This window comes from Gordonia sp. G4, from assembly GCF_057770005.1.
The window spans coordinates 4,538,919-4,650,719 of the sequence record NZ_CM173442.1 but is presented as its reverse complement, the minus strand read 5'-3'; the positions used below and the strand labels follow the sequence as shown (position 1 = coordinate 4,650,719).

The window sequence follows — 111,801 nt, the reverse complement described above, 5'->3', positions numbered from 1 at the left end:
AGGTCTGCTGCTTCATCTCGGCCTTGCGGACCATCGGCCCGGCCTCCATGGAGGTGTGGATCTCGTCGCCGGTGCGGTCGAGGAAGCCGGTGTTGATGAACACGACGCGCTCCTGGGCGGCCTTGATGCACGCCTTGAGGTTCACCGTCGTGCGGCGCTCCTCGTCCATGATGCCGACCTTGAGGGTGTTCTCCGGCAGGCCGAGGACCTTCTCCACGCGGCCGAACAGCTCGACGGTGAAGGCGACCTCATCGGGACCGTGCATCTTCGGCTTCACGATGTAGACCGAACCGCTCCGCGAGTTCTGCAGTCCCTGGTCGCTCATTCCGTGGATGCCGATCAGCGAGGTGATCAGGCCGTCGAGGATGCCTTCGGGGACCTCGTTGCCGTCGGCGTCGAGGATGGCGTCGTTGGTCATCAGATGTCCGACGTTGCGGACGAAGAGCAGCGACCGACCGTGCAGATCGAACGTGGTGCCGTCCGGGGCGGTGTACTCGCGGTCGCCGTTGAGCACACGGGTGAAGGTCTTGCCGCCCTTGGAGACCTCTTCGGCGAGATCGCCCTTGTTGAGGCCCAGCCAGTTGCGGTAACCGATCACCTTGTCCTCGGCGTCGACCGCGGCGACCGAGTCCTCGAAGTCCATGATCGTGGTGATGGCGGACTCGACGACGACATCCTTGATGCCGGCCGGGTCGGTGGAGCCGATGGGCGAGGACGGATCGATCTCGATGTCGAGGTGTAGTCCGTTGTTGCGCAGCAGGATCGAGGTCGGCGAGCCGGCATCGCCCCGGTATCCGACGAACGCGGTCGGATCGGCGAGGGTCGAGGTCTTGTCGCCGTCGAGCGTCACCTGCAGTGCGCCGTCGACGACCGCGAACGCACGTACGTCGGTGTAGCTGCACTGTTCGAGCGGCACGGCTTTGTCGAGGAAGTCCTTGGCGTAGGCGATGACCTTGTCGCCGCGGACCTTGTTGTAGGACGAACCCTTCTCGGCTCCGTCGGACTCGGGGATCGCGTCGGTGCCGTAGAGCGCGTCGTAGAGCGAGCCCCACCGTGCGTTCGAGGCGTTGAGCGCGAAGCGCGCGTTGAGGATCGGGACCACGAGCTGCGGACCTGCGGTGTCGGCGATCTCGCGGTCGACGTTGGACGTGGTGATCTGGAAGTCGGCCGGGACCTCGGCGAGGTAACCGATTTCGGTGAGGTACGAGGTGTACTCGTCGAAGTCGGCGGTGCCGGGGGTGAGATCGGCGTCTTTGTGGTCACGGTGCCAGGCGTCGAGCTTGGTCTGCAGTTCGTCGCGGACGGCGAGCAGCTCGCGGTTGCGCGGGGCGAGATCGGCGATCACCGATGCCGCGCCGGCCCAGAAGGCATCCGCATCTACACCGGAACCGGGCAACGCCTCGTTGTTGATGAAGTCGTGCAGGACGGTGGCGACCTGCAACCCGTTGACGGTGATCCGGTCAGACATGGCAGCCTTTCTCGAGCGAATGACGACGCATACATGCTACTCGTCGGTAACGGCGCGCGGCAGGCGCCTCCCGTCACGAGTGGTGTGCGCGCTCCGCGAGCTCCGTACACAGGTCGAAGAGCCGAGACCGCAGGGTCCCTCCGCGTTCGGCGATCGCCGATTGCTCGCGGACGTACTCGGCGCGGCCCGCGGGTGTCTCGATTCGGACCGGTGAATACCCGAGATCGCTGAGATCGTAGGGACTCGCGCGCATGTCGAGGTCACGTGCCCGCAGGGCGAGCGCGAAGCAGTCGAGCGTCAGGTCCGACGGCACGAGCGGCGCGAGAGTGAAGCAGTACCGGTAGAGGTCCATGGTCGCGTGCAGGCACCCCGGTTGCTCGTGCTCGATCTGGGACGCCCGGGTCAGCATGGTGTCGTTGTGCGGCCGCGCCGGATCGGTGAAGAACCGGAAGGCGTCGAAATGCGTGCACCGCAACGGCATGGACTCGACGACCGCGTCCGTCCCGGCCGTTCCCAGACGTAACGGCATGTCGTGCCGGGTGTGGTCGGTGCGATAGACCATCGCCCACTCGTGCAGGCCGAAACACCCCAGCCGGGCGGGCCGCCGGGCGGTGGCGCCGAGCATGTCGACGGCCGCTGCGAGCGCGTCGGCCCGGCTCCGGAGATAGAACTCGCCGACGTGCACGCCGGCCTCGTTCTGCTCGTAACCGCGCAGACCGAGGAACTCCTCACCCTCCTCGAGAGTCACGCCGAAGCCGGGATGCCAGCGCAGTACGTGCGCCGGGCGTGACGAGTAGTAGGTGAACAAGAAGTCGATCACCGGATGCCGCGCACCGCGCCGCCGAGCGTCGAGGTAGGGGCCGATCAGGTCGTCGACCGCCCGACGATGCGCGTCGCGGCGGGATCGCCACGCTCCGCCGGTGAGGAGCGTGGCGTCGCGAACCGTGCCCGGGGAGGTCAGTCGCGTGCTCGCCATCGCACTCACACCCGATGGGTCTCGTCGCGAACGTTGCCGACGAATTCCTCCACCAGATCGGCGAGGGGAACGATGCCGATGGTGCGGCCGCTGTCGTCGACCACGGCGCCCAGGTGCGAACTGGAACGACGCAGCACGCCGGTGGCCTCGTCGAGTGGCGTGGTCGAATCGATCACCGGCAGCGGCCGGATCTTGTCGACGCCGATGATGGTGTCCGATCCGATGTGCTCGTCCAGGATCTCGTCGAGCACGTCCTTGAGGTGCAGGTAACCGGTGAAGGTGCCGTCGGGCCCGCGGACGGGGAACCGGGAGAATCCGGTCTCGGTGACCGCCTTCTCCACGGCGCCCAGCGTGGGCCCGATGCCGCCGGTACCGGACACCTGCACGCCGACACTACGCATCTGTTCCAGCGGGATCATCACCTCGGATACCGTGCGGCCGACGGATTGCAGGGCGCGGGTGAGGCGTTCGTGCTCCTCGGCATCGAGGAGGCCCTCCTGCTTGGACTCGCCGACCATCTCGGCCAGCTCGCCCAGCGACACCGTCGACTCCAGTTCGTCCTTCGGCTCCACGCGGAGCAGTCGCAGCGAGATGTTCGCCGTCCAGTTGTAGAAGGCGATCAGCGGCCGGACCAGGCGGATGAACAGCAGGTGCGCCGGCACGAGCAGCATCGCCGACGTCTCCGGCCCGGCGAGCGCGATGTTCTTCGGCACCATCTCACCCAGCAGGATGTGCAACACCACGACGAGCGACAGCGCGATGGCGAACGAGATGGGGTGCAGCAGGGCGTCGGGAACGTGCGCGAGATGCAGCGGCGCCTCGATGAGATGCGCGACCGCGGGCTCGCCGACGCGGCCGAGCAGGATGGAGCAGATCGTGATGCCGAGTTGTGCACCCGCCAACATGAGCGACAGCCGCTGGCCGGCGTAGATCACGGTGCGCGCACGGGTCTTACCGCTCTCGGCGAGTGCTTCGAGGCGGTCGCGTCGTGCCGAGATCAGGGAGAACTCGGCACCCACGAAGAACGCGTTGCCGGCGAGGAGGACGACGGTCAGTCCGACCGCCCACAGATCACCCATGTGGGTCCTCCTCCTGAGTTGTCGGCGTGTGGATGTCCTGGCCGGCGGCCCCTTGTACGTCGTCCTGGTCCGCGGGCGCGGGCCGGATGGCGACGACATCGACCCGGCGCCCGTCCATCTGTGTCACGGTCGCACGCCAGGCGACGTCCGGGCCGCGATCAGGCGATTGGCTGGTGTCGTCGTCGGTCTCGCCGCCGGGTGAGCGGCGCGGCAGGTCCACCACGTCGTCGACGGCGGGAATGCGACCCAGGCAGTACATGACGAGCCCGCCCAGCGTGTCGTACGGACCATCGGGCGCATGGTAGCCGGTGGCGTCGTAGAGCTCGTCGATCCGCAACAGCCCGGCGCACAGGAAACCGTTGCCGTCGACGGCCACGTCGGCGCGTTCGTCGTCGTGCTCGTCGGTGACATCGCCGAGGATCTCCTCGATGAGGTCCTCGGTGGTGACGATCCCTGCGGTGCCCCCGTATTCGTCGATCACCACGCACAGTTCCATGCCGTCGGCGCGGATCCGCTCCATCAGCGCGTCGCCGTCCAGGCTGGCCGGCACGCGTGGGACCGGCCGGGCGATCGAGGTGACCGACGTGGTGGCCTGCCGTTCCGGCGGAACGGTGAACGCCTGCTTGATGTGCACGACCCCGACGAGGTCGTCGAGGTCGCCGTCGATCACGACGGGGAAACGCGAGTGACCGGTCCGCGACGATGCCATGACCAGGTCGCGGACGGTGTCGGCGCGGTCGAGACAATCGATCGTGACGCGGGGGGTCATCAGGTCTTCCGCGGTGAGCTCGCCGAAGCGCAGTGACCGGTCGACGAGGGTTGCGGTCTGCTCGTCCAGAGCGCCGCGACGTGCCGAGTTCCGCACGAGCGACACGAGTTCCTGAGGCGACCGCGCCGAGGCCAGCTCGTCGGTCGGTTCGATGCCCAGCCGGCGCACGATCCAGTTCGCCGCGCCGTTGAGTCCGTCGATCGCCCAGCGGAACACCGCGGAGAACACGGTCATCGGGCCCGCGGTGGCTCGTGCCACCGCAAGCGGCTTCGAGATCGCCAGGTTCTTCGGGATCAGCTCGCCGAGCACCATCGACAGTGACGTCGCGATGACCAGCGCGAGGATCAGCGACGTCGCCGAGGCGACCGCCTCGCCGACCCCCAGTGCGTCCAGCGGCGGCCGGAGGATCCGGGCGAGGACCGGTTCGGCGATGTAGCCGGTGATCAGCGTCGTGATGGTGATACCGAGCTGGGCGCCGGAGAGCTGGAACGAGAGGGTGGAGTGCGCGCGCTGCACCATCCGCGCACGCCGGTCCCCGCGATCGGCGACGTCGGCGGTGATGGTCGAACGCTCCAGCGCGGTCAGCGAGAACTCGGCCGCCACGAACAGGGCGGTTCCCAGGGTCAGCGCGATGAACCCGACGAGACTCGCGATCAGGAGCAGGATCTCCACGTCACCACCCGCCCGGCAGGGGCCGTCCTTCGGCGAAACCGGCGGGCGACTGGATCCCCAGCACCACCTTGTCGTGCAGCTCGCGCAGATTTCGGGCGCCGGTGTAGGTCGCCGTGCTGCGCACACCGGCGCAGATGTGATCGATCAGGTCCTCGACGCCGGGACGCTCCGGGTCGAGGCGGATCCGCGAACTCGAGATGCCCTCCTCGAACAGGCTCTTGCGTGCGCGGTCGTAGGTGCTGTCGCCGCTGGACCGCGCCGCGACGGCCCGCTTCGAGGCCATCCCGAAGCTGACCTTGTAGGGGCCCTGCGCGTCCTCGAGAAGGTCACCCGGCGATTCGTGCGTACCGGCGAACCAGGAGCCGACCATGACGTTCGACGCCCCGGCGGCCAAGGCCAGAGCCACATCGCGCGGGTGTCGAACGCCGCCGTCGGCCCACACGGCCGCACCGTGCCCCGCGGCGACCGAGGCGCATTCGGCGACGGCCGAGAACTGCGGGCGCCCGACGCCGGTCATCATCCGCGTCGTGCACATCGCCCCCGGGCCGACTCCGACCTTGATGATCGATGCCCCCGCGCTGATGAGATCGAGGGTGCCCTCGGCGGACACGACGTTTCCGGCGGCGATCGGGACGCCGAGGTCGGCGTCGGCGACCGCGGAGAGCGCGGTGAGCATCTTCTCCTGGTGACCGTGCGCGGTGTCGATGACCAGCAGGTCGGCACCCGCCGCGACCAGCGCGCGAGCCTTGCCCACGACATCGCCGTTGATGCCGACGGCCGCTGCGATGCGCAGTGAGCCGGCGGAGTCGACGTTCGGCGAGTAGATCGCGTGCCGCAGGGCCCCCACGCGGTTGAGGACCCCGGCGAGCCGGCCGTCGGGTTCGACGAGCACGGCCAGGCCGAGGTGCAGATCACCGAGTGCGTCGAAGACCTCGCGGGGCGGGGTGTCGACGGGCAGCGTCACGATGTCGGGGTCGGCGACCTCGCGCACCCGTGCGAACCGGTCGACGTCGCGGCAGCGTTTCTCGGTGACGACACCCACCGGTCGGCCGTCCTCGACCACGACGGCCACCCCGTGCGCACGCTTCGGGATCAACGCGACCGCGTCGGTCACCGACGCCCCCGGGTCGAGGATGACCGGGGTGTCGGCGACCAGATGCCGCGACTTCACGTACTGGATGGACGCGGACACCGCCTCGATGGGCAGGTCCTGGGGGAGCACCACGAGCCCACCGCGGCGGGCCACCGTCTCGGCCATCCGCTTGCCCGCGACCGCCGTCATGTTCGCCACGACCAGCGGAATCGTGGTCCCGCTGCCGTCTGAGGTCGACAAGTCGACGTCGAAGCGCGAACTGACGTCCGACCTGCCCGGGACGATGAACAGATCGTCGTACGTCAGATCGTGTGTCGGCCGGTGGCCTTCGATGAATCGCACTGAGTTCGCAGGCTCCTATTCGGTCACTTCCGAGCGGTCCCCGCTCCACAGGGTGTGGAACGTGCCTTCTTTGTCGATGCGCTGGTAGGTGTGCGCGCCGAAGTAGTCGCGCAGGCCCTGGGTCAGTGCGGCGGGCAGGCGTTCGGCGCGCAGACCGTCGTAGTACGACAGCGACGACGCGAAGGCCGGCACCGGGATACCGAGGAGGGTCGCGGTCGAAACCACCCGGCGCCAGCTGTCGATGCCGACCTCGACGGCCTCGCGGAAGTACGGCGCGAGCAGCAGGCTCGGGAGTGCCGGATCGTCGTGGTAGGCCTCGCGGATGCGGTTGAGGAACTGCGCCCGGATGATGCAGCCGCCGCGCCAGATGGTGGCCAGTGCCCCGCGGTCGACGTCCCAGCCGTATTCGGCGCTGCCGGCGGCGATCTGATCGAAGCCCTGGGCGTAGGCGACGACCTTCGAGGCGTACAGGGCGGTCTTGATGTCGTTGACGAAGGTCTCGCGGTCGGCGGGGGCCGAGCCGAGATTGCCCGCCGACAGACCGCGAGCGGCGACGCGCTGGTCGGTGGCGCTCGACAGGGCACGGGCGAACACGGCCTCGGCGATGCCGGTCGTCGGGATGCCCAGATCGAGCGCGGACTTCACGGTCCAGCGGCCGGTGCCCTTCTGGCCCGCGGCGTCGACGATGACATCCACGAGCGGCTTGCCGGTCTCGTCGTCGACCTGGCTGAGGACCTCCGCGGTGATCTCGATCAGGTAGCTCTCGAGTTCGGTGGTGTTCCAGTCACGGAAGACGTCGGCGATCTCCGAGACAGGCATGTCCAGGGCTTTGCGCATGAGGTCGTAGGCCTCGCCGATCAGCTGCATGTCGGCGTACTCGATGCCGTTGTGCACCATCTTGACGAAGTGGCCGCTGCCGTCGGGGCCGATGTGGGTACAGCACGGCTCGCCGTCGACCTGGGCGGCGATCGACTCGAGGAGCGGCCCGAGGGACTCGTAGGACTCGACGGGACCGCCCGGCATGATCGACGGGCCGTTGAGCGCACCCTCTTCGCCACCGGAGATCCCGGCGCCGACGAAGTTGAGTCCGCGGGCCGACATCGCGGCCTCGCGCCGGATGGTGTCGGTGTAGAGGGCGTTGCCGCCGTCGATGATGATGTCGCCGGGCTCCATCGCGTCGGCGAGCTCTTCGATCACCGCGTCGGTGGCGTCGCCCGCCTTCACCATGATCAGCACCCGGCGCGGACGCTCGAGGGCGGCCACGAACTCGGCGACTGTCTCGGTGCGGATGAAATCACCGTCACCGCCGTGGTTCTCGAGCAGCGCGTCGGTCTTGGCGATGCTGCGGTTGTGCAGCGCGACGGTGTACCCGTGCCGGGCGAAGTTGCGTGCGATGTTCGAACCCATGACGGCCAGGCCGGTGACACCGATCTGGGCCTTCGCGGAGGGAGACGATGAGTCGACGTTGTTCATGCCGACAGCCTATTGCCTCGGTGTCCGAACCGGCGATCTGCCTCCACGTGTGACCGCGGTCCGATTGCTGTCGGGAGTCGGCTGTCGGGGAGTCGGGTCGTCAGAATGCCGACATGAGGCGGTTGAGCTCGGTCAGCCACGGGATCGCGACCGCAAGGGTCGGGAGGACCAGGATCGCGGCCGCCGCGACATAGGCGCCGGCGGCGAGGGCCCGGGCGGGACGGTCATCGCGGAGACGATGGACACGCGTCAGGGTGGTCGGCCCGCCGACCGCCATCGCACCGCGCGGCGCCACCGCGTCGGCACAGGCGACCAGGGCACGACCGAGGGTGGTCGGGGCGGTCGCCCGGACGGCCTGGTCGTCGGCCAGTGCCTCGACGAGCAACTCGGCCGCGCCGAGCGCGGAACTGCTCCGCACGAATCGGGGGAACGCCTCGTGCAAGGCGATGAAGGCCTCGAGCACGAGGTCGTGCCGAGCGCGCAGGTGGGCGCGCTCGTGGGCGATGACCGCGACCAGTTCGTCACGGGTGAGGCGGTGCACCACGCCCTCGCTGACCACGACGCGCTGTCGGAGTCCGGGCAGGCAGTAGGCGAGTGGTTGCTCCACGTCGATCATCCGGACGTCGCGGGCATAGAGGGGGTCGTCGGCGTCGTCGATCCGGTCGCAGCGGTCGAGGATGTCGATGAGCTGGCGGTGCGCCTTCCGGCGGGCGCGGGTGCGTACACCGACGCGGATCACCGTGTAGAACAGGCGCGCGCCGACGAGGAGGGTCAGGACGAAGACGCCGACGCAGAGGAGCCACAGCGGCAGGCCGAGCCGTTCGATCTCGCGGACCGGGTGAGTGGTCGGGGTGCCATCCGGTCCGATCACGAGGATGTTCGCCGCGATCGCCAGGCCACAGCTGAACGCCGACAGCACGGCGGCGAGGGCAATGGCCTGCCACAGCGTCATCGCCGCGCGTGGGGCTCGGATCGGCCAGCGTGCCCGGGACAGTGCCTCGGGGACGGGTCCGGCGAGCACCAGGCTGACGATGCCGAAGAGCAAGGCGGTCATCTGGTGATTCCTAAATGTGGGCTGCGAGTGGTGGTGCCGCGAATCTAACCGGTGTCGCTTGTTCCTCGTGCGGCTTCGAGCTCATCGAGTGCGGAACGGAGGGCAGCCGCCTCGTCGGCGCCGACGCGTCCGACGAACGACACCAGTGCCGCGTGTCGGGAGCCAGGGGCGTCGGCCTCGCTGAGGGCGTCGACCATGAGGCTGGCGACCAGGTCCTCCCGTGGATGGGTGGGGACGTACTTGTGTGCCCGGTCGTCCCGGATCTGGGTCACCAGATTCTTCTTCGCCAGTCGCTGCAGGACCGTCATGACGGTCGTGTAGGCGAGGGAGCGGTCCCGCGACAGCGCGGCATGAACCTGCCGCACGGTCTGCGGGGTCGAACTCTCCCACAACGTGTCCATCACAGCGCGCTCGAGGTCGCCCAGGCCATTCATCTTTCGCATTTTACTGCTGTGCCTCCGTTTGTGGGTCCGCTGGATACCCAGTTGTTGCGTGCCGGTGTGCCGAGCGACGCCCTTGCGGAGCGGCACGCCGTTGACGTGGCCTTTTCCCCGGCGCTTGACACGTTGGTAAGGCTAGCCTACATTAAGTGTCACGTCGGACCGCGCGAGAGTCCTGAGGGCTGCAGAGACCCCCGGTCCACGGCACGGAAGGCCCCGCATCTCCCAGAGGTGCGGGGCCTTCCGGTATCTACGGGGGACAACGTCGGAGGGTGTGTCCCGTGTTCCCGGCGGCCTCCTGGGCGCGAGCCGACCGCTGTCGCGACGCACGGAGCCGCATGCGACTGTTGACGGCATGACTGCGAACAGTGCGGACGGTGTTCTCCGGGATTCATTCGGCAAGGGCCTCGACGGCGTCCTGGGCCTCGAAGTCGTCGAGGCGGGTCCTGACCGGATCGTGGCCACGATGGAGATCACCGAGAGTCACCATCAACCGTTCGGGATCGTGCACGGCGGGGTCTACTGCGCGGTCGGCGAGAGCGTCGCGAGCATGAGTGGCTTCCTGTGGCTGCAGGACTCCGGGATCGGTGGGACCGCCGTCGGGGTGAACAACAACACCGACTTCCTCCGGTCGGTCCGCGCGGGCACCGTCACCGCGACGTCGACTCCGATCCACCGGGGCCGACGTCAGCAGTTGTGGGCCGTCGACATGGTCGACCAGGACGGCGCGCTGCTGGCCAAGTCTCAGGTGCGACTGCAGAACATCGAGGTCAAGTAGGCCGCTGAGGCCCGCGTCACCCCCGGGCGGCTCGGCGCGCCGACCCCGCCCCGGCATGGCAGGATGACTCGTACTGCCCGGCCGGACCCATTCGAGACGACCGTCCGGCCGAACACTTTCGAGGAGCGCTCCCGGTGCGATTGTCGCCGCATGAACAAGAACGGCTGTTGATCTCTTACGCGGCCGAACTGGCCCGCCGGCGACAGGCACGAGGTCTGAAGCTCAATCACCCGGAATCGGTGGCTCTGATCACCGACCACGTCCTCGAAGGCGCGCGCGACGGCCGTTCGGTGGCCGAGTTGATGACCTCGGGACGCGAGGTGCTCCGGCGCGACGACGTGATGGACGGTGTGCCGGAGATGCTGCACGACGTCCAGGTGGAGGCGACCTTTCCCGACGGCACCAAGCTGGTGACCGTGCACGACCCGATCGCCTGAGAGTCGTCGATCGAGACCAGTGGCGGGTCGGTCCTTGCCGGACCCCGTCCCGTTCACCGAACCGCAGCATTCCAGAGAGGACCGAGATGCCGGGTACTCATTCCACCGGCCCGCGATCGACGATCGTGCCGGGCGAGGTCATCGCCGTCGAGGGGACCATCGAACTCAACGCGGGCGTCGACGCCGTGGAGCTCCGTGTCGTCAACTCCGGTGACCGCCCCGTGCAGGTCGGCAGTCACGTGCACTTCCCGCAGTCGAACGACGCACTCGTCTTCGACCGTGTCCGCGCACATGGCCGCCGGCTCGACATCCCGGCCGGCACGGCCGTGCGGTTCGAGCCGGGTATCGAGACGACCGTCGGTCTCGTCCCGCTCGGCGGCACCCGGGAGGTGTACGGGATCACCCTCGATCCCCCCGGTGCCTGCGGTCCGGTCGACGCCGTCCGCAGCGACGAGAGTGAGTGACGCATGGCCATCCTGGGACGCGACCGCTACGCGCAACTGTTCGGCCCGACCACGGGCGATCTGATCCGGCTCGCCGACACCGACCTGCTCATCGAGGTCACCGACGACCTCTCGGGTGGGCCCGGGCGCGCCGGGGACGAGGCGGTCTTCGGCGGCGGCAAAGTGATCCGCGAGTCGATGGGACAGAGCCGGGCGACTCGCGCCGACGGTGCCCCCGACACGATCATCACCGGTGTCGTCGTGCTCGACCACTGGGGAATCATCAAGGCCGACCTCGGGATCCGGGACGGCCGCATCGTCGCGATGGGTAAGGCGGGCAACCCCGACACCATGGACGGGGTGCATCCGGACCTGGTCATCGGACCATCGACGGAGATCATCGCCGGCAACGGCAAGATCGTCACCGCCGGCGCCATCGACTGCCACGTGCACTTCATCTGTCCCCAGATCATGGACGAGGCGCTGGGCAACGGGATCACGACCGTGGTCGGTGGCGGGACGGGGCCGGCCGAGGGCAGCAAGGCGACCACCGTGACGCCCGGCGCCTGGCACCTGGCATCGATTCTCGCCGCGACCGATCACTGGCCGATGAACATCGCGCTCCTCGGCAAGGGCAACACCGTCAGCGCCGAGTCGATGCACGAGCAGATCCGGGCGGGCGCATCGGGTTTCAAGCTTCACGAGGACTGGGGCAGTACGCCCGCGGCCATCGACGCCTGCTTGCGGGTGGCCGACGAGACCGGCGTCCAGGTCGCCTTGCACTCCGACACCCTGAACGAGGCGGGATTCGTGGAGACCACGCTCGGGGCGATCGCGGGCCGGGGCATCCACGCCTACCACACCGAGGGAGCGGGCGGTGGTCACGCGCCGGACATCATCACGGTCGCGGCCTATCCGAATGTGCTTCCGTCCTCGACGAATCCGACTCGCCCGCACACGGTGAACACGCTCGACGAGCATCTCGACATGCTGATGGTGTGCCATCATCTCAACCCGACCGTGCCGGAAGATCTCGCCTTCGCCGAGAGCCGGATCCGTCCGTCCACGATCGCCGCCGAGGACCTCCTGCACGACCTGGGTGCCATCTCGATGATCGGGTCGGATTCGCAGGCGATGGGCCGCATCGGCGAAGTCGTGCTGCGAACCTGGCAGACCGCGCATGTCATGAAACGCAAACGCGGGTCACTTCCCGGTGACGGCCGGGCCGACAACAATCGTGCACGGCGTTACGTCGCGAAGTACACGATCTGCCCGGCGCGCGCGCACGGCTTCGACGACGAGATCGGTTCGGTCGAGGTCGGCAAGCTCGCCGACCTGGTGCTGTGGGATCCCGCGTTCTTCGGGATCCGGCCGGATCTGGTCATCAAGGGCGGCGCCATCGCCTGGGCGGCGATGGGCGACGCCAACGCGTCGATCCCCACGCCGCAGCCCGTTTTCCCGCGGCCGATGTTCGGCGCCGCACCGAAACTCGCGGCCGCGACGTCGGTGAGCTTCGTGGCCCCGGGGGCCGACGCAGACCTCGCGGGCCGGATCGGGGTCGACCGCAGGCTGGTCCCGGTCAAGAACACCCGGGGTGTCGGCAAGGCCGACATGATCAACAACGACGCATGCCCGACGATCGAGGTCGATCCCGACACGTTCACCGTGACGGTCGACGGTGAGGTGTGGGAGTCCGAACCAGTCGCCGAACTCCCCATGGCGCAACGGTATTTCCTGTTCTGATGCGTTCCGACGACACGACCACGGTCACCTCCGCGCCGCTGGCGATGATGCTCGCGCTGGCGGATTCCCGGCTGCCGGTGGGCGGGCACGTGCACTCCGGCGGTGTCGAACAGGCGATCGCCGACGGATTCATCCGCACCGCAGGCGATCTCGCGGCCTTTCTGTACCGCCGGGTGACCACGAGCGGTCTGGTCGCGGCCTCGGTGGCGGCCGCGGTGGCCGACGGCGTACTCGAGGTGCCCCGCGCGCAACGTGAGACCGACGCCCGCACACCGTCATCCGCCGCTCGGAAGGCCTCGCTGGCGCAAGGGCGCGGCATGGTGCGGCTGGCACGCCGGATGTGGCCGGACACCGATTGGTCGGCCCACCGGCCGTCGACGCACCTTCCGGTCATCAGCGGGTCCATCGGCGCGGTGTCCTCCCTGTCGGGATTCCACACCGCGCTGATCCTCGTCTACACCACGATGAGCGGGTCGGCGACCGCCGGTCAGCGGTTGCTCGCACTCGACCCCGCCGACGTGTCGATCATGATCGCCGAGCTCGGCGCCGAATGCGAACGAGTCGCCGCCGAGGCCGCGGTCGGTCTGGCGGACCTGTCCGACCCGGTCCTCGACATATTCGCCGAACGTCATGAGCGGCAACCGATGCCGCTCTTCATGTCCTGATCCCGCGACCTCGCGCAGCCGCACGTCGCGAACCGAGAGGAGTCCTCATGCCCCCGCATCTCATCGACGGGCAGCCGCACACCCACGACCACGACCGGCCGCGCCGCAAGCGCGAACCCGGTGAGGCCCTGCGCATCGGCATCGGCGGCCCGGTCGGGTCCGGCAAGACCGCGCTGGTGGCCGCGTTGTGCCGACAGCTCCGGGACGAGCTGTCGGTGGCCGTGCTGACCAACGACATCTACACGACCGAGGATGCCGACTTCCTGCGCCGCAACGCCGTTCTGCCCGACGAGCGGATCACCGCCGTCCAGACCGGCGGATGCCCCCATACCGCCATCCGCGACGACATCACCGCCAACCTCGACGCCATCGACGATCTCGTCGAGGCCAACCCGCCGCTGGACCTGATCCTCGTGGAGTCCGGCGGCGACAACCTCACCGCCACCTTCTCGACCGGGCTCATCGACGTCCAGATCTTCGTCATCGACGTCGCCGGCGGCGACAAGGTCCCCCGCAAGGGCGGCCCCGGCGTCACGTTCTCGGACCTGTTGGTGATCAACAAGATCGATCTGGCCGAACGCGTCAACGCCGACCTCGAGGTCATGCGCCGCGACGCGGCGAAGGTCCGTGACGGCCGCCAGACCGCGATGATCTCGCTGACGGAGGATCCCGCGGCGACCGACGTGCTGGCGTGGGTCCGGACTCAGCTGGCGGCCCCGGTCGTCGCCGGGTGACCATGCGCACCGAGGTCGACATCGTCGCCACGGTCGACCGCGGCGTGCGTCACCGGGCGGTCGGGGGACTGGGCGTGCGGGTCACCGCTCCCGGCCACGTGCAGCTCATCGGTACGGCCGCGACGCCGCTGGGCGGTGACGAGATCGTCGTCCGCATCGAGGTCGAACCCGGTGCGCATTTGCGGGTGGGCAGCGTCGCGGCGACCATCGCACTACCGGCCCGCGACCGTGTGGACTCGTCGGCCCGGTGGGAGATCCTGGTCGGCGACGGCGGCCGTCTGCGCGTCGATCCGCAGCCGACCGTGGTCGCCGGCGGCTCGGTCCACCACTCCGACATCGCGGTCGGTCTCGCGTCCGGCGCCACCCTCGATCTGCACGAACACGTGCAGATCGGCCGGGCGGCCACGATGACGGACACGACGCTGGCCGACCGTGATCGGGCGGGCACCTGGACAGGGGGACTGCGCGTGGACACCGACGGCGAGGTGGTGCTGGCGCATCGGCTGCGGCTGGGTCACGGCACACCGGCCGCAGCTGCCGGCCACCGCGCGGCGAGCAGCGTCTTCCGCTACCCGGACAATCGGCCGGGGGTGGTGCACGCGACCGAGTTCGCCGCGCGCCTCCAGCTGGCCGGTGGTGCCAGCCTGACCAGTGCGCTAGGGGCGTCGGTCAGCGCTGCGCGCCGGCTGGCCGACGACCTCGAGCTCGACGCACTGGCCGTGGCGCCGTAGCCCTCCGCGGTCAGCAGGCCGCGGAGGGTCAGCTGGCCTCGGCCTCGGATTCGTTGCCGTCGGCGTCTTTACCCTCGGTGGGTACCGACCCGGTGGTCCCGGGGCCGGTCGAACCCGAGTCCACGGTCCCGGCGTCGGTCTTCGCGGGTTCTGACTCCGAGGTCGTGCCGGCCTTCTCCAGGGCGGACAGCTGGCCGATCGCGGTTCGCGCATACACCTGCTGCTCGGTCACCGCGAGCTGCGATCGACCGCGCGTGGTGAACGCGAAGAACCAGTTGATCAGCGTGTTCAACCGGTTGCGGAACCCGACCAGATACACGAGGTGCAGCGCGAGCCAGCCGAGCCAGGCGAAGTAGCCCTCGGTCTCGAACGTCTTCTTGATGCCCGGGATCGGGACCTGCATCACCGCGGAGTACCGCGAGATGGTCGCCATCGAACCCTTGTCGTAGTAGCTGAACGGCTTGCGCTGGTCCGGGGTCTGGCCCTTCAGCTCGGCCTTGATGGCGTCGGCCGCGTAGCGACCGCCCTGGATCGCGCCCTGTGCGACGCCCGGCACGCCGTCGACCGCCATCATGTCGCCGACCACGAACACCTCGGGATGGCCGGGGATCGTGAGATCCGGCAGGACCTTCACCCGTCCGGCGCGGTCGAGTTCGACGCCGGACTGTTCGGCGAGCTGCTGTCCGAGCGGACTGGCCTGCACGCCGGCCGACCAGACCTTGCACTGTGATTCGATGCGGCGGGTGGTGCCGTCCTTCTCCTTGACGACCAGACCGTCGTAGTCGACGTCGACGACCATCGCGTTGAGCTGGATCTCGACACCCATCCGCTCGAGCCGCTCCGCGGCCTTGCCGCCGAGCTTCGGACCGAACGGCGGCAGGACGGCCGGTGCGGCGTCGAGCAGGATCACCCGGGCCTCGGTCGGGTCGATGTTGCGGAACGCGCCCTTGAGCGTCTTGTCGCTCATCTCGGCGATCTGCCCGGCCAGCTCGACCCCGGTGGGGCCGGCGCCGACGACCACGAAGGTCAGCAGCTTGGCGCGCTCGGCGGGGTCGTGGGACAACTCGGCCTGCTCGAAGGCGCCGAGGATGCGGCCGCGCAGCTCGAGGGCGTGGTCGATGGTCTTCATGCCGGGTGCGAACTCGGCGAAGTGGTCGTTGCCGAAGTAGGACTGGTCGGCGCCGGCGGCCACGATCAGGTCGTCGTACGGGGTGACCGTGATCCGTTCGAGCAACCGGGAGGTGACGGTCTTGGCATCCAGGTCGATGTCGTACACGTCGCCCATGAGCACGGCGGTGTTCTTCTGCTTGCGCAGGACGACGCGGGTGGCCGGCGCGATCTCGCCCTCGGCGACGATGCCGGTCGCCACCTGGTAGAGCATCGGCTGGAACAGGTGATGCGTGGTCTTGGCGATCAGCGTCACGTCGACATCGGCCTTGGCCAGTCGCTGGGCGGCGAACAATCCGCCGAAGCCGGACCCGATGATGACGACTTTCCGGCGGGTCGTGGCTGCTCCAGTGGGGGCCTGGACGGCGGGGCTGCTCATCTCCAGACATCTCCTTCTACGTCGTTGGGCGACGGTCGTGCGGGACTTCGGCGGACCGGGTGGGGGCGCTACCCGAGGTGACGGTGCAGCGCCGGGGCCGGAGTACGACCGTGCATGTTCTCAACGGTAGTCAATGATGATCCGATGGGCGCGGCCAGAGGGGTGTTGTGCTCACGCGGTGAGACCGCCGGCCGACGACCAGCGCTGCGATCGCTGCTGCCAGTCGGCGCGAAGGATCTCGTACTCGACCTCGGAGCGGTCCCGGTCCGGGTGGATGGTCAGCAGGTCGGCCGAGTCGGCGGCATCGTCGCAGAGGTGGATCGCGCAGAGCGTCATGCCCAGTTTCTCCATCACCCGCCGCGACGACGCGTTGCGGGCGACGGTGCTGGCGAAGACCCGTTCGGTCCCGAGGTGGTCGAACGCGAAGGCGACGAGGGCGAACGCCGCCTCGGTCGCCAGCCCGCGACCCCACACCGTGCGGCGGAGGCGGTAGCTCAGTTCGAGTTCGGCCCGGCAGCTGTGCCGTGGGGTGCGCAGCGAGATCCAGCCGAGGAAAGCGGTCGTGGCGGGGTCGCAGAGAATCCAGGTGCCGGTGCCGTACTTGCGACGCTCGGTCTCGGCACGGGGGAGCATCCAGTCCTCGATCACGGCGCGCGGGGTGGCCGCACCGCCGCTCACATAGCGCATGACCTCGGGATCACTGTCGAGGTGCACGAGCTCGTCGACATCGACGGCGGACACCGGGCGCAGCCGAGCCCGTACCGTGTCGATGTTCACCCGAGCCCCTCACCGCGCGCCGGGGGTGCGCGCACCGATTCGCCTGTGGTTCTGACCCCCGGCGAGTGAGTCTACGGTCTGGCCGTCGGTGACTCCGGCAGTTCGCCGCACGCGTGTCCCGCACTAAGATCTGCGCCGTGGCCCTCGACCCAGACGCCCTCGATCCCGACGCCCTCGATCCCGACGGGCACGCAGCCGGTTCTGCCGGGCCCGACTATCACCTCGACGTCCCGGTTGCGCTGCGGTGGGGTGACATGGACATCAACAACCACATCAACAACGTGCAGATCTCCCGGATCTTCGAGGAGAGCCGCGTGCGTTCGTTCATCGAATGGATGCCCGACCGCCCGCGGCGGTTCTCGTTCCTCGTCGTCCGCCACGACATCGAGTTCTCCGCTCCCGTCCACTACTCGCCCGACCCCGTGCACGTCCGCACGTGCATCGGACGCGTCGGCCGGTCGTCGTTCGTCATGGCCCTGCGCCTGTTCGACCAGTCCGGGACGTTGTGCGCCACCGCCGAGACCACGATGGTCGTCGTCGACCCGGACACCGGCCGACCGACCCCGATTCCCGACGACGCCCGGGGACTTCTGTCGGCACGGCTCGGGGAACCGGTGCGGTTCCACACACCCCGGCCGGACGTCGCGGGTTGACCGGCCCGCGCCCGACGGGCACACCCTTCCGATGCTGATCCTCCACCGCGCCGAACGCACCGACACGCTGGCCGACGCCCTGGCCGACGTCCTGACGCATCCGCTGGACGATCCGATGCGTCCGGAGATCGTGTCGGTCCCCGCCGCCGGGGTCGAGCGGTGGCTCGCCCAGCATCTGGCACGGCGGTTGGGGACCGGTGCCGGCGGCGACGGTATCGCCGCCAACATCGACTTCACCGGGCCGTCCCGTCTGGCGGACGCGATCGGCGCCGCGGTGCTCGGCGGAACCCGTCTGAACACCGCCGCCTCGCTCACGGCGCCGGACGACCCGTGGCGCGCGACCGAGCTGACGTGGCCGGTGCTGCGCGTCCTCGACGACCGGATCGACGATCCCGCTCTGGACGTCATCGCGCGGCACATCGGAGCCGGCGATGCCTCCTCGCCCCGGATCGGACGCCGCTACGCCACTGCGCGGCATCTGGCCGAACTGTTCGACCGGTACGGGCGGTCGCGGCCGTCCCTGATCGCCGACTGGGCCGCCGGTGACGACCTCGACGGCGCCGGTCGACCACTGCGGGATGACCTCGCCTGGCAGCCGGCGTTCTGGCGTGCGGTCCGCGAGGAGATCGGCCGACCGCATCCCGCGGAGGATCTCGCCGCCGTCTGCGATCGCCTCCGCGCCGACCCCGCGGCCGGCGGGTTGCCGGAACGACTGTCGGTGTTCGGGCCGACGCGGATCACCGAGTCGTTCCGTCAGATCGCCGCCGCCGCGGCCGTCCACCATGATGTCCACCTGTTCGTTCCGCATCCGAGTCCGCGCCTGTGGGACGAACTCGGAGCCCTCGTCGACCGCGATGCCCACGAGGGGGTTCCGCCGAGGCGCGGGGAACGCGAGCTCCCCGAACTGCGAAACCCGTTGCTGGCCGGCCTCTCCCGGGATCTACAGGAACTGCAGTTGCGGCTTGCCCCGATCGTGGATCGGGACGTCCACCATCCGCCGCGGCAGCCGGTGGTCGCGGATTCGGCGCTACACGCGGTCCAGTCGGGGATCCGCGATGACCTCGACCCTGCGCCCGACGTCACCGACTCCTCAGGTGATTCCGGCCCCGTCGGCATCGCGCACGGTGGCCTCGCATCGTCGTCGGCAGTCGCGGACCGGTCGGTCGAGGTGCACGCCTGTCACGGACCCGAGCGCCAGATCGAGGTGCTGCGGGATCGGTTGTTGCATCTGTTCGCCGACGATCCCGAGCTGCAGCCGCGCGACGTCCTCATCATGTGTCCCGATGTCGAGACCTTCGCGCCCCTGATCCGTGGTGCGTTCGGTCAGGCGGGACTGCCGCATCCGGCCTTCGACCTCCGAGTTCGGCTGGCCGACCGCGGAATCCGTCACGTCAACCCGATCCTCGACGTGATCGTCGGGGTCGTCGAGCTGGCCGCGGGACGCGTGACCGCCGGTGATGTCGTCGACCTCCTCGGGGCCCCGCCGGTACGAACACGATTCGCGATGACCGACGACGACCTCGACCTCATCCGGGAATGGTTGGCGCACAGCAATGTCCGCTGGGGTCTGGGCGTCGCCGAACGGGCCCGGTACGGTCTCGAACGCTTCCGTCAGGGCACCTTCGATGCCGGCCTGGATCGCATCTCCCTCGGCGTCGTCGCCGAGGAGTCCGACGATGAATGGCTCGGCACCGCACTCCCGCTGGCCGGCGTCGAGAGCACCGGGATCGACCTCGTCGGCCGGTTCGACGAGTTCCTCTCCCGCCTCGGACGCGTGCTGGCCGAACTGCGGGAAGCCGCGCCCGCGCACCGCTGGGCGGAGACGCTCATCGATGCCGTCTCCTCTCTCACGGCGACCGAGCCCGTCGACGATTGGCAACGCGCGCAGGCCATCCGGATGCTGAGTGAGGCCTTCGGCGACACCCGGCCGGTCGAGCCGGAGGAGGTACTGCGCCTGGCAGACGTGCGGGACCTGTTGGCGGCTCTGGTCGCGGGCCGGCCGACGCGCTCGAACTTCCGCACCGGAGAACTCACCGTCTGCACGATGGTGCCCATGCGCTCGGTGCCGCATCGGGTGATCGTGCTCCTCGGTGTGGACGCGGAGGTCTTCCCGCGTGTGCAGCGCATCGACGGAGACGACGTCCTCGGCGTCGATCCGCTGGTGGGGGAGCGTAACCCGCGGGACGAGGACCGGCAGTGTTTCCTCGACGCGATCTGCGCGGCGCAGGACGCACTCCTGGTTTTCTACAGCGGTGCCGATCCGGTGTCGGGCCGGCGGATCCCGCCCGCCGTGGTCGTCAGCGAACTCACGGACACCCTCACCGGCCTGACCGGCACCAGCGTTCTCCGTCGGCACTCTCTGCACGGGTTCGATGCGCGGAACTTCACTCCCGGTGGGGTGCCGGGCATTCCGGGACCGTTCAGCCACGATGCGTCGATGCTCGCCGGCGCCGAGGCGTTGCGCGAGCCGTCGCAGCGTCCGGTGGTTGCCGCGCACGAGGTACTGCCCGCGCCGGAACGCACTTTCGACACCGAGGACATCGACCTCGCGACGCTCATCGATTTCCACGTGGATCCGATCGTCGCGTTCGTCCGGCAACGACTCGGTGCCCGCATTCCCGACGACGACCGGCCGCACGACGACCAGCTCGACGTCGAACTGGAACCGCTGGACAAGTGGGGAATCGGCGATCGGTTCCTGTCCCGGATGCTGACCGGGGTGTCGATCGCGGACTGCGAAGCGGCCGAACTCCGGCGCGGCACCCTGCCGCCGTTCGCGTTCGGTACCCGCGAGCTCCGCGCGATCTCGCGGGCGGTGACCCGCTTGCACGGCGTCGTCGAGCCGTTGCGGTCGGGGACTCCCAGAACCCTCGACGTCCTGGTCCGCCTGCCCGACGGACGCCGGGTGCATGGCACGGTCGGCGACGTGTTCGGCGACACCGGACCGGCCGCGGTGGTACGGGCGACCTATTCCAAACTCAAGGCCAAACAGCAACTCAGTGGCTGGATCACGCTCCTCGCGGTCGCCGCCGCGGCGACTCAGGGCAACCCCGAAGCCCGACCGGTCGAGTCGGCGGTCCTGGTCGGGCGTGCCGCACGGGGCGGTGGGACCAGCACCGTCAGGCTCCGGCGTCCCGAGGATCCGGTCTCGCTGCTCCACGACCTCGTCCGACTGCGCGACGAGGGTCTGCGTCGCCCGCTGCCGCTGCCGTTGGAACCGGCGTGCACTTTCGTCGAGAACGACGGTCCCGGCCGGCGGAGCACCTTCTCGCTGGCCAATGCCCGCAGGACCTTCGACGACAAGTTCGGTCCCGCCAACGACCCCTACGTGAAGCTAGCCTTCGGAGGAGACGTACTGGCCGATGTCGAGTTCGACGACCTCCTCGACGACCCGGCAGCCGAGCAACGAACCATCGGCGGTGTCGAGTTGGCCATGACCGAGGGAGAGCCGCTGTTCGCCGGCCTGGCTCGAACCGTGTGGGTGCCGCTCAATCAGCACCGGGAGGGCACATGAGACGCCCGGCCACCTTCGACATCACCGCCGACCTGCCGGACCACACCACGGTTCTGGAGGCGAGCGCGGGCACCGGGAAGACCTACGCGATCGTCGGTCTCGCCGCCCGGCACATCGCCGAGGGGGTTCCCATCTCGGAGATGCTGCTCGTGACGTTCAGTCGGGCCGCGACCGCCGAACTGCGCGAACGCATGCGAGACCGCGTGCGGGAGTTGCTCGACGGGCTCGGCCGGACCGGACCGGTGCCCGACCACGACGCGTTGCTGCAGATGCTGGCGCAGGGATCTCCGGCCGAGGTGGCCGCGCGCCGCCACAATCTGGCCCGCGCCCTGAGCGACTTCGACGCGTCGACGATCGCGACCACCCACACGTTCTGCAACCGCATGCTGGAGGCGCTCGGCTTTCTCGGTGAGCGTGAACTGGTCTACTCGATCGTCGAAGAGGTCGACGAGCTCACCGAAGAGGTGGCTCTGGACCTGTACCTGCGAGGATTCTGGGCCAGTGACACACCGGAGTTCGACTTCGCCGAGGCCCGCGCCATCGCCCGCGACGCGGTGCGTCAGGCGTCGGTCGCGCTGGCGCCGGACGAGTCCGAGTCGACCGATGGGCCGGGGGCTGACGCCGTCGCCGCCCGCCGGGTGAGTTTCGCGTCCGCGGTCCGCCGCATCGTCGAGACCCGGAAACGCGATGCGCGCGTGCGGACCTACGACGACCTGCAGGCCATCCTGCACCGGATCGTGACCGACCCGGTGGTCGGCGAGCGCGCGTGCCGCCGAATCCGCGACACCTTCACCGTCGTCCTGGTCGACGAGTTCCAGGACACCGATCCGCTGCAATGGGAGATCGTGCGCCGCTGCTTCCACGGACACCGCCGCCTCATCCTCGTCGGCGATCCCAAACAGTCGATCTACGGATTCCGCGGTGCCGAGGTCCTCAGCTACCTCGCCGCGGTGTCCTCCGCCGACACCCTCCAGGCGCTCGACGTGAACCGCCGATCCGACGGCGCCCTGGTCGACGCCCTCGGTCATCTGTATGGCCAAGCCGCGCTGGGACATCCGGGCATCGTCGTGCATCCCGTCTCCGCTGCGCACGCGGGGAGCCGTCTGGACGACCGGCCACCGTTGCGGATCCGTGCGTTCCTGCGCAACGACTTCTCCACCCGCAATTCCTACAACCTGCCCTCGGTGAAGGACGTCCGCGCCCGGATCGCGGTCGACGTCGCCGACGACATCGCGCACACCTTGGCCCAGAGGGCTCGGCTCGAGGTCGACGGAGTCTCTCGCCTGGTCGACCCTGGCGACATCGCGATCCTCGTGCGGCTCAACAGCACCATCGAGCCGTTGCAGCGCGAACTGGCCGCGCGCGGCATCAACTCGGTCATCGGCTCGGGGGTCAACGTGTTCTCGACGACCGCGGCCCAGCACTGGTTGTGGGTGATGCGCGCCATCGAACAGCCCTCCCGCGCCGACCGGGTGCGGCTGGCCGCACTCACGACACTCCTCGGTTGGTCGACCGAGCAGGTGGCGACCGCGGGTGAACCGGCGATCGCCGAGCTCGGCGCCGAGATGTCCTCGCTTGCAAGAGTGTTTGTCCAAGGCGGGTTCGCCGCGATGGCGCAGCGGCTCCTCGACGCGCATGGGGTCGCGGCTCGGGTGCTGGCCACCGAGAACGGGGAACGCATCCTCACCGATCTGCTGCAGGTGTCCGCGCTGTGCAACAAGCACGTCGTGGAGACCTCGGCGGGACTCAGCGCCCTCGTGGAGTGGCTGGCCGAGCGGATCGCGGACACGTCCGCGCGGCAACGGTACGAGGATCAGAGCCGCCGGCTCGACCGTGACACCCAGGCAGTCCAGATCATGACCGTGCACGCCAGCAAGGGGCTGCAGTTCCCGATCGTCTACGTTCCCTACGGCTGGGACGGGACGTGGATCGGCGACCGCGGCAACATCACCTACCACGACGAATCGGGTACGCGGCGTCTCGATGTCGGCGGTGGGCAGGCCCCCGGACGCGCGGCCCGGCGCAAACGCTATGCGGAAGAGACCGCCGGTGAGGATCTCCGATTGCTCTACGTGGCCCTGACGCGGGCGCAGTCGCAGGTCGTCGCGTGGTGGGCGCCGTCGATGAACACCACGAGCGGGCCGCTGCACCGCCTGATCTTCGGCCGCGGCACCGCGACGCGGATCCCTTCCGAGACCGGCGAATCGGTGTGGTCCGTCGCCTCTGATGTGCCCATTCCGGACGAAGACCCCACCTGCGTGAGCGAGCTTCGCGCCCTGGCCGAACGCGACGCGGCGATCTCTGTCGAGCCCGCCGGCCGGATCGAGGCAGCCGCGGTGGCGGCCCCGCCGCGGTCCGAGGGGGAGGCCGCAACCCTCGGGGTGGCACGGTTTCGGCGTGGCATCGATCAGGAATGGCGTCGGACGTCGTACTCGGCCATCGTCGCCGACGTCGCGCACAGCGCACCCGGTGCGCCCGCCGGCCCGGTCGTCACCACCGGCAGCGAACCGACCGAGGACATTCTGACCGACGAGCCGGTCGCCGATCCGACCGAGGTCGACGAGACGAATCCGGACGCCGACCGGGCCGGAACGCCGTCGCTGATGAACGGGCTGCCCTACGGTGCGGCGTTCGGAACCCTGGTGCACGAGGTCCTCGAGTATGTCGACACCTCGGCGCCCGACATCAACGCCCATGTGCGCGAGCTCTGTTCACGCGCCCTGGGGGTCCTGCCGGCCGACATCGACGCCGATGTGCTGGTCACCGCACTGGTGGGCGTTCTCACCACCCCACTCGGATTCGGCGACCTCTGGGGTGTCGAACCGGGCGATCGGCTCGCCGAGCTCGACTTCGAGCTCCCGCTGGGACCGGCCGACCGCACATCCGGCGGCGGTGGGGCGACCCCCGGGCGGTTCGCCGAGCTCCTGGACCGGTATCTGCCCGGCGGGGATCCGCTGCGGGACTACGCCGATCACCTGCGCGAACTCCCCGCCCGAGAACTCCGCGGGTTCCTCACGGGCAGCATCGACTCGGTGCTGCGCACCCCGGACGGGCGTTACGTCGTCGTCGACTACAAGACCAACCGGATCCGTCCGGGCGACCTCCTCGTCGAGGATTTCGACACCGAGGCGATGGCGGGCGAGATGACCGCGGCCCACTACCCACTGCAGGCGATGCTGTATTCCGTTGCGCTGCACAGATATCTGCGATGGCGCGTACAGGATTACGATCCGGTCCGGCATCTCGGTCCGGTGCAGTACCACTTCGTACGCGGAATGGCCGGTCCGGATACTCCGCCCGGTTGCGGCGTGTTCGAGTGGGACCTGCCCGCAGAGCTGATCATCGCGCTGTCCGACGCGCTGGCGGGAGCATCCTGATGTCCACTTCCGATGTGCAGGTGACTGAGTGGGCCACCGGTGTGCTCGCCGAGTGGAACGAGGCCGGTGTGCTGGCCGCGGCAGACGTGCACATCACCGATCGGCTCGTGGCGATGTGCGCCGAACCGGTCTCCGAGACCGCGCGCCTCGGCGCCGCGCTCGCGGTACGCGCGGTGCGGCTGGGTTCGACGTGCCTGGCACTGGACCGGTTGGGTGACCTGGCCGGCGAGACCAGCCCGGATCTCACGGTCCCGTCGTCGGATGCGATGCTCCACGCGTTGCTGGAGAGTCCGCTCGTGGCCGGCAGCGAGGCGGGTCCGTTGCGTCCGTTGGTCGTACGGCAGTCCGTCGACGGGCCGCTGGTCTATCTCCAGAAGTACTTCCGGCAGGAGCAGACGATCCGGGACACGCTGGCCCGCCGCGCACAGACGTCACCGGCCGTCGACGCCGACGCCCTGCGCGCCGCGATCGCCGCCGTGTACACCTCGCCGGAGGACGGCCGGCTGCAGAAGCTCGCCGCCGCGGTCGCCGCGACCCGGTGGACGACCGTCCTGGCGGGCGGTCCGGGCACCGGCAAGACCTACACCGTCGCACGCATTCTCGCCGTACTCGACGCGCTGCAGGGCCCCGGCCTCCGGATCGGACTGTGTGCGCCCACCGGCCGGGCAGCCGCCCAGTTGCAGGCCTCGGTGGAGGCGGAGTCGACGGTGCCGGTCACGGCGCACGCCATCACCCTGCACTCGCTGCTCGGCTGGCGCCCGGGAGCCAACCCGAGGTATGGCCGCGGGCGTACATTGCCGCACGATGTGATCGTCGTCGACGAGACATCCATGCTGTCGATGACCGCGATGAGCCGGCTGCTCGACGCGGTCCGGCCCGACGCGCGCGTGATCTTCGTCGGTGACCCGCATCAGCTCGCGTCGGTCGAGGCGGGTGCGGTGCTGGCCGACCTCGTCGAACGGACCGATGTCATCGGGGTGCAGGCGGACTCGGACGCTGCGGTGAGGGCGTCGCAGGCCGCGCTGGAAGCGGTGGGTCCGGCCGGCGAAGACCTGGACCCGGCCGACACGGATCGCCTCGCCGACGGCGTCATTACCCTGCGGCGGCAGTTCCGGTTCGGCGGTGGCATCTCTCGGGTCGCCGCCGCCGTGAATTCCGGCGACGCCGACGAGGTGGTGAGACTCGTGACCGCGGATGACGTTCCGAACGTCGAGCTCGTGTCAGCCGATGACCTCGACGACGTGCGTGCTGATGTCGTCGAGTGGGGTAGGGCCCTTCGAACGGCTGCCCGCGACGCCGATGCCGAAGCCGCCCTCGATGCCCTCGACACCCACCGTGTGTTGTGCGCGCACCGTGAAGGGTCGTCGGGCGTCCGCGGATGGTCGGCCAGGATCACCGAGTGGCTCGGTACCGCAGGCGCGGAGCACACCGGATGGTATCCGGGACAGCCGATCCTGGTCACCGCCAATGATCGTCAGACGTCGACGTTCAACGGTGACACCGGTGTCGTGATCGCCGACCCCGACGGCCGAAAGCAGGGAGCCGACGCCGTCCGGGTCGCCTTCCGGCGGGGCGGATCTGTCCGACTGCTGCACCCGACGCAACTCGCCGACGTGGAGTCGGTCCACGCGATGACGATCCACCGTAGCCAGGGGAGTCAGTTCCGGCAGGTCACGGTGATCCTTCCTCCCCCGGGGTCGGAGTTGCTCACCCGGGAGCTGCTCTACACCGCCATCACCCGAGCCCGCGAGCGCGTGCGGATCGTCGGGACGCCAGAGGTCCTCGCCGCGGCGGTCGATCGACGCGTGCAGCGGGCCAGCGGTCTGCGATCAGCGGTGACACCGTTCGGGGATACGGAGTGATTCCGGCAAACCCACCCCTTTTCCGTAAACCCACCCGGTCCGAGCGCGGTGAGAATCTGGAAAAGGGGTGGGTTTGCGGGCGCGGGGTAACTCGTCGACCGTCCTAGAACAGGTCGCACCCACCGGGGACGAGGTCTCGCCGCTGGTAACACTCGACGCCGAGCAGCTTCTCCTGGACGTCGTCGGGCAACGTCATGAAGCCCGAGATGGCCCGGCTGCGAGGGATCTCCGAACGGTGGGCGGTGACCGCGGCCCGCTTCCGGGCCGCGAGATCCGACACGTCGACGACCACGTCGATCTCGGACTCCGGCGTCCCGGGCAACTGCGCCCGCGGGATGTCCGCGAAGAGGCTCTCCGCGAGGATGTCCATCATCCATTCCGGGATCGTGGCGAAGTACAACGAACGGACCCGCCAGGCCGGCCCGGCGCGGTGATAGAGCTTCGTCGACGCCGCGGCATCCGCGGCCGCGCACGCGAGCCGATGGGCATGGACGTGGTCCGGGTGACCGTAGACGCCCAGCGAGTCGTAGGTGATCACGATGTCCGGTTGCAGGGCGCGGATGTGGTGGGTCAGTGCGCGGACCTGTTCGTCGAACGACGCGTCGCACAACCGCTCCGCATCGGGGGCCGACTCCGGTCGCCGGTCGTCGGCATAGCCGAGCATGATCGGCGGGCGGGGCATCCCGAGGATGTTCACCGCGTCGGCGAGTTCGCGGTGCCTGATCGTGCCGTCGGTCCAGGTGCACATGACGAGGTCCGCCTCGCCGCCGGCGTCGGTGTGACGCGCGATCAGGCCGCCGGTCCACAGGGATTCGTCATCAGGGTGCGCGTGCACCAACAGCAGTCGTGGTGTGCCCATCCACCTGGCTTCCTGATCGTTCCCGGCCGGCACGGATGCCGCCCGGGTTAGTCGGTCCCCGACCCAGGGTAGCCACACCACCGCTCGGTAAAGTCGGTGTCCGTCCCCACGTGTCGCACCGGTGCGACAGATCCCCGCCGCCCGGTGCACGAGAACAGAACATGGAGGTCTGCGATGAGCGCTCAGCCCGAAGTCCACGAGTTCCAGGCCGAGACCCGGCAGCTGCTGGATCTCATGGTGCACTCGATCTACTCGAACAAGGACAGCTTCCTGCGCGAGTTGATCTCGAATGCATCCGACGCGCTGGACAAGCTGCGGCTCGAGTCCCTGCTCGACAAGGACCTCGACGTCGACACCTCCGATCTCCACATCACCCTGGACCCGGACGCGGAGGCACGGACGCTGGTCGTCGCCGACAACGGGATCGGCATGACCCGTGACGAGGTCGTCGGATTGATCGGCACGCTGGCCCGTTCGGGCACGGCCGAACTACGCCGATCGCTCACGGAGGCACGTGCGAACGGGGTGTCCGACGCGGCTGCCGAGGAACTGATCGGCCAGTTCGGTATCGGCTTCTACTCGACGTTCATGGTCGCCGACAAGGTCACCCTGGTGACCCGCAAGGCGGGGGAGACCACCGGTACCCGCTGGGAGTCGACCGGTGACGGCACGTACACGATCGACGATGTCCCCGACGCGCCGCAGGGCACCTCGGTCAAGTTGGCGCTCAAGCCCGTCGACACCGAGGACCACCTCTACGACTATTCGGATCAGACCAAGCTCCGTCAGCTCGTGAAGCGGTACTCGGACTTCATCGCGTGGCCGATCCGGATGAACGTCGAGAAGACGGTCCCGGTGGAGACCCCCGACGCCGACACCGAGGACGCGGGCGAGGCGAAGACACCGGAGACGACGACGATCGTCGAGCCGGAGACGATCAACTCGATGAAGGCGCTCTGGGCCAAGTCGCGCTCGGAAGTGACCGACGAGGAGTACCAGGAGTTCTACCGGCACGTCTCCCATGCCTGGGATTCGCCGCTGGAGACCATCACGCTGCAGGCCGAGGGCACCTTCGAGTACCAGGCCCTGCTGTTCATCCCGACGCAGCCGCCGTTCGACCTGTTCATGCGGGACAGCAAGGTCGGCATCCATCTCTACGTCAAGCGCGTCTTCATCATGGACGACTGCGCCGAACTGATGCCGGAGTATCTGCGCTTCGTGAAGGGTGTCGTCGACGCGGCCGACCTCTCGCTGAACGTGTCCCGGGAGATCCTGCAGCAGGATCGTCAGATCCGTGCCATCCGTCGCCGTCTGACGAAGAAGGTCATCTCGACGGTCACCGAGATGCGCGCCGGTCGTCCCGAGGACTACCGCACCTTCTGGGATGCCTTCGGCCGGGTGTTCAAGGAAGGGCTCGTCAACGACCCGGACAACCGCGATGCGCTCCTGAAGGCGTCGTCGTTCGCCACCACCCACTCCGAGGATGAGCTGACCACACTCGCCGACTACATCGGCCGGATGAAGAGCGGTCAGGACACGATCTACTACATGACGGGCGAATCGCGTCAGCAGATCGTGAACTCGCCGCACATGGAAGCGTTCCGCGCCAAGGGGATCGAGGTCCTCGTCCTGTCCGATCCCGTCGACGAGATGTGGGTTTCGGCGGGCGCGGAGTTCGACGGCAAGACGTTCCAGTCGATCGCCAAGGGTGCTGTCGACCTCGAGGGTGACGACGAGGACACCGACGACTCCGCCAAGGAAGAGCAGAACAAGACCTACGCGGATCTGTTGGAGTGGCTCACGAGCACCCTCTCCGACGATGTCAGCGAGACGCGGCTCTCCTCGCGCCTGACCGAATCGCCGGCATGTCTCGTCGGTGACACGTTCTCGATGTCACCGCAGCTGGAGAAGCTGTACCGGGCGTCGGGGCAGGAGTTCCCCAAGTCCAAGCGGGCCCTCGAACTCAACCCCGATCACCCACTCGTCGCCGCTCTGAACAAGGCCTACGGAGCGGGTGATCACGAGCAGCTCGTGCCCACCGCGAAGCTGCTGTACGGCATGGCCGTCATCGCCGAGGGCGGCGAGCTCGACGACCCGGCCGAGTTCGCGAAGATCCTCGCCGGCCGCCTCACCGAGGCGTTCACCGGGAACGGGTCGGCGGCCGGTTCGGAGTCCTGATCGCTCCAGCCGGACCACGGACAGGCCGCCGGTGAGCCGCCGGAGACGGATCATCGTCTTCGGCGGCGTGGCGGTTGTCCTGACGATGGTGCTGGTAGCCGCGCTCGTCGTCGGTCTGGCCCGCGAAGACGAGCGGGCGGCCACCCCGGCCGACGCCGTCCGCACCTATCTCGATGCACTTGCCGACGCCGACGCCGACGCCGCTCTGGGCGTGATCGACCCGCGTCCCGATGCGCGGTTCCTGACCGACAACGTCCTGCGCGCACAACGCGCTGCCGCACCTCTCGGCGACATCGAGGTGCAGCCTGCGGCCGACGGCGAACCGGAGGCGAAGGTCCGGGCGCGGTACCGAATGGGGACGCGGGTGGTCGACACCGAGATCCGGACCACGCGGGTCGCCGACGGGTGGGCGGTCGTCGACGGCGCGGTCGCGGTTCGGATCGTCTCGCTGGCTGTCGTGCAGCCGACGCTCTTCGGTGCGGAGGTCGAGGAGGGCGACACGGTCCATCTGTTCCCCGGACCGCAGCGCTGGGGCTCCCGCGACACCGATTTCGTCGCGCGCGCGTCGGATGACGATCACCCGACCACGCCGCGAGCACCCATGACGGTGCGGGTCGTCGGCGAGCTGAGTGCCGCCGGCACCGGGGCCGTCAGCGACGCGGTGTCGGCCCACCTGACCGCGTGTGCGGCGTCGAGCCGCGCCGATGCGGGCCGGCAGGTCGAGGGCTGCACCCAACGGCTGTATCGCTCCGCGGTCGACGGCAGTGTGCGGTGGACCGCGCCGAGGGACTTGTCCGGTCTGCGATATCTGCTCCGGGATCCGGGTTCGGATGCACCGGGGGACAGGGGCACTCGGAGCGGATCCGGTCTGGGGGTCGTCGATGTGGTCGGACCCGTGCGCTGGCGGGTGTCCTACACCCCCGACTACGACGCCGACGGGCCGCGGGTCGAGACGGTCGACGAGCAGTATCTCGTGGGCCATGTCGATCTCACCGACAGCCGACCGGAGTTCGTCACCGACGGCTGACCGGCATCAGGTCAGTGGCCGCAGCCGGAACACCGGGATACGGCGGTCGGTGCGTTGCTCGTACAGATCGAAGTTGGGCCAGACGGTGCGCAGTGTCTGCCAGGCCGCGTCCCGGTCGGCGCCGAACAGTTCGGTGGGCACGGCTGCGGACACCTCGCCGTGGACGACGATCTCGATCTCGTCGGCAGCTCGGAGATTGAACACCCACGCCGGCATCTTCGGGCCGCCGAAGTACGACCCCGCGATCAGCCAGTCCGACCCGTCCGGGGCGGCGAGGAGCTGCGTCGTCCGGATCGCGCCGCTCTTGCGTCCCGGAACCCGGATCGTGATGTTCGGCAGGTCACCGATGTCGAGCAAGCTGAGCCGGTTGCCCGACACCGATTGGATCACGCTGTCGCACTTGACGATCTGCGGGAGAAACCGAGGCATCCAGGAGATCGAACCGATCTTCACCGCGAGTCCGCGCCGCACACTCATGCGCCCAGTGTGTCATGTGCGTCCCGGCCTCGGCGTCGACTCCCCGCACATCCCGCCGACGCCGTCGAGGTGCTCTCGGCGGTCGACGATGCCGTCGATATGCGCGACCCTCTCGAGGCCGGCGATCACCCGGGTAGCGTGCGATCCATGCCCACCGGTGACAGCGCGACGCGCATCCTGATCGACGGCGGCCAGACCGGTACCCGCGTCCGCATCGAGACGGCCGGCGGTGCCGCCGACCACGAGGCACCGCCGATCCGTACCGACCGGCCGGTCGTGGAGCAGATCGCCACGACGGTGCGGGACATCCTCGACGCGGGGGCCGGCCAGCCGGCGGCCGATGAGTCGGTCGGCCGGTCGGTGATCGCGGCCGGGGTGTCCGGCCTGACCCCCGACGCCTCTCGCCCGGTCGACCTGCTCGAGGCACTTGCCGGCGTCGGCGTCGTTTCCGTTGCGCTCGCCCACGATTCGGTGACCGCCTATCTGGCCGCCAATCGCGACGAGTTCGGTGCGGTCACCGCGGTGGGGACGGGCGTGGTCACACTCGGCGTCGGCCGCGGCGGGGTGTGCCGCGTCGACGGCTGGGGTCACCTGTTCGGTGACGCAGGCAGTGCGTACTGGATCGGGCGCTCGGGGATCGCGGCAGCCCTCCGCGCCTTCGACGGCCGGGGACCCGACACTACGCTGCGCATGGCCGCGGAGGAGGAGTTCGGTCCGCTGCCGGAGTTGTACATGGTGGTGCAGGCCGATCCCGACCGGGTCGCGCGCGTCGCCGGCTTCGCGCGGACGGTCGACGCCGCGTCGGAGGACCGGGATGCGGTGGCACAGCGGATCATCGACGATGCGGCCGACGAACTGGCCACCGCGGCGGTCACCGCCCTGGACCGCAGCGGCCACGGCACTGACGACCCCGCACGCGTGAGTTGGGTGGGAGGCGTGATGTCGGCGAGTGACCGACTCCGAAACCGATTCGTGGACAGCGTGTCTCGCCGATCCCCAGGCGTGACGGTCGCACCGCCGCACGGCAGGCCGTTCGACGGCGTGCGACTCCTGGCCGATCTCGACAACGCGCACCCGCTGTCCGGGGAGGTGTACCGCGCGTGGTGAACCGCCGGCTCAGCGCCCCTTGAACTCGGGTTTGCGCTTCTCGAAGACGGCGGTAATGGCCTCGGAGAGGTCCTCACTGGGCAGGAATGCCGAGTTCCATGCCGCGACGTAGCGGAGGCTGTCGTGGACGGCGGCGCTGCGCGAATGGTCGAGCACGGACTTGATGCCGTGGACGACCAGCGGCGGGTTGTCCGCGATCTCGCGAGCGGTTGTCCGGGCGAGTTCGAGGACGGCGTCCTGATCGTCGGCGACGTCGTTGACGAGACCGATCTTCTCGGCACGAGCGGCGTCGATGTCCTTGCCGGTCAGCGCCAGCTCGCGCAGGTGGCCGTCGCCGATGATGAACGGCAGCCGTGCGAGCGTGCCCACGTCGGCGACCATGCCGACCTTGACCTCGCGCACACTGAACGTGGCGTCGGTGCTCGCGTAGCGCACGTCTGCTGCGCAGATCAGGTCGACCCCGCCGCCGATGCACCAGCCGGACACTGCCGCGACCACGGGCTTGCGACAGTCGGCGACCGCGGTGATCCCGGCCTGCAGTGTGCGTAGCGAGTCGAGGAACTCGGTCCGTGGCGCCGCCTTGGCGTCCCCGGCGAGAACACCGGACAGTGTCCCGCCCATCGCGACGAGGTCGAGACCGTAGGAGAAGTTCTTCCCCGACCCCGTCAGCACCACCGCGCGCACCGCGGGATCGGTGTCGAGGTGTCCGAACAACTCGGGGAGTTCCCGCCAGAAGTCCGGTCCCATGGCGTTGCCCTTGCCCGGGCCGGTGAGGGTGACCTCGGCGATGTGGTCGGCGACGGTGACGTCGAACGCGGTCCAGGCGCGATCGTTCCAGGCATGGTCTGTCATGCGAGGGAGCCTACTCGGCGGTCAGGACTGTCCGAGATCGGATCCGCCGACGATGCGTCGGTTCCGACGGCCGGCCCGGGTTGCGACGACCATCACACATCGAGCCCTGTTAGATGAGTCCATGAGCGGATACATCCAGGAGGACATCGATCCGGAGGAGCTCGCGCACCGGGCCGAACTCGCGTCTGCGATCGCGGGCAGCGTCCGGGACCTGATCGACGCGACCGTACGCACCGAGGTCGGCGATTCCGACATCGAGGAGGCGAGGCGACTCATCGCGGCGGCCGCCGAGATACTCCGGAAGGATCAGCTGCCGGGTCCGTTCGGCATCCGGTTCAACGCGGATGGTACGAAGCGCTCCTGGGGCAACGCCGTGCTGGGCCGTCGCAACCCGATCGCACCGCCGGTCGAGGTCCGTCACGAAACCGACCACAGCTGGTTCGAGGTCGAACTCGGACCCCAATACGAGGGCCCGGCGGGACTCGTCCACGGCGGCGTGCTCGCGCTCGTCTTCGACCAACTGCTGGGCTCGACCGCAGTGTTCCAGCGCGTGCCCGGTATGACCGGCACCCTCACCGTGCGGTATCGGCGCGGGACGCCGCTCGGACCGATCCGGGGTGAGGCGCGAGTCGATCGGGTGGAGGGGGTGAAGACCTTCGTCACCGGAACGATCTCGGTCGGCGGAGAGGTGACCGCCGAGTCGGAGGGGATCTTCATCCTGCCGCGGTGGGCTCGCGGCGAGGTGCCCGACGTCATGCGGAAGTCGGTCGGCGAGGGCTGACTTCGCGCCCAGGGGCCGATACCGGTCAGACCGTGAGGGATCAGATCGGGGCAGAGACCGACCGCGGCCCGACGGGCGAGTAGCGCGCGCACAGGAATGCGCCGTTGCGTGCGAAGTCCTGCAGCTCGAAGTCGTAGGGGCGAGGGAAGAGTGGACGTCCCGATCCGAGGGTGACCGGCGCGAACGTGACGATGACGTCGTCGAGCATGCCGGCCTCGGCGAACTGCGCGGCCAGGTCTCCGCCGCCCACAATCCAGATGTCCCGGCCGTCGGCTGCCTCGACGAGACGATCGCGAAAGTCTGCGGGGTTCCCGGCCACCACCGTGATGGTGTCCGACACCGGCGTGAGCGCACGGTGGGTGAAGATGAACGTCGGGATCTCGTACGGCCAGGGTTTCCCGTCGGAGACCTCGTGATCGAGAAGCCACTTGTAGGTCGTGGCACCCATGACGGCGCAACCGACCCGGGAGAAGAAGTCGTCGTAGTTCATCGGCCCGCCCTTCTCCAGCGGCTGGCTGAGCAGCCAGTCGAGGTTGTCCCGGTCGTCGGCGAGGAAGCCGTCGAGGGTGGTTGCCGTGTAGTAGCGAAAGGTCATCAGAATCCTCCGGAGTGTTTGCGGTGCCACATGATCGGGTCGGGATCGAGTGCGGGGGCCGTCATGTCGATGCCGGCGTCCTGCAACATCCACCGGGCGACGAGTCGACGGTGTGCGGAGAACGTCAGGACGTGCGCGACGATCTGCGAGAGCAGGAACGACTCGGGTGGATAGCACAGTGCATCGATGACGCGGTCCTGCCATGCGCCCCGGCGATCGATGTCGCGGATCAGGGCCAGCCAGCGCGGTGCGATGTCGCGGTGGAGCTCGATGAGGTCGATCGGTTCGGTCGGCGCCGCGGGTGGCAGGTCGGCCCCCTCGATCGTCGCCAGCCAGGGGAGCTTGTCGGCGACCAGATGCGAGAGCACCTGAGCGAGATTCTCCTCCGGTCCGCTCCAGGACAGCGGTTGGTTCCCGGCCAGGCGCGGAGCCGTCCACGACGCGGCGTCGACACCCTTCGCGGCGTCGAGAATCGCCTCGATGTCGTCGAGGTCATGGCGAACCATGAGCATCACCACGTTGCCCGCATCCTCGGTGGTGGGTGAACCGCTGTCGATGTAGAGCGCGGTGGGTGAGTGGAAGTGGATGCCGTTCGGCGCGGGCAGCCAGTGGCTGTGCTCGCCCACCGCGCCCATCCGGCCGGGACTGTGCCCGAAGGCCCGGCTGAACGCGCGCGCGAATCCGTCCACCGACGAGTACCCGGACTCGAAGGCCACGTCGGTCACCGACTGGCCTCGCTGCAACAACCACGCCGCACGTTCGAGGAGGACGCGGCGTCGCAGGGCCACCGGTGCCTCGCCGGCACCGCGCCGCACCTGCCGCGTGAAATGGAACGGTGACGCGTAGGCACCCGACGCCATGTCGTCGAGCGACGTGTTGTCCTCGGACAGCACCGCATCGAGCAGTTGCCGAAGGCGGTCGCGGTCGGCCGGTGAAGTGCTCACCCTCTGAGTATGGAACGGCGGGGACCCGGCGCGCCCGACCGAAATTGCTCCGCTCGACCGGCGGGCGCTTGTCAGTCCCGCGTCAGCAGCGGGATCAGTCTCTCGGTCTTGGCCTCGGTCCAGCCCGGTGGCTGCAGGATCTTGGCCCAGGCCGCGGGGATCGCGGAGAGGTAGTTGTGTCCGTGGCCGTCGGGCACCCCGACCGAGACCGCCATGTCCGCGCTGACCTGGAGGAATGTCACGAACGGAATCCAGCGCATCGCCGACAGCACATCGCGGCCGGGATCCTCCTGGAGCCAGTCGGGTTCACGCAGGATCAATCGGGGGTTCCACCACGAGATCGGGTCGGAGGCGTGTTGCAGGTACACCGCGCGACCCGACGGAGACACCCACTCGGTGGTCGGCTCGTCGAGGTCCGGAGCGTCGGCGATGAATCGGACCTGCCGACCGTCGTCGAAGGTGGGCAGGACTTCCGGGGTCCCCTCGTCGCGCGACCCGGTCGTGTCCACCCACAGCTTGTTGTTGAAGGTCGGGCCGCTGAACAACGCGCCGTCGGTGCGCGCGCTGAGCGCCGGGATGGTCCCGAACGCCGACTCGGCCGCGAAGGAGCCGAGGCTCTCGCCGAAGACGACGAGTTTCGGGCGCTGGGCCTCGGGAACTTCGCGCACCCGTTCCGAGACCGCTTCGAAGAGTGCCTGCCCCGCCTGACGGGCGCGTTCCTTGTCGACGAGGAACGACAGCCAGCTCGGCAGGTAGGAGTACTGCATGCTGACCGTCGCGGTGTCGCCGTTGTACATGTACTCCAGGGAGTCCACGGTGGCCTGGTTGATCCAGCCGGTTCCGGTGGTGGACGCGACCGCGATGAGCTTGCGCTGCAACCCACCGGCGCGGACGAGCTCCTCGGCGGCCAGTTCGGCATTGGCCCGCAGGTCCTTGCCCGATCCGAGTCCGACGTAGGCGCGGATCGGTTCGATCGCCGGCGCGCCGTTGAACTCGCTCAACTCGGCCACCGTCGGCGACACCGAGACGAAGATGCGGCCTTGGCGCCCAAGCGAATCCCACGTCACCAGCGAGCCCGGACCACCCGAACGCAGCGGCGTCGTCGGCGGATTCGAATCCGCGGTGGTCTCGTCGTTGACCGCGGCGAAGGACGAGTTCAGCGCGGACATCCCGTAGTTCGCGACCACGCCGTTGAGGACCAGCACCGTGACGATGATCGCGATGGTCGCCGCGGCGAAGGCCGAGATGCGGGGAGGCGCAACACGATTGATCTTCCGGACGAGCCAGGCGACACCGTCGCCCCAAGCCTGGCCGATGGTCATCAACAGTGCGAAGACCACTATGGCGATGAGCACGATCTGCGGGTAGGCCGTCCACGACAGCAGATCGACCCCCATCATCGTCCGGATCTGGTCCTGCCATCGCTGGAAGGCGACGAGCATGACCACGGTTCCGGCGATGGCCGCGAGGCCCAGCGCCGCCCAGAGCCGACGCATCGGCGCCGGCCAGGGGTCGTCCCGGGAGATCATGTAGCGGATCAGCCACGAGACACCGACACCGAGGGCGTACCCGACGGCGGCCGAGGCCCCGCTCACGATGCCCTGGAACAGTGGACCGCGGGGTAGGAGCGACGGTGTCACCGACAGCCACAGGAAGACGAGCGCGACCGTCAGCCCTACGCAGGAGTACCGGTGGAGCCGTCGCCGCCACCACGACGGCTTCGGTTCGTCGGCCGGGCCGGATGCCGCCGCGTGCCCCGGGACCGGCGGTTCGTCCGGTTCCGGAGCGGCGGGTGGCTGCGAGGTGGGTGCGGTGGACGACACGTGGGTTCCTCTTTCTCGAGAACCCGGAAACCGTAACACCGATCGTCGGTGTGGGAGCGGCGCTTACGGCGACCGTGACCGTCGTGCCACCGGGCGGCGTCCGTTACTTCACCTCGGACCTCAGGATTCGCAGGACACCGATGCCGAGGGGTAGTCCGATCCAGATGACGGCCGAGACCAGCATCCGCGCCCATTCGCCTCCGGTTGCCCAGTCGGCCTCCTGGAACGGCACGTTCGTCAGTCCGGTGTCGACCCATTGCCCGAGATTGTCCTTGAACCACGGAACCAGCTGGCTCACCACGGTGAGTGCGGTGGGCAGGGCGAAGTACGCGACGATCGCGCCCGGGGTGTTCAGGATCAGGGCGGCGAACCCGAACCCGAGAAGCAACCCGAAGGTTTGCGACACAAACGAGTTGACGAAGCCTGCGAGGGTGAGATCCCAGGAGCCGGCGGGATCGGCGAACGCCAGACCGGCGATCCCGTTGCCGATGACACCGAGCACGAGCGCGACCGCGACCGCCGCGATGGCGGTGAGCAGCGCCGCGACCAGCTTCGCACCGACGATGCGCTGCCGCCGCGGCTCGAGCGTGAACGTCGTCAGCGCGGTGCGCTGGCTCCACTCGCCGGTCACGAGCAGAATCGCCAGGATCGGCAGGATGATGGCCGTGGGGATGTTCATCATCCCGAAGAACTGTCCGAGGTTCAGGTTCTCGGGGGTGTTGCGGTTGGCGATGAGCATCGCGACGACGACGACAGCCGCGATCACGCCGATCGAGGCGGTCAGCCAGAAGCCGGCGCGGGTGTCGACGAGCTTGCGCAGTTCGACCCGGACGAGTCGGGAGAACGGGATTCCGGGGCGGTCGACGTCGATCACGTCGGCCGGCGGTAGCGGTGTGCCGAAGTCGGCGACGGTCATCGGGCTGCTCCTTCGAGTGTGGTGTGTTCGCGCTGGGTTTCGGCGGTGAGCTGCAGGAACATCGCTTCGAGCTGAGCTCCGTCAGCAGGACGCAGCTCGGTGAGGACGACGCCGACGGCGGTCGCGACGCGGCCGACGTCGACCGGCTCGGCATCGACATCGAGGCCACCGGAAGCGTTGCGCTGCACCGTGATCCCGGAGGCCGTCAGCGCGTCGCCGAGTGTTGCGTCGTCGAGTGACCGGACACGCGTGCCGGCGCCGGCGAGTAGCTCGTCCTTGGTGCCCTGCGCGACGATCCGGCCGTTGCCGATCACGACAATGTCGTCGGCGACGATCTCGATCTCGTGCAGCAGATGCGACGACAGCAGCACCGTCCCGCCGCGATCGGCATATCCGCGCAGCAGGGTTCGCATCCAGTGGATCCCGGCCGGGTCGAGTCCGTTGGCCGGTTCGTCGAGGATGAGGATCTTCGGATCGCCCAGCAGGGCCGCGGCGATGCCGAGCCGTTGGCGCATACCGAGTGAATAGTTGCGGACCCGCCGTCCGGCCTCCTCCGGGGTCAGGCTCACCAGTTCGAGCATCTCGTCGACGCGGTCGCGGCCGATGCCCATGGTCATGGCCGACAGTCGCAGCACCTCCGCGCCGGTTCGGCCGGCATGTTGGGCCGAGGCGTCCAGGAGGATGCCGACCTGTGTCGCCGGATTCGGGATCATCCGGTAGTCGACGCCGTACAGATGTGCCACTCCGGAAGTCGGCGGCGTCAGTCCGGCGATGATCCGCATCGTCGTCGACTTCCCGGCTCCATTGGGACCGAGGAATCCGGTCACCTGCCCGGGCCGGCAGGTGAAGGACACGTCGTCGACCGCGACGTAGTCGCCGTATCGCTTCGTCAAATTCTTCACAGTGATCATGGCGTCCATCGTGTCCTTCGCAGGTGACGATCACATCGGGCATCCGGACACCGTCGTATCGGCCGAAAGTCGTAGGGGTCGGCACCCATCGGTCGGACGCGATCGACGACGCCGCACGACTACGGTGACGGTGTGCGTCCTGAGCAGTACCAACCCCCGATGACGTGGACCGGCCGACTGTGGCGGCTCGCGGTGATGCTCTGCATCTCGGTCGGCGCCTTCGCCACGCGCGCGTCGTACCTCTGGGACGAGGCCCGGTGGTGGTTCATCACCGACCTCGCGCTCGGGGTGCTCTCCTACGTCGTCATCTGGTGGCGCCGAAGCCATCCCGTACCGGTGACGACCTTCACGAACCTCGTGACGATCATGTCGTCGTCGTCGCTCGGACCGGGGATTCTCGCCATGGTGTCCCTGTCCACCCGGCGACGGTGGCGCGAGATCATCCCGCAGGCCGTGCTGTCCGTCGGCGCGGGGATCATCGCCCTCGAGTTCTTCGCCACGCCCACCGAGGCGAGCGATCCGGTCATCGTCCAGTACACGGTCACGGTGGTCGCGACGGCGGCAATGGTTGCGTGGGGTCTCTACATCGGTTCGCGCCGTGAGCTTCTCGCGAGCTGGCGGGCGCGCGCGCTCGCCTCGGAGGCCGAGCAGCAGGCGAAGGTCATGCAGGCACGATCGCTGGAACGGGCACGGATCGCGCGGGAGATGCACGACATCCTCGCTCACCGCATCTCGGCGATGAGTATGTCGGCGGGTGCGCTGGCCTACCGTTCGGACCTGTCCGGCGAGCAGATCCGCGAGACGGCGCAGACCATCCAGGAGACCTCACACCTGGCGCTGACCGAACTGCGGGAGGTGCTCGGGGTTCTGCGCGAAGGCCCCGGTGACGCCACTCCGGAGGAACCGCAAGGTGTTCCGGACCTGTCCGCGCTCATCGAGGAGGCGCGCCGGCTGGGTATGCGGGTGGAGAGCCGCTGCGACATCGACGTGACCTCACTGGGTCCGGCGATCTCGCGGACGTTGTACCGGTGTGTGCAGGAGGCCTTGACCAACGCGCGCCGCCACTCACCGAGCGCGCCGGTGACCATGCACATCCGCGGCGGTCCGGATCACGGAGTGGATCTGCTCGTCGAGAATCCGCTACCGCTGTCGATGGGTTCGAGTCGTCCCACACCCGGGTTCGGCCTCGTGGGTCTGGCCGAGCGGGTCGAGCTGCACGGCGGCCGACAGTCGGTGACGGTCAGCGAGGACAAGCGCTTCCTGTTGCACGTGTGGCTACCGTGGCAGTCATGACCGCCCGCATCATGATCGTCGACGACGACCCGCTCGTCCGCTCGGGACTCCGGCTTCTCCTCGGCGGCGACTCGGGTCTGGACATCGTCGCCGAGGCGAGCAACGGGCAGGAGGCCCTCGACACCCATGGCGCCGGACCCGTGGACCTCGTCCTGATGGATCTACGGATGCCGATCCTCGACGGGATCGCGGCAACCGGCCGCTTCAAAGCCCTGTCCTCGGCGCCTGCGGTCATCGTCCTCACGACCTTCGACGCCGACGACTACGTGGTCCGCGCACTGGCGATGGGCGCGGACGGGTTCCTTCTGAAGGACACTCCACCCGACGACATCGTCGCCGCCATCCATGACGTGCTCGACGGCCGGCCGGCCCTGAGTCCCGCCGTGACCGCCGCCCTGATCAAGCAGGTCGTGAGCACCGGTGGCCATCGCGCATCTTCTGCGGCGGGGCGCGTCGACCAGCTCACGGCGCGCGAGCGGGACGTGGCCGTCGAACTGGCCCGCGGCGCGTCCAACGCCGAGATCGCCGAACGCCTCTACATGAGTCTCGCCACGGTCAAGGCGCACATCTCGCACATCTTCACCAAGCTCGATGCGAGCAACCGTGTCCAGGTCGCGATCCTCATGCACGACGCCGGGATGGTCTGAGCGAGAAGGCATGCCGAGGTCTCCCCGGCGGTGGAGCGTCAACCTGCCGTTGATCGTCAACCTGCCGTTGAGCGGTTCATCTGCCGGTTGAGCCTGTCGAAACCCCTGGACCCGTCACGAGGGGGAGGTCGAGCGTGGTGCGGAGTCCCGCGGGTCCGTCGACGACCGCCGGGATCGCGTTCACGATCCGGCCTGCGGCGGCGACGATGGCGGCGTGATTGTGGTCGCCCTTGCGGCTCGTCGGACAGATGTCGACGGTGTAGGACGGTTCGCCGGTGATCTCGACGCGATAGCACCCGCCCGGCTGGGCGGGTTGGGCCCAGTCCGGCCGGAGGTCGCCCCGAAGCCGCGTCACGTGCTCGATGACGATCACCGGTTCACCGGCCACCTTGCCGATGATCTCGAACCGCACGGCGGCGCGGGTGCCCGCGGCGATGTGCCCGGCCGCGATGTCGAAATCTTCGGGCGCGGGCTCGCTTTCGAAGACCTCGTCGATCTCGTCGATCGTGACGCCGAGACCGGCGGCCAGTTGCCGGATCGTCGTCCCCCACGCCAGACCCAGCACACCCGGGAGGAACAGCATGGGTGTCTCGTCGAGCGGTTTGCCGAAGCCCATGACGTCGAACATCACCGTCGCCCCGTCATAGGTCGCGTAGTCGGCGATCTCCATGCAGCGCACCTGCTCGATCCGCTGGCAGGTTCCCGCGAACACGAACGGGATGAGATCGTTGGCGAAGCCGGGATCGACGCCCGTGACGAACAGGCTGGCCCCGCTGGCCGCGGCGGTCTCGTCGATCTTGGCGATGGCCTTCGCGGGCATCACGCCCCACGGGTACTGGAGCGTGTTGGGCGAGGAACCGACGACGTCGATGCCCGCGGCCAGTACGCGCACCACGTCGTCGAACGCCTCGACGGGCCGGGTGTCGCCCATCGCGCAGTACACGACGCAGTCCGGCTCGGTCGCTATCGCCTCGTCGAGGTCGCCCACCGCCAGGACTCCGGTGGGCGCCTCCACTCCGGCCAGCGTCGCGGCGTCGACTCCGACCTTCTCCGGTGTTGACACGGACACCGCCGTGAGCTCGAACCGCGAGTCCTCGATCAGTTGGGTGAGGCACAACCGGCCGACGTTGCCGGTTCCGACGAGAGCTACCCGGATGGACATGACGTGGAACTCCTTGCGCTCGGTAGTCGCCGGTCGGGCATGGTGTACACCTGTCCGGACGTTTGTCTGTTCAGTAGACCATTTCTCGGTGGAACCTGTTCTATTTTCGATCTCATCGCGGTAGCGTTGCGCCCCATGGGACGCGTAGACGACAAGGTTGCAGTGATCACCGGCGGTTCGCGGGGGATGGGAGCCGAACACGCCCGGGCCCTCGTCGCGGAGGGCGCGAAGGTGGTGATCGGCGACATCCTCGACGACGAGGGCAAGGCGCTGGCCGCCGAACTGGGGGACGCGGCACGCTACGTCCACCTCGACGTCACCTCACCCGAGGACTGGCAGAGCGCCGTGTCGACCGCGGTCGACGAGTTCGGCAAGGTCAACGTCCTGGTGAACAACGCAGGCATCGTGAACGGCTCGACGATCCAGAAGTTCCGGCTCGACAAATGGAAGCAGATCCTGGATGTGAACCTCACGGGCACGTTCCTCGGTATCCAGGCGGTCGCCGATCTGATGATCGATGCGGGCGGCGGGTCGATCATCAACGTCTCGTCGGTGGAGGGTCTGCGTGGCAGTCCCTGGGCGCACGGTTACGTCGCAAGCAAGTGGGGAGTGCGCGGTCTGGCGAAATCGGTTGCGCTCGAACTGGCTCCGCACAACGTGCGGGTGAACTCCATCCACCCGGGTCTCATCCGGACGCCGATGACCGAGGGGATTCCCGACGACATGGTGACCGTGCCGATGGGCCGGGCCGCGGAGTCGCGCGAGGTGTCGACCTTCGTGGTGTTCCTGGCCAGCGACGAGTCGTCGTACGCGACCGGCGCCGAATTCGTGATGGATGGTGGCCTCAGCGCCGACGTGCCACACAAGTGAAGGCCCACACGAGAACGACCATCCCGAGCAGTTCGACGAGCGTCTGGGTGATCACCGTCGCGGCGGCCAGTTCCGCTCCGACCGGCAGGGCCAGCGCGAGCGGTAGGACGACGAGCGAGTTGCGGGTGGCACCGGAGAAGACGACCGCGGTCGAGGGTTCCGGGGCGAGCCGGAACGAGCGCGTCACCCCGAACCCGATCGCGACCATGATCACCAGGAACGCGGCGAAGACCGGGATGACGCCGGCGATCTCGGCGAAGCGTGAACCGACAAGGGGCACCTGAGAACTCACCGCGACGAAGAGAACGGCCATCATCAGGGGGACCATGGTGGTGGCGGCTCCGGCCGAGGTTCGGCGGCCCGCTTCGGACCGGTCCGCCCACGCCTGGGTGGCCCACGCCAGCGCGAGCGGGCACATGATGAGGATCAGGAACGCCCAGAGGAAGGGCTCCGGCTCGATCACCGACCGCCCGTCGCCGAGCAGTACCAGCAGGTAGAGCGGTGTCATCAGCATCTGGGCGAGGAGCAGCAGTGGCGTGGCCGCGAGCAGTCGACGGGCGTCACCGCCGCCGAGTCCGGCGAACACGACGACGTAGTCGACGCACGGGCACAGCAGCACCAACAGAGCACCGAGCCGTATCGCGTCGTCGGCGGGCAGGGCGAGGGACAGTACCGCGATCAGCAGCGGGGCGAGGACGAAGTTCAGGAGCAACACCGCCGCCATGAACCGGCGGTCGCGCCACGAAGCCAGCAGGTCCGACAGGCGGATCTGCAAGAAGGTGACGTAGAGCAGCGCTGCGAGCAGTGGCGTGATCGCCGCCTCGAGCAACTCGGCAGGACCGGGAACCACCACACCGGCGACCAGCCCGGTGAGGATCGCGCCGAGATACAGCACCACCTGATGGCGTTCGAGGCGGTCGACGACGGTCGCGGATCCGGGCACCGCATCATTCTGCGACACCGCGGTCTCGTTCACCGGCACCGCAGGGACGCGGTGGGGCAGACTCGACGGGTGATCACCCCCTCCCGGCGCACCGACGTCGCGCTGTTGATCGTGGTGGTCGCGCTTCTCGTCGCGGTGAACGTGGGCGCGCATCTCACCGAAGATGCGGTGTCGGTGGCGATCGTCCCCGTGGCCGCCGTCGTGGCCGTGGTCATCGCTCGTCTCGCCGGCCTCGGCTGGCGGGACCTCGGCCTGAGCCGCGCGGAGCTGCGCGCCGGGATCCCGGTTGCCGTGGCAGCGGTCCTCGTGGTCGCCGCCGTGGTGTCCACGGCGGTCGCGATCCCGGCCACGCGTGAGTTCTTCCTGTCCGACCGGTACGACGACACCTCCGAGGCCCTTCTCGCGGCATTTGTGATCATTCCGCTGCAGACGGTTCTCCCGGAGGAGGTCTTGTTCCGCGGTGTGCTGCAAGGGGTTCTGGGCCGGCTGTTCGCCCCGTTGACGACGCTGGTCGTCGGCGCGATCGCCTTCGGCCTCTGGCACATCCTGTCCTCGACGGGGCTCACCGCGGGCAACGAAGGACTGAGCGGCATCTTGGGCGCCGGGACGGTGGCGCAGATCGTCGGCATCGCCGGAGCCGTGCTCGCGACCGCGGTCGCGGGTTTCGTGCTGGGCTGGCTCCGGCAGCGCACCACGAGCCTGCTCGCGCCCATCGCGCTCCACTGGGCCCTGAACGCGACCGGGGCGATCGGTGCCGCCGTGGCCTGGCAGGTGTCCTAGACGGGCATCACCCGCGGATCGCCGGCCTCACGCGGTCCCGAAGATGCGGTCGCCCGCATCGCCGAGCCCGGGGCGGATGAAGCCGTTGTCGTCGAGTTCCCGATCGACCGCTGCGGTGTAGATCGGCACGTCGGGGTGCGAGTGGTGCAGTACCTCGATGCCCTCCGGGCAGGCGAGCAGGCAGACGAACTTGATGGATTTCGGACCGTACTCCTTGATGCGGTCGATGGCGGCGACGGCCGAATGGCCGGTCGCCAGCAGTGGATCGACGATCACGACGTCACGTTCGGACAGCTCCGACGGCATCTTGAAGTAGTACTCGACGACGACCATGGTCTTCGGGTCACGGTAGAGACCGATGTGGCCGACGCGCGCGCCCGGGACCACCGTCAGCATGCCGTCGGCGATGCCCGCACCGGCACGCAGGACGGCGGCGAACACCAGCTTCTTGCCGTCGATGACTCGCGCGGTGGTGGTCTCGAGTGGCGTGTCGATGGTGATCTCGTGCATCGGGATGTCGCGCAGGACGTCGTACGCCATCAGGATCGAGATCTCGTCGAGGAGGCGGCGGAAGTCGTTGGTCGACGTTTCCTTGCGACGCATCAGCGTCAGCTTGTGTTGCACCAGCGGATGGTCGATGACGGCGACGCTGCCCATGAATACCTCTCGGTCGAGTGTGTGAAGCGATGTGTGGATCGGGTCGTGGTCTGGACGCCGGTGCTCAGAACACGGTGCCGGTGCTGCGTATCGACAAGGGCGGCAGACCATCTCGAATCCGGTTCGCCAGAACACGACCGGCCGCCCATGTCCCGCCCTCGAGCACGCAGGCCAGCGGCATGGTGGTCGTATCCGCGCCGAGCCGCTTGCGCACGAGGTCGGCGATCTCGTCGATCAGGGCGACGGTGAGCGCACGCCATTCGACGACGAGCTCGTCGCCGACCTCCCACTCGCGATCCGCCCAGCCCTCGTCGCGGAGCTCGAGTACCCCGGAGTCGATCAGAAGTCCGCCGTTGCGATACTCGGGGAGACCGGTCAGCTCGTCGAGTCCGGTCACCCGGACACCGGACCACCGGAACGGCTCCAGCAGTGAGTAGGTCAGCCACTGCGACAGTTTGTGGAACGGCACCCAGCCTGCTGTCAGACCCGGACCGACGACGGCGTCGTGATGCCAGCAGTCACCCAGTGGATTGGCGTCGATCGCGTTGTCCGACGGCCAGATCGGGCCCAGGTATTCGAGGATGCCACTCAGGATGTCCACCGCGGACACCTCCGAGCGCCCACCGCGGGTGAGGTGGTCGAACAGGCCGCCGGGCCGCGCGTCCGGACCGAAGATCTCGGGCCGGCGGGACAGGGTCTCACCCAGTCGGCGCAGCAGATCGACTCGTCCGGAGAGGCCGGTGAGCGGATTGTCGGGACCTGTCTGGAAGGCGGCGCCGAGAGTGTCGGCACTGATCCGGCTCAGACCGCCGGCGTCGACTCGCAGGGGATCGGTCGGGTCACTCGAGAACAGCCCGTCGCAGAAGGCCACCCAGCTCGCGACGCCGAGTCCCTCCGAACGCGTGAGGACGAGATCGCTCGACTGCTCGCGGTAGGACCACTCGGGTCCGGCCCCGGCGTCGAGCAGGACACTGACGAGCACGACGTCGACGAGGGCGCGGGTCCGCTCGGCCGAACCGGCCGCGGGCAAGGCGGCATCGATCGCGCCGAGGCGGTCGACGCCGCCGGCCTCGAAGTGTCGCCATCGACTGTGAAAAGGTATGTCCCCGTCGGGATATCGTGACAGTGTCGTCTCCGCGACGAGGTCGGCCGCCGCGTCCAGTGCCTCGTCGCGAACCACGAACCACGACGACTCGCCGGACCGCGCTCGTTCCAGGAGCTGCCGCGATCGGCTCCGGATGGTGGCGGTGGACCGAAGCATCCGACCGGCCTGGGAAGCCGACAACTCCACGTCCGGCGCACCGGCCATCAGAGCGCCCGACCCTTGACCTGTCGCAACTGTTCGGCGTCCGGGACAGGTCCGGGGGTGAAGTAGCCGGCAGCCATTTTCGCGTCGATCTCGACCCGGGCGTCGGCGGGGATCAGTTCGTCGGGGATGTTCACGCGTTCGCCGACCTCGATGCCCGAGCCGGTGATGGCGTCGTATTTCATGTTCGACATCGACACCAGGTGGTGGATCCTGGTGATGCCGAACCAGTGCAGGACGTCGGGCATGAGCTCTTGGAACCGCATGTCCTGAACGCCCGCAACGCATTCGGTGCGTGCGAAGTACTGATCGGCGGTGTCGCCGCCGAGCTGACGTTTGCGGGCGTTGTAGACGAGGAACTTGGTGACCTCGCCGAGCGCGCGTCCCTCCTTGCGGGAGTAGGCGACCAGGCCGACGCCGCCGCGCTGGGTCCCGCGGATGCACTCCTCGATCGCGTGCGTCAGATACGGACGGCACGTGCAGATGTCGGAGCCGAAGACGTCGGAACCGTTGCACTCGTCGTGGACGCGTGCGGTGAGTTCCACCGACGAATCGGCGAGGTCGCGGGGGTCGCCGAAGATGTAGACCGTCTGGCCGCCGATGGGTGGCAGGAACACCTCCAGGTCCGAGCGGGTCACGAGTTCGGGGTACATGCCGCCGGTCTCCTCGAACAACACCCGACGCAGCTCGGCTTCCGAGCATCCGAAGCGATCGGCGACGCCGGGCAGATGCCACACCGGCTCCACGGCCGCCTTCGTGACCAGCGCGGCGCCACTGGGCAGCAGGACCTCGCCGTCGGGGATGAGACGACCTTTCTCGATCGCCTCGGCGATCTCTGGGAGGATGACGTGCGCCTTGGTCACCGCGATGGTGGGCCGGATGTCGTAACCGCGCCCGATCTCGTCGGGGAAACTCTCGGCGACCGTGGCACCCCAGGGATCCATCGAGACGATGGCGCGCGGGTCACCCCACTGTGGATACGGTCCGATGTGGTCGGTGGGCGAGGTGTTGGTGAGGTCGGCCCGGTGCTCGCGCGCCAGGGCGCCGGCGGCGACGGCCAGGGCGCGGTACACGCTGTAGGAGCCGCTGTGGGTGCCGATGACATTGCGATGCCCACGCGTGCCCGTGGTCCCGATGACGGGACCGCGCTCGGCCGCGGTGGCGGCCCCCCAGTGGATGGACGGCGCGTCGATCCCGCCGCTGTGGGAGGTCAGTCGGATGTGGCCCAGGGACCTGTGTTCGCCGGACATCGTCATCGTCCTCACTTCTGTCGAGACGGTCACCCGCCACTTCAGGGAAAGCGCCAGCATAGTTGCGGATGCCCGTGTGTGCCGGGTGATGCCGAACGCCGTGGCGGCGGCACCCGCCAAGGGTGCCGCCGCCACGTTCTGACCGTCGTGGTGACGAGGTGCGCCGCCTCGATCAGAGGTCGAACCGGTCCAGGTTCATCACCTTGTCCCAGGCCGCGACGAAGTCGTTCACGAACTTCTCGGCGGCGTCGTCGGTCGCGTAGACCTCGGCGAGAGCGCGCAGCTGGGAGTTCGACGTGAACGCCAGATCGGCGCGGGTACCGGTCCAGACCTGCTCACCGGTGGCGCGATCCCGACCGATGTAGACGTTCTCCTCATCCGAGGCCGACCAGGCCGTCGACATGTCGAGCAGGTTGACGAAGAAATCGTTCGTGAGGATGCCGGGGCGATCGGTCAGAACACCCGCAGATGAGCCGCCGAAGTTGTTGCCCAGCACTCGGAGTCCGCCCACCAGCACCGTCATCTCGGGTGCGCTGAGGGTCAACAGCGCTGCCTTGTCGACGAGGGTGAACTCGGCCGGGAGATCACTGCCCTCGGCCATGTAGTTGCGGAACCCGTCGGCCTTGGGCTCGAGGTACGCGAAGGACTCGACGTCGGTCTCCTCCTGGGAGGCGTCGGTGCGACCCGGGGTGAACGGCACGGTGATGTCCACGCCCGCGTCCCGCGCGGCCTTCTCGACGGCCGCCGCACCGCCGAGCACCACCAGGTCGGCGAAGGAGATCGTCGCGCCGGCCTCACCGATGAACGAGTCCCGGATCCCTTCGAGGGTGTCGATCACGGCCGCCAGCTCGGTGGGCTCGTTCACCTCCCACTCCGACTGCGGTTGCAACCGGATGCGGCCGCCGTTGGCGCCGCCGCGCTTGTCGCTGCCGCGGAAACTCGACGCCGCCGCCCAGGCGGTCTTGACGAGTTGCGCGACAGTCAATCCCGAGTCGAGCAGCATCCCCTTCAGGATCGCCACGTCGGCTTCGGACACGACCGGTCCCTCATGCGCCGGGACATTGTCCTGCCAGAGGTAGGTCTCGGTCGGGACCAGCGGCCCGCGATAACGGACGGCGGGCCCCATGTCGCGGTGCAGGAGCTTGAACCAGGCCTTGGCGAACTCATCGGCCAGTTCCTCGGGGTGGTCCAGCCAGCGCCGGGTGATCTGCTCGAAACCGGGGTCGTACCGCATCGCGAGGTCCGTGGTCAGCATCGACGGATGAGTCCTGTCGTCGCCGAACGCCTTCGGGACGGTGCCTGCTCCGGCTCCGTCTTTCGGGCGCCACTGGTTGGCCCCGGCCGGACTCTTGTAGAGCTCCCACTCATAGCCATAGAGAGTTTCGAGAAATGCGTTGTCCCAGGTGGTCGGAGTGGGATTCCAGATCACCTCGAGTCCGCTGGTGATCGCATCCGCACCCTTGCCGGAGCCGTGTGAGCTGGCCCAGCCGAGGCCGGCGTCCTCGACGGCGGCGGCCTCCGGTTCGGGACCCACCAGCCCGGCGTCACCGGCACCGTGGGTCTTGCCGAAGGTGTGGCCGCCGACGATCAGTGCGGCGGTCTCGACGTCGTTCATCGCCATACGCGCAAACGTCTCGCGGATGTCCACCGCGGATGCGAGGATGTCCGGATTGCCGTTCGGCCCTTCCGGATTCACATAGATCAAGCCCATCTGCACTGCGGCAAGGGGTTTCTCGAGTTCGCGGTTGCCCGAGTACCGGTGATCGGCGAGCCACTCGAGTTCGGGTCCCCAGTACACCTCGTCGGGCTCCCACTCGTCGACGCGACCGAATGCGAAGCCCGCGGTGGCGAATCCCATCGACTCCAGCGCGACATTTCCGGCGAAGACCAGCAGGTCGGCCCAGGACAGGGCCTTGCCGTACTTCTTCTTGATCGGCCACAGCAGGCGGCGCGCCTTGTCCAGGTTGGCGTTGTCCGGCCAGCTGTTGAGCGGGGCGAATCGTTGCATTCCGGCGCCGGCGCCACCGCGTCCGTCCTCCACGCGGTAGGTGCCCGCGGCGTGCCAGGACATGCGGACGAACAGACCGCCGTAGTGTCCGAAGTCGGCGGGCCACCAGTCCTGGGAATCGGTCATGAGCGCTGTCAGATCCGCGCGCAGAGCCTCGACGTCGAGGGTCTCGAGGGCCGAGTCGTAGTCGAAGTCGGCGTCCATCGGATTCGCGACATCCGGATTGTGCTGGAGGACTTTCAGATTCAATTGATTCGGCCACCAGTCGCGGTTGCCGCCGCCCTGGGTCGGCGGCTTGAGCCTACCGTGTGCGACCGGGCATCCGCCGGTCGCGGGCTCGGTGTTCGCCTCGGCGATCGGGGGGTGTTCCCGCGCGTCGGAGACGGACGTGGGGTCGTGCTGGGCCATCTGGGGTTTCCTTTCGGGCACGGAGAGAACTGTGATCGCCGGGTCGGCGATCACAGAGTCGGTGCGATGTCGGTCGTCGGGGTTATCGGTCGGGGATGCAGTCGGAGCAGTAGCCCCAGTAGATGACCTCGGCTTCGTCGATGACGAAACCTCGGTCGTCGGACGGGGTCAGGCACGGGGCTTCGCCGATTGCGCAGTCGACGTCACCGATGGACCCGCATGTACGGCATATCACGTGGTGGTGGTTGTCCCCGACCCGTGACTCATATCGAGACACGTGGCCCGACGGTTGGATACGTCGGATCAGGCCGGCCGAAGTCAACACGCCCAGAACGTCATACACCGTCTGTTGCGAGACCTCGGGCAGCCGTGCGCGAGTCGAACGCAGCACCTCGTCGGTGTCGGCGTGGGGGTGGGCCCGGACGGCCTGCATCACCGCGATGCGCGGACGAGTGACCCGCAGTCCGGCCGCCCGCAGGTGCCGGGTGCAGTCGTCGTCGGTGAGCATGACGCCCATCGTGCCCACTTTTCTGGAACCATTCAAGTTTATGTGGGGAAGTGAGGTGCCGATCACCCCCGAAGTCGTAGGATCGGCTCATGCCGACAGCGACGCCGACTCGTTCGCGGGTGAGCTGATGACCCGTTACGACGAGATCGTCGACGAGCTCTACGGTCTCGCGCCCGGCGCGTTCGTGACCCGCCGGAATGAACTGGCTCGTGAGGTGAAGGCGGATGGCGACCGCGAACTCGCCGGTCGGATCGAAAAGCTGCGGCGACCAACGCAATCGGCCTGGGCGATCAACCAGTGGGTGCGCGCGTACCCCGACGACAGTGCGCTCATCGCCGAGTTGGCGTCGGAATTGACTGCGGCGCAGCGCCGCTCGGCGGTCGACAAGATTCGGGCACTGTCCCGGCGCCGCCAGGAGCTGATCAGCTCGTCGGTGACCGCGGTCGCGAGGGCAGCGGCTGACCGTCAGGTGAGGCTGGCGGACGGTGCCGTTCGAGAGGTCACGCAGACACTGCGCGCCGCGGTGGCCGACCAGGAGGTACTCGAGCAGGTGTTGCGGGGCAATCTCACCGCGTCTGCCGAGTACAGCGGCTTCGGACCCGCCGGCGTGTTCGTGGTGCCGGAGCCGTCACCGGAACGGGGCGAGGACGAGCCGGAGGTCGACGATGCGGGAGGTACGGCCGACGACCCAGATGAGCCGACCCCGTCGGACGACTCCGACAGCGAACGCGAACGCCGTGAGCTCGAGGCCCGGCTGGCCGACGCGGAGGCGGGGGAGCGGGCTGCGCGATCCGACCTCGACGATGCCTCGAAGGCGGTCGACGGTGTGTCGTCGGAAGTGGACGAGGTCGTCGGCCGGGCTCAGGAACTAAGGGCTGAGCTGGCGCGCTGCGAGGAGTCGCTGCGCTTTGCGCGCCAACGTCTGTCGACCGCCGAGCATGGCAGGGCCGAGGCCCGGATCGCGCTCCGCGAGGCGGTCGCGGCGACCAACGAGATCCGCGCGGCGCTGGCCGAACTCTGAGGGCACCGCGCGCCACGCGGATGGTCGGCGCCTGAGGGTCAGCGCGTCAAGTGGAAGCGCAGCAACTCGGAGGTGCCGTTGAGCGCACGGCCCCAGTAGCCGCCGCGGCCGTCGGCGCGGAGCTCGTCACGCACGAATCCGACGGGGGTTCCCGAGTAGTCCACGACGATGACGGGCGCGCCGTCCTGCACCGAGCGGCCCGGGTACACCGCACCGGGGAACGCCCATCCGATGGCTGTGTCGTTGACGACCCGCGAGCCCGTGAAGTTCTTGCCGAACCACACCGTGTCGGCGATGGGGGCACTGGTGACATCGCCGCGGTAGTACCCGGTCGGCATGGGCGGGGCGGCCAGCGCGGTGCCGGGCGCGACGAGCGTGATCACCCCAGCGATCAGAACCGCGGCGGCCGGCGCGGCACAGTGACGGAGATGGGATGTGAGTGCGGTGTCCATCTGTCGATTGAACGCCCGTGCAATCCCGTTGACCTGGGATCGGCCACGCCGATGCGGAACCGATAGCGAGGGTCAGTGGCCGACGAGGCGCAGTGAGTCGTCGCGCCGGAGCACGAAGAAGTACGGTTTCGGCGAACCCTTGAGATCCATGGCGCCCAGGACGGCGTCGTCGGAGATCCGGCGGAAGACGTCGTTGATCGGCAGCTGGTCGTAGACCATCGTGGCCGTGTCCGTGCCGCGGTACCGGGTGGTGCGCAGACGGGCACGCGCTCGTCGGGTGCCACTGAGGAGACGGGTCGCCGCGATCGGCGTCGCGAACGACAGCGATCTGACCCCGGGTGCCTTCTCGGCGATCCCGAGTCCGCCGAACGCGATCGCCGGGTTGCCGCAGGCATGACCGACTCTGCGTACGACCCTCGTGACCTTCTCGCCGAAGGCGGGCTCGGTGTCCTGGCCACGATCAAGGCATCGGGACTTCCTCAGCTGTCGCCCGTGACGCCCTTCTACGACCGCGACGCCGAGACCATCTATGTCTCGATGACCGAGGGGCGGGCCAAGACGGCGAACCTCCGGCGCGATCCACGCGCAGCCCTCGAGATCACCGGCCCCGATCGCTACACCTGGGCGACGGCGGAGGGCACCGTGACACTGATAGGTCCGGGTACCGAACCGGACGGGCCCGAGGTCGAGACCCTCGTGGACTACTACCGCCGAGCTGCCGGCGAGCACCCGGACTGGGATGAGTACCGCAGGGTGATGGTCGCCGACCGTCGTGTCCTGATGGTCATGGCGGTGGACCGGGTGTACGGCGAACGTCTTCGCTGAGATGTCGGGCGCCGCGTTGTCGAATGAGGACGCGCGCTGTCCTCATGGTGGCGCACAGTGGAGGCATGGCAACTGAATTTCAGGTGACGTTCGATTGTGGTGATCCGGCATCGCTGTCGGAGTTCTGGGCCGAGGTGCTCGGCTATCGGCTCCAGGACCCACCACCCGGTTTCGACAGCTGGGATGCCGCGCTCGATGCGTTCGGTGTCCCGCCGGAACGCCGGAACGACGCGTCGGGGGTGATCGATCCGGACGGACGCGGGCCCCGGCTGTTCTTCCAGCGCGTCCCCGAGGGCAAGGCGGCCAAGAACCGGGTCCACCTCGACGTCCGTGCCGCACCCGGTCTGCGCGGGGACGAGCGGATGAACGCTCTCGAGGCTGAGGCGGACCGCCTCGTCGGACTCGGCGCGACCCGGGTCGAACGGCACGATCCGGCCCCACCGCTCGGCGAGGGGCACATCGTCCTGCAGGACCCCGAGGGCAACGAGTTCTGCCTGGACTAGGGATTTCGTAGCGACACTGCGCGCTATGTGCGTTCTCTTGCTACGAGATCCGGGGTCAGGGAGATGTTTCCGGCCCTACCCAGCGTCCCGTCGAGGTCGGGTTGCTCGAAGGTGACCTCGGCGGAACGCCCCTCCACCGAGAGCGTCGCGATGGTGTTGCCGAACAGCGGGCCGAGAGAGTTGCGCCAGGCGACCGGCAGATCGGGCGACCCACCGCGACGGGCCCAGCGTCGGACGATCGAGGCGAGCCGATTGGACCATCCCAGCCGGAACACCACCTTGATGTACGGCGGGATCGCGTTGTGCACGGGCGAGCACACCAGCTGGTGGACGTCGGCGGTGGTCGCGTCCGAGAAGGTCGCACGCGCGGCGTAGCTGTGGTGGACGTCGCCGGACAGTACGCTGACCGTCGCCGGCCCCGGATCGCGGGTCGCGACCCGCCGGATCATGTCACTGAGCCGGACGAAGGAGTCGAAGAAGGCCGGCCAGTGCTCGAGGTCCGCGCCCTGCCGGATCTTCTCGGCGAGTTGCCCACGACGCCCCGACCGCCGGGCACCGATCTCGTTGAGGGTCTCCGCATCGCCGACGACGGGCGGCAGCAACCACGGCAGCGATGAACCGAGGACGAGGTGGTCGAGCCCCTCCAGATCATCGTCGACCTGGCTCTCGACCCAATCGAATTCGACGTCGCTCAACATCTTTCGCGTCCCCCCGGAGAGGATGCGACCGTTCCGGGAGTCGATCATGACGAGCCGCGTGTTGCCCAGGTCCCATCGGAAGCTGAACCGGATGCCCTTGGTTCCGTCGGTTTCGTGATCGGCGCGATCCGCGACACCGATCAGGTGGGGCCAACAGTCACCGTCGATCTCGCGCACGCGGCGGTAGTCCTCGGACTCGGCCAGTTCGGCGGGGGAGAGGTTGCCGAGGTGCTGATACACCCAGTACGACGCCAGGCCGGCGCGGATACGGTCCTGCCACCACGGCTTCTCCCGCATCTGACGACGCCAGGTGTCGGAGGTGTTCCAGTCATCACGGATGTCGTGATCGTCGAAGATCATGGCCGTGGGCACGGTGGAGAGGATCCATCGGATCTCGGGGTCACCCCAGGTGTGCCGATAGAGGCCCTCGTATTCCTCGAAGTCGACGACTTCGTCCGACGGTCCGGCGGTGGACGTCCGATTCGATTCCAGCGACTCCTTCACCTGCGGGGTCAGTTCGTCGGCGTACACCTGGTCGCCGAGCAAGATGAGCGTGTCGGGCCACTCGTCGACAGGGAGATGACGCATCCGGATGGCGTAGCAGTCCAACGCGTCGAGTCCGAGTTTCTGGTCGAGCTTCGGGTCCTCGGCACGTGGATACCGGCAGGACCCGAACACGAATCGGTGCCGGTCCGCGGTGTCCGGTCCCCGGGTTCGGATGACGCTGGGCGGGAACTCCATGTCGGGAAGCGGCCACTCGAGGGCGCCGTTGACGCGGACCTGGTACTCGGTGATCGTGTCGGGCACCAGGCCGGTGACCTCGACCAACGCGTAGTGATGACCGGACACCTCGAATGTCCGGGTGCCGCAACCGAGCACCTCGACCTCGCCCGGTTCGTCGGTTTGCACCCAGACCAGCGCGGAGGTCTCGTCGACGTGCCGGAGGATCGGACCCAGAACCAAAGCCATTCGATCAGAGTAGGCCGTCGCGCGCGCTCGTGCGCCCGCGTCGATCGGCGCGATGAGTTCGTCCGGGAGAGCCGGTCTGTACTCGTGTTGCCGCTGCACGCGGGGGACACGGTCACGCAGGCAGGACGGCGCACCGAGAATCGACGGAGGAGGAACCCATGGTGATCGTCGCCGGCAGTCTTCGAGTGGACCCGCGCGGGCGGGCCGACTACCTCGCCGGATGCGAGGAGGTGATCGGTGCGGCCCGTCGGGCTCCGGGGTGTCGCGACTTCGCGATCAGCGCCGACACGACGGACCCGGGCCGTGTCAACATCTTCGAGCGATGGGACTCGCAGTCGGCAGTCGACGCATTCCGGGGTGACGGGGTCGGCGACGAGCAGGCGCAGGCGATCCTCTCGGCGGCGGTCGCCGAATACGATGTCGCCGACATCCGGATCCTCGCCGGCGCTCCGGACTGACGACCGTGCGCCGGTCGTCGTCGTACGCTGTGTGCGCGCCGCGCGAGGGGAGAGAGATGACCGGCAGTACCGACGTCCACCAGAGTCTCGCCGAGGTCCTCGATGAGCTACGGGCACTCGATGACCCGAAGATCCGGGCGGTGAACGAGAGGCACGGGGACGATCACGGGGTCAATCTCACGAAGCTCAGGGCCCTCGCGAAACGACTTCGGATACAGCCCGACCTCTCCGCGGCGCTGTGGGCGACCGAGGACACGGCGGCGCGGTTGCTCGCTCTGCTGATCTGCCGCCCGAAGTCGTTCGACGCCGCAGCGCTCGACACGATGGTCCGCGAGGCCGACCGGCCGAAGGTGCACGATTGGCTCGTCAACTATGTCGTCAAGAAGAATCCGCATGCCGAGGAACTGCGGACGGCGTGGCTGGGCGACGCCGATCCCGTTGTCGCGGCAGCGGGCTGGGCGCTGACCTCCGATCGGGTGGCCAAGCGCCCCGGTGATCTCGACCTCGCGGTCCTGCTCGACGTCATCGAGTCGGAGATGACACAGACGCCGCCTCGTCTGCAGTGGGCGATGAACACGTGCCTGGCGACCATCGGCATCGAGAATCCCGAGTTCCGTACCCGTGCAATCGACATCGGTGAGCGGTTGAAGGTGCTGGAGGACTATCCGACGTCACCTGGATGCACGTCGCCGTATGCGCCGGTGTGGATAGCCGAGATGGTCCGACGCCGCGAGGTCTGATCGGAGATCATCCGGCTTCGACCTACTTGAAGGTCAAGTGTCCGTGGATCTCCGGCGTCGCGGCTTCGGGTCAGATGAGACCCAGTGCGAGCATCGCATCGGCGACCTGGGTGAACGCCGCGATGTTGGCGCCGGTCGCGTAGTTGCCGGGCACCCCGTACTCGTCCGCCGTGTGCAGGCAGTGATCGTGGATCGACGTCATGATCTCCGACAGCCGCTCCTCGGTGTGGCTGAACGACCACGAATCCCGGGATGCGTTCTGCTGCATCTCGAGTGCGCTCGTGGCAACTCCGCCCGCATTCGCGGCCTTGCCCGGCGCGAAGCTGACGCCCGCCTCGGCGAAGATGCGCACCGCCTCGGGCGTGCTGGGCATGTTCGCGCCCTCGGCCACGATGCGGCACCCGTTCTTCGCCAGTTCGGTGGCGTCGACCCCGTTCAGTTCGTTCTGCGTCGCGCAGGGAATGGCGATGTCGGTGGGCACACTCCACAACGAGCCGGAGCCGATGTGCCGGGCGGACCCGCGGCGAGCGTCGACATAGTCCGAGATCCGGCCACGCCGAACGTTTTTGATGTCCTTGAGCAGTTCCAGGTCGATACCGGCCTCGTCGACGACATGACCTCCCGAGTCCGAGCAGGCGATCACGCGGCCACCGAGTTGCTGCACCTTCTCGATGGCGTGGATCGCGACATTGCCCGAGCCCGAGACGACCACGGTCTTGCCGGCGAGATCGTCGCCGACGGCGGCGAGCATGTCACGGACGAAGAACACGACGCCGTACCCGGTCGCCTCGGTGCGGACCTGCGAGCCGCCCCACGCGAGTCCTTTGCCGGTGAGGACGCCGGACTCGTAACGGTTGGTGATGCGCTTGTACTGGCCGAAGAGATAACCGATCTCACGACCACCGACGCCCGTGTCGCCGGCGGGCACGTCGGTGTACTCGCCGATGTGGCGGTACAGCTCGGTCATGAACGACTGGCAGAAGCGCATGACCTCCCCGTCGGAGCGCCCCTTGGGATCGAAGTCGGCGCCGCCTTTGCCGCCGCCGATCGGGAGTCCCGTCAGAGCGTTCTTGAAGATCTGCTCGAACCCGAGGAACTTGACGACGCCCAGGTAGACGCTCGGGTGAAAACGCAAGCCCCCCTTGTACGGTCCCAGAGCGGAGTTGAACTCGACACGGAAACCGCGGTTGATCTGCACCTGGCCCTGGTCGTCGACCCAGGGCACCCGAAAGATGATCTGGCGCTCGGGCTCGGTCAGCCTCTTGATGATCCCCGCGTCCGCGTAATGAGGGTGCTTCGCCAGGACCGGACCCAGACTGTCGAAGACCTCCCGGACGGCCTGGTGGAACTCGGCTTCCCCGGGATTTCGCGCAACGACCTGCGCGTACAGATCACTGATCTTCTCGTCGAGCACGGCCACGATGGCGACCACTTCCTTATCGATACGTGTGGGACGGCGACGTGCGTGAGCACGTCGCCACCCGCACCCTATCGATCGACAGAAATTCCACCACAGACCGGTCCGTCTGACGAACATCACGGGTGCATCCGCGACGGGGAGATCAGGATGGACTCGCCCTGACGACGAGGGGGATCGCGCTCACCGCGACGCACGTATCACGATGGCGCGAGAACAGGTCGTCGTATCTCGAGCGACGGGTGCCGAGTCGCGATCTCACGCCGGGACGTCGGGTCGGCGCCGGTGGTGAGCGTCAGAATCCAGGGCACCGATTCGGTGTCGTCTGACACCCATGGATCCAACTCGAGGTGGGCCAGGATGTCGCGTGACAGGCTCTCGAGTTTCGCGACGGTCAGGCGACCGGACGAGTCCGCGAATCCGAAGCACACATCTCGACCCTCCGGGACCCCGAACACGTCCACGTCGTTCTCGCGGTGCCACTGCCTGCGCAGCAGCAACGAGTTCGACTCTTCGACGACAACCGAGCATCTGGTGGGGTGAGAAAAAGCGTCCTGGGCGCGTGTCGACGCGCGATCCACGAATTCTCTCACCCGACTCGGAGACCCGCATACGCGTATCCGGCACTCCATCACAACCGCCTTCACGGCCACTCTTCCTTTCACTGCTGCCGGTCATCTCCGACCGGTGCCATGGACTCTAGCCGAGAAAAAAATAAAAGCCAGTTCGACGGTTTCGGTTTGTCTGATAGCGACGAAATCGCCTGTACGCCAGTAGGTGACGGTCACGGCAAAGGTGAACGCGCGGCGAGGCTGGACTTTTGTTTTTTCCGGGCTATGGTCACGGAGGTGGTAGGTCAGAGCCGTCGTGGTCGACAATCGATGGAGGAAAAATGGCAGAAAAGAATTCGAGTTCCAAGAAACGCCGCCAAGAACTCAAGGAGCGCCGTGAGCGGAAACGCGCACTCGAGGACACCTCAATTGTTCGGAGGAGGAAAAGTGCCCGCTGACGCGGTTGCTCCCTGAGGAGCGAGCAGTTCCTTCGAGGAGCGGTGAACGGCCGATCGCGGCGTCAGCGCGGGCCGTTCAGTGCCCGCGCGATGGTCGGCCAGGCACGGTGCAGGTCCTGGTTCCAATAACCCCATGAGTGCAGTCCGGCGCGGAAGTCATACGTGATGTCGACTCCCGCGCGGTCCGCGCGACGTTTGAAGCTCTCGGTGCATCGGGCGACGATACCCTCGAGGACGCCGCCGACGGGCGACGCGAGACCGGCAATTCCGAGTGCCGGGTCGGGGAGCCCGTTGCCGACCGCCACGTACACGGGCTTGCCGCGCAGCGCGGACACGTGATCGGCAGGATTGTGGGCATCCCAGGTGTCGTGGTCGAGCGGCCCCCACATGTTCTCCGGATTTCCGCCCCTCGTGCTGACCGATGTGGCGGTCGCCTGCCGGAACTCGGGCGATCCCTGATCGAGGCACCCGCTGAATGCGACGGCGCCCCGGTAGAGATCGGGGTTGCGCACCGCGATGGACATCGCGCCCAGCGCTCCCATCGACAGCCCGCCGATCACGTTGCGTCCGTCGCCCCGGAAGCGCCGGTCGACCAGTGGCGGGAGTTCGTCGGTGAGAAAGGTCTCCCACATGTTCCGCCCCAGCACCGGGTCGAGCCGGCGCCAGTCGGTGTAATACGAGCCCGTACCCCCGATCGGCAGAACCACGTTGACCTTCTTGTCGGCGACGAAGCGCGCGATGTCGGTCTGGAACGTCCATCCACTCTGGGTGTAATTGGTGTAGACCCCACCGTCGATTCCGTCGAGTAGATACAGCGTCGGGCGCGGTCCGGTCCGGTCGCGGGGAACCAGCACGCTCACTCGGACCGGCCGCTTCATCGCTGCCGAATACACGGTCATCGTCGTGCGCGTCGCAGTCTCCGGGGAGACCGCGAGGATGCGCGCCGAATCGCCGAGCTTCGGTGGAGTCGCCGCGGCCGGCTGCCCTGTCGAGAGGCTCGCGACGATCGCGATGAGGAAAGCACAACCGAGCCCCGTGGCTCGCCGCCAGTGTGACACTCTTCGATCCCCCTCGGACGCTTCCCGATCACGAGTCGCGACCCACCCCCAGGTCGACGTCCGGCATCCGCCGCGTGTCGGTCGATCACGGGTCCGAACTCGGACCGCCGCCATAGTAGAACAGGTTCGTGACCGTCGTGGGACCAGAGCGCGCCGACGGTCGGGGTTTTGGGCCGTGGGACGCGGGTACCCGACTGGTCCCGGGCTGTGGACAGTCGGGATGCAACGACAGAGGAAGGTAGGTGCTCCGTGAGCACATATGTCACCGCGAATCCGACCACGGGTGTGACCGACCGGGAATTCCCCGGACTGAAGGACGACGAGGTGGCCGGCGTTGCCGAACGGTCGCTGGCTGCCTACCAGGACTGGCGTTCGACCGAGGCGTCCGAGCGTGCCGCGATACTGTCGCGAACCGCGGATCTGTACGAGAAGCGAGCCGATGAACTGGCGGCCGTCATCACGACCGAGATGGGCAAACCGGCCAAGGAAGCTGCCGGTGAGGTTCAGCTGGCCGCCGACATCTATCGCTGGTACGCCGAGCACGGACCCGATCTCCTGGAGACCGAAGCCCTCGATCCACAGGGAGCGGACGCGTCGATCGTGCAGGTGAAGCCGGTCGGGCCGCTCGTCGGCGTCATGCCATGGAACTATCCGTACTATCAGGTCGCTCGATTCGTCGCACCGAACCTGTTGGCGGGCAACAGCGTCATCCTCAAGCACGCATCGATCTGCGCCGCGTCGTCGGCTCTGATGGCGGAGATCCTGCACGACGCGGGTGTGCCCGCCGACGCGTACATCAACGTGTACGCGAGCAGTGATCAGATCGCAGAATTGCTGGCCCACAACGCGATACGCGGTGTGTCTCTCACCGGAAGCGAAAAGGCCGGCGCCGCCGTGGCGAAGGTGGCGGCGGAGAACCTGAAGAAGTCCGTGCTCGAGCTCGGGGGGTCGGACCCGTACATCCTCCTCGATTCCGCCGATATGGAACGCACGACGAAGATCGCGGCTCGGGCACGATTGTCGAATGCCGGTCAGGCGTGCAATTCACCGAAGCGCTTCATCGTGCTCGAGGAGTTGTACGACGATTTCGTCGACGGGGTGGTGAAGCAGTTCGAGTCGACCGCGGTCGGTGATCCGGCGGACGAATCCACCCAGATGGGGCCGTTGTCATCTCTCTCGGCGCGCGACACCGTGGCCGAGCAGGTCGAGACCGCGGTGAAACAAGGTGCCACGCTGCGCACGGGTGGGAAGCCCTTGCAGCGGGACGGCGCCTTCTTCGAGCCCACCGTCCTGACCGACATCACCCCGGACATGGATGCGTACTCCGAGGAGATCTTCGGTCCGGTCGCCATGATCTACAAGGTCGCCTCCGCCGAGGACGCCGTGGCGCTCGCCAACGATGTCGAGTTCGGCCTGAGCGGTTCGGTGTGGAGCGGCGACATCGGCAAGGCCGAACAGGTGGCCGACCGGCTCGAGGTCGGGATGGCCTATGTCAACGAGCACGGCACCACCTTGCCCGGGCTCCCGTTCGGCGGGGTCAAGCGTTCGGGTTACGGCCGCGAACTCGGACGCTGGGGCATGGGCGAATTCGTCAACACGAAGCTCCGTCGGACAGCCTCCGCATAGATCGGATCACCCGACGACGAGCGGGTCTCCACGACGTGGAGGGCGGGCCGACGCGAGAAGCGTCGGCCCGCCCTGCTGTCTTCGGCTGGGTCAGCCGCTGGTCTCACGCGCGCGGGCGACGGCGACGGCCACCCCGTGGTGCCACGGGACGCCATGGCCGGGCAGGAGCGATTTCGCCGCTGTTGCCGCCAGCGCGTCGAGCGATGTGCGATTGCGATCGAGGTCGGCGGTTGCGGACCCGGCGATCATGCGCGGGCCGGTCGCTGCGGTGTACGGATCGAGCGTCACCAGGGCGTCGCCGGCGATGACCGCGTCGCGGGACGGAAAGTGGAGTGACACATGGCCGTAGGTGTGCCCTGGGGTGGGGACCACCTGCGCGCCGCCGGGGAGCACCGCGTCGTCGCCGAAGGTCGTCACGTCCATGTGGTCGACGCCGCGCACGGTGAGCGCGCCCGCCGCTGCCATGCGCCCGAGCAGCGGGAGGGCACGCGGATGACGAAGGGGCACCCCGAATCTGGTGGCGTTCTGATGTGCGTAGCGGTAGGGATGCGATGCCAGCCACGCGTCGTCACGATGGACGTGGACAGGGATCCGCCACTCACGCGCCAGGCGTCGCGCGGTGCCGACATGGTCGAAATGGCCATGGGTGATGATCAGATCGGAGACCGCGTCGGTGTCCCGGCCGAGTTCGCGGACGGCTTTGCGGAGCGGCTCGTACGACCGGGGGAGTCCGCAGTCGACGAGCACCAGCCGGTCACCGTCCTCGACCAGATACTGATTCGTGTGCGCGTGTTCGAGCCAATGGATGCCGGGGACGACGTCGCGATGCAAGGTCATGCTCGGGCGCATACCCGGCGGGGGCAGCGGCAAACCGTGGTACGACCTCGGAAGTTTGGACAAGACCGGGGGTTTTCTGTAATCACCCCGGCCTCTGGCTCGACATGCGGGTTACAGCACCGCGCGAGCGTGAGTCCGACACTATCAGGCCTACCGCGGCGGAAGCCAATCGTGGACCGCGGTGCCGTAATCAGCCGTCGGAGAACACCGACCAGCACAGGTCATTTCGTGCGCGCTGGTCGGCGAGCACCAGGTCGCGCAGTTGGTCCGGGAGTTGTGCACGCTGCCAGGCGCATTCGCGCCTGCCGGCGTCATCGCTGCCGTGTTCGGCGCGTACCGCCTTGATCGCATACGCCGCGGCGCCCAGATCATGCGAGGCAACGTGTGCGGTCACCGCTGCCTGTCCGGCGGCGTATGCGGCGAATCGTGGAGCGCCACGGAGGTCACGAGCGGCACCCATGGCGTGTCCGCCCGCGGCTCGCGACTCCATCATCGACAGCTCACCCCTGGTCCACGCGCGGACCGCGGCGATGGCGTCGCGGGGTCGCGTGTCCTCGGGTCGCGCCGACTCGAACAGGGGGAGGACGTGCTCGGCGCACGCCGCGGCCCAGAGTGCCAGCAAGTGATGGTCGGCGTCGGTGAGTGTCCCGCCACGGCGGATGGTGACCAAGCGGGGATCGAACACCTTGGGGAGAATCATCCCGACCGTTCCTGTCGCGCGAGTCAGCGCCGGCGCCGGGCGACGCGCAGCTCGACATCCTCGGGTGCGAGCACCGCGGTGGGCTCGGCGACGACCCCGACACGCACGGGGACATGCTCCTTGTCGGTCACGGTGAGCGGCGCACCGTCGGGCTGCAGATGGTCGTTGCCCCATTGCATCAACGACATCACCACGGGAAACAGGTCGCGGCCCTTGTCGGTGAGTTGATACTCGAACCGTTCACGCTGCCCGGCTTCGCGGTAGGGCACCTTGGTGAAGATCCCCGCCTCGGTGAGTTCTCTCAGGCGGGCCGACGCGACCGCATCGGTGATCCCGACCCGGCGACTGAACTGATCGAACCTGGTGGCGCCGTAGAAGGCCTCCCTCAGGATGAGGATCGCCGACCGGGTCCCCACCAGGTCGATCGCCTTCGCGATCGAGCAACCGGTGGCCTCCCAGCTGTCGCGCTCGGCCAGCGGTCCCTTCAGGTGCATCATGGCTCCACCCTACCCTGACTTGACAGAACCATAGTCAGGGCGTAGATCTGACTATGGCAGACAAAAGTCAGCCGGATATCCGGGTCGGCTGGAGTTTCCGACCCGCGAACTGATGGAGGATCAGTCATGAGATCTGCGGTCATCGTCGACGCTGTTCGCACGCCCATCGGCAAGGGCAAGCCCACCGGCGCCCTCCATGACGTCCATCCCGTCGACCTGCTGGCGCACAGCCTGCGCGCGGTCGTGGATCGCTCGGGCGTCGACCCCGAACTCGTCGACGACGTGATCACCGGAGTGGTCAGCCAGGTGGGCGAGCAGAGTTTCAACCTCGCGCGCCGCGCCCTCCTGGCCGCGGGCTATCCCGAGTCGGTGCCGGGCGTGTCCGTCGATCGCCAATGCGGCAGCGGCCAGCAGGCCATCGCATTCGCTGCACAGGGCATCATCGCGGGTACCTACGACGTCGCGGTCGCCGCGGGAGTCGAGTCGATGTCCCGGGTTCCGATGGGTTCGGCCGCGGCCGGTACCGGCGATCTGAACGGGCGGGCTTTCGACGAGCGATACCCGGAGGGGCTCGTGGGTCAGGGGATCTCGGCCGAACTGATCGCCGCCCGCTGGGACATCTCGCGGCGGGAGATCGACGAATTCTCCCTGCGGTCCCATGATCTGGCCGCCACGGCCACCAAGAACGGACTCTTCGACAACGAACTCGCGGCTCTTGCCGGACTGACGTCGGACGAGGGGATCCGGCTCGGGGGCAGTCTCGACGATCTGGCCCGACTGCGGCCCGCCTATTACGACGAGGCGATCGCACGCCGATTCCCGGAGATCGACTGGAAGATCACCGCGGCGAGCGCGAGTCAGATCAGCGACGGGTCGTCCGCGGTACTACTCATGAGCGAGGAGAAGGCCGCCGAGCTCGGCGTGCGTGCCCGAGCCCGGGTACACACCATCGCGGTCGCGGGTGACGATCCGCTGCTGATGTTGACCGGCATCATCCCGGCAACCCGAAAGGCATTGTCGCGCAGCGGGCTGCGCATCGAGGACATCGACCTGTTCGAGGTCAACGAGGCGTTCGCGCCGGTGGTGCTCGCATGGTCGAGGGAGTTCGGCGTGGACTTGGACAAGGTCAATGTCAACGGCGGCGCGATCGCGGTCGGTCATCCGCTGGGCGCCAGTGGCGCGCGCCTCGCGACCACCGGGCTCAATGCCCTCGAGCAGCGTGGAGGTCGCTACCTCCTCCAGACGATGTGTGAGGCGGGCGGACTGGCGAACGCCACGATCTACGAACGACTCGCCTCCTAGGTCGCGATGTCCGGACCCCACCGGGGCTGGGGGCGGCCACTGTTCGAGGGTTGCCCCCCTGTCGTTTGGGTGTTGCGACGGTGGGGTACCGGAGTGCACCGACGAGGCGTCGCTCGAATGCGTCGACGCCCGTAGGGCAGGACGGGTAGCGGACGAGCCCGCCAGGCCGAGGATGGGACGCCGATGATGGGTGAGAGTACGCAGTCGCCGCCGGACGGTGGGCACGACGACGCTGCCGGCGTCGACGACGCGACTGATGTACGGGACAGCGAGGACAGCAGCGGTGCGGGCCAGCGGGCCCCGCTCGTCGAACCCCCACGGTTGCGCGTGGAGGAGGACCGGGCGGCCACCAGGCTCGAGTTGTTCTTCGATCTCGCCTATGTCCTCGTCATCCACCAGTTGGCGATCTCGCTCACCGACAGCATGGGCTGGCGGGGCGTGGGTGTGTTCGCCGGGTTGTTCGTGGTCACGTGGTGGTCGTGGGTGACCACGACGCTGTACGCCAACCGCTTCGACACCAACGATGTGTTCTACCGGGTCCTGAAACTGGCCGCGACATTCGCGGTCGCGGTGATGGCCGCGGGTGCCGCGACCGCGGTCGGCGGCGACGGTACCGTGGCGTTCGGGGTGGGTTACATCACGACCCGGGTCATCCTGGCAGCGTTGTATTTCCGGGCTTGGCGACACATCATCGAGGTGCGCGTCACGGTCGACATCTATCTCGCGGCCACCATCGTGAGTGGGCTGATCTGGACGGTCTCGCTGTTCATGCCGTCACCGGTCACCTACATCCTGTGGGCGGTGGGCATTCTCGTAGAGGCGGTGGCGCCCTTCGCCGCGACGCGCTGGGGCCCGGACGTACCGCTACACCTCGAACACCTTCCGGAACGCTTCGGGCTGTTCGTCATCCTCGTTCTCGGCGAGTCGATCTCGGCCATCGTGCTCGGCATGAAGGACAGCCACTGGGCATGGTCGTCGACCGCCGTGGCAGCCCTGGGGTTCACGATCGCCGCCTCCGTCTGGTGGATGTACTTCGACATCGGCGGGGCCGAGGCCAAGGTCGAGATCCAAGACGACGACAGTGCGGTGGGCAGCGGACGGGCCGACGGGTACATCTACGGTCATCTGCCGCTCACCCTGGGTGCCGCTCTCGTGGGGGTGGGTATCGAACAGTATGTGCTCCACCCGATCGGTGAGTTGGAGTCTGCCGGGCGATGGATCCTGTGCGGCGGTATCGCTCTTTTCACTGTGGGGGTCTGCTCGATCCTCGGGTGGAGCTCGGGCAACTGGAAGACCGTGGTCCCCTGGCCCGCGTTGGTCATCCCGGTGGTGCTCGTCGTGGGCGCCGTCGACAACGCTCTTCCGTATGCGTCGGCGGTTGTCCTCGCCGTCGGTGCCGTCATCACCGTGGCGACCGGGGTCGTCCGGCGGCGGCGGAGCCCCGTCGAGACGACCGAGACCTGACCCCCGGCCGACCTCGGGACGGCGCCCGGGTCCCCAGGTCGGCCGGGCTCGACATCAGTGACGCGCTGCCGCGTCGAAGTGGTCTGTGTCGGGGCGCCGGTGATCGTCTGTGGTGGAGTCGCTGTCGGCGCGAAGGACCTCGACGATGCCGAGGTCGGCGAGCCGGGCGTGCTCCTCGACCGACAGCGTCTGGATGCTACCGATGCGGCGCGCCACATCGGGGCGTGCGCGGCGCAGGTACAGGTACCAGCCGACCGCGACGGCCAGGATGGCCGCATACACCAGCGGCAGGACATTGAACGGCCACTCGGGCTGCGGGTAGACGTTGTTGAGGATGACGTAGCCGAGACCGAGCGCGGCGAGACCGGAGACGATGGCACGCACCGGTGTGAGGGCCTTGATCCGATACAGCCAGATCGGCGTCGCGATGACCACGAGAAGGTAGCTGATCAGAAAGCCCCAGTTGGCCACGTAGGCGCCGTAGACATCGAAGACCAGCCGCCCGGCCGAGCTGAACGTCGCGACGACGGCGAACACCAGCGCCACCGCGCCGACGAGGAGAATGCCGACCCACGGCGTGCGATAGCGCGGGTGCGCCTGCGCGAGCACCTTCGGGAGGGCTCCCTCGTGGGCGAGGGTGAACAGTGACCGGGCGGCCGAGGTGGTGACAGCCGTGACGAAGACGATGAACGCGATGGCCACCGCCGCACTCACGACCGGGTTGATCCACGCCACCCCGGTGTCGTCGGCGAGCTGGGGCAGGACGGCCTTGTCCCCGTCGAAACCGTCGAAGTGCAGCACCTGGGGGTAGGTGGCCAGCAGGTAGAGCACCCCGATGATGAGCACGACGCGCAACAGTGCCCGGGCGATCGTGCGGTGCGCATCGCGTGCCTCGGCGCCGAGCGATGCCACGCTCTCGAATCCCGCATAGGCACCCACGGCGGTGACTGCCGCGACGAATGTCGAACTGTCACCCAGATTGGAGAGGCTCAATTGCTCGGCGTCGAACCGGAACCCGTAGGCGACATACGACGCGATGATGATGACGGCGATGGACACCAGTGCCAGCACCTCGAAGGCGAGTTCGTACCTCGCCGCGAGGGTCGCTCCGCGAAGGGGCAGGTAGATGCCGACTCCGACGACGATGACGACGAGGAGCAGCTTGAACCACGTTGCCTCGCTGCCCAATCCGATCTCGAACAGGAACGCGTCGACGTACAGGACGCCGCCGAGGGTGCCGGTGGTGGCGAAACCGATGTACCCCAGCAGCAGGCTGGTGCCCGCGACGAACGCGAATCCCGGGCCGAGACCGTTACCGGTGTAGGTACCCAGGGAACCGCTCGACACCGTGCGGCGGGCCTGGAAACCGATCGTGCCGGCGATCAGCAGAGCGATCACCAGCCCGACGATCGCCGCCCAGGCCGCCCCTTTACCGGCCGCCGTGTACAGCGCGAACGGTACGACGGCAATCGCGACGCTCGGTGCCGCCGCGGCGAGCCCCTGGGCGAACACGCCCCAGGTGCCCAGCGCGTCCTTCTCCAGTCCTGTGGTTTCCGCGGACGTCAGGTTGCGTCCACCGAGGGACAGCGTCGTCGGCGATGGTGCCGGCGAATCCGGGCCCGTTGGAGAAGGCCGGGACGTGCCGGCATCGGTGGTCGGTGGGGTCTCCGCGGATGCGGTCATGACTCCCTGCTTTCTCGAATCGCGATGGCGTCGGAAAACGCTGGCGCGCAGCTGTTTCGATGATTGTCGCGAGGTGATAACGGTCGGGACCGAGTATGCGCGGATTCGGTCGCCGAGAAACTCGTTGCGCTCGCTGCGGTTCTTTCTCCTCGGGTTCGGCGAGAAGTCAGAGCGCCCAGACAGGAGTCGGTGACGCCGCCCGCAGATGCTCACGCAGGGTGTGGGTCTCGTACTCGTGCCGGAACAATCCGCGGCGGCGCAGAATCGGCACGAGCTCGTCCACGATCACGTCCAGGCCGTCGACGAGGACATCCGGCTGCAGATTGAAGCCGTCGATCGCGCCGGAATGGAACCAGTCCTCGATGTGATCGGCCAGCTGGTCCGGCGTCCCGACGAAACCGGCATGTCCGGAACCGGTGTAGCGCGTCTGTGTGAGATATTCCCGCACCGTCGGGTTCGTCCGCCTGATCTGGGCCACGATCGATTCCCGGAAACCCACACTGCCGGTGAAGGTCTGGAGGTCCACCGGGGCGGCCAGCACGTCTTCGGGGAACGGTTCGTCGAGTTCGAGCTTGGCGGCGTCATAGCCGATGGCCTGCGACAGCCATCCGAGCGAGTACGACGCGGGGCCGCGGTCGTGCAGCGCGTCGCTTCGCCGACGAGCCTCCTCTTCCGTGCTCCCCAGGGACAGCAGCAATCCCGGGAGGATCTTGACGTCGTCGGGGGAGCGACCCGCGGCATGGGCCAGCCCCTTGACCAGCCGGTAGTGTTCGATTGCCTTGTCCCGTGTCAGTTCGGCGGCGAACACTCCTTCGGCCACCCGTCCCGCCAGTGCGCGGCCCTTGGCCGAGCCGCCGGCCTGGAAGAGTACCGGATGGCCCTGCCGGGAGGGCGGCACGCGAAGCTGCGCATCCACCGAGAAGAAGTCGCCCCGATGGTGCACCTCCTGTCCGGTCACAGCCGAATCCCACAGCGCGCGAACGACGTCGACGAACTCGGCGGCACGTTCGTACCGGTCGTCGCGGAGCGGGACGTCGGGCAGGCCGAAGTTGCGGGCCGGCGCCGTGCCACGGCTGGTGACGATGTTCCATGCGGCGCGGCCACCCGACGCGTGGTCGAGGGACAACAGCCGTTCGGCGAGTTCGACGGGGTCGTTGAACGTCGTCGAGGCCGTCGACACCAGTCCCACGTTCTCGGTGACCCCGGCGACATAACCCCAGTTCACCGTCGGCTCGAGGTGCGCGGGGTTGGCGTCGTGGGCGGGATCGCCGAGGGCCGGGACGTCGGCGAGGAACAAGGCGTCGAGGGTGCCGCGCTCGGCGGCCGCCCCGATCCGCCGCCAGTACGCGGGGTCGACGAAGGACAAGGCGTCGAGTTCCGGCGACTGCCACGCGGCGGGTAGGTAGCCGAGGACCAGCACGTTGATCCCGAGGATGACGTGTCCGTCGCGGCGCTCGGTCATGGGTACTCCTGAGGATTGTGTCGGGGTGCCGGCGTCGGACCGGGCTCGTCGGTGGCGACTACAGCCACGGATGGGGCTGGGGTACAGCGAAAGCCGGCCGACCGCGGTCGCGCGGGGGTGCCGGCAGGGAGAGGGCCGCGCGCAGGGGCTGCGACCGTTCGGTGGCACGAGCACCGTCGGCCAACCACCGGCGCGCGGTGGACAGCAACTCGGTGAGGTCTGTGTCGGCGCGGGACGCGAGGACGACGCCCGTCGCGTCGCCGGGGAGTGGCTCACCTGGTTCCACGACGGGGACCGGGCCGTTTCCGCCGATCACGAGGTCGACCGCGTCGTCCGCCTCGGGGTCGTGCTCTCCGGCGGCGTACCACCCGATGACGGACGGGCCGTGCGGCGGCTCTGGGACCGTCAGTGGGCCGGCGATCCGGAAGACGCCCTCGACGTCGACGTGTTCGATCTCGTCCGAGCGTACGAAGATCCCCGACTCGCGGTCGCCCACCACCGAGTCCAGTGGCCAGCTACGTTCCAAGGCCCGCACCGCTCGGGCCGCGGCGACCGCGCGACCCGCTGGGGACGTGTCTGCGGCTACCCCGCCGGTGGACACCGACCACGGGTCCCCGGACGCGCCCGCGTGATCTTCGGGTCCGAAGACCACCCCGCTCCGTCCGGTCGACAGGTGGCCGAGGGATGCAACGCGACGGGCGAGGTTGTACGGGTGATCACGACGAGGCGGTGCGGGAACGAGGACTCGCGCAGCCACGGTGCGCGCCAGAAGGACTGCCGCGGCAGCACTCCCGTCGACGATGACCTCAGTGGGACCGGAACGGCCGTCGAGCCGGTCGATCCCGAGGATGGAGAACGCCAGCGGAAGGTCGTCCCACTCGGCCCTCAGCTGCGGATCGTCGAGCAGCCGCAGAACCGCCGTGCCGGTCAGCCCGAGTGCGAGGTAGGGCTCGGCCATCGTCAGTTGCCCTGTCCGCCGCGACCGGCGGCGAAGAGGTCGGGCACCGGATCGGCGCCGTTCACCACCCAGTCCCCGAGGATGCGTGCCTTGTATACACGCGGATTGTGCGATGCGAGGGTCCGCGCATTGCGCCAATGTCGGTCGAGCAACGTGGTGGTCGAGACGCCGGATGCCCCGAGTGCGTCGAACACGGTGGTCGTGGCGTCCAGCGCGGCGTCGATGATCACCAGCTGAGCCTGGTCGGTGGCCACCTGGGAAGTCCGGACTCGCAGTGCGCGCTCGTCGGCGTCGCCGGCAGCGTGAGCGATGGCGAGGCGATCCAACTCGCGTGCGGTCTGCCGCAGAGCCGCCTCCGCGGCGAATGCATGCGCCGACACGCTGCCGATGACCTGCAGCAGCTGGGGATCCGAGGCAGGCACCGGGTCGAGACCATGGGGGTAGTTGCGCCCGCGCGAGCGCAGGGCGATCACGCCGTCGCGCAAGGCCGCACGGATGATCCCGGTCAGGACTGCGAGTATCGCGACCTGGTAGAAGTGCCCCTGGTACACGAACCGCTCGGCGACCGGGAAGACGTTCCCGTCCTCGGCCGGCACGTCGATGTAGTTCGCGCTGCCGCTCGCGGTGGTCTGTTGCCCGAAACCGGTCCAGTCGTCGACGAGTTCGACGCCGGGGTGGTCGCGGCGGACGAGGGCGGTGAGCAGTGCTCCGTCGTCGGTCCGGCCGATGACGTCGAGCCAGTCGGCGAACAGGCTGCCGGTCGCGTAGAATTTCGCCCCGGTCACGCGGTACTGATCGCCGTCGGGCCGGATGGTCGTGGCCATCGCGGCGAGGGTGCCGTTGTTGGCCTCCGTCCAACCGCCGCCCACGAACTCGCCGGCCAGGAATCTGTCGATCCACCGGTCGTTGGCGGCCGATTGCGGTGCGTTGAGCCGGTCCTCGACGAACGCGAGGTGGTTGCGCCAGACGTGGGCCACGTTGGCGTCGGCCTCGGCCAGTGAGGCGAGGAGCGCGAAGGTCTGCTCGAGCGATGCGCCCAGTCCGCCCTGCTCGACGGGGATACGGATCCGGCCCAGGCCCGCGGCCTTGAGCCACGACACCTGGTCGTGGGCGAATTCGCGGTGGCGCTCGCGGTCGATGTTGCCCGCGGCGATGCGTTCGAAGATCGGGGTGAAGCGTTCGTCCAGTTCGGTGTCGGTTGCCGTTGCGGGCTGCAGGTACACCGGCGCGGTCGGCGCCACGGTGTCGGTCATGTGCTCACTGCTTTCTTGTCGGGAGTCTGTCGGGGAACGGGTTCCGGTATCGGCATCGGCCTCAGAACGAGGTTCCGGAGAAGGGCAGCCGGTCGGTGCCGAACAGCACGTCGAGACGACGGATCGCGTCGTCTCGGTGCACGGTGACCCGGCCGACCGCGGCGAGTTGACGCCAGCGGGTGCCGCCGAGGTAGGTGGCGCCGAGCGCGGACACGTCGACCGTGACATCCGGCCGGGCGTCGGTGCGCCGCACAGATTTCGAGCCGATCTCGTAGATGCCGGAGTTGGACGGCAGTTGCGGATCGACGACGGCGACGCACACCGGGTCCTCCTCGGCGTATGCCCGTGCACCGAGCGCCGCCTCGACGTCGATGAGTCGGAGCCAGGTCTCGTCGCGTTCCGGCCCGAGCGTGAGGGACCGGCGGTCGTCGACCGCGACCACGATCGGATCGTCAAGTGGGACAGCCGCGATGTCGATGACGTCCACGAGGTCGAGCGAGAGCAGGTGCCGCCACAGGCCGGCCCGTGCCGAGTCGTTCGCGGCGACGAAGTCGGTCACCGTGATCGTCCGTTCGCTGCTCTCGAACCAGTGGTCGGAGCCCTCGGGGCGGTAGATGACGAAGCCGTCGTCCACGTCTCCGGTGCGGTGCACCGCTACGTGGACGGAGGCCGGATCACCCGCACGACGCAGACGCTGGAGTTCCCACCACGGCTCGGGGAGACCGATCGAGCCCGGCGACTCGACGAGCCCGGCGATATCTCGCAGCCGGCTGGTGGTCACCGCGTCGTCGACGAGGACGATCCGGCCTCCCTCCGGATGTGTGGGTCGGAGACGGGCACGCCGGGCATCCACCCGCACCGAGCGGGCGCTGCTCGCCACTCCGTAGCCGAAGCGCTCGTAGATGACCGCCTCCGACGCGCGCAGCGTCGCTACGACCTCTCCACGGCGTGCGAGGTCGTCGAACTGCGCTGCGAGCAGCCGTCTGAGCACGCCGCGGCGCCGGTGCGTCGGCAGCACGCCGACGTGCGTCACGGCGGCGTGGGGTACCCGGGTGCCGCCGGGGACCACGAGATACCCGCTGTAGGAGTCGGTTCCGCCGATCACCCGGCCCTCGTCGAGCGCGCCGATGTACCGCCCGGGGTCGGTGATCGTGGCGGCGTCGAGAGTCAACGGCGGTAGTCCCACCATGGAGCGGAAGAAGGCGCCGAGCGCCGACCGCACTTCCTCTGGCGTCGACAGGTTCCGGATCTCGAGGGTCACTCGCCCGAGTATCGGCGTGCGGGCGATGGAAATCGACTGTTTCGCGCGCCGAGATTCGATTGTCCAGATTGGGAATCATAGTGTGTGGCAACCGAATATGAGACGCCAACCAGGCCGATATTCCTTCTGCCCGACATCGGATCGCGTTGAATCGAAGACATGCCGAAGAACGCGCCCGCCCCGTAGCGTCGTCCCCCGACGTGCGCTGGCGATCGCGGCGCACCCCTTCGAGGAACGGCCACAGCACCATGCTCATCGAACGGATCCGTCGTCGCGGCGTCATCGTTGCCGCCCTGACACTGTCGGTCGCGGTCATCGCGACCGCCTGCGGAGGAGGAGGTGATTCGATCTCCTCGAAGAACCCCACCGACACCTTGGTGGTCGGTCTCTACACGGAACCGACGGCGATCGACCCGCAGCGCGAGTACTTCTGGGAGACCTTCCGCGCGTCACGGAACATCTACGAGCCGCTGGTGCAGGAGGTGCTGTCGAGCGACCAGGGCGTCACGGAGTTGGCACCGGGGCTCGCGACCGCGTGGCGACACACTCCCGACGCCACCACCTGGACATTCGACCTCCGACGCGGAGTGAAGTTCCACGACGGAACGGACTTCGACGCTGCCGCACTCGACTTCAACGTCAAGCGGTTCACCGACCCCGGCTTCGAGTTCTACGACGAGAAGAGTGCCGCGATGCTCAAGGCGCGCTTCAACGACCTCGAGAGCACCCGCATCGTCGACGATCACACCTACGAGTTCACGTTCAACCGCCCGTACCTGGGCTTTCCCCGTCTGCTCGCCCAGTCCATCGGTTCGCCGCTGATCTTCAGTCCCGCGGCCCTGCGGGAGTACGGCAACGACGGCCTGTCCGAGCATCCGACCGGCACGGGGCCGTATCGATTCGTCGAGCGCAAGATCAACGACCACATCACTGTCGATCGCTTCGACGGCTACTGGGGTGAGTCTCCCGCGCTCAAGCGCCTGGTGTTCCGCACCATCCCCAACAACCAGAGCAGGCTCGCCGCGTTCCAGAGTGGCGAGATCGACATCCTCACCCGAGTGCAGCCGACCGATGTCGAGTTGCTCGAACGGCAGGGCGCGGTGGTGCCGAAGGGGACCGGGGCGCAACTGGACTACGTGTCGTTCCTGTTCGGCAACAAGTGGGCGCAGAATCCCTCGGTGCGCGAGGCGGTCTCGCTCGCCATCGACCGGCAGGGTCTCGCCGACAACATCTACTCCGGTCACGCCCAGCCGTTGTGGTCGTTCCTCAATCCCGGCAACGAGGCATACGACGCGAACCTCCGGAACTACTCCTACGATCCCGAGCGTGCGCGAGCGGTGCTCACCGAGGCCGGCGTCGGGAACGGTCAGGTGTCGTTCAACATCATCGCCGATCTCGCGGGTCAGCCCGAGGCAGAGGCCATCTCGGCGAACTTGAAGGCCGTCGGGATCAACGCGCCGGTGGTCGCGCTCGAGCGCGGCAACTACTCGTCGCGCATCTCCAACCCGCAGCCCGACGACGGCTTCCATCTCGGCGAGTACGGCGGCACCTACCCGGAGTGGGCCCTCGAGGGATTCAACTCGACCGTTGTCGCCAATGGCGGTGAGCGCTACGTCGACTACCCGGCGATCACCCGTGCTCTCGACGCCGCGCGGTACACAGCCGATCCTACTGTCCGGATCGCCAACTGGCAGAACGCCGACGAGGTCATCGCCGCCGATCACGCGGTGATCCCCACGGTGAACTTCACCCGCTATTACGCGATCTCGCCGCAGGTCCGCGGATTCGTCTGGTCGAACACGAACTGGTACGACCTCGGTCCGGTGTCGAAGGAGGGCTGATGTCGACGACCCTGTTCACGAACGAGACCGTCGCCCGGCCCGGACCGCCTCCGCCGCAGCCCGGAGAGCCGGTGGAGGAGCGGCCGGGCCGGTTGGCCACGATCCGTCGCGCGGCCCGAAGACACCGTCTCGCGCTCCGGATCTCGGGCCGCGTCCTCCTCCTCGTGCCGGTGCTGTTCGTCATCTCGATCCTGGTCTTCGTCCTCGGGAAGGCCAGTCCGGGTGATCCCGTCAAAGCGAGCCTGCACGGCGTGCTCTCGCCCGACGCGGTGGCCGACCTCCAGAAGGCCTTCGGACTGGACGACCCCGTGGTGGTCCAGTACCTCACGTGGCTGTCGAGTCTGTTCACCGACGGCGGTGGACGCTCGATCATCAACGGCTCGACAGTGTTCGACACCTTGGGTACGGCGTTCGGCAACACCCTCGTCCTCACCGCGGCCGCGGCGCTCGTGTTCGTGGTCTTCGGCGTGTTCATCGGGACGGTGGCTGCACTCAACCACAACCGGTTCGTCGACCGGGCGATCATGCTGCTCGTGCAGGTCGGCTCCAACCTGTCGGTGTACTGGTTCGGGCTGCTGTTGATCTGGCTGTTCGCCCTGGAGTGGAAGGTGCTGCCCGCCACCGGCATGCGTGACGCCTCGGGCGACGGGGGAGCCGGCGACCTGTTCCATCACCTCATCCTCCCGGCGTTCTCCGCCGCGCTCATCTCCATGCTGATCCTGGCGCGCTTCGCCCGTGCCGGGGTCATCGAGAGCATGGAGTCGGACTACATCCGGACGCTGCGCAGCCAGGGCATGCCGCGACGGCGGATCCTCGTCAAGCACGTGGGGCGCAATGTCGCGCCGATCATCGTCACCACCACCGGTCTCGAGGTCGGGACACTCCTCAGCGGTGCGGTGTTCGTCGAGTTCGTCTTCAGCTGGCCCGGTGTCGGCACCGACCTGATGAACGCCATCAGTGCGCACGACTATCCCGTCATCCAGGGCGGCGTCATGTTGGTCACCGTGGTGTTCGTCCTCGTCAACCTCGTCACCGATGTCGTCGGCGACCTACTCGATCCGCGCCTGAGGAGCTGACGTGTCCCTGTCCGAGGAATCAGTCGACCGCACGGTCGACGCCGGCGTCCCGGTCCCTCGACGTCGGCCGCGGCGCCCGGCGTGGACCCATCACCGGCAACTCGTCGTCGCGGTGTCGGTGCTGGCGGCGGTCATCGTCGTATCGGTGCTGGCGCCGTGGATCGTGCCCCATGACCCCACCGTCGGCGATCCGGCGTCGCGGTACCTGACACCGGGCACCGAGGGTCATCTGTTCGGTACCGACGAGCAGGGTCGCGACATCTTGAGCCGCCTCATCTGGGGTGGTCGGGCGACGATCGGGCCGACCGCGATCGCCACCTCGGTCGCGGTCCTGATCGGGTCGGTGATCGGCCTGCTCACCGGATGGTCGCGATCGTGGCTGTCCTCGGCGGTCATGCGCATCACCGACATCCTGTTCGCCTTCCCCGTCGTCATCGTCGCGTTCGCACTGGCCGAGGTGATCGGGATGGGGGTCTGGCGCCGACGGAGCCCAGGGCCAGCCATCCGATGACCAACAGGGCTGGCAGAATCCATCGCAGGCGACTGACTCGCCGAGAAGGGGTGGGTGGGTTCACGGGGCTTCCGTTCGTTGGTTGCGGCGGGCCGGGGACAGCACCATGATGTTCAGCAGGCTGAACAATTGCAAGTCTGTGCGGTGTGACAACGAGAATCGGCAGGACACGATGGACGACGGGATGGACGGGTGGCCGACCGGCCGGCTGCTGTCGGCGGCGGCGAGACTTGTCGAGCATGCCTGGGAGGCCGTGCTGCGGGAGTACCACATCTCCAGCGCCGGACTCGTCGTACTGCACGTGGTGAGCACCGGGCCGGCCACCCAGCGCGAGATCGCCAAGAAGGCGAGGGTGACCGACCAGACGGCGAGCCGCACCATCGAACGACTGGAACGCATGGGTTATGTGCAACGCCAGATCGACCCCGACGACGAGCGCCGCAAGCACGTGAGCTCGACGCCGGCCGGGACCGAGGTCTATCACGCTCTGCTCGAGCGCGAGCGAACCGATCCGGCACTGATCGCGTCCATCGGTGAATCCGAGCCGGAGCTCCGCCGGTTGCTACTCGAATTGATTCGCGTGCAACAGGATCGGGGCGCGGGTTCACCATGACGCGGGGCTGGGCTCAGCCGGCGTCGCGGGCGGCTTCGAGTCCGGCGACGAGCGCGTCGACCTTGGCGCGGTTGTCGGCAGACGTCATCAGGCCGACGAACGGCGGACGCGAGAAGGTGAGGGTGACCTGGAGGAGTTGTTCGCGTTCGCCGCCGAACAGCTTCTTCCGCCGGTCGATCTCCGTGATCTCCGCGGAGACGAACGAGGCCGCCGGCAACCGGGTCTTCGATGTGCCACCCCGGAGTTTTTCGAACCAGTCCCCGTCGAGCACGACCGTTTCATTCGACAGACCATGGATCTCGAGCACCTGTTACCCCTCGTCCCTGCGGATGTGTCGTCATCACGATATCCGGCGCGACCGTCGACGCCGAGGTTTGCGGGAGATCGTATTACGTTGTCCTGCGACGGCGGTGCCCGCTACAGTGCCGACCGTGCTTCATCGACCTCGTCGGCGACCCTTGGCTCACCGGCAGAAACGCGTTCGGGGACATCGTGGCTGAGGTGAGACTAAGACCGTGCGAGCCGGCCGACACCGACCGTCTCGTGGCCGTGTGGCGTTCGGCGGTCGAAGCGACGCATCATTTTCTGACTCCCGCGGACATCGACGGCTTTGCGGATCGACTCGCGCGGGACTTCTTCCCGGCGGTGGAGCTGGTCGTCGCGGAGGTCGACGGGGTCGTCGTGGGCTTCAGTGGCACCGCCGACAACCGGCTCGAGATGTTGTTCGTCGACTCGGCCGCCCACGGGCGGGGCGTCGGCACGGCGCTGCTCGATCATGCGGTCGAACACGCGGGCATCGACGAGCTCGACGTCAACGAACAGAATCCGGGTGCGGTGGAGTTCTATCGCCGCAGAGGATTCGAACAGGTGGGACGCTCGCCTCTCGATTCCGACGGCCGGCCGTTCCCGCTGCTGCACCTTCGGCGGCCCGGGATTTCGTAGCAATAGTCGGCGCCATATCCCCACTGTCACTACAAGATCGGGCGGCTCACCATCGGATGTGACGGACGGCAACGGTTGCTCGGCGCAGCTGATATCGCGCCGAAGTCAGTCGCGGACGGACGAGCTCGAGTCCGGCAGCGTCGGCGATGTGTTCGACCACGTCGTCGACGCTGCGTCCGTCCGTGGGTACGTGGGTTGCGAATCGGTCCTCGCGTAGCGCAGCAACGCATCTCTCCGTCTGGCGCATCGCCCAGGTCTCGTCGACGCCGACGATGGAGCCGAGCCGGTGAGCGAGGCGTGCTCTGAGCCGTCGATGGATCACCTCGACGGAAGCCGTCAGACTGTAATGCCTGAGATCGACATCGTGGTCGACGAGTCCGCCGATGATCTCGTCGAAATAGTCGGTGTCGACGAGCGTCATGGGAACGATCACAGGGCAGCCGCTCGACCGATCAGCGTCGGCGAGGATTTGTGTGACACTCGTTCGCCACTGCGGTAGATCCTGGAAATCGTCGCGCCGAGCAGCCGGCAGCATCTTGTGCATCGCGAATCCGATGAGTTCGGGATCTGCCACATGCGACGCGGACAGCCGGCGGTGGAGTTCGTGGGCGGTCTGTGTCTTGCCGACGCCAAAGGCGCCGTTGATCCAGATCAGCATGCGCCGAGGCTACCGGCGGGTGGGCACGTCGCAGACCGAGGCGACCGTCAACGCCGGCCGGCGTCAGGAGTCGTGACGCCGGTCCTTCTTGGTCTGACGGCGCGCGCCGGCCGCGATAGTCGACGCCTCGTACTTCTTCCGGCCCGGCGAATCGCGCGTGTCGTCCGTACGGATTCGTCCCGACGAGTTCACCTTGCCCTTACCGTCGATCGCGTTCTTGTCCGGTTTGCCGCCCTTGCCCGACGCTGGTTCATCGTTACGCGCGCGTGCCAGTCTTTCCGCCTTCAACTCGAGCGCGGCGTCGCGGGAGACCCGAGCCAGTCGCCGACTCACTCGACTCAGCGCGTCCTCGAACACCTCGGCTTTCGCGGCGTTCCGGACATTCGCCGCCTTGGCGCTGCCACGGCCGCCCTTGGCCTTGACCTTCTCCGCTCCTGCTCGGCGATACAAGGTGACGTATTTGTTGCGTGCGCGGCGGATGCGGGAGTGGAGGTCGATCAGCCCGTCCTCGTCGAGCCCGGCCATCTGGGACTTCTTGGTCTCACGGACGAGAAGATAGTCGCTCTCGGACAGAGAATTCAGAGTCTTCTTCATGCCGGTCCTCGCTCACCACATCGTCCGATTGTGCACTGATGGTAGATCTCGGCGTCCGTTTCGACGTCGGTTTCCACCTGATCCACGCGAGATGGTTGCCGGGGTCAGCTACCCGAGGGTGCTGGTGGATCCCCCATCGGCCGGTCGTAGGCCTTCTCGACCTCTGGGCGAAGTCGGGCGTCCTCGACCGCCTTTCGGGCGGCGGTTGTCCACATCTGCGTGACCATCGGCAGGTAGTAGGTGGCCGGCGACCCGAGGATGTAGGTGACGTTGCCTTCGACGAAGGTCTTGTTGGCCGGATCGTCGAGCCCGATCATGCTGTAGTCGTTGTGGACGGGTCGGCCTTCGCCCTGTCCGCCAACAGAGTTCGACGCGCTGTGGTTGCGACGAGCAGCGTCGGTCATCAGATCACGATTGGGTGCGTCGGCCCAGTAGTCGTACTGTCTCGCAACGACCTTGACGGTGTACCGGGTGTCGTCAGGGAAGTTGTTCCCGCCATAGTCGGCCCGGCATCCGCCTTGATTGGCGCAGCCGTTGTACTTCGATTCGAGATCACCGGTCAGCACGAACATCACTGTGGCGGGGTCGATGTCGCTGGTCGGTCCGTATGTGCGTAGCCAGTCGTCTTGAACTTGCGCACCCTGACTGTGGCCCACCACGATCTTCCGCCCTGGGATCTCGTGCAGCATCTCGTTGAGCTTGTCTCGTCCGCGGTGGGTGTTCGTCGCGCCCGGGAAGTTGTTGTACGGCACGTTCACAACGTGATTCGGTGCTGCGAACAGCTCCCCGCGGAGCCAGTTCATCGGTAGCGACCGAAACGCCGGGTCCAGTGTCAGGACCGTGGCACCTCCAGGGCCCGGTGCCGCGCCGGCGACGACCGGCGACCATTGTCCGATCCCAATTGCCAGTATCAGGACCAGAATTACCCGCATATGTCGTTTCATCGTCTATTCGCCGCCTTGAGGTCTCACCACTGTCTATCACACCGAGAATTGACACCGGAACGAATGAAAATAGGGACGGCGGTCCGTATGAGCGCAATTCGCTGTCGTCGTGGTTCCAATAGGCCTGATCGTCCACGATGACTCTTCCGGCTTCATGCCGGGCAACAGCTCGGTTGCCGCAAAAGCGGATGAGAGCCTGTCCGCAGCTGGTCAGGTGATCGACGCGATCGCCTTGTCGGCGGCCGTCGGTGCGAAATAGTCGATGACCGGCAGCAGTGTACGTACGGCAGCCGGCGCCACGGAGGTCGGACGGTGGGTGATCGCGCGGACGATCCACCGGCCGGCCTCGTCAACGCTGAGCGCCGGAGTGTTGTCGTATTCCGCTGTGGGCGAGATCATCTCGGTTCGTACTAGTGGAAAGTAGACGTTCGTCGCCCGAACGTGTGGGTGAGGGTTTTCCGCGTTGAGGCTCCGGCCGAAGATGGCCAGTGCGCTCTTCGACGCAGCATAGGCCGAGAACCTGGGAAAGGTGTTCGCCATGATTCCCCACGTGCACACGTTGACGATGTGTCCTGACCGACGGTCGATCATGTCCGGCAGCAGGCCGAGAGACAGTTGGACGGGGGCGAGATAGTTGAGACGGATGGTGCGCTGGTAGTCGTGCAACCGGTCGGTGGAGTCGAGGATGGTTCGTCGGATCGAATGGCCCGCGTTGTTGACCAGTACGTCGACCGGTTCCTGTCGGAGTTCGTCGATCAATTCAGCGGTCGAGGCCTCGTCGGAAAGGTCGCAGAGTCTGTAGTCGCAGCCGGTCTCGTCGGACAGCTCGCTCAGTTTTTGCCGACGTCGTGCCACGGCCACCACATGCGCGCCGCGTGCGGTGAGCTGTCGTACGGATTCCCGTCCGATCCCCGCCGAGGCGCCGGTCACGACGACGGTGAGTCCACGGACACTGCGTCCTTCGCCGGTGATGGCCTCGGAGACTGCCCGAGGTAGCAGCGTGCGGCGCTGCAGTGCCATACCGACGCTCCTGCCGAGAACTGCCGTCAGATCAGTTCTGATCCTGCTCACCGGGTCTCCTCTTCTGATCACGTCAATGCCGCCCACCGGGGGATCGTGTCGACGACCTGACAGCGGCCCCGACCGGTCGCCGAGCCGCCTCTGGCCGCTCAGTCTCCTCCGCCACCCGAGCTTCCGCCGGAGGAATCAGAACCGCCGTCGCCCGACCAGCCGCCATCGAATCCGAACCAACCCGAGGACGAATCCGAGCTCTGGGCATGTCGACGCCGCCGCGTCGGCGTCGGACGCGGACCCTCCGGATTCCCGAGCCCCGACCGGTCGACCGACGTCGGTTGATCCCGTCCGAACTCGCGGATCGCCGTAGGCAGCACGAGAGCAAAGACGAAGAGCACGGTGAGTACGACGATGATCAACCAGTCCGGTGCCCCGAGCAGCGCGGCAACCATGGTGCTCCCGATCGCGACGAAGACCAGAATCGCTCCCAACGTGATACGCGGCAATGTGCCCTCCTCGGTGATGGCGCACACGTAGCGTGGCGCCTCTGATCCCGACAGGTTAAGCGGTCCTTCGACCCTCCTGTTGCCGAACTCCACAGGTGGCAGGCGCCGCCGTGTAGCCATCACCCAGCCCCGACCTCGTGGGCATTCTGGGGCGCGCTCGTCGAGTTGACGCGTCCGGGATCATGGGGGCATGGAGACGCAATACGAGGCATGGCCCGCGCTACCGGTGGATTCGTGGATCGATACCAGGGACACAGTGCAGTTGTGGACCCAGATCGTCGGCAAGACGCGCCTGGCTCTCGGTCCGGAGGTCAATCACTGGTGGGGAGTGCCGTTGTATGTCGACGCCCGAGGACTCACCACATCGCTGATGGCCGTCGGAGGCCGCGGTCTCGAGATCCGCTTCGACTTCCTGGACCACGAATTGCTCCTCTTGGTGACCGACGGAACCACTCGTCGAATGAAGCTCGAACCTCGGACGGTGGCCGACTTCTACACCGAGTACACGTCCCACCTCACCGATCTGGGTTTCGACATCGACATCGTCGCGACCCCCGTCGAATTGCCCGAGGCGACCCCGTTCGCCGAGGACACCGCCCACTCGTCGTACGACGCAGAGGCCGTGTCGAGGTTCTGGCGGTCGCTCGTCAGTGCTCATCGTGTGTTGTCGACGTTCCGCGGCGAGTTCCGGGGAAAGTCGTCACCAGTGCACTTCTTCTGGGGCGCTTTCGATCTGGCGGTCACGCGTTTCTCGGGACGCAGTGCGCCGCAACATCCCGGTGGGGTGCCGAATTGTCCCGACTGGGTGATGCACGAGGCTTACAGCGACGAGGTGTCGAGCGCGGGATATTGGCCAGGCGGCGCCGTGGAGGGCGCCTTCTACGCATACGCGTACCCGCATCCCGAGGGCTACGACACCCACCCTGCGGTCGAGGCCCCGGCCCGCTGGGATGCCGCGCTGGGGGAATACGTGCTGCCGTATCACCTCGTGCGCCAAGCCGAGGACCCAGACTCCATGGTTCTGAACTTCCTTCGGCAAACCCATCAGGCGGCGGCGGAGACCGCGGGCTGGGAGTAGGCGCGGGCCAGGCCATCGACAGTCGGGACCGGACACCCGGACTTCGTTTCGTCGACGCGACTTCGGTCGGGGTCGCGTCGACGAAACGAAGTCTGCCAGTCCGATGCCCGCAGCCCGCAGCCTCGGGTCAGGATCGAGACACCGGCGGGTCGGTCAGTCGGCCAGTAGCGAGTCCAGCGTCTCGAACGCCGCGCGCCAGCCGGCGGCGGCGTAGTCGTATTGCTCGTCCGTGAGGTTCCCGCCGGTCTGGCTGAACCGGAGTTCGGTACCGGCATCGACGGCGATGAAGTCCGCGGTGAGAAGTTCGCGCTCGTCACCGGGCTCGTCCGTCATCGTCAGCACGAGCTTGTTCGGTCGCGCAACCTCCACGTACTCACCACGCCAATGGAATTCGGGCATTTCTTCCGCGACGATCATCGTTGCGGCCCAAGTGCCGCCGGATCGGGCGTCGAGCGCGACCGACTCGACGGGCACCTCGTTTGTGCTGCCGCCGAACCAGGTCGCGAAGAGCGCCGGTGTCGTCCACGCGTCGAACACCGCGTCAGGGGAAGCTCCGAAGATATAGGTGAGGGTCGCCCCGGTCGCGTCGGTCATCGTGAGCCTGCCTTCTGGTCGTCGATGTCTGTGGACATCGGTCTGCCTCGGTGCGGACGACGTTGTCCACACCGAGGCAGACCCTCGCGACTGTCAGAATTCATCGGCGCGCGCGGTTGTAAGGCCGGGCGACGGCCGAGTGGAGGGCTTTGGTCGGGATTTATTGTCCTGCCGGTGTCCTACTATCGGACCATCGACGTTTCGGGTGGCTCCGAGATCGACTCTGTGTCTGTCTGATTCGCGGGGGTCGCGTTGCCGCGTAGACGATCGAGAATGGACTGCGCGGTCAGCTTGCCCGGGCCGATGACGACCAGGATCAGAAGCGCCCAGCAGAAGAGCGCCGAGGACTCACCGTCGTTCTGAATCGGCAGCAGCCCGTCGCCCTGGTGCTTCCAGAAGTAGGCCACCGCCATGCTTCCCGCACTGACGAACGCCGCAACCCGGGTTCCGACGCCGGTCATGATGAGCAGTCCGCCGACCACCTGGATCGCGGCGGCCCACCACGACGGCCACGCGCCGAACTCTGCTGTCGAGCCACCGTACGGTTCGATCGGCCACGCGAACAGCGTCGTCGTCCCGTGACAGAAGAAAAGGAAACCGACGACGATGCGGTAGACGCCGATCAGCCACGGACGAGCACTCTCAGTTAAGGCAAGCATTGCCTAACTATTGCACGGTGGTCTCGTTTCACGACTGCTTTAGCGACCCACATCACATGCGCTCTTCTACGCCTCCCGGGGTGTCACCTGCGGCGCGTCGGCTCCTGGGCTCCCGTCGTGTCGAGATTCCCGCAGGATGGCGAAGGTGCTGGTAGCCTACGAATCCGATGGACGAAAGCGCCCGTCGCGGAACGAACTTCGACGGTGTATTAGGTTCATTCGGCTCGGCGATTCAATCGAGACAAAGAGAAGCTGTCGTGAACGACAATCAGCGCGCCGGTGGCAGAGCGCCGGCTATGGTTCCGTCCGCGACAGCGGTCGAAGAGGCGCTGGACCGAGCGGGCGGTCCCCGTCGTCGCGAGGCTGACGAACTTATCGCACTCTTGGAAGACATCACCGGGCAGACACCGGTGGTGTGGGCCGGGCGCATGGTCGGCTTCGGCGAGTATGAGTACCGCTACAACAGCGGACACGGTGGTCGGGCACCCGAACTCGCCTTCGCGACAGGTCCGAAAACCCACACCATCTATCTGGTCAGCGATTTTGCCTCACGATGGCCAGACCTCATCGACAGACTCGGTAAGACCCGCGCCGGCAAATCGTGCTTGCACCTCACGCGATTGAAAGACGTTGACCGTGAGGTGTTGAGGACACTTCTCGAGCGCTCGCTGGCGGAGACCCGCGCTTCTCACGACAGTTGAGGTGTGCGTACGCGTGCGCTGTCAGCGCTGCCGTCGCCCCAGATCACGAGTTCATGCGCACCCTCTGCGATCACAGCTCCTGGTCGCCGCCGCGCAGCACGACGCAGCGGGCGATGATCGTCGGTCGCAGCGATCGTCGTACGTGACTGATCTATGCCGCTGACCGGCGACACGGACCGGAACGCCGACACGGGTAGTGCGAGAGTTGTGCGAGTATCGGCCGGGTGACCCGAATCAGACGCTGGACGCGGTGTGCGGTCTTGGGGCCCCCGCTGCTTCTGGTGGTCGGGTTCGCGTCCATGGCGGTGCTCAACGAGGTCGCCAATCCTTCGTCGGCGCTGGATGTGACCGCCACCTGGGCGTTGCTGATGACACTCGGTGCGCTGTTCTATCTGCCGGCTCTCGTGGCTGCCGGGCTGGCCGTTTCAGTACTCACCGCCCTGCCGTTGGCCGGAAGAATCATCGCGACCACGGGGTTGCTGTGGACCACCGTGGTGTGGACCGTCGCGGTGGCCGACATCGCACGCATGACATTCGATCCGCAGCCCTACGACGAATTCGCCTGGGTCCCAACCCTTACGGCCGCCGAGCTGCTCGTGTTCACCGCACCGTACGTCGCCATGTCGGTGATCAACGCCATCACGGTCTGGGTGTTGTGGTGGCCAGTCCGCGGCCGGTCGGTCGTCGCGCGGGGCTGAGGTCGAGTCCGCTCGCCGTCGGGCGGTGTCCCCGCATCGCTACTCCCGGAGATAGCCGGTCAGCGGGTCGATGTCAGAGAGGAACTCAGTGATCGACTCGCGATGTTCGGCAATGGTCGGAAGGGGGAGTGGAAGCGGCGCGGGCGGGAGCCCGTCCCCACTGTTCCATGCGACGCACGGTGCGCTGGAGTCGAAGCCGTACCCGGGATTCGGACCTGACACCCACCTGCTCGAATACCCTCCGTCAGCCCGGATACTCACCTGGAACAGCTCGCCGTTGACGACGAGATCGACCGGGCCGTCGGCTTGCGCCGGACGCCAGTCATCGGGATAGGTGTCGGCTTGCATCGGACGAGTCTCCTCTCAGTGGTCGGTCTCACCGGGTAGGCCGGAGGTCGGGGTTGTCTTTCGGTTGCAGGCGTGCGAGATCGCGGAACCACTCGTTCCCGTGCTCGTTCATCACTCGAACGCTAGAGACTCGATGTGCTCAACGCATCGCAATACTTCGCAGCAGGCGTCCGGGCGTAGGCGGCGTCAAGAGTGCTGGGCCGACCCGTGCAATCGGCCCACCCGCAGACGACGGGAGGGCGTTGTCGGTGATCCGTGGCGGGGCAGGTGACTCTGCTCGATGGTCATTCGCGGCCAGGGCGGTTGCCGGAGGACTGCAGCCGATCCCAGTGTGGCCGCGACGAGGCCGGTGATCACTCCGATGAGTGCCACTCGACCGCTGTCGACGGCCGGGGTCCAGGTCGTGACGCCGCCGGTCACCGTATAGGCGCCGACGGCGACCGGCCGGCCGCGGAACCCGCGGCGCGACACCGGGATCATCGTGGTCTGCTCATCGATCGTGATCGGGTCGTCGAAATACGTGCCGCGACCGGCGGCGGGCTCGCTGACCGACATCAGGTCTCCTCGAGTTCGGTGCGGGTGATCAGGTGCAACCAGTATCGGATGCCGAGACCTCGAACGGGCGGGAATGCCAACGCCGGCGGGGGAGCGCACCACCCGCGTGATGCGAGGCGCCGGCTGGGCCGAGAAGTCAGCGCGCGGTACAGCTCGCTCTGCGACGATGGTCTGATGCTGCATCACATCCTCGGCGAGCTGGACCCCTCATGAACCACCTAGCTTCACCCACGTGGCTGAAGTCGGCTCTGCGCGTTCGCAGTACATGGCGTCGCGGGATGCCTACGGCCCAACTTCGGATGAACCTGGCCCCAGAGGCGGTGTGGGCAACGCTCGTCGATGTGCAGGACTGGCCGCGATGGGGTCCCACCGTCTCGGGTGCGCAGGTGGAAGGTGCCGGCGGGTTGACGCTTGGGACCACAGGGACCGTCACGACCATCGCGGGAGTTCCACTGCCGTTCGAGATCACCGAGTTCGTGGAACATCGATCCTGGGCGTGGAAGGTGGCAGGAGTGAACGCGACCCGTCACGAGGTGATCGCGGTGCCGGGTGGCTGCGTCCTCAGTTTCGGTGCGCCGGTGTGGGCGATCGGGTATCTGCCGGTGCTGGCTGTTGCCTTGCCACGCATCGAACGGATCGCCTCTGAAAAACTGAACAAACCGTGACATGAATCGACACGGGGCACGAGTGATGGTTCGCGGCAGAATTCGCCCAGCGAAATCGCTCGATTCATCATCGTTCGCGGGACACTGGTGAGCGAGTAGCCGCGACATGACGCTCACAGGTGCGTCGTTGGGCCGTTCCGGCGACGAGAACCTCTCTTACTCAGCATGATCACCGATACACTCACGTCCAGCCGGCGCCTGCTCATGGCCGCCGAACGGTGGTGACGACGGAGGCCGGCGTATGGCGGAGAGCGGTAGACGATCGGGTTGGGTCAAGGGTCTGGCGATTGTCGTCGGAGTAGTGATTATGTATGTCGCGGTGCTGGTGGCGTACGCCGCAGGCGGTGCCGGTGGCGACCCGGATACGAACGAACCCGCTGCCAACGAGGTCCTGGTCTATCTGGACATCGACTCGGTCGATGGTGCGGCGTTCGAGGTCGGGGGCAACGTCTCGGTCTATGCCGGCAGCGATCTGCTCGACGAGCGCGGAGAGCTCAGGGAAGATATCACCGTCGATGTCTCACCGAGAGTCTCGGCCGCTGAATTGCAGTTCCCCGCTGGTACACGCCCGGGCGCCCTGCCGGTGACCTTGTACAGCAACGGCGACATCCGACACTGGCCGTTCGACAGCTATGTGTCCGACTCCGTGACGGTTCAGGCCTTCGGGCCGAACGACGTGGAGTTGCCGACGGACGTCGTGCTCACCGATTCGCTCATCGGCTGGAACATCGAAGCCGGAGACACGCCCTCCTCCGGCGGAAAGGCCTTCACGATCTCCTCGTCGAGAACGGCCGGATCGTTGACCTTCGATCTCGCGTTGTGCGTGATGCTGGTTGTCCTGCCGATCTGCACGCTGTTCGTCTCGATCCAAACGGTTCGCCGTCGCAAGGCATTTCAGCCCCCGATGGTCACCTGGTTCGCGGTGATGCTGTTCGCTGTGCTGCCGTTGCGCAACATCTTTCCCGGTACGCCCCCATTCGGGTCGTGGGTCGATTACTCAGTGGTGCTGTGGGTCCTCGGCGGTCTCGTTGCATCGCTGGCGCTGTACGTGATCGCCTGGTGGAAGCAGGCTCCCTGATCGGACCCGGCGGCCGGACCGCGAGTTGTGGGACCGCGGGTCCTGCTGCTGTCAGTCGGTCGGTGGAGTGGTGCTGAAGATCGGCCAGTAGATCTCGGTCGTGGTGATCGATGTCGGGTTTGACGGCGTACCGCCGACGTAATGTTCGCGGATCGGCCCCGGGCCGCTGATCAGATGCTCGTTCACGTAGACCCCCAGGGCCCCGTAGCTGCGGTCGATGCCCTCATGGCCACCGGAGTGGGTGAGCACTGCGAATTCGGCCCGGGGCAAGACCTCGGCACGGATGCCCTCTGGGGGAGTCGCGGACTCCGGTGCGGGTACGAAGAGGGTTGCCTCACCTCGTGATTCGACGAACAGCGCTCGATCGTAGAGGCCGCCCGGCACGATTGCGGACGTGGCGCCTCCCACCGTGGCGACGGCGTTCCGCAGCGTCCTCAGCGTCGCCGCGAACCACCCGTCGAGTTCGGAGACCTCGAGGGTGGCACCAATGGACCATACGGCGAGCGCGGGTTCATGCCGGACCGCCACCACGGTGGGGGTGTGCACGGGAGAAAGTAGTTCGCGCAGTGCGCCGACGGTGTCACGAGTCTGCTGCAGCTGGACCTCCATCTGCTCGAGATGAGTTGCGATGATCTCGGTGCGGGCCGCTGCGTCGTCGGTGCTCAGTAGCGCCTTGACGTCGGGTATGGACATTCCGAGAGATCGGAACCGGCGGATGATATGCGCATGATCGACCTGGCTGGTGTCGTAGAACCGGTAGCCCGTGCGGGAATCGATGTGGGTCGGTTGGAGAATGCCGATGTCGTGGTAATGCCTCAGGGCCTTCCGGCTCAGGCTCGTCATCACTGCGAAGTCGCCGATCGAAACCTGTGCGCCCATCGCGTCCTCCTGTGATCCGTCGCGCGTGTTACCACTCGAGGGACATCCTGCAGTCTGCCCCTGGGGGAAGGTCAACATGTCGGTGCAGTCCGACGAACTGCGGCGTTCACAGTTGACTTTCCCGTAAGGGGAGACTCCATCGTTGGGTCATGACCACAGAATGGCATGCTCTCCCGGACACCATAAAGACGTTCATGACCGCGCTCGACGCCCGAGAGGACGACCGTGCGTCCGCCACGTTCGCCGCCGATGCCGTCGTGACCGACGACGGCCGCGACTACCGGGGCCGGGATGAGATCGAAGCATGGCTGGCCGACTCGGTCAGCGAGTACACCTATACGTCCGAGTTCACCGGCGCAACCACGACCGCTGAGATCGTCGACGTCGGGCAGCACCTGCACGGTGACTTCCCGGGCGGCGTCGTCGACCTGCACTACCGCTTCACGTTGCGCGACGCGCTGATCAGCCGGTTGGTGATCGAGCCATGACGCGGCGATGGTTCATCACCGGGGGCACGCCGGGTGGCTTCGGGGTTGCGTTCGCCGAAGCTGCACTCGAGGCGGGGGGCCGCGTTGTGCTCACGTCCCGGCGTCCGCACAAGTTGGTGACGTGGGCCGAGCAGTACGGAGACCGCGTGCTCGTCGTACCGCTCGACGTCACCGATCCCGCGCAGGTGCAGCGAGCGGTGGGTGCAGCCGAGGAGCACTTCGGCGGTATCGACGTGCTGATCAACAGCGCCGGCCGCGGCTGGTTCGGATCGATCGAGGGTATGGACGAATCGTCGGTGCGGGCGATGTTCGAGCTGAACTTCTTCGCAGTGCTCTCCGTGACGCGCGCCGTACTGCCGGGCATGCGTGCCCGCGGCGACGGATGGATCGTCAACGTGAGCTCGGTGGCGGGGCTTGTCGCGGCGACCGGCTTCGGCTACTACAGCGCGACGAAGTTCGCGATCGAAGCCGTCACCGAGGCGCTCCGTGAGGAGGTCATGGCGCAGGGGATCTCGGTGCTGGCAGTCGAACCAGGAGCATTCCGCACGAACGCCTACGCCGGCTTCGCCGACGAGCCGGTGTCGGAGCCGATTCCGAAGTACCACGAGATGCTCGAGCAGATCCGCGCAGCGTTCGTGGACATGGACGGTAGACAACCCGGCGACCCGCGACGCGGCGCCCGTGCGGTGATCGCTGCCATCGACCAGGACCAGCCTCCCCGTCGGCTGATCCTGGGCAGTGACGGTTTTGATGCCGTGACCGACACGCTGGAAGCGGCGTTGACGGACATCCGAGCCAACGAGGACCTCTCCAGGGACGCGGACTTCCCCGAAGATGTGTAACCCGTCAGCGCGTGGACGCCGCGCGTCCGACTCAGTGCGGTCCGCGATGTCGCGTAGCTGTCACATTCGCGGCACCGTCGGTGTCTCGAGGATGACCACCTCGAACACCCGACGGAAGGCAGGACCATGAACACCACCGACATCATCGGATTCGACGACACGAACGCCAACGGGCATCGGACGCACGTTGTCGTCCTCGGCGCGGGCTACGCCGGCGCGATGGCGGCCAACCGGCTCCGGCGGAATCCCGCTGTCGACGTCACGGTCGTGAATCCGCAGCCGTTCTTCGTGCAGCGCATACGGTTACATCAGTTCGTATCGGGTACCGGTGATCCGAAGGTCGGTTTCGACGACGTGCTGGCCGACGACGTGCGCGTCCTCGTCGACACCGCCGTGCGCATCGACGTGCGCGGGCGCCGGGTGCAGCTCGCCTCGGGGGCTTGTCTCGACTACGACTACCTGATCTACGCGATCGGGACCCGCCGTCGCACTCCGGAGATCCCGGGAGCGGCGGACCATGCCCTGTCCATCGCCGATTGGGCGGGCGCACAACGGATACGGGAACGCGTCGAGGGCCTCGCGGCGAATGACATGATCACGGTCGTCGGCGGGGGACTCACCGGAGTCGAGTTAGCTGCCGAACTCGCCGAGACCGGGCACGATGTCCGGCTGGTCGGCGGCGGGGGGATCGCGACCTCGGTGAGCGCCAGGGCCCGGCGCGCCACGCGGACGCAACTGAACCGACTGGGTGTCGACGTCGTGGACCGGGGACGCGCCGTCGAGGTGGGGGAGCGGACCGTCAGCGTCGAGATCGACGGCCAACGGATGGTCTTGTCGAGCGCGGCAACGATTCTCGCCACGGGTTTCGAGGCTCCCGAGTTGGCCGCCGACAGCGGTCTGGTCGTCGACGAGATCGGCCGGTTGCGCACCGATGCGACCCTGGTTGCCGTCGGTGACGACCGGATCGTCGGCGCGGGGGATGCGGTTGCGGTCGAGGGCATGAGTTTGCGGATGAGTTGCCAGGCCGCCGAGCCGCTCGGTGCTCAGGCCGCTGATGCCGTCCTCGCGAAGATCGGCGGTGAGCAGCCGAACGCTGTCGACCAGGGTTTTGTCGCGCAGTGCGCCAGCGTCGGCCGCCACGCCGCCACCCTGCAGTTCACGCACCGCGACGATTCGCCTGCGCGAGCGGTCGTGACCGGTCGTGTTGCGGCCTGGGCGAAGGAGCTGGTGTGTCGCGGAACGGTGCAGAACATCCGGCGTGAGGCCGCTCGGCCCGGTAGGTTCAGCTGGTTCGGTGGGGCGAAGGTGACGTCAACCGAACCCGAACCGGTCGCGCGCTGACCGGCAGGACGATGAGGAGCGGAGTGAACATGCCCGTCAGCGAGTCCGACCGTCGTGCAGTGTGTTTTGCCGAGCTTCGGCCGCTGCTGTTCACCGTCGCCTACGAGATCGTCGGGTCCGCGGCCGACGCGGACGACGTCCTGCAGGAGAGCTACCTGAGGTGGGCCCGGGTCGACGACGATGTCGTCGACCCGAAGGCCTACCTCGCCAAGATCGTCACGCGCCAGGCGCTCAACACCCTGAGGTCCCGGTCGCGGCGGCGGGAGGAGTATGTCGGACCGTGGCTTCCGGAGCCGATCCTGCTCGATGACCGCGATCTGGCCGACGACGTCGTACTCGCCGAGTCGGTGTCCACGGCGATGCTGGTGGTGCTCGAATCCCTGAACCCCGACGAGCGTGCGGTATTCGTCCTGCGTGAGGTCTTCGGCTTCTCCCACAACGAGATAGGGACGATGGTCTCGAAGTCCGCTGCCGCAGTTCGCCAGATCGCGCACCGCGCACGGGCGCATGTCGAGTCGCGCCGGCCGCGTTTCGAACAGGTCGATGCGCAGCGCGCCGGCGCGGTCGTGGCGGAGTTCCTGGCCGCCGCCGAGTCTGGGGAGATCGAGCCTCTCATGGCGATGCTCGCCCCCGACGTGGTGTTCACCGCCGACAGCAACGGCAAGGCCACCGCGGTCAAACGACCCGTTCAAGGCGCGCTGCCGGTGGCGCGCCTGCTCGCCGGGTTCGCGCGGCTCGGGACCACTGTCGACGATTACCGGGTAGAACCGGCCGTGTTCAACCACGAGCCGGGAATGCTCGTCTACTTCGATGCAAAACTCCAGGGTGCGTTCACATTCCACATCGTCGACGGCGTGATCGAACACGTCTACGCGATGCGCAATCCCGACAAGCTCGGCGGGGTCGAGCAACCGCGGACACTTGCACGGTGACACGGTGGACCGGTGGCGGCCGAGAGCCATGGCACTGCCGTGACAAGGTCGGCACAGTGGGCGCCGATGTCAGAGGAGGGCAGCCACCTTCTTTGCGGTTTCTTTGGCGGAACCTGGATTCTGGCCGGTGACGAGGGTGCCGTCGACGACGGCGTAGGAGACGAACGGGAGCTTGGCCTTCTCGTAGAGAGCACCACGCTCCTTGGCAGCCTCTTCGGCGTTGTACGGGACAAGCTTGTCGACTCGCGCCAGTTTCTCTTCCTGCCAGGCGAATCCGGTCATCTTCTTGCCGGCGATCAGATACGAGCCGTCGGATAGTCGAGTGTTGAGCAGGCCGCAGTAACCGTGGCAGACCGAGGAGACGATGCCGCCGCGCTCGTAGATCTCGCGGGTGATGCGTTGCAGGCCAGGGCTGTCGGGGAAGTCGTACATGACCGCGTGGCCACCGGTGAAGAAGATCGCATCGTAATCGGCGGAGTTGATGTCGTCAGGGTGCTTGGTGTTCTCCAGGAGCGCCATCTTGGCTGGGTTGGCGCGCCAGGCCTTGGCAGTCTTGTCGTAGTTGGGGAACTTCAGGGCGCGAGGCTCCAGCGGTACGGCGCCACCCTGCGGGCTCACCAGGGTTTGTTCGAAGCCGTGCTCTTCGAAGACATGCCAGGCGTGGGTGAGTTCGGACAGCCACAGGCCGGTCGGGTGTTCGGGGTCATCGTAGTGACCGACGTTGGTGACGACGTTCAGGATTCGTGTGGGCATGCGTGCCCTTCCTTCGATTCGTGGTGGTGGCAGGTCGGCGACGCCCTTCCAGGCAGCGGATCTCTTCCGAGCCGGGTCATCTCCGCGACCGTGGGCTACTCCAAAGCGGTCCTCAGGGCATCGATCGCGAGATGCCGCGCGACGTTTGCGCCCTTGGTGTATCGCAGACTGTCGAGGAGTAGGAAGTCGTGGACCATGCCGGCGATCCTGACCGACGTGACGTCGACTCCGGCTTCGCGCAGCTTGTTGGCGTACTGCTCACCCTCGTCGCGAAGGACGTCGGCCTCGTCGGTGATCACCAGTGTCGGTGGAAGTCCTGTGAGGTCCTCGAGCGAGGCCTGCAGGGGAGAGGCATACTTTTCGGCACGTTGGCCCGGGTCGGTGGTGTAGGCGTCCCAAAACCATTGCATGCCATCGCGTGTCAGGTAGTACCCCTCGGCGAACTGTAGGTAAGACGGGGTATCGAATCCGGCGTTGGTGACGGGATAGAGCAGCACCTGGGCCTTGAGGTCGATGCCGCCGCGGTCTTTGTTCATCAGTGCGAACACCGCAGACATGCACCCGCCGACCGATTCGCCAGTGACCGCGATCCGGGAGGTGTCCAGGCCGTGCTCGGAACCATGGTCGAGCACCCACCGGCCCACGGCGTAGTTCTGCTCGACCTGCGTGGGGTAGCCCTTCTCCGGAGCCCGGTCATAGACCGGGAAGACACCAGCCGCGCCCGCTCCGACCGTGAGTTCGCGGAACAAGCGGTCGTGGGTGTGCTCGTCACCGAATACCCATCCCGCTCCGTGGATGTAGAACACCACAGGCAGCGGACCGGCGGCTCCCTTGGGGCGAATGATGCGGGTGCGGACGGTTCCCCACTCGCCGGCGTCGACGTCGACCCATTCCTCGTCGACTTCCGGGCGCTCGACGCCCTCACCACTTTGCAAGTCGGAGAGAATCTTTCGGCCCTCTTCCGGCGCAACCTCATAGATTCGGGGATGCGGGTCGGTCTGTTCGCACAACTGCTTCGCCTCGGGTTCGAGAACGGGGTTTATCGGGGTTGGCAGCTCGGTCACAATCGTCTCCTCCGTGTGCTGGGCACTTCGAGAGTCGGACACGCTCAAATGTATGCAGCGCTTACATGGAGGCTAACGCCGATGTCCGGGAGAGTCAATGAGTCGTCCACAGGGGAGGGGTCAGCGCTGGTCGGTTCCTGGCTGGGCCGCGAGAACGGCGATGAGGGACGAGCGCACCTGGGCGACGGTGTCGTCGATCGAAGGGCTGGCGAGCTTACGGTCCAGATAAAGGCAGGCCATGCCGTGCACCAAGCCCCAGCCGCCGAGGGCGAGGTCGATCGGGTCGGAATCGGGAAAGACGCCGGTGATGGCCGCCGCCAGCAGCTCGTGTACCGCCGCTGCGGCGGCGACACGCTCGTCGCTCTCGTGATCGCATTCGTTGCCGAACATCAGTCGAAACAGCGCGGGGCGGCGCAGTGCGAATTCGACGTAGGCGGCACCGAGGTCGGCAAGTTGTTCCACGGTGTCCGGGAGGTCGCGATCGCGGGACAGATCTGTCTTCAGATCCCGCAATCCCTGAGCTGCCAGGGCGGACTCCAGGGCGTCGCGGTCCGGGAAGTGCCGGTATGGCGCGGTAGCGGAGACGCCGGCCTCGCGGGCGACCGCGCGAATGGAGAATGATTCGCCGCGCTCGAGCATGCGCATCGCTGTCGTGAGCAGCGCGGCACGCAAATCGCCGTGGTGGTAGCTCTTCTTGGTACTCGCGGGCATTGCCGGTCCTCCTCTCATGGTCATTGTGCTCGGGTCTCGATTGTCGTCGTCATGGGGCCGGTGATCCGCTCTGGGGCTCAGGCTGCCGATGCGGGCGACTGGGTCTGCGGGCGGACCATGTTGACGCTGAACACATTACACTCTACCCTGATGTGAGCAATGTATACATTCAAGGGAGTTGCCATGACATCGTCGAAGGCCGGGCCGAACATCGAGGTGGTCGAGGTCGACCTCGGCGGCCGTACCGTCAGCGTGCCGAAGGGCGGACTGTACGACCGCTACCGGATGAACACCGATCTCGACGAGGTGGCCGGGGACCCGCGCGTGCGGAGTGTCGATTTCTTCCGGGCTCTGCCGAAGACCGAGGTGCAGTCGGCGATCGGGCCGACCCGGACCCCGAACTTCTACTACTCGATGTCTCGGGCACAGATCGTCTATGTCGCTCCGATGAAGGCGCTGCGCTCCCGGCTGCCGGATGAGCTCGATCCGTTGCAGATCGCTCCGGGGCTCGGACTGTTTTCGGTGGTGTTCTTCCGGTACGACGTGTGCGACATCGATTTCTACACCGAGGCCACCGTCGGTATCGCGGTCCGGCCCGCGCGCCACGGCGGCGCGGGGACCGTCGACGCCCTGTCCGCACTGTCCAACGACTCGATGCACGCCTACGTCCTGTCGTTGCCGGTCAACACTGAGATCGCGCAGGTACGTGGTCATGATGGTTACGGCTTTCCCAAGTGGGTCACCGACATCGACGTCGACATAGACCACCGGCGGGTGACCGGACGAGTGGCCAACGACGACGGTGGCACCGACATCGCGCTGACGGTGCCCACCCCGCAACAGAAGACGTTTCCCAGCGGCACCAATGTGTCCACGCTGGTCTCCTACACGCAGCTCGAAGGCGCCTGGCACGCGACACTCAGCCAGACCAACACTCTGTCGGCGGGCAGCAAGCTGCTGCCCAGGGATGTGAACCTCGAGTTGGGGTCGGGCCGTCTGGCCGACGATGTGCGCTCTCTGGCGCCCATCAAGCCGCTGCGACTGGACGTGGCCACCGATTGCCAGAACGCGCTGCACATTCCCGTCCCGGTGTCCGTCCCCGCGAAATGAGGAGCCCAGTGGTCACCCCAACCATCACCCGTCGCATCGACGCGAACCGACTCGACGCCCTGACCCGGCGGGTGCCGGCAGCCGATCCCGAAGGCGTCCTCGAGGTCACCAACGCCATGACCGGCGGGGTGCTCGGTGCCGTTCCGCATTGCACGCCTGCCGACGTGGTTGCCGCCGCGCAACGCGCCCGCGGTGTGCAGAAAGCCTGGGCCGCACGCCCGGTCGACGAACGCGCGGCAGTACTGATGCGTTTCCACGACCTCGTGCTCGCCCGCCAGGACGAGGTCCTCGACCTCATCCAGCTCGAGAACGGCAAAGCGCGGCGCCACGCGTTCGAAGAGATCCTCGACGTGTGCCTGGCGTCCCGTTACTACGCCAACACCGCCGCAAAGTACCTGCGCCCCAAGCGTCGCCGCGGAGTGCAGTTGGCGCTGACCACAGTCTGGGAACTTCATCACCCCAAGGGGCTGGTCGGGATCATCTCTCCGTGGAACTACCCGCTCACCCTGGGCATCAGCGACGCGCTACCCGCGATCGTCGCCGGCAACGCGGTGCTCACCAAACCCGACGTGCAGACCCCGTATGCCGCGCTGTGGGCGGTCGAACTGCTCGAAGAGGCCGGAATGCCGTCCGGCTTGGTGCAGGTGGTCACCGGCAGGGGAGCCGAGCTGGGTACGCCGATCATCGAGAATTCCGATTTCCTCATGTTCACCGGCTCCACCGCCGTCGGCCGCACGGTCGCCGCCCAAGCCGGCGAGAACCTCATCGACTGCTCGATGGAACTCGGCGGCAAGAACGCGCTGCTCGTGCTCGATGACGCCGACATCGACAAAGCCGTCGCCGGCGCGGTGCGGGCGAGCTTTTCCAACACCGGCCAACTCTGTATCTCCATGGAACGCATCTACATTCCTGATGTCCTGTGGGATGAGTTCACCACCAAGTTCGCCGCGGCGACAACGGCGATGAATCTGTCCGCCGACATCGACTACTCCGGCGACATGGGCTCGCTGGTCTCGCGGAAACAGCTCGACACCGTCGTCAGCCATGTCGAGGACGCCGTCGCCAAGGGGGCGCGCGTGCTCGCCGGCGGTCGAGCACGACCTGACTTAGGGCCGTTCTTCTACGAACCGACCGTCCTCACCGATGTCGACGACACGATGACGGTCTACGACCACGAAACCTTCGGGCCGCTGGTCTCGGTGTACCGCGATGCCGACGAGGAAGAAGCCATCGCTCAGGCCAACGCCAGCGAGTACGGACTCAACTTCAGTGTCTGGACCTCAGACGAGCAGCGCGGCTACCGCGTGGCAGCCCGGCTGCATGCCGGCACGGTCAACGTCAACGACGCCTACGCCGCGGCCTGGGGATCGATGGATGCCCCGATGGGCGGAATGAAAGCCTCCGGACTCGGCCGCCGCCACGGCGAACACGGCATCGTCAAATACACCGAGTCCCAGACCATCGCCATCGAACGGCTGTTGCCGGTCGGCGTCCCCGACGGCATGAACGCTGGGCGCTACGCCCAGGTGGCGTCGCTGGCGCTGCGCCTACTCAGGCGCGTACCCCGCCTGAAATAGCAAACGTCCACCGCCACACTGCAACCCAACGAAGTTGAGGATCCCGATGCACACCGTCCTGGGAGCCAACGGCCAGATCGCCGAGGAGCTCACCCGCTACCTGCACGACAACATCACCCACGACCTGCGGCTCGTCAGCAGAAACCCGAGAAGGGTCCACGACACGGACCAACTCGTCGCCGCCAACTTGTTGGACGCCGACGCCACCGCCGACGCGGTCAAAGGCAGCGACATCGCCTACCTGACCGTCGGGCTGCCCATCGACTCCACGCTGTGGGAACAGCAATTCCCGGTCATGATGGCCAACACGATCGCCGCTTGCCAGAAGCACGACACCAAACTCGTTGTCTTCGACAACACCTACATGTACCCGCGCACCTCCACCCCGCAGGTCGAGAACACCGAGTTTCGTCCCGTCGGCCGCAAGGCGACCGTCCGTGCCCACATCGCCGACATGCTCCTCGAGCAGATGCGCCGCGACACGATCGAGGCCGTCATCTGTCGGGCACCGGAGTTCTACGGACCCGGCAAAACCCAGAGCCTCACCAACTCCGCGATCTTCGACCGGATCAGGCAGGGCAAACGACCGCTGGTGCCGGTCAGCGCGCACACCAAACGCACGCTGATCTGGACACCGGATGCCAGCCGCGGCATGGGACTGATCGGCAACACCCCCGACGCCTACGGGCACACCTGGCACCTGCCGGTCGACCCACAGCGGCTCACCTATCGGGAGATGGTCGCGATCGCCGACGAGGTGACCGACCGCGACATCAACTACATCACCATCCCAGAGAAACTCTTCGCCCTCGGCGGCCTGATCAACCAGTCCGTCAAAGAAGCCTCCGAACTGCTGCCGCGCTACCGCGACGACAACATCTTCGACTCGACGAAATTCGCCACCCGATTCCCCGACTTCGCGGTCACGACATACCGCCAGGGCATCACTCAACTCCTCACCGAGAAATCAAACAAGTGAACTGGTGAACGTCTGCGCCGACGCCTCGGCCAGGTATACGAATCGTGCACGCCTACAGCCGATGTGGGAACTTCGCAGAAGCGAAAGAACAGCGCTACACGCTTCCTTCCAGCGGTGGTCTCACCGCTGGAAGGAAGCGCTGATTGCTTTCGAGATCACCTTCGTCAGAGGCCCTGTCCGCCGGGCGAACCAGCCACGGCTCAGACAGTTACACCGCTGACCGGCAAGATGCGATCGTCGTTGACGTCAACCGTCAGGGTCGATCATTTCGTCTCTGTATCTCCTGCTGTCTGACCCGTGCGAGCCGGCGGCGCGACGACACCGTCGGGGATGGGGCAGTCATAGGGGGTCTCTGTCACCATCATCTCGAATTCGTGACGGGCACTCTTCATGAGATCCGGATCGGTGCACAACTCGATTGCGGTTGCCGCGATGACCTTGGCTGCGTACACCATTCCCTTGTGGGCGGCAGGAAGCTTGCCCTGAGCTACGGCCTGCCACGAGTGAATCGGAGTGCCGATCGCCCAATTGCTACCGGTGAGCTGGACTGTGGGTGTCACCCAACTGACATCGCCCACATCGGTGGAGCCGTGCACGAGCGGACGAGTTCCGGGCGAGGTCGGCGGCTTAGTTGCCACTGCGCGCTCTGAGACCTCCAGCGTGCACGAGTGCCGAACCGTGCCGGCGACGGCGGTCCGGCCAGCCCGGAGTCCGACGAAGCTGGGAGTGCTTCGACATTCGGTATCAACGACCAGCAGGTTGCGCAGCCCAGCGCTGATCGAATCGCAGCCCAGACCGCCGTGCGCAGGCGACGACGGATCCCAGTCAGCACGATTCTGGATAACCATCAAACGAGTTCGACCGGGGATGGCTGTAGCGGTGGAATGGCTTGCGCAAGGGCGCCCCGGGGGAGCTGTCGCATATGGCAGTCTCTGCTCTTGGTGGCATAATCTGCCAACGCGAAGTACTCTTCCGACATGGGCGCACCGTTGGACTGGCGTGAGCGACGTCAGCAGAGTGCGATGCTCGCCATCTCCGACGCGGCGCTGGACATGTTCGCCGAGAACGGGTATGTCGAGACGACAGTTGCTTCTGCTGCAGAGGCTGCGGGCGTGTCTGTGCGGACGTTTCACCGCTACTTTCCGGCCAAAGTGGACGCCATCGCACCAGCTCTCGATGCCGGCTGGCAGGACTATGTGGGCAGGTTCGCGAGTCGGCCCGACTCGGAGTCGGTGATCGACGGCCTTGTCGCATCGCTCGAGGCGGTGTTGGACGGGCCACACGGACGACGGCACGCGATGTTCCTTCGGTCGTTGCCGAGGTCACCGATGCTCGCGCCTGCCTGGTTGAGTGTGCACGATCGATGCCGTGCCGCATTGCGACCGGTGCTGGCCCGTAGGCTCCGACTCGATCCCGATGGCGACCGTGCCGAGTTCGTGGCTGCTTGCGTGATCGCCGCCAATCGGGTGGCCGTCGAAAGCTGGTCAACGGACCCGCGCCGGGGGATCTGTTCCACGGTACGCACCTGTCTCGAGGCCATCGGCCCACTGTTGACCCATGATGTCGGGGGTCGTACCCCCGAAGAAAGCAGGACACCATGACAACCGCCAAGAAGCTGGCTGGCCGAGTCGCCTTCATCACCGGCGCCGGGCGCGGCCAGGGACGAGCTGAAGCTGTCGCACTTGCCGAACACGGTGCTGACGTCATCCTCTCGGATATCTGCGCGACCCCGGCCGAGACAGATTATCCCGCAACGACTCCCGAAGACCTCGAAGAGACAGTAGCCCTCGTCGAGAAAGCCGGTCAGCGCGCAGTGAGCGCGGTCGCCGACGTTCGCGATCTGAGCGCGATGCAGGCGGTGGTGGAACAAGGCGTTGCCGAGTTTGGCCGGCTGGACATTGTGGTCGCCAACGCCGGCATCGTCAGTTGGGGACGATTCTGGGAGATGGCCCCAGAGCGTTGGCAGGACATGATCGACATCAACTTGACCGGTGTCTTCAACACACTGCGCGCCGCCGCCCCGGTCATGATCGAGCTCGGCAACGGTGGCTCGATCATCGCGACCAGCTCGGTTGCCGGGATCAAATCACTTCCTGGACAATCCCACTACAGCGCCGCCAAACACGGTGTCGTGGGCCTGGTGAAGTCAGCCGCGATCGAACTGGCGCCATATAAGATCCGCGTCAACTCCATCCATCCCTGGGGCGTGAACACCCCAATGGGAGCGATGGGTGCCGACGGAGCAAAGGTGTTCGCCGACAATCCCTCCTACGGTGCTGCCATGGGCCAGTACTGGTTCGATCCGCCGATCTCAGAACCCGAGGACATCGCCAACGCCGTCGTGTTCCTGGCCGGCGACGAATCCCGCACCATCACCGGGATTCAGCTACCCGTGGACCACGGGGCGACCAAGATCTGACCCTCATCGCCCGGGCGCAGGTCCTGCGCTCTGTTCCACCTGGCATGATGGCAGTTATCGGCATGTGAAATACACTGGGGGAGAGTGGTTCTCATGCACTGCTGCCATTGGTACACTGGTCCGACGCGACTGTACCCGCCGTGTACCTTCCGGGCGGCTGGCGATTGGTCCTGACGCCGAGGTCGACGAATGCGCACCCGGCATCATGAGGTCGGTCACGCGTTGAGGAGCGATGACACGCGTGTGCTGATGGGGATTGTTCTACATGTCAGGCGTCGGTCGATGATCCCGACTCTGCGCTTTTGTCATCGTCGTCCCCGTCGGTGTCAGATGTGCGCTGGACCAACCGGTCATAGCGCTGGCGTGCAGCTTGGGCGCTGCCCAGTCCGAGTCCGTACGCGATGTGCTGCCAGGTGATGCCCGAACGTCGCGCCGCGAGGAGCAACATCGTCTCGAGTTCGTCGATCTCTAGCCGCAGCTTCGGCATCAGCGTCAGGGCGGCCATGATGTCGGTGTCGTCGACGGGGTCCTCGTCCGGGTGCGGCACGAACCCACCGCCCGCCAGGCCGGCAACGATCTTCGCGGCACCGTAGGGCTCGAGCATGTCTGGGTGCGCCTGGCGTGCACGACGTTCCGGAGTACCTCCATGCCGCTCGGCGATGTGAAACAGGCCGATGTACTCGCGCTGTGCACGTTCTCGATCGGGCTCCGGGGGACGGAACAGCTGCTCATTGGTCACGAAGACCATCCTCCGTCGTCAACAACAAATTGTCAACGTTTTGTTGAAGGGCTGAGATCTGCGGCCAGCGGTTCACCGTCCTTTTCGGGCGAACACCCAACCGGCCGCGGACAGCGAGACCAGCGTGATCCCCGCGCACCAGGTGAGTCCGGTGGCGGCCTGTGACGCCAGATGGTGCACCGGTGATCCGCCGGTGCCCACACCGACGAGCAGGGCCCGGATCGATTCGATGACAGGGGTGACCGGTTGTGTCTCGGCGAAGTCGCGCAGCCAGGCCGGCATCGTCTCCGGTGGCACGAATGCGCTCGACACGTAGGGCAGGAAGAGCATGACGAAGCTGAAACCACCTGCCGCGGCGGGTGTTCGTACCGTGACCCCGATGAACGCTGCCAGGCAGGTGATGGCCAGGACATAGGCCAGGACGATCCCGGCAGCAGCGAGCCACTCGCCCGGCGTTGCCGAGGGACGGAAGCCGATGGCCATCGCGACGAGTAGGACCACCGCGGTGGATACTGAGTTTTTCACCAGACTGGCCGCGACATGGCCGAACACCACGGTCGCGCCGACGATAGGCATCGACCGGAGGCGGTCGATGACGCCGCCGTTCATGTCATTCGCCACTGCGAGTGCGGTGTTGGACGCGCCGTACCCCGCGCACAGGAGGATGACCCCGGGCGTTGCGTAGGTGATGTAGTCGGTGCCCACGGACATCGCGCCGCCGAACACGTAGACGAACATCAGCATGATGGCGATGGGCAGGACGAGCGCGAGAATCAGCTCGTCCGGATCGCGGCTCATCATCCGCAACGAACGCCAGGTCATCGTGGTCGCGTCGATGCGGAGATGACGGAGCCGACGGGTCGACGCGTAGTGGGTTGTGGCGGTGTCGACACTCATGCCGCGACCTCCTCGCCGGGCGCCGCCACAGCCGGCTGGCCGGTTGCCGCAAGGAACACATCATCCAGTGTGGGAGTGCGTAATTCCCAAGAGCTGACGGTGACAGCGATCCGATCCACCACGTCGAAGACCGCGCGCGTGTGCGACACCGAGCGATCGGTGGGAATGCGAATGGTGGTCTGCTGGACCGACGGAGCGAAACCGGCCAGTTCACCGGCAAAGGCCGCGGCATCAGTCGCGGTCGGCACGACGAACTCGAGTGCCGCCTCGCCGACGCGGCGCTTGAGGTCGCCCGGGGTGCCGGCGGTCCCGATCCGGCCGCCGTTGATGAGAGCGACGCGGTCGGCCAGGCGGTCGGCTTCCTCGAGATACTGCGTGGTCAGTAACACCGCTGTCCCCTCGGCCACCACATCATCGACCACCTGCCACAGCATCTGGCGGCTGCGCGGGTCGAGGCCGGTGGTGGGCTCGTCGAGGAACAACACGACGGGCCGATCGAGCAGTCCCGCAGCCAGATCGAGACGGCGGCGCATGCCCCCGGAGTAGGTCGCGACGATTCGATCGGCGGCGCCGGCGAGATCGAACGCGATCAAGAGTTCGTCGACCCGATGATCCACGGTCCGCCGGCGATGGTGGGCCAGCCTGCCCATCATCGTCAGGTTCTCGCGACCGGTGAGCTTGTCGTCCACGGCTGCGTATTGGCCGGTGAGACTGATGATCTCGCGCACCTTGCCCCGCTGGGTGGCGACGTCGAAACCGCCGACGCGGGCGGTCCCGGAATCGGGCCGGATGAGCGTGGACAAGATACGCACGGTGGTCGTCTTGCCTGCCCCGTTCGGGCCGAGGAGGGCAACGACCTCGCCCGCCTCGACCTCGAGGTCGACTCCACGGAGAACAGGCACACGACTGTTCCCCCTCCCCAGCGATTTGGTGAGGCCGACGGTCTGAATGGGGTGACGGGCGGACCGAACGCGAGCAGGCATGATGTGTCCAATCTGTGTACGAAAGAAACTGTTTATAACGGTAACTGCGTACACTAAACGCAGTTCTGTGATTCGGCAAGAGAAGACGAGGGCGCATGGGTTCCGAGGACACGCTGAAACGACTGTGGGTGGGTGCACGAGAAGGCCGCCGGGGTCCCAAGCCGGCACTCAGCCTCGATCGAATCGTCGACGCCGCCATCGGGATCGCCGATGCCGAGGGGCTGGACGCGGTGTCGATGGCGCGGATCGGCGAAGCATTGGGGTGCTCGTCGATGGCGCTGTATCGCCACGTGTCCGGCAAGGAGCAGCTGTTGACGCTGATGCTCGACACCGCGACCGGTGCGCTGACGCTTCCACCGCGCACCGGCAGATGGCGTGAGGACCTGGCGGAGTGGACCCGAGCGCAGATCGTCGGCATCGTGGAGCGGCCGTGGTACCTCGACCTTCCGCTCACCAGTGCCGTCCCCGGTCCGAGCCGGATGCGCTGGATCGAGGCGGCCTTCGAGATCCTCGACGAATTCGACCTGCCCGGTGACGACCTGTTCGAGATCGTCGGATTGCTTGCGCAGTACGCACTGTCGGCCAGCCGCGTGCAGATCGAGCATCGTCGTGCGAGCGAGCTGGCAGGCGGTGAGGGCTCCGGCGGGACGTCGTACTTCGAGCGGATTCTCACCGATCTGGCCGATCCCGGCCAGTTTCCGTGCACGGTCGCAGCCCTGGGCGCCCCGCGTTCCCAGCCGGTGGGGGAGGATTTCGGACTGCAACTCATCCTGGACGGCATCGCTACGCACGTCGACAGCTCCACCTGAGATCGGAATCCACGCATCGGGGCAGGGCCACCGTGCCAGGGGGTAGCTGCGTACGCATGCCGGCCACAGCGTGGGCGACAACCTGAGGCGTTGTCAATGCGGCGCAATCGATTTGCCTCACGCCCAGCGAGAACTCCACGGGCGAGGTGTTGCTGTTCACGGTGGGTCCGCGACTGCATCCTGGATCGTTCGGCCGCGGGCCGGCATGTGAGTCAATGGGGTCGGGGAGGAGTCAGGGCACCAGGAGGGCGTTGAGGCCGGGGACGATGGTGATGGGGCGGGGCGGTCCCTCGTACTGCTCACGCAGAACGGTCACAGTCGTCACAACCGGGCCGGCGCCGGTGCGCGCCGCGGCCGAGGTGGGCAGTGTGTGCGTGTATCCGGGATCGTGTGGCGCGAAGTCGGAAGCTGACAGTGCCGCAGGGCCGTCGGTGTCTAGGTAGGCCTGATCGATCCGGCCTTGAACGGCAAATGCCCCGTACGCCCGGTCTATCGACGTCTGAAGTGCGATGCTCTCGACCGGGGCTGGCGGCTCGCGCACCATGACGTTGCCATCGGCGTCCAGTCGATACTTCGCCGAGGTCATGGCGATCGGCGCGTGGCAGATCAGTCCGATCGGGGGATGCCGTTCTGTTGCAGGTTGTTCAGCAGTTCTCCCACGACCGGATTGTCGTTGAAGCGATCATCGGTGCGCGACCGCCCGGTGCGTACATGAAATCGAAGTCGGCCAGCGAGAAGTCGTCGGAGGTGTCGCGGTACCTGGTCCTCTGGGGACTTTTGGCGTCCCCGATAGGGCGCGATCTCGACACGGTGCAGCGGGACTACAGCACTGCGCTGACGCGATGAGCAGACTCTACTGGTAATCCTGCATAGTCGAACACTGCATAATGCGGTTGTCAACGGCCAGTTTGATGTCCCCGCTGGTGGCCAGGTAAAAGTCCCCACCCTGTGCGGGATGTTCTAGGTGGGTGGCACCTCCGTTCGGTGTGTCATGCGGTAGGAGTCGCCGTCGGTGATGACGATGGTGGCGTGGTGTAGGAGCCGGTCGAGGATGCTGGCGGCGGTGGTGTGTTCGGGCAGGAATCGTCCCCATTGTTCGAAGGGCCAGTGGCTGGCGATCGCGAGAGATCGGCGTTCGTAGGCGCCGGCGACGAGCCGGAACAGTAGTTGGGTGCCGGTGTCGTCGAGTGGTGCGAATCCGATCTCGTCGAGGATGAGCAGATCTTGGCGTAGCAGGGTGTCGATGGTTCTGCCGACGGTGTTGTCGGCCAGTCCGCGATACAGGGTCTCCACGAGGTCGGCGGCGGTGAAGTACCGCACTTTGTGTCCGGCGTGTACTGCGGCGATCCCCAGCCCGATCAGGGTGTGACTCTTACCCGTCCCGGCTGGGCCGATCAAGGCCAGATTGTGTTGGGCTCGAACCCATTCCAGTGAGGATAGGTATTCGAAGGTATTGGCCGGGATGGAGGATGCGGCCACGTCGAACGATTCCAAGGTTTTGGTGACCGGGAACCCGGCAGCTTTTAGTCGGTTGCGGATGTTGGAGGCATCACGAGCGGCGATCTCGGCTTCGACCAGGGTTCGCAGTACTTCTTCGGGTGTCCATCGCTGGGTTTTCGCGGTGAGCAGGACCTCGGGTGCGGTGCGGCGGATCGAGGCGAGCTTCAATCGGCGTAGCGCTTGGTCGAGGTCGGCCGGTAGTGGCGGCACTGTCTGAGGTGCAACGGGTGTCGATGTTGTGGTGGTCATGACACCTCCTTGTCGCCGGCGCCGAGCTTGTAGGCATCCAGCGAGCGGGTGGGCGCGGTAGGCAGGTGCCCGAGCAGTGCTGTGCCGGCCGGTCGCGGGTTGGGGGTGCCGGCTCCGGCATCGAGGATCGAGCGCACATCGGCGGCCTTGAACCGTCGGAATGCCACCGCCCTGGTCAGGGCGGTGAGCACCTGTTCGTGGCCGTGGGAGGTGACGAGCCCGAGGATGTCGTCGAGTTCACCGCCCAGGCGGGTGTTCCCGATGGCCGCGGCACCGACCAGGAACTGCTCAGCAACCTCACCGAGATCGCAGAACTGCTTCTCTGCTGCGGTTTTGGGTCGTGGTGCACGACTGGGCGGGGTGCGTGGCCCCCCGTAGTGGGCATCGTTGAGGACGACCTCTCCGGGTGCGGCCAACAGATGATCGGCGACCACCTCACCGGAGGCAGGTTCGGCGATCAGGAGCCGTTCACCGTCCTGGATGAGGGTCACGGTGGTGCCGATGAGCCGGTTGGGTACCGAGTAGCGGGCCGAGGCGTACCGGATACAGGAGAGGCGATCGACCTTACGGGTGACCGGCGGTGGACCGACCTGGGCCCGCAGAGACGGCAACGGGCTCAATGTGTCTCGTTCGATCGTGAGTTGGTCAGCAGGCACGCACAGTGTGTCGCTGTGACGGCGGGTGTTGACCTCGACACACCAGTCCCGCGCGGCCCGGTTCGCTGCGTGCACATCCAGCTGCACGTCGTCACGACCAGCAGCGATCTTGGCTTCGGTCCACAACGGCTGCGCCAGATCCGACTGCGCGTACCCGCAGAGGTTCTCCACGATCCCTTTCGATTCCGGATCGGCGCCGTGACAGAAGTCCGGGGAAAACCCGTAGTGGGTGGCAAACCGCACATACGTGGGGGTGGGTACGACGACGTTGGCGACGACTCCACCTTTGAGGCAACCCATCCGATCAGCGAGTACCTTGTTGGGCACTCCACCGATCTCTTCTAACGCTTCGGCGATGAATCCGAGTGTGGTGATGGATGTTTCGTTGGTGGCGAACCGAACGAACCGCCACCGCGAGAACGCCAACACCGCGCAGAACATGTGCAGCCATGGACAGCGGTTGCAGTGCCCCGCGATTCGGTGGGAGTTTTGTCGAAGCTATTGCGTCGAAGGAGAAGAACCAGCCGGCACCGCCGCATGTGGTCTTCGATGACCTCGTCAGCCCGAACAGGCAGCCGTCACGCCCATGGCTACATCTGTACGACGACGAGGTTGCGCCGACGGTCCTCGAAGCGGCGCGACCCAGGCGGGTGGTGTGGTCGTCGTTGTGGACGAAGCGACCGGATGCTCAAGTGGTCTTCGATCTGAGCGGCGGGCGTAGTGGTACCAATCTGCGGTGGACGCTGCTCACGGAGCAGCCCGCACCGGATGACCGCCAATTGCGTCACCTGTGCCAACGCATCGGCAACCTGATCAACGCCAACCTGCGTTACACGTACGGCCAGTAGCCTCAGCCATGCGGGTCAGTCGTAGAACGGCTGGCTCTACCGTATCGGTCGGCGGGGTAAGGGCAGCGTGGACAGGTCGATGCATCAAATGAGCTAGTAGTGACTAACTTGACATAATATCTATTATCGGCTAAAAACGAGGCTAGTGGAAGGCTAGTATTGCGGCTATCATGTAGCCATGACGACAGTGCCACTCGGTGAAGCTAAGGACAAGCTCTCCGCGCTGGTCGACAGCGCCGAGAGCACGCACGACATCATCACGATCACCAAGCACGGCAAACCCGCCGCGGTGCTGATGTCGGCCGACGACCTCGAATCGCTGCACGAGACGATCTACTGGCTCTCACGCGCCGGCGTCCGCGACGACGTCGCTACCGCAGACGCCGAGTACGCGGCCGGTGAGACCGTCTCCATCGACGACCTGCGCGCCGAACACGGCATGCCGCCGAAATGAGCGACGCTCCGACAGACTCGTCCGCCCCGTACCGGGTTGAGGTCGCATCCCCAGCTCGACGCGACCTTCAACGACTCCCATCCCGGATCGTCCACGCCGTCATCGAATTCATCTCCGGGCCGCTCGCCGAGAACCCCCACCGGCTTAGCAAGCCGCTGCGCGACGACCTCGCAGACCTTCACAGCGCCCGCCGCGGCGATTATCGCATCCTGCTCCGCATCGACGACCCCAACCACACCATCGTCATTGTCAGAATCGACCACCGAGCCCACGCCTACCGCACCTGAGTCTGGTGCGTTGAATTCTCAACCGACCCGGCGGTACTTCCTGTGCATTGCCTGCTTCGTCGTTCCAAGGAGCGTGCCGATCTCTGCCCACGACAGTCCTGCCAGGCGTGCCCGCCGCACCGCGACTTCCTCCTCGCGGGCAATCTCCCGTCGCCAATCTGCGACTCGGGAAAGCTGCTCGATTGGTGTCTCGTCGTCGTCGCCGCGGTCCAGTCCAGTCCTCATGCAGACCAGCGTGCCCGTGTCTCCGCGATCCGTCAACATTGGTTGACGGAAACCAGTTTGAATCACTGCTCGTCGTCAGTACCCGCATTCCTGGGCTGTCGACCAGCTCTAAGACCTCATCATCGCGCTGCAACGCCAGGTCAGCATGATCATCGCCGCCTCAAGACCACTTGTAGTGGTGACGATGGAGTGATCGTAAGCGGAACACGCACTATCCATCACCGCTGTGCGAGCTGTCAGCCTCGCCATCGGTGCTATCCGGGGGTCCCGAGCGACGGTCCGGCCAGTTGGAAGGGTCGGGCAGCAAGCTGCGATCACCACCGAAGGCATCGCCGAGCCCGAAACCGCCATTGCGAATGGCCATATCCAGTCCTGAAGACTTCCACAACCTGGAAGCCACGTCATCGAAAGCTCCAGGGTTGGTCTTGCTTAGCGACAGCAACGCGTCGTTCAGAGCACCCTCTTAGCGAAGAATGCCTGTGCGGCGACGACTCCGACTGCGAACGAGCTGCAGCACGAATGGCCGAGGCCCACCTGCCTAACGCCCACCAGCTCCTGACGATGCTCGCCGACACCCTCGGCTACAGCCTCACCAAGCGGTAAGTAGGAACGAAGCCTCCCGCTGCCCGGACATCCCAGGCAGCGGGAGGCTTTCGCTCATACGTGGTTATGCCTGCGTGAGGCGGTCCTCGCGCTCGCGGACCAGTCGCACGATCCCCTGGAACACGCGGTACCCGCGTGCCCGCTGGTACCCGCTCACCGCTCGGTCGTACACCGCCGCGACCGGAAGGGTCTCCGACTCCAGACCGCGGTCCTCGACCAGCTCCTCGTAGATCGAGTTGAACGGAGCGATCCAGTTGTTCAGGCGGCGATCGGGACCGTAGTCGCCCAGCCGGTACACCGACTCCCGCGAGACGAACCCGCCGTTGCGGATGAGATTTTCGCGCTAAACAAGTTCTCTTACGAACCGGCCCTCGGTGCCATAGATTGAGCCGGGACTCACCGTAAGGTGGGTCGATGGTAGCCACTTTCGCCGTATCGCGTGCAGGCAAGGCCCAGGTCGTCGCCGCCGCTATCATCGGCTTCGTAGTCGGGATGTTCGTCGTGATCCCGCTCGCCCATCTGACACGGAGCTGGCTGGGCTTGTCGGAACCCACCGCCGCGCCCCTGGATGCACCGGTGGACAGGCCGCTCATCGCCACGTACTGGGTTCCGTGGTTGCTGGCATGGGCGGTGCTACTCCTTCCCGGGATCGCGGTTATGCTCCCGGCACGCACCCGTTGGGCTGGCTGGGCGTACTCGCTCGCGGCTGGCGTAACGGCCGGAGTGATCGCGCTACTCGGGGCATGGACCGATTGGGGCTTGGGATAGACCTTGTCGATCAGGACTGCTTCTTGCAACTCGCCCTAGTTCAACACGTCCCGTTACCAGTTGAAAAATGCTGGGGGACAGGGCTTTAGCTAGCCAGATAGACATAGGCCCGTCGGCGTCACAGGCCGAGCTGCTGGCGCAGCGTGGCGAGGTCCTGTTGAGCGACGTCGAGGATCTCGGCGGCCGCCGGCGGGCAGTATCTGATCGCCTTGTCGTTTTCCGTGATGACCAGGTGGGTGTCACCGGCCAGGATGAAGTGGGCCTTCTTGCCTTTGCGGTGGGCGGCGCACGGACGCTCGTGATTCGTGCGGGGCGTCTCGACACGGACGTGGCGCAGGATCGCTTTGGTGGTGGGCATGCTGACTCCTTTGGGGCACGGTACGGGTGAGGTTTTACCCGCGTTGGGACAGTTGGGATCTCAACGTGTCGCGGACGGTGTCGGCGATCTTGTCGATGCGTTCGAAGATGGTGGTCAACTGCTCGCCCGACCACTCGCCGCGGGTGCCGTTGGGCATGCCCACCGCCTCGTTGATCGCCGCGGCCAGACGGCGGATTGCGATGACCGTGTTGTGCTGACGCGGGCCGCCCGTGACGGCCATCAGCTGGTGACCCCGGGTCGGGAGGTCGAGGTCGGCCAGAATTCGGTTGGCGACCGCCTTGGTGCGCTGGTTGACCCGGGTCTTGGCCGATTGTCGTGCCCGCTGCGGGGAGACCGGGATCGGCTGCGGCGCAGGGGGTGCGGCTGCTGCCTGCTGCGCCAGCAGGCGTTGGCGTAGCTGCTCGCGGTCAACGACGTCGCCGACACGAATGCCGGGGGCGACTTCGCGGTTCAAGATCTCGTCGAGGACCCGGTCGTCGGTGGGATCAAGGTAGGTCTGCTCGACGAAGTCGGTGAGGATCTCGTTGTCGACGAGCATGCCCTCGTCGAATCGGCGGGCACGCGGTTCGCCATCACCGTTGCCATCGCCGTCATCGTCGGTGGTGCCGGCAACCCATCCGTGCACCAAGGCTTGGTCATCGAGGTCGAGTTCGCGGAATTCTGACCAGCGGGCGTCGTTGTTGAGTCCGATGTGGGACACGATGTGGCCCTGGTTGTCGGGGTGCTCGGGGGCCGCCTCCTGCACCACGCGCATCACCCGGCCGACAAACTGGATGTAGGGCGCCAGGCTGCGGAAGGGCCGGAAGATCGCCGCGACACTCAGGCGCGGGTGGTCGAAGCCCTCACCGAGCATCTGCACCTGCACGACGCAGTCGAGCTGCCCTTGGCGCAGCCGTGCGATGACGGCGTCCTGGTCGTTTTCGTCCATGTCGGAATGGATCTCGGCCGCGCGGTATCCGCATTCGTTGTAGATCGCGGCGACCTGGCGGGCATGGTCGACCGAGCAGGCCGCGGCGATGATCTGGTGCTGGATACCGGTCTGGGCGCGCATCCGGTCACACGCCTGGATGCTGGCCTCCACGATGTGGCGGTTGCACTCGGTACTCAGCGCCA

113 protein-coding genes and 3 pseudogenes (2 of these 116 running past the window's edge) are annotated in these 111,801 nt (G+C 67.1%); 52 read left to right on the top strand and 64 right to left on the bottom strand.

Annotated elements, in window-relative coordinates:
- The 8 genes from AC3B5T_RS21145 to AC3B5T_RS21110 all read right to left on the bottom strand — a co-directional run.
- Positions 1-1,468, bottom strand: partial view of a malate synthase G gene (locus tag AC3B5T_RS21145; protein WP_014926982.1) — the 5' portion only. The gene continues 725 nt to the left of window position 1, outside the view; the window shows 1,468 of its 2,193 coding nt (coding positions 1-1,468); its start codon is at positions 1,466-1,468; the stop codon falls past the left edge of the window.
- Between the two features lie 73 nt (positions 1,469-1,541).
- Positions 1,542-2,444 (bottom strand): hypothetical protein, encoded by a 903-nt coding sequence (locus AC3B5T_RS21140; RefSeq protein ID WP_055475438.1) that lies wholly within the window; start codon positions 2,442-2,444, stop codon positions 1,542-1,544.
- A 5-nt stretch (positions 2,445-2,449) separates the two neighbouring features.
- Complete coding sequence (locus AC3B5T_RS21135; protein WP_055475397.1) at positions 2,450-3,523, bottom strand: hemolysin family protein; 1,074 nt, start codon at positions 3,521-3,523, stop codon at positions 2,450-2,452.
- Entirely contained in the window at positions 3,516-4,964 is a 1,449-nt protein-coding gene (locus AC3B5T_RS21130; protein ID WP_055475398.1) for a hemolysin family protein, read from the bottom strand. The genes AC3B5T_RS21135 and AC3B5T_RS21130 overlap by 8 nt, the downstream gene beginning before the upstream one ends.
- A gap of 1 nt (position 4,965) precedes the next feature.
- Positions 4,966-6,399, bottom strand: a complete 1,434-nt coding sequence (guaB1, locus tag AC3B5T_RS21125) for a GMP reductase (RefSeq protein ID WP_055475399.1) — start codon at positions 6,397-6,399, stop codon at positions 4,966-4,968.
- A gap of 15 nt (positions 6,400-6,414) precedes the next feature.
- Positions 6,415-7,872, bottom strand: coding sequence for an NADP-dependent phosphogluconate dehydrogenase (gndA, locus tag AC3B5T_RS21120; RefSeq protein ID WP_010843817.1), 1,458 nt, complete (start codon positions 7,870-7,872; stop codon positions 6,415-6,417).
- Positions 7,873-7,972: 100 nt separating this feature from the next.
- Positions 7,973-8,926, bottom strand: coding sequence for a M56 family metallopeptidase (locus AC3B5T_RS21115; protein WP_055475400.1), 954 nt, complete (start codon positions 8,924-8,926; stop codon positions 7,973-7,975).
- Between the two features lie 44 nt (positions 8,927-8,970).
- Positions 8,971-9,369: a BlaI/MecI/CopY family transcriptional regulator gene (locus AC3B5T_RS21110; protein ID WP_010843819.1), complete on the bottom strand. Its 399-nt coding sequence runs from the start codon at positions 9,367-9,369 to the stop codon at positions 8,971-8,973.
- A gap of 352 nt (positions 9,370-9,721) precedes the next feature.
- On the opposite strand from AC3B5T_RS21110, the gene AC3B5T_RS21105 reads away from it, so the two are divergent.
- From AC3B5T_RS21105 to AC3B5T_RS21075, 7 genes are all read left to right on the top strand, one after another.
- Complete coding sequence (locus AC3B5T_RS21105) at positions 9,722-10,144, top strand: PaaI family thioesterase (RefSeq protein WP_010843820.1); 423 nt, start codon at positions 9,722-9,724, stop codon at positions 10,142-10,144.
- 134 nt (positions 10,145-10,278) lie between these two features.
- Positions 10,279-10,581, top strand: a complete 303-nt coding sequence (locus tag AC3B5T_RS21100; protein ID WP_004022149.1) for an urease subunit gamma — start codon at positions 10,279-10,281, stop codon at positions 10,579-10,581.
- Positions 10,582-10,667: 86 nt separating this feature from the next.
- The gene (locus AC3B5T_RS21095; RefSeq protein WP_055475401.1) at positions 10,668-11,045 is read left to right on the top strand and encodes an urease subunit beta; all 378 of its coding nucleotides are present in this window, start codon (positions 10,668-10,670) and stop codon (positions 11,043-11,045) included.
- 3 nt (positions 11,046-11,048) lie between these two features.
- Positions 11,049-12,767, top strand: a complete 1,719-nt coding sequence (locus AC3B5T_RS21090; RefSeq protein ID WP_010843822.1) for an urease subunit alpha — start codon at positions 11,049-11,051, stop codon at positions 12,765-12,767.
- A complete protein-coding gene (locus AC3B5T_RS21085) occupies positions 12,767-13,432 on the top strand; it encodes an urease accessory protein UreF (RefSeq protein WP_055475402.1) in 666 nt (221 codons plus the stop codon). The genes AC3B5T_RS21090 and AC3B5T_RS21085 overlap by 1 nt, the downstream gene beginning before the upstream one ends.
- Before the next feature lie 47 nt (positions 13,433-13,479).
- Positions 13,480-14,166 (top strand): urease accessory protein UreG, encoded by a 687-nt coding sequence (gene ureG, locus AC3B5T_RS21080; protein ID WP_010843824.1) that lies wholly within the window; start codon positions 13,480-13,482, stop codon positions 14,164-14,166.
- A gap of 2 nt (positions 14,167-14,168) precedes the next feature.
- Complete coding sequence (locus AC3B5T_RS21075) at positions 14,169-14,897, top strand: urease accessory protein UreD (RefSeq protein ID WP_055475403.1); 729 nt, start codon at positions 14,169-14,171, stop codon at positions 14,895-14,897.
- A gap of 28 nt (positions 14,898-14,925) precedes the next feature.
- On the opposite strand, the gene AC3B5T_RS21070 is transcribed toward AC3B5T_RS21075, so the two are convergent.
- Entirely contained in the window at positions 14,926-16,443 is a 1,518-nt protein-coding gene (locus tag AC3B5T_RS21070) for an NAD(P)/FAD-dependent oxidoreductase (RefSeq protein WP_014926973.1), read from the bottom strand.
- Positions 16,444-16,614: 171 nt separating this feature from the next.
- Positions 16,615-17,220: a GNAT family N-acetyltransferase gene (locus AC3B5T_RS21065; RefSeq protein ID WP_010843827.1), complete on the bottom strand. Its 606-nt coding sequence runs from the start codon at positions 17,218-17,220 to the stop codon at positions 16,615-16,617.
- A 137-nt stretch (positions 17,221-17,357) separates the two neighbouring features.
- Here AC3B5T_RS21065 and AC3B5T_RS21060 point away from each other — a divergent pair, with 137 nt between their 5' ends.
- The 4 genes from AC3B5T_RS21060 to recD are packed head-to-tail and all read left to right on the top strand — an operon-like array spanning position 17,358 to position 26,626.
- A complete protein-coding gene (locus tag AC3B5T_RS21060) occupies positions 17,358-17,873 on the top strand; it encodes an acyl-CoA thioesterase (protein ID WP_055475404.1) in 516 nt (171 codons plus the stop codon).
- 31 nt (positions 17,874-17,904) lie between these two features.
- Positions 17,905-21,387 (top strand): exodeoxyribonuclease V subunit gamma, encoded by a 3,483-nt coding sequence (recC, locus tag AC3B5T_RS21055; RefSeq protein WP_055475405.1) that lies wholly within the window; start codon positions 17,905-17,907, stop codon positions 21,385-21,387.
- On the top strand, positions 21,384-24,764 hold the full coding sequence (locus tag AC3B5T_RS21050) for a UvrD-helicase domain-containing protein (protein WP_055475406.1): 3,381 nt from the start codon (positions 21,384-21,386) through the stop codon (positions 24,762-24,764). Before recC ends, AC3B5T_RS21050 begins: the two co-directional genes overlap by 4 nt.
- Positions 24,764-26,626, top strand: coding sequence for an exodeoxyribonuclease V subunit alpha (gene recD, locus AC3B5T_RS21045; protein WP_055475407.1), 1,863 nt, complete (start codon positions 24,764-24,766; stop codon positions 26,624-26,626). The genes AC3B5T_RS21050 and recD overlap by 1 nt, the downstream gene beginning before the upstream one ends.
- Positions 26,627-26,729: 103 nt before the next feature.
- Here the strand turns inward: recD and AC3B5T_RS21040 are convergent, their stop codons facing one another.
- Entirely contained in the window at positions 26,730-27,485 is a 756-nt protein-coding gene (locus AC3B5T_RS21040) for a PIG-L family deacetylase (protein WP_055475408.1), read from the bottom strand.
- Between the two features lie 174 nt (positions 27,486-27,659).
- Between AC3B5T_RS21040 and htpG the strand changes: the two genes are divergently transcribed.
- Positions 27,660-29,663 carry a molecular chaperone HtpG gene (gene htpG, locus AC3B5T_RS21035; RefSeq protein WP_055475409.1) on the top strand — a complete coding sequence of 668 codons (2,004 nt, stop codon included), beginning with the start codon at positions 27,660-27,662 and terminating at the stop codon, positions 29,661-29,663.
- Positions 29,664-29,694: 31 nt separating this feature from the next.
- A complete protein-coding gene (locus AC3B5T_RS21030) occupies positions 29,695-30,690 on the top strand; it encodes a hypothetical protein (protein ID WP_055475410.1) in 996 nt (331 codons plus the stop codon).
- Between the two features lie 6 nt (positions 30,691-30,696).
- On the opposite strand, the gene AC3B5T_RS21025 is transcribed toward AC3B5T_RS21030, so the two are convergent.
- Complete coding sequence (locus tag AC3B5T_RS21025) at positions 30,697-31,167, bottom strand: nitroreductase family deazaflavin-dependent oxidoreductase (RefSeq protein ID WP_055475411.1); 471 nt, start codon at positions 31,165-31,167, stop codon at positions 30,697-30,699.
- A 147-nt stretch (positions 31,168-31,314) separates the two neighbouring features.
- On the opposite strand from AC3B5T_RS21025, the gene AC3B5T_RS21020 reads away from it, so the two are divergent.
- A complete protein-coding gene (locus AC3B5T_RS21020) occupies positions 31,315-32,274 on the top strand; it encodes an N-acetylglucosamine kinase (RefSeq protein WP_055475439.1) in 960 nt (319 codons plus the stop codon).
- Between the two features lie 9 nt (positions 32,275-32,283).
- Here the strand turns inward: AC3B5T_RS21020 and AC3B5T_RS21015 are convergent, their stop codons facing one another.
- Positions 32,284-33,126, bottom strand: coding sequence for a crotonase/enoyl-CoA hydratase family protein (locus AC3B5T_RS21015; protein ID WP_488357900.1), 843 nt, complete (start codon positions 33,124-33,126; stop codon positions 32,284-32,286).
- A gap of 121 nt (positions 33,127-33,247) precedes the next feature.
- Here AC3B5T_RS21015 and AC3B5T_RS21010 point away from each other — a divergent pair, with 121 nt between their 5' ends.
- Positions 33,248-33,907, top strand: coding sequence for a PaaI family thioesterase (locus AC3B5T_RS21010; protein ID WP_488357899.1), 660 nt, complete (start codon positions 33,248-33,250; stop codon positions 33,905-33,907).
- Between the two features lie 40 nt (positions 33,908-33,947).
- On the opposite strand, the gene AC3B5T_RS21005 is transcribed toward AC3B5T_RS21010, so the two are convergent.
- From AC3B5T_RS21005 to AC3B5T_RS20985, 5 genes are all read right to left on the bottom strand, one after another.
- Positions 33,948-34,502, bottom strand: a complete 555-nt coding sequence (locus AC3B5T_RS21005; RefSeq protein WP_488357898.1) for a dihydrofolate reductase family protein — start codon at positions 34,500-34,502, stop codon at positions 33,948-33,950.
- Entirely contained in the window at positions 34,502-35,446 is a 945-nt protein-coding gene (locus tag AC3B5T_RS21000; RefSeq protein ID WP_488357897.1) for a helix-turn-helix transcriptional regulator, read from the bottom strand. Before AC3B5T_RS21000 ends, AC3B5T_RS21005 begins: the two co-directional genes overlap by 1 nt.
- Positions 35,447-35,517: 71 nt before the next feature.
- On the bottom strand, positions 35,518-37,269 hold the full coding sequence (locus AC3B5T_RS20995; protein WP_488357896.1) for an alpha/beta hydrolase: 1,752 nt from the start codon (positions 37,267-37,269) through the stop codon (positions 35,518-35,520).
- 103 nt (positions 37,270-37,372) lie between these two features.
- A complete protein-coding gene (locus tag AC3B5T_RS20990; RefSeq protein ID WP_488357895.1) occupies positions 37,373-38,185 on the bottom strand; it encodes an ABC transporter permease in 813 nt (270 codons plus the stop codon).
- Positions 38,182-39,105, bottom strand: a complete 924-nt coding sequence (locus tag AC3B5T_RS20985; protein ID WP_488357894.1) for an ABC transporter ATP-binding protein — start codon at positions 39,103-39,105, stop codon at positions 38,182-38,184. Before AC3B5T_RS20985 ends, AC3B5T_RS20990 begins: the two co-directional genes overlap by 4 nt.
- A 150-nt stretch (positions 39,106-39,255) precedes the next feature.
- Between AC3B5T_RS20985 and AC3B5T_RS20980 the strand changes: the two genes are divergently transcribed.
- The gene (locus AC3B5T_RS20980; RefSeq protein ID WP_488357893.1) at positions 39,256-40,389 is read left to right on the top strand and encodes a sensor histidine kinase; all 1,134 of its coding nucleotides are present in this window, start codon (positions 39,256-39,258) and stop codon (positions 40,387-40,389) included.
- Complete coding sequence (locus AC3B5T_RS20975; RefSeq protein WP_488357892.1) at positions 40,386-41,036, top strand: response regulator; 651 nt, start codon at positions 40,386-40,388, stop codon at positions 41,034-41,036. Before AC3B5T_RS20980 ends, AC3B5T_RS20975 begins: the two co-directional genes overlap by 4 nt.
- A gap of 76 nt (positions 41,037-41,112) precedes the next feature.
- On the opposite strand, the gene AC3B5T_RS20970 is transcribed toward AC3B5T_RS20975, so the two are convergent.
- The gene (locus AC3B5T_RS20970) at positions 41,113-42,198 is read right to left on the bottom strand and encodes an NAD(P)H-dependent amine dehydrogenase family protein (RefSeq protein ID WP_488357891.1); all 1,086 of its coding nucleotides are present in this window, start codon (positions 42,196-42,198) and stop codon (positions 41,113-41,115) included.
- A gap of 135 nt (positions 42,199-42,333) precedes the next feature.
- Between AC3B5T_RS20970 and AC3B5T_RS20965 the strand changes: the two genes are divergently transcribed.
- Positions 42,334-43,068 carry a glucose 1-dehydrogenase gene (locus AC3B5T_RS20965; RefSeq protein ID WP_044506750.1) on the top strand — a complete coding sequence of 245 codons (735 nt, stop codon included), beginning with the start codon at positions 42,334-42,336 and terminating at the stop codon, positions 43,066-43,068.
- Here the strand turns inward: AC3B5T_RS20965 and AC3B5T_RS20960 are convergent.
- A complete protein-coding gene (locus tag AC3B5T_RS20960) occupies positions 43,043-44,029 on the bottom strand; it encodes an arsenic resistance protein (protein WP_488357890.1) in 987 nt (328 codons plus the stop codon). The two genes, AC3B5T_RS20965 and AC3B5T_RS20960, sit on opposite strands and share 26 nt — an antisense overlap.
- A 51-nt stretch (positions 44,030-44,080) precedes the next feature.
- Here AC3B5T_RS20960 and AC3B5T_RS20955 point away from each other — a divergent pair, with 51 nt between their 5' ends.
- Positions 44,081-44,791 carry a CPBP family intramembrane glutamic endopeptidase gene (locus AC3B5T_RS20955; RefSeq protein ID WP_055475423.1) on the top strand — a complete coding sequence of 237 codons (711 nt, stop codon included), beginning with the start codon at positions 44,081-44,083 and terminating at the stop codon, positions 44,789-44,791.
- A 27-nt stretch (positions 44,792-44,818) separates the two neighbouring features.
- Here AC3B5T_RS20955 and upp read toward each other — a convergent pair whose 3' ends face one another.
- The 5 genes from upp to AC3B5T_RS20930 form a co-directional block, all read right to left on the bottom strand.
- Positions 44,819-45,448, bottom strand: coding sequence for a uracil phosphoribosyltransferase (gene upp, locus AC3B5T_RS20950; RefSeq protein WP_055475424.1), 630 nt, complete (start codon positions 45,446-45,448; stop codon positions 44,819-44,821).
- Positions 45,449-45,512: 64 nt separating this feature from the next.
- Positions 45,513-46,757 carry a DUF1688 family protein gene (locus AC3B5T_RS20945; protein ID WP_055475425.1) on the bottom strand — a complete coding sequence of 415 codons (1,245 nt, stop codon included), beginning with the start codon at positions 46,755-46,757 and terminating at the stop codon, positions 45,513-45,515.
- On the bottom strand, positions 46,757-48,004 hold the full coding sequence (locus AC3B5T_RS20940; protein WP_010842474.1) for a GTP cyclohydrolase II: 1,248 nt from the start codon (positions 48,002-48,004) through the stop codon (positions 46,757-46,759). The genes AC3B5T_RS20945 and AC3B5T_RS20940 overlap by 1 nt, the downstream gene beginning before the upstream one ends.
- A 172-nt stretch (positions 48,005-48,176) precedes the next feature.
- Positions 48,177-50,420 (bottom strand): catalase/peroxidase HPI, encoded by a 2,244-nt coding sequence (katG, locus tag AC3B5T_RS20935; RefSeq protein WP_055475441.1) that lies wholly within the window; start codon positions 50,418-50,420, stop codon positions 48,177-48,179.
- 82 nt (positions 50,421-50,502) lie between these two features.
- Positions 50,503-50,928 carry a Fur family transcriptional regulator gene (locus AC3B5T_RS20930; RefSeq protein ID WP_055475442.1) on the bottom strand — a complete coding sequence of 142 codons (426 nt, stop codon included), beginning with the start codon at positions 50,926-50,928 and terminating at the stop codon, positions 50,503-50,505.
- Positions 50,929-51,055: 127 nt separating this feature from the next.
- On the opposite strand from AC3B5T_RS20930, the gene AC3B5T_RS20925 reads away from it, so the two are divergent.
- Complete coding sequence (locus AC3B5T_RS20925; protein WP_055475443.1) at positions 51,056-51,949, top strand: hypothetical protein; 894 nt, start codon at positions 51,056-51,058, stop codon at positions 51,947-51,949.
- A 38-nt stretch (positions 51,950-51,987) separates the two neighbouring features.
- Here AC3B5T_RS20925 and AC3B5T_RS20920 read toward each other — a convergent pair whose 3' ends face one another.
- Positions 51,988-52,401 (bottom strand): hypothetical protein, encoded by a 414-nt coding sequence (locus AC3B5T_RS20920; RefSeq protein WP_035717273.1) that lies wholly within the window; start codon positions 52,399-52,401, stop codon positions 51,988-51,990.
- Between the two features lie 72 nt (positions 52,402-52,473).
- A pseudogene (locus tag AC3B5T_RS20915) lies at positions 52,474-52,785 on the bottom strand (DUF4334 domain-containing protein); the annotation flags it as partial.
- 9 nt (positions 52,786-52,794) lie between these two features.
- Here AC3B5T_RS20915 and AC3B5T_RS20910 point away from each other — a divergent pair.
- Both AC3B5T_RS20910 and AC3B5T_RS20905 read left to right on the top strand, forming a co-directional pair.
- Positions 52,795-53,226, top strand: a complete 432-nt coding sequence (locus AC3B5T_RS20910) for a PPOX class F420-dependent oxidoreductase (RefSeq protein ID WP_055475426.1) — start codon at positions 52,795-52,797, stop codon at positions 53,224-53,226.
- 65 nt (positions 53,227-53,291) lie between these two features.
- The gene (locus AC3B5T_RS20905) at positions 53,292-53,729 is read left to right on the top strand and encodes a VOC family protein (RefSeq protein ID WP_014926943.1); all 438 of its coding nucleotides are present in this window, start codon (positions 53,292-53,294) and stop codon (positions 53,727-53,729) included.
- A gap of 23 nt (positions 53,730-53,752) precedes the next feature.
- On the opposite strand, the gene AC3B5T_RS20900 is transcribed toward AC3B5T_RS20905, so the two are convergent.
- Complete coding sequence (locus AC3B5T_RS20900; protein WP_488357889.1) at positions 53,753-55,396, bottom strand: alkaline phosphatase D family protein; 1,644 nt, start codon at positions 55,394-55,396, stop codon at positions 53,753-53,755.
- Positions 55,397-55,554: 158 nt separating this feature from the next.
- Here AC3B5T_RS20900 and AC3B5T_RS20895 point away from each other — a divergent pair, with 158 nt between their 5' ends.
- On the top strand, positions 55,555-55,854 hold the full coding sequence (locus tag AC3B5T_RS20895; RefSeq protein ID WP_488357888.1) for a putative quinol monooxygenase: 300 nt from the start codon (positions 55,555-55,557) through the stop codon (positions 55,852-55,854).
- A 56-nt stretch (positions 55,855-55,910) separates the two neighbouring features.
- Positions 55,911-56,594: a DNA alkylation repair protein gene (locus AC3B5T_RS20890; RefSeq protein ID WP_488357887.1), complete on the top strand. Its 684-nt coding sequence runs from the start codon at positions 55,911-55,913 to the stop codon at positions 56,592-56,594.
- Between the two features lie 70 nt (positions 56,595-56,664).
- On the opposite strand, the gene gdhA is transcribed toward AC3B5T_RS20890, so the two are convergent.
- From gdhA to AC3B5T_RS20875, 3 genes are all read right to left on the bottom strand, one after another.
- Complete coding sequence (gene gdhA, locus AC3B5T_RS20885; RefSeq protein ID WP_488357886.1) at positions 56,665-58,026, bottom strand: NADP-specific glutamate dehydrogenase; 1,362 nt, start codon at positions 58,024-58,026, stop codon at positions 56,665-56,667.
- Between the two features lie 185 nt (positions 58,027-58,211).
- Positions 58,212-58,592: a hypothetical protein gene (locus tag AC3B5T_RS20880; protein WP_488357885.1), complete on the bottom strand. Its 381-nt coding sequence runs from the start codon at positions 58,590-58,592 to the stop codon at positions 58,212-58,214.
- A 490-nt stretch (positions 58,593-59,082) separates the two neighbouring features.
- Positions 59,083-60,078: an alpha/beta hydrolase gene (locus tag AC3B5T_RS20875; RefSeq protein ID WP_488357884.1), complete on the bottom strand. Its 996-nt coding sequence runs from the start codon at positions 60,076-60,078 to the stop codon at positions 59,083-59,085.
- Between the two features lie 249 nt (positions 60,079-60,327).
- Here AC3B5T_RS20875 and AC3B5T_RS20870 point away from each other — a divergent pair, with 249 nt between their 5' ends.
- The gene (locus AC3B5T_RS20870) at positions 60,328-61,704 is read left to right on the top strand and encodes an NAD-dependent succinate-semialdehyde dehydrogenase (protein WP_488357883.1); all 1,377 of its coding nucleotides are present in this window, start codon (positions 60,328-60,330) and stop codon (positions 61,702-61,704) included.
- Positions 61,705-61,794: 90 nt separating this feature from the next.
- Here AC3B5T_RS20870 and AC3B5T_RS20865 read toward each other — a convergent pair whose 3' ends face one another.
- From AC3B5T_RS20865 to AC3B5T_RS20855, 3 genes are all read right to left on the bottom strand, one after another.
- Positions 61,795-62,541, bottom strand: a complete 747-nt coding sequence (locus tag AC3B5T_RS20865; RefSeq protein WP_044507946.1) for an MBL fold metallo-hydrolase — start codon at positions 62,539-62,541, stop codon at positions 61,795-61,797.
- Positions 62,542-62,731: 190 nt separating this feature from the next.
- Positions 62,732-63,241 (bottom strand): putative immunity protein, encoded by a 510-nt coding sequence (locus tag AC3B5T_RS20860; protein ID WP_488357882.1) that lies wholly within the window; start codon positions 63,239-63,241, stop codon positions 62,732-62,734.
- Between the two features lie 23 nt (positions 63,242-63,264).
- The gene (locus tag AC3B5T_RS20855; protein WP_488357880.1) at positions 63,265-63,738 is read right to left on the bottom strand and encodes a winged helix-turn-helix transcriptional regulator; all 474 of its coding nucleotides are present in this window, start codon (positions 63,736-63,738) and stop codon (positions 63,265-63,267) included.
- A gap of 126 nt (positions 63,739-63,864) precedes the next feature.
- Between AC3B5T_RS20855 and AC3B5T_RS20850 the strand changes: the two genes are divergently transcribed.
- Both AC3B5T_RS20850 and AC3B5T_RS20845 read left to right on the top strand, forming a co-directional pair.
- Complete coding sequence (locus AC3B5T_RS20850; protein WP_488357879.1) at positions 63,865-65,040, top strand: thiolase family protein; 1,176 nt, start codon at positions 63,865-63,867, stop codon at positions 65,038-65,040.
- A gap of 183 nt (positions 65,041-65,223) precedes the next feature.
- Positions 65,224-66,504 carry a low temperature requirement protein A gene (locus AC3B5T_RS20845; RefSeq protein ID WP_014926931.1) on the top strand — a complete coding sequence of 427 codons (1,281 nt, stop codon included), beginning with the start codon at positions 65,224-65,226 and terminating at the stop codon, positions 66,502-66,504.
- Between the two features lie 54 nt (positions 66,505-66,558).
- Here the strand turns inward: AC3B5T_RS20845 and AC3B5T_RS20840 are convergent, their stop codons facing one another.
- The 5 genes from AC3B5T_RS20840 to AC3B5T_RS20820 all read right to left on the bottom strand — a co-directional run bounded on the left by AC3B5T_RS20840 (position 66,559) and on the right by AC3B5T_RS20820 (position 73,121).
- On the bottom strand, positions 66,559-68,187 hold the full coding sequence (locus tag AC3B5T_RS20840; protein ID WP_014926930.1) for an APC family permease: 1,629 nt from the start codon (positions 68,185-68,187) through the stop codon (positions 66,559-66,561).
- 166 nt (positions 68,188-68,353) lie between these two features.
- A complete protein-coding gene (locus AC3B5T_RS20835) occupies positions 68,354-69,649 on the bottom strand; it encodes an NtaA/DmoA family FMN-dependent monooxygenase (RefSeq protein WP_488357878.1) in 1,296 nt (431 codons plus the stop codon).
- 58 nt (positions 69,650-69,707) lie between these two features.
- The gene (locus AC3B5T_RS20830; protein WP_488357877.1) at positions 69,708-70,607 is read right to left on the bottom strand and encodes a N5,N10-methylene tetrahydromethanopterin reductase; all 900 of its coding nucleotides are present in this window, start codon (positions 70,605-70,607) and stop codon (positions 69,708-69,710) included.
- A 2-nt stretch (positions 70,608-70,609) separates the two neighbouring features.
- A complete protein-coding gene (locus AC3B5T_RS20825) occupies positions 70,610-71,860 on the bottom strand; it encodes an acyl-CoA dehydrogenase family protein (protein WP_014926927.1) in 1,251 nt (416 codons plus the stop codon).
- 61 nt (positions 71,861-71,921) lie between these two features.
- Positions 71,922-73,121 (bottom strand): GNAT family N-acetyltransferase, encoded by a 1,200-nt coding sequence (locus AC3B5T_RS20820; RefSeq protein ID WP_488357876.1) that lies wholly within the window; start codon positions 73,119-73,121, stop codon positions 71,922-71,924.
- Between the two features lie 248 nt (positions 73,122-73,369).
- On the opposite strand from AC3B5T_RS20820, the gene AC3B5T_RS20815 reads away from it, so the two are divergent.
- From AC3B5T_RS20815 to AC3B5T_RS20800, 4 genes are all read left to right on the top strand, one after another.
- Positions 73,370-74,962 (top strand): ABC transporter substrate-binding protein, encoded by a 1,593-nt coding sequence (locus AC3B5T_RS20815; protein WP_488357875.1) that lies wholly within the window; start codon positions 73,370-73,372, stop codon positions 74,960-74,962.
- A complete protein-coding gene (locus tag AC3B5T_RS20810) occupies positions 74,962-76,038 on the top strand; it encodes an ABC transporter permease (RefSeq protein ID WP_488357874.1) in 1,077 nt (358 codons plus the stop codon). The genes AC3B5T_RS20815 and AC3B5T_RS20810 overlap by 1 nt, the downstream gene beginning before the upstream one ends.
- A 1-nt stretch (position 76,039) precedes the next feature.
- Positions 76,040-76,549 carry an ABC transporter permease gene (locus AC3B5T_RS20805; RefSeq protein ID WP_488357873.1) on the top strand — a complete coding sequence of 170 codons (510 nt, stop codon included), beginning with the start codon at positions 76,040-76,042 and terminating at the stop codon, positions 76,547-76,549.
- Positions 76,550-76,721: 172 nt separating this feature from the next.
- A complete protein-coding gene (locus AC3B5T_RS20800) occupies positions 76,722-77,162 on the top strand; it encodes a MarR family winged helix-turn-helix transcriptional regulator (protein ID WP_035717329.1) in 441 nt (146 codons plus the stop codon).
- Between the two features lie 13 nt (positions 77,163-77,175).
- On the opposite strand, the gene AC3B5T_RS20795 is transcribed toward AC3B5T_RS20800, so the two are convergent.
- Positions 77,176-77,469: a hypothetical protein gene (locus AC3B5T_RS20795; RefSeq protein WP_044506737.1), complete on the bottom strand. Its 294-nt coding sequence runs from the start codon at positions 77,467-77,469 to the stop codon at positions 77,176-77,178.
- Positions 77,470-77,663: 194 nt separating this feature from the next.
- Between AC3B5T_RS20795 and AC3B5T_RS20790 the strand changes: the two genes are divergently transcribed.
- A complete protein-coding gene (locus AC3B5T_RS20790; RefSeq protein WP_488357872.1) occupies positions 77,664-78,104 on the top strand; it encodes a GNAT family N-acetyltransferase in 441 nt (146 codons plus the stop codon).
- A gap of 46 nt (positions 78,105-78,150) precedes the next feature.
- On the opposite strand, the gene AC3B5T_RS20785 is transcribed toward AC3B5T_RS20790, so the two are convergent.
- The 5 genes from AC3B5T_RS20785 to AC3B5T_RS20765 all read right to left on the bottom strand — a co-directional run bounded on the left by AC3B5T_RS20785 (position 78,151) and on the right by AC3B5T_RS20765 (position 81,820).
- The gene (locus AC3B5T_RS20785; protein ID WP_488357871.1) at positions 78,151-78,762 is read right to left on the bottom strand and encodes an AAA family ATPase; all 612 of its coding nucleotides are present in this window, start codon (positions 78,760-78,762) and stop codon (positions 78,151-78,153) included.
- 63 nt (positions 78,763-78,825) lie between these two features.
- On the bottom strand, positions 78,826-79,356 hold the full coding sequence (locus AC3B5T_RS20780; protein ID WP_488357870.1) for a hypothetical protein: 531 nt from the start codon (positions 79,354-79,356) through the stop codon (positions 78,826-78,828).
- A gap of 104 nt (positions 79,357-79,460) precedes the next feature.
- Positions 79,461-80,159, bottom strand: a complete 699-nt coding sequence (locus tag AC3B5T_RS20775; RefSeq protein WP_231632673.1) for a PE-PPE domain-containing protein — start codon at positions 80,157-80,159, stop codon at positions 79,461-79,463.
- Positions 80,160-80,510: 351 nt separating this feature from the next.
- Entirely contained in the window at positions 80,511-81,320 is an 810-nt protein-coding gene (locus AC3B5T_RS20770; RefSeq protein ID WP_488358791.1) for an SDR family NAD(P)-dependent oxidoreductase, read from the bottom strand.
- A gap of 149 nt (positions 81,321-81,469) precedes the next feature.
- Positions 81,470-81,820 carry a hypothetical protein gene (locus AC3B5T_RS20765; RefSeq protein WP_488357869.1) on the bottom strand — a complete coding sequence of 117 codons (351 nt, stop codon included), beginning with the start codon at positions 81,818-81,820 and terminating at the stop codon, positions 81,470-81,472.
- Between the two features lie 190 nt (positions 81,821-82,010).
- Here AC3B5T_RS20765 and AC3B5T_RS20760 point away from each other — a divergent pair, with 190 nt between their 5' ends.
- Positions 82,011-82,898, top strand: coding sequence for a DUF5996 family protein (locus AC3B5T_RS20760; protein ID WP_488357868.1), 888 nt, complete (start codon positions 82,011-82,013; stop codon positions 82,896-82,898).
- A gap of 153 nt (positions 82,899-83,051) precedes the next feature.
- Here AC3B5T_RS20760 and AC3B5T_RS20755 read toward each other — a convergent pair whose 3' ends face one another.
- Positions 83,052-83,492, bottom strand: a complete 441-nt coding sequence (locus tag AC3B5T_RS20755; protein WP_055475429.1) for an SRPBCC family protein — start codon at positions 83,490-83,492, stop codon at positions 83,052-83,054.
- Positions 83,493-83,674: 182 nt separating this feature from the next.
- Positions 83,675-84,151 carry a DoxX family protein gene (locus AC3B5T_RS20750; RefSeq protein WP_488357867.1) on the bottom strand — a complete coding sequence of 159 codons (477 nt, stop codon included), beginning with the start codon at positions 84,149-84,151 and terminating at the stop codon, positions 83,675-83,677.
- A gap of 167 nt (positions 84,152-84,318) precedes the next feature.
- Between AC3B5T_RS20750 and AC3B5T_RS20745 the strand changes: the two genes are divergently transcribed.
- Both AC3B5T_RS20745 and AC3B5T_RS20740 read left to right on the top strand, forming a co-directional pair.
- Positions 84,319-84,852 carry a DUF1801 domain-containing protein gene (locus AC3B5T_RS20745; protein ID WP_488357866.1) on the top strand — a complete coding sequence of 178 codons (534 nt, stop codon included), beginning with the start codon at positions 84,319-84,321 and terminating at the stop codon, positions 84,850-84,852.
- Positions 84,853-85,076: 224 nt separating this feature from the next.
- Positions 85,077-85,550, top strand: coding sequence for a hypothetical protein (locus AC3B5T_RS20740; protein WP_488357865.1), 474 nt, complete (start codon positions 85,077-85,079; stop codon positions 85,548-85,550).
- Between the two features lie 39 nt (positions 85,551-85,589).
- Here the strand turns inward: AC3B5T_RS20740 and AC3B5T_RS20735 are convergent, their stop codons facing one another.
- Both AC3B5T_RS20735 and AC3B5T_RS20730 read right to left on the bottom strand, forming a co-directional pair.
- Positions 85,590-85,898 carry a hypothetical protein gene (locus AC3B5T_RS20735; RefSeq protein WP_010842515.1) on the bottom strand — a complete coding sequence of 103 codons (309 nt, stop codon included), beginning with the start codon at positions 85,896-85,898 and terminating at the stop codon, positions 85,590-85,592.
- A 279-nt stretch (positions 85,899-86,177) separates the two neighbouring features.
- Positions 86,178-86,453 (bottom strand): annotated as a pseudogene (locus tag AC3B5T_RS20730) (hypothetical protein); the annotation flags it as partial.
- 278 nt (positions 86,454-86,731) lie between these two features.
- Here AC3B5T_RS20730 and AC3B5T_RS20725 point away from each other — a divergent pair.
- Complete coding sequence (locus AC3B5T_RS20725) at positions 86,732-87,118, top strand: SRPBCC family protein (protein WP_035717284.1); 387 nt, start codon at positions 86,732-86,734, stop codon at positions 87,116-87,118.
- Positions 87,119-87,425: 307 nt separating this feature from the next.
- Positions 87,426-88,196 (top strand): DUF4436 family protein, encoded by a 771-nt coding sequence (locus tag AC3B5T_RS20720; RefSeq protein WP_488357864.1) that lies wholly within the window; start codon positions 87,426-87,428, stop codon positions 88,194-88,196.
- 51 nt (positions 88,197-88,247) lie between these two features.
- On the opposite strand, the gene AC3B5T_RS20715 is transcribed toward AC3B5T_RS20720, so the two are convergent.
- Positions 88,248-89,075 (bottom strand): MerR family transcriptional regulator, encoded by an 828-nt coding sequence (locus AC3B5T_RS20715; RefSeq protein WP_055475430.1) that lies wholly within the window; start codon positions 89,073-89,075, stop codon positions 88,248-88,250.
- Positions 89,076-89,224: 149 nt separating this feature from the next.
- Here AC3B5T_RS20715 and AC3B5T_RS20710 point away from each other — a divergent pair, with 149 nt between their 5' ends.
- The 4 genes from AC3B5T_RS20710 to sigJ all read left to right on the top strand — a co-directional run bounded on the left by AC3B5T_RS20710 (position 89,225) and on the right by sigJ (position 92,678).
- Complete coding sequence (locus AC3B5T_RS20710; protein WP_055475431.1) at positions 89,225-89,563, top strand: nuclear transport factor 2 family protein; 339 nt, start codon at positions 89,225-89,227, stop codon at positions 89,561-89,563.
- Positions 89,560-90,405 (top strand): oxidoreductase, encoded by an 846-nt coding sequence (locus AC3B5T_RS20705; protein WP_488357863.1) that lies wholly within the window; start codon positions 89,560-89,562, stop codon positions 90,403-90,405. Before AC3B5T_RS20710 ends, AC3B5T_RS20705 begins: the two co-directional genes overlap by 4 nt.
- Before the next feature lie 126 nt (positions 90,406-90,531).
- Positions 90,532-91,746, top strand: a complete 1,215-nt coding sequence (locus AC3B5T_RS20700) for an NAD(P)/FAD-dependent oxidoreductase (RefSeq protein ID WP_488357862.1) — start codon at positions 90,532-90,534, stop codon at positions 91,744-91,746.
- 29 nt (positions 91,747-91,775) lie between these two features.
- Positions 91,776-92,678 carry an RNA polymerase sigma factor SigJ gene (gene sigJ, locus AC3B5T_RS20695; protein WP_488358790.1) on the top strand — a complete coding sequence of 301 codons (903 nt, stop codon included), beginning with the start codon at positions 91,776-91,778 and terminating at the stop codon, positions 92,676-92,678.
- A 69-nt stretch (positions 92,679-92,747) separates the two neighbouring features.
- Here the strand turns inward: sigJ and AC3B5T_RS20690 are convergent, their stop codons facing one another.
- From AC3B5T_RS20690 to AC3B5T_RS20680, 3 genes are all read right to left on the bottom strand, one after another.
- The gene (locus AC3B5T_RS20690; RefSeq protein ID WP_014926897.1) at positions 92,748-93,431 is read right to left on the bottom strand and encodes a type 1 glutamine amidotransferase domain-containing protein; all 684 of its coding nucleotides are present in this window, start codon (positions 93,429-93,431) and stop codon (positions 92,748-92,750) included.
- Between the two features lie 95 nt (positions 93,432-93,526).
- Positions 93,527-94,495 carry an alpha/beta hydrolase gene (locus AC3B5T_RS20685; RefSeq protein ID WP_055477264.1) on the bottom strand — a complete coding sequence of 323 codons (969 nt, stop codon included), beginning with the start codon at positions 94,493-94,495 and terminating at the stop codon, positions 93,527-93,529.
- A 120-nt stretch (positions 94,496-94,615) separates the two neighbouring features.
- Positions 94,616-95,206 carry a TetR/AcrR family transcriptional regulator gene (locus AC3B5T_RS20680; RefSeq protein WP_014926895.1) on the bottom strand — a complete coding sequence of 197 codons (591 nt, stop codon included), beginning with the start codon at positions 95,204-95,206 and terminating at the stop codon, positions 94,616-94,618.
- Positions 95,207-95,389: 183 nt separating this feature from the next.
- On the opposite strand from AC3B5T_RS20680, the gene AC3B5T_RS20675 reads away from it, so the two are divergent.
- The 3 genes from AC3B5T_RS20675 to AC3B5T_RS20665 are packed head-to-tail and all read left to right on the top strand — an operon-like array spanning position 95,390 to position 98,872.
- On the top strand, positions 95,390-96,316 hold the full coding sequence (locus AC3B5T_RS20675) for an acetoacetate decarboxylase family protein (protein WP_488357861.1): 927 nt from the start codon (positions 95,390-95,392) through the stop codon (positions 96,314-96,316).
- Between the two features lie 8 nt (positions 96,317-96,324).
- Positions 96,325-97,893 (top strand): succinic semialdehyde dehydrogenase, encoded by a 1,569-nt coding sequence (locus AC3B5T_RS20670; RefSeq protein ID WP_488357859.1) that lies wholly within the window; start codon positions 96,325-96,327, stop codon positions 97,891-97,893.
- Positions 97,894-97,939: 46 nt separating this feature from the next.
- The gene (locus AC3B5T_RS20665) at positions 97,940-98,872 is read left to right on the top strand and encodes an NAD-dependent epimerase/dehydratase family protein (RefSeq protein ID WP_488357858.1); all 933 of its coding nucleotides are present in this window, start codon (positions 97,940-97,942) and stop codon (positions 98,870-98,872) included.
- 263 nt (positions 98,873-99,135) lie between these two features.
- Here AC3B5T_RS20665 and AC3B5T_RS20660 read toward each other — a convergent pair whose 3' ends face one another.
- Positions 99,136-99,720 (bottom strand): hypothetical protein, encoded by a 585-nt coding sequence (locus AC3B5T_RS20660; protein ID WP_488357857.1) that lies wholly within the window; start codon positions 99,718-99,720, stop codon positions 99,136-99,138.
- Between the two features lie 129 nt (positions 99,721-99,849).
- On the opposite strand from AC3B5T_RS20660, the gene AC3B5T_RS20655 reads away from it, so the two are divergent.
- Positions 99,850-100,473, top strand: a complete 624-nt coding sequence (locus AC3B5T_RS20655) for a TetR family transcriptional regulator (RefSeq protein ID WP_084817365.1) — start codon at positions 99,850-99,852, stop codon at positions 100,471-100,473.
- The gene (locus AC3B5T_RS20650; RefSeq protein WP_055477258.1) at positions 100,470-101,291 is read left to right on the top strand and encodes a mycofactocin-coupled SDR family oxidoreductase; all 822 of its coding nucleotides are present in this window, start codon (positions 100,470-100,472) and stop codon (positions 101,289-101,291) included. The genes AC3B5T_RS20655 and AC3B5T_RS20650 overlap by 4 nt, the downstream gene beginning before the upstream one ends.
- A 268-nt stretch (positions 101,292-101,559) precedes the next feature.
- On the opposite strand, the gene AC3B5T_RS20645 is transcribed toward AC3B5T_RS20650, so the two are convergent.
- The 3 genes from AC3B5T_RS20645 to AC3B5T_RS20635 form a co-directional block, all read right to left on the bottom strand.
- Positions 101,560-102,030, bottom strand: coding sequence for a DNA-binding protein (locus tag AC3B5T_RS20645; protein WP_084817366.1), 471 nt, complete (start codon positions 102,028-102,030; stop codon positions 101,560-101,562).
- Between the two features lie 72 nt (positions 102,031-102,102).
- Complete coding sequence (locus AC3B5T_RS20640; protein WP_488357856.1) at positions 102,103-102,927, bottom strand: ABC transporter permease; 825 nt, start codon at positions 102,925-102,927, stop codon at positions 102,103-102,105.
- A complete protein-coding gene (locus tag AC3B5T_RS20635) occupies positions 102,924-103,829 on the bottom strand; it encodes an ATP-binding cassette domain-containing protein (RefSeq protein ID WP_231632831.1) in 906 nt (301 codons plus the stop codon). Before AC3B5T_RS20635 ends, AC3B5T_RS20640 begins: the two co-directional genes overlap by 4 nt.
- Before the next feature lie 176 nt (positions 103,830-104,005).
- Between AC3B5T_RS20635 and AC3B5T_RS20630 the strand changes: the two genes are divergently transcribed.
- Entirely contained in the window at positions 104,006-104,719 is a 714-nt protein-coding gene (locus tag AC3B5T_RS20630; protein ID WP_055477255.1) for a TetR/AcrR family transcriptional regulator, read from the top strand.
- A gap of 232 nt (positions 104,720-104,951) precedes the next feature.
- Here the strand turns inward: AC3B5T_RS20630 and AC3B5T_RS20625 are convergent, their stop codons facing one another.
- The gene (locus tag AC3B5T_RS20625) at positions 104,952-105,305 is read right to left on the bottom strand and encodes a hypothetical protein (protein WP_055477254.1); all 354 of its coding nucleotides are present in this window, start codon (positions 105,303-105,305) and stop codon (positions 104,952-104,954) included.
- Positions 105,306-105,430: 125 nt separating this feature from the next.
- Here AC3B5T_RS20625 and AC3B5T_RS20620 point away from each other — a divergent pair, with 125 nt between their 5' ends.
- Positions 105,431-105,565: a hypothetical protein gene (locus AC3B5T_RS20620; protein ID WP_269432891.1), complete on the top strand. Its 135-nt coding sequence runs from the start codon at positions 105,431-105,433 to the stop codon at positions 105,563-105,565.
- Positions 105,566-105,679: 114 nt separating this feature from the next.
- On the opposite strand, the gene istB is transcribed toward AC3B5T_RS20620, so the two are convergent.
- Positions 105,680-106,468, bottom strand: a complete 789-nt coding sequence (gene istB / locus AC3B5T_RS20615; RefSeq protein WP_457138401.1) for an IS21-like element helper ATPase IstB — start codon at positions 106,466-106,468, stop codon at positions 105,680-105,682.
- Positions 106,465-107,577: pseudogene (locus AC3B5T_RS20610) on the bottom strand (Mu transposase domain-containing protein); the annotation flags it as partial. The pseudogene AC3B5T_RS20610 and the gene istB, both read right to left, overlap by 4 nt.
- On the opposite strand from AC3B5T_RS20610, the gene AC3B5T_RS20605 reads away from it, so the two are divergent.
- The 3 genes from AC3B5T_RS20605 to AC3B5T_RS20595 all read left to right on the top strand — a co-directional run bounded on the left by AC3B5T_RS20605 (position 107,574) and on the right by AC3B5T_RS20595 (position 108,713).
- Positions 107,574-107,972: a hypothetical protein gene (locus AC3B5T_RS20605; protein ID WP_231632835.1), complete on the top strand. Its 399-nt coding sequence runs from the start codon at positions 107,574-107,576 to the stop codon at positions 107,970-107,972. The pseudogene AC3B5T_RS20610 and the gene AC3B5T_RS20605 sit on opposite strands and share 4 nt — an antisense overlap.
- Before the next feature lie 178 nt (positions 107,973-108,150).
- Entirely contained in the window at positions 108,151-108,426 is a 276-nt protein-coding gene (locus AC3B5T_RS20600; protein WP_055477309.1) for a type II toxin-antitoxin system Phd/YefM family antitoxin, read from the top strand.
- Positions 108,423-108,713: a type II toxin-antitoxin system RelE family toxin gene (locus tag AC3B5T_RS20595; protein WP_055477308.1), complete on the top strand. Its 291-nt coding sequence runs from the start codon at positions 108,423-108,425 to the stop codon at positions 108,711-108,713. The genes AC3B5T_RS20600 and AC3B5T_RS20595 overlap by 4 nt, the downstream gene beginning before the upstream one ends.
- Positions 108,714-108,731: 18 nt before the next feature.
- Here AC3B5T_RS20595 and AC3B5T_RS20590 read toward each other — a convergent pair whose 3' ends face one another.
- Together AC3B5T_RS20590 and AC3B5T_RS20585 are read right to left on the bottom strand one after the other, a co-directional pair.
- Entirely contained in the window at positions 108,732-108,938 is a 207-nt protein-coding gene (locus AC3B5T_RS20590; protein ID WP_055477311.1) for a hypothetical protein, read from the bottom strand.
- Between the two features lie 667 nt (positions 108,939-109,605).
- Entirely contained in the window at positions 109,606-109,839 is a 234-nt protein-coding gene (locus AC3B5T_RS20585) for a hypothetical protein (protein ID WP_055477307.1), read from the bottom strand.
- A gap of 116 nt (positions 109,840-109,955) precedes the next feature.
- On the opposite strand from AC3B5T_RS20585, the gene AC3B5T_RS20580 reads away from it, so the two are divergent.
- Positions 109,956-110,309 carry a hypothetical protein gene (locus AC3B5T_RS20580; protein WP_055477306.1) on the top strand — a complete coding sequence of 118 codons (354 nt, stop codon included), beginning with the start codon at positions 109,956-109,958 and terminating at the stop codon, positions 110,307-110,309.
- A gap of 118 nt (positions 110,310-110,427) precedes the next feature.
- Here the strand turns inward: AC3B5T_RS20580 and AC3B5T_RS20575 are convergent, their stop codons facing one another.
- Positions 110,428-110,667 carry a hypothetical protein gene (locus AC3B5T_RS20575; RefSeq protein ID WP_055477305.1) on the bottom strand — a complete coding sequence of 80 codons (240 nt, stop codon included), beginning with the start codon at positions 110,665-110,667 and terminating at the stop codon, positions 110,428-110,430.
- A 34-nt stretch (positions 110,668-110,701) separates the two neighbouring features.
- Positions 110,702-111,801, bottom strand: partial view of a DEAD/DEAH box helicase gene (locus AC3B5T_RS20570; protein ID WP_068970440.1) — the 3' portion only. 961 nt of this gene lie beyond the right edge of the window; the window shows 1,100 of its 2,061 coding nt (coding positions 962-2,061); its start codon lies beyond the right edge, outside the window — the gene reads right to left on this strand; its stop codon occupies positions 110,702-110,704.

Coding starts and splice junctions, on each gene's coding strand:
- AC3B5T_RS20780 (WP_488357870.1), bottom strand. CDS start 79,356: ATGAAGAAGACTCTGAATTCTCTGTCCGAGAGCGACTATCTTCTCGTC.
- AC3B5T_RS20940 (WP_010842474.1), bottom strand. CDS start 48,004: ATGTCCGGCGAACACAGGTCCCTGGGCCACATCCGACTGACCTCCCAC.
- AC3B5T_RS20890 (WP_488357887.1), top strand. CDS start 55,911: ATGACCGGCAGTACCGACGTCCACCAGAGTCTCGCCGAGGTCCTCGAT.
- AC3B5T_RS20655 (WP_084817365.1), top strand. CDS start 99,850: ATGGGCGCACCGTTGGACTGGCGTGAGCGACGTCAGCAGAGTGCGATG.
- katG (WP_055475441.1), bottom strand. CDS start 50,420: ATGGCCCAGCACGACCCCACGTCCGTCTCCGACGCGCGGGAACACCCC.
- AC3B5T_RS20665 (WP_488357858.1), top strand. CDS start 97,940: ATGCACACCGTCCTGGGAGCCAACGGCCAGATCGCCGAGGAGCTCACC.
- AC3B5T_RS20750 (WP_488357867.1), bottom strand. CDS start 84,151: ATGCTTGCCTTAACTGAGAGTGCTCGTCCGTGGCTGATCGGCGTCTAC.
- AC3B5T_RS20580 (WP_055477306.1), top strand. CDS start 109,956: ATGGTAGCCACTTTCGCCGTATCGCGTGCAGGCAAGGCCCAGGTCGTC.
- AC3B5T_RS20865 (WP_044507946.1), bottom strand. CDS start 62,541: ATGACCTTGCATCGCGACGTCGTCCCCGGCATCCATTGGCTCGAACAC.
- AC3B5T_RS20975 (WP_488357892.1), top strand. CDS start 40,386: ATGACCGCCCGCATCATGATCGTCGACGACGACCCGCTCGTCCGCTCG.
- AC3B5T_RS20660 (WP_488357857.1), bottom strand. CDS start 99,720: ATGGTTATCCAGAATCGTGCTGACTGGGATCCGTCGTCGCCTGCGCAC.
- AC3B5T_RS20605 (WP_231632835.1), top strand. CDS start 107,574: ATGGACAGCGGTTGCAGTGCCCCGCGATTCGGTGGGAGTTTTGTCGAA.
- AC3B5T_RS20675 (WP_488357861.1), top strand. CDS start 95,390: ATGACATCGTCGAAGGCCGGGCCGAACATCGAGGTGGTCGAGGTCGAC.
- AC3B5T_RS20980 (WP_488357893.1), top strand. CDS start 39,256: ATGACGTGGACCGGCCGACTGTGGCGGCTCGCGGTGATGCTCTGCATC.
- upp (WP_055475424.1), bottom strand. CDS start 45,448: ATGGGCAGCGTCGCCGTCATCGACCATCCGCTGGTGCAACACAAGCTG.
- AC3B5T_RS20965 (WP_044506750.1), top strand. CDS start 42,334: ATGGGACGCGTAGACGACAAGGTTGCAGTGATCACCGGCGGTTCGCGG.
- AC3B5T_RS20985 (WP_488357894.1), bottom strand. CDS start 39,105: ATGGACGCCATGATCACTGTGAAGAATTTGACGAAGCGATACGGCGAC.
- ureG (WP_010843824.1), top strand. CDS start 13,480: ATGCCCCCGCATCTCATCGACGGGCAGCCGCACACCCACGACCACGAC.
- AC3B5T_RS20600 (WP_055477309.1), top strand. CDS start 108,151: ATGACGACAGTGCCACTCGGTGAAGCTAAGGACAAGCTCTCCGCGCTG.
- istB (WP_457138401.1), bottom strand. CDS start 106,468: ATGACCACCACAACATCGACACCCGTTGCACCTCAGACAGTGCCGCCA.
- AC3B5T_RS20725 (WP_035717284.1), top strand. CDS start 86,732: ATGCCTACGGCCCAACTTCGGATGAACCTGGCCCCAGAGGCGGTGTGG.
- AC3B5T_RS20860 (WP_488357882.1), bottom strand. CDS start 63,241: ATGATTCTCCCCAAGGTGTTCGATCCCCGCTTGGTCACCATCCGCCGT.
- AC3B5T_RS20910 (WP_055475426.1), top strand. CDS start 52,795: ATGACCGACTCTGCGTACGACCCTCGTGACCTTCTCGCCGAAGGCGGG.
- AC3B5T_RS20625 (WP_055477254.1), bottom strand. CDS start 105,305: ATGACCTCGGCGAAGTATCGACTGGACGCCGATGGCAACGTCATGGTG.
- AC3B5T_RS21020 (WP_055475439.1), top strand. CDS start 31,315: ATGCCCACCGGTGACAGCGCGACGCGCATCCTGATCGACGGCGGCCAG.
- AC3B5T_RS20970 (WP_488357891.1), bottom strand. CDS start 42,198: ATGTCCATCCGGGTAGCTCTCGTCGGAACCGGCAACGTCGGCCGGTTG.
- AC3B5T_RS20640 (WP_488357856.1), bottom strand. CDS start 102,927: ATGAGTGTCGACACCGCCACAACCCACTACGCGTCGACCCGTCGGCTC.
- AC3B5T_RS20760 (WP_488357868.1), top strand. CDS start 82,011: ATGGAGACGCAATACGAGGCATGGCCCGCGCTACCGGTGGATTCGTGG.
- AC3B5T_RS20770 (WP_488358791.1), bottom strand. CDS start 81,320: ATGGCACTGCAGCGCCGCACGCTGCTACCTCGGGCAGTCTCCGAGGCC.
- AC3B5T_RS21010 (WP_488357899.1), top strand. CDS start 33,248: ATGAGCGGATACATCCAGGAGGACATCGATCCGGAGGAGCTCGCGCAC.
- recC (WP_055475405.1), top strand. CDS start 17,905: ATGCTGATCCTCCACCGCGCCGAACGCACCGACACGCTGGCCGACGCC.
- AC3B5T_RS20925 (WP_055475443.1), top strand. CDS start 51,056: ATGACCCGTTACGACGAGATCGTCGACGAGCTCTACGGTCTCGCGCCC.
- AC3B5T_RS20905 (WP_014926943.1), top strand. CDS start 53,292: ATGGCAACTGAATTTCAGGTGACGTTCGATTGTGGTGATCCGGCATCG.
- AC3B5T_RS21015 (WP_488357900.1), bottom strand. CDS start 33,126: ATGACAGACCATGCCTGGAACGATCGCGCCTGGACCGCGTTCGACGTC.
- AC3B5T_RS20895 (WP_488357888.1), top strand. CDS start 55,555: ATGGTGATCGTCGCCGGCAGTCTTCGAGTGGACCCGCGCGGGCGGGCC.
- AC3B5T_RS21075 (WP_055475403.1), top strand. CDS start 14,169: ATGCGCACCGAGGTCGACATCGTCGCCACGGTCGACCGCGGCGTGCGT.
- AC3B5T_RS21085 (WP_055475402.1), top strand. CDS start 12,767: ATGCGTTCCGACGACACGACCACGGTCACCTCCGCGCCGCTGGCGATG.
- AC3B5T_RS21105 (WP_010843820.1), top strand. CDS start 9,722: ATGACTGCGAACAGTGCGGACGGTGTTCTCCGGGATTCATTCGGCAAG.
- AC3B5T_RS21090 (WP_010843822.1), top strand. CDS start 11,049: ATGGCCATCCTGGGACGCGACCGCTACGCGCAACTGTTCGGCCCGACC.
- htpG (WP_055475409.1), top strand. CDS start 27,660: ATGAGCGCTCAGCCCGAAGTCCACGAGTTCCAGGCCGAGACCCGGCAG.
- AC3B5T_RS21095 (WP_055475401.1), top strand. CDS start 10,668: ATGCCGGGTACTCATTCCACCGGCCCGCGATCGACGATCGTGCCGGGC.
- AC3B5T_RS21070 (WP_014926973.1), bottom strand. CDS start 16,443: ATGAGCAGCCCCGCCGTCCAGGCCCCCACTGGAGCAGCCACGACCCGC.
- AC3B5T_RS21005 (WP_488357898.1), bottom strand. CDS start 34,502: ATGACCTTTCGCTACTACACGGCAACCACCCTCGACGGCTTCCTCGCC.
- AC3B5T_RS20705 (WP_488357863.1), top strand. CDS start 89,560: ATGACGCGGCGATGGTTCATCACCGGGGGCACGCCGGGTGGCTTCGGG.
- AC3B5T_RS20850 (WP_488357879.1), top strand. CDS start 63,865: ATGAGATCTGCGGTCATCGTCGACGCTGTTCGCACGCCCATCGGCAAG.
- AC3B5T_RS21050 (WP_055475406.1), top strand. CDS start 21,384: ATGAGACGCCCGGCCACCTTCGACATCACCGCCGACCTGCCGGACCAC.
- AC3B5T_RS20630 (WP_055477255.1), top strand. CDS start 104,006: ATGGGTTCCGAGGACACGCTGAAACGACTGTGGGTGGGTGCACGAGAA.
- AC3B5T_RS20930 (WP_055475442.1), bottom strand. CDS start 50,928: ATGCTCACCGACGACGACTGCACCCGGCACCTGCGGGCGGCCGGACTG.
- AC3B5T_RS20690 (WP_014926897.1), bottom strand. CDS start 93,431: ATGCCCACACGAATCCTGAACGTCGTCACCAACGTCGGTCACTACGAT.
- AC3B5T_RS20650 (WP_055477258.1), top strand. CDS start 100,470: ATGACAACCGCCAAGAAGCTGGCTGGCCGAGTCGCCTTCATCACCGGC.
- gndA (WP_010843817.1), bottom strand. CDS start 7,872: ATGAACAACGTCGACTCATCGTCTCCCTCCGCGAAGGCCCAGATCGGT.
- AC3B5T_RS20835 (WP_488357878.1), bottom strand. CDS start 69,649: ATGACCGAGCGCCGCGACGGACACGTCATCCTCGGGATCAACGTGCTG.
- AC3B5T_RS20700 (WP_488357862.1), top strand. CDS start 90,532: ATGAACACCACCGACATCATCGGATTCGACGACACGAACGCCAACGGG.
- AC3B5T_RS21025 (WP_055475411.1), bottom strand. CDS start 31,167: ATGAGTGTGCGGCGCGGACTCGCGGTGAAGATCGGTTCGATCTCCTGG.
- recD (WP_055475407.1), top strand. CDS start 24,764: ATGTCCACTTCCGATGTGCAGGTGACTGAGTGGGCCACCGGTGTGCTC.
- AC3B5T_RS20720 (WP_488357864.1), top strand. CDS start 87,426: ATGTATGTCGCGGTGCTGGTGGCGTACGCCGCAGGCGGTGCCGGTGGC.
- AC3B5T_RS20745 (WP_488357866.1), top strand. CDS start 84,319: ATGGACGAAAGCGCCCGTCGCGGAACGAACTTCGACGGTGTATTAGGT.
- AC3B5T_RS20845 (WP_014926931.1), top strand. CDS start 65,224: ATGATGGGTGAGAGTACGCAGTCGCCGCCGGACGGTGGGCACGACGAC.
- AC3B5T_RS20715 (WP_055475430.1), bottom strand. CDS start 89,075: ATGGGCGCACAGGTTTCGATCGGCGACTTCGCAGTGATGACGAGCCTG.
- AC3B5T_RS20595 (WP_055477308.1), top strand. CDS start 108,423: ATGAGCGACGCTCCGACAGACTCGTCCGCCCCGTACCGGGTTGAGGTC.
- AC3B5T_RS20620 (WP_269432891.1), top strand. CDS start 105,431: ATGAAATCGAAGTCGGCCAGCGAGAAGTCGTCGGAGGTGTCGCGGTAC.
- AC3B5T_RS20735 (WP_010842515.1), bottom strand. CDS start 85,898: ATGCAAGCCGACACCTATCCCGATGACTGGCGTCCGGCGCAAGCCGAC.
- AC3B5T_RS20755 (WP_055475429.1), bottom strand. CDS start 83,492: ATGACCGACGCGACCGGGGCGACCCTCACCTATATCTTCGGAGCTTCC.
- AC3B5T_RS20990 (WP_488357895.1), bottom strand. CDS start 38,185: ATGACCGTCGCCGACTTCGGCACACCGCTACCGCCGGCCGACGTGATC.
- AC3B5T_RS20785 (WP_488357871.1), bottom strand. CDS start 78,762: ATGCTGATCTGGATCAACGGCGCCTTTGGCGTCGGCAAGACACAGACC.
- AC3B5T_RS20900 (WP_488357889.1), bottom strand. CDS start 55,396: ATGGCTTTGGTTCTGGGTCCGATCCTCCGGCACGTCGACGAGACCTCC.
- AC3B5T_RS20680 (WP_014926895.1), bottom strand. CDS start 95,206: ATGCCCGCGAGTACCAAGAAGAGCTACCACCACGGCGATTTGCGTGCC.
- AC3B5T_RS21135 (WP_055475397.1), bottom strand. CDS start 3,523: ATGGGTGATCTGTGGGCGGTCGGACTGACCGTCGTCCTCCTCGCCGGC.
- AC3B5T_RS21040 (WP_055475408.1), bottom strand. CDS start 27,485: ATGGGCACACCACGACTGCTGTTGGTGCACGCGCACCCTGATGACGAA.
- AC3B5T_RS20855 (WP_488357880.1), bottom strand. CDS start 63,738: ATGATGCACCTGAAGGGACCGCTGGCCGAGCGCGACAGCTGGGAGGCC.
- AC3B5T_RS20825 (WP_014926927.1), bottom strand. CDS start 71,860: ATGACCGACACCGTGGCGCCGACCGCGCCGGTGTACCTGCAGCCCGCA.
- AC3B5T_RS21140 (WP_055475438.1), bottom strand. CDS start 2,444: ATGGCGAGCACGCGACTGACCTCCCCGGGCACGGTTCGCGACGCCACG.
- AC3B5T_RS20800 (WP_035717329.1), top strand. CDS start 76,722: ATGGACGACGGGATGGACGGGTGGCCGACCGGCCGGCTGCTGTCGGCG.
- AC3B5T_RS21115 (WP_055475400.1), bottom strand. CDS start 8,926: ATGACCGCCTTGCTCTTCGGCATCGTCAGCCTGGTGCTCGCCGGACCC.
- AC3B5T_RS20575 (WP_055477305.1), bottom strand. CDS start 110,667: ATGCCCACCACCAAAGCGATCCTGCGCCACGTCCGTGTCGAGACGCCC.
- AC3B5T_RS20830 (WP_488357877.1), bottom strand. CDS start 70,607: ATGGCCGAGCCCTACCTCGCACTCGGGCTGACCGGCACGGCGGTTCTG.
- AC3B5T_RS20815 (WP_488357875.1), top strand. CDS start 73,370: ATGCTCATCGAACGGATCCGTCGTCGCGGCGTCATCGTTGCCGCCCTG.
- AC3B5T_RS20810 (WP_488357874.1), top strand. CDS start 74,962: ATGTCGACGACCCTGTTCACGAACGAGACCGTCGCCCGGCCCGGACCG.
- AC3B5T_RS20840 (WP_014926930.1), bottom strand. CDS start 68,187: ATGACCGCATCCGCGGAGACCCCACCGACCACCGATGCCGGCACGTCC.
- AC3B5T_RS20710 (WP_055475431.1), top strand. CDS start 89,225: ATGACCACAGAATGGCATGCTCTCCCGGACACCATAAAGACGTTCATG.
- AC3B5T_RS20590 (WP_055477311.1), bottom strand. CDS start 108,938: ATGAGGACTGGACTGGACCGCGGCGACGACGACGAGACACCAATCGAG.
- AC3B5T_RS20920 (WP_035717273.1), bottom strand. CDS start 52,401: ATGGACACCGCACTCACATCCCATCTCCGTCACTGTGCCGCGCCGGCC.
- AC3B5T_RS20775 (WP_231632673.1), bottom strand. CDS start 80,159: ATGAACTGGCTCCGCGGGGAGCTGTTCGCAGCACCGAATCACGTTGTG.
- sigJ (WP_488358790.1), top strand. CDS start 91,776: ATGCCCGTCAGCGAGTCCGACCGTCGTGCAGTGTGTTTTGCCGAGCTT.
- AC3B5T_RS20945 (WP_055475425.1), bottom strand. CDS start 46,757: ATGGCCGGTGCGCCGGACGTGGAGTTGTCGGCTTCCCAGGCCGGTCGG.
- AC3B5T_RS21110 (WP_010843819.1), bottom strand. CDS start 9,369: ATGCGAAAGATGAATGGCCTGGGCGACCTCGAGCGCGCTGTGATGGAC.